This window comes from Blastomonas ursincola, assembly GCF_013607875.1.
GTDB classification, from domain to species: Bacteria; Pseudomonadota; Alphaproteobacteria; order Sphingomonadales; family Sphingomonadaceae; genus Blastomonas; species Blastomonas ursincola.
In genome coordinates this window covers 564794-677831 of record NZ_VDES01000002.1, presented here as the reverse complement: position 1 = coordinate 677831, position 113038 = coordinate 564794, and the positions used below count along the sequence as shown (strand labels likewise).

At 64.9% G+C, this 113038-nt stretch carries 102 protein-coding genes, 2 tRNA genes and 1 pseudogene (2 of these 105 cut by a window edge); 61 read left to right on the top strand and 44 right to left on the bottom strand.

Annotated elements, in window-relative coordinates; genetic code table 11:
• The 3 genes from FG486_RS09295 to FG486_RS09285 form a co-directional block, all read right to left on the bottom strand.
• Nucleotides 1-236: the 5' portion of a hypothetical protein gene (locus tag FG486_RS09295; RefSeq protein WP_181267321.1), read on the bottom strand. It extends 190 nt beyond the left edge of the window; 236 of the gene's 426 nt are visible here — the first part of the coding sequence; the start codon lies at nt 234-236; its stop codon lies beyond the left edge, outside the window.
• Nucleotides 237-253: 17 nt separating this feature from the next.
• The gene (locus FG486_RS09290; protein WP_241695679.1) at nt 254-1123 is read right to left on the bottom strand and encodes a DNA/RNA non-specific endonuclease; all 870 of its coding nucleotides are present in this window, start codon (nt 1121-1123) and stop codon (nt 254-256) included.
• Nucleotides 1124-1327: 204 nt separating this feature from the next.
• Entirely contained in the window at nt 1328-1606 is a 279-nt protein-coding gene (locus FG486_RS09285) for a hypothetical protein (protein ID WP_066274668.1), read from the bottom strand.
• Nucleotides 1607-1860: 254 nt separating this feature from the next.
• Here FG486_RS09285 and FG486_RS09280 point away from each other — a divergent pair, with 254 nt between their 5' ends.
• Nucleotides 1861-3351, top strand: a complete 1491-nt coding sequence (locus FG486_RS09280) for an oligosaccharide flippase family protein (protein ID WP_181267947.1) — start codon at nt 1861-1863, stop codon at nt 3349-3351.
• A gap of 21 nt (nt 3352-3372) precedes the next feature.
• Here the strand turns inward: FG486_RS09280 and FG486_RS09275 are convergent, their stop codons facing one another.
• Nucleotides 3373-5505, bottom strand: coding sequence for a S46 family peptidase (locus tag FG486_RS09275; protein ID WP_181267320.1), 2133 nt, complete (start codon nt 5503-5505; stop codon nt 3373-3375).
• A gap of 462 nt (nt 5506-5967) precedes the next feature.
• Between FG486_RS09275 and FG486_RS09270 the strand changes: the two genes are divergently transcribed.
• The 12 genes from FG486_RS09270 to FG486_RS09215 all read left to right on the top strand — a co-directional run bounded on the left by FG486_RS09270 (nt 5968) and on the right by FG486_RS09215 (nt 19901).
• Nucleotides 5968-6279 (top strand): STAS domain-containing protein, encoded by a 312-nt coding sequence (locus tag FG486_RS09270; RefSeq protein ID WP_181267319.1) that lies wholly within the window; start codon nt 5968-5970, stop codon nt 6277-6279.
• A complete protein-coding gene (locus tag FG486_RS09265) occupies nt 6276-6644 on the top strand; it encodes a response regulator (protein ID WP_023839252.1) in 369 nt (122 codons plus the stop codon). Before FG486_RS09270 ends, FG486_RS09265 begins: the two co-directional genes overlap by 4 nt.
• On the top strand, nt 6641-8692 hold the full coding sequence (locus tag FG486_RS09260) for a chemotaxis protein CheW (protein ID WP_181267318.1): 2052 nt from the start codon (nt 6641-6643) through the stop codon (nt 8690-8692). The genes FG486_RS09265 and FG486_RS09260 overlap by 4 nt, the downstream gene beginning before the upstream one ends.
• Before the next feature lie 4 nt (nt 8693-8696).
• On the top strand, nt 8697-9218 hold the full coding sequence (locus FG486_RS09255) for a chemotaxis protein CheW (protein WP_066283554.1): 522 nt from the start codon (nt 8697-8699) through the stop codon (nt 9216-9218).
• Nucleotides 9219-9233: 15 nt separating this feature from the next.
• Complete coding sequence (locus FG486_RS09250; RefSeq protein ID WP_181267317.1) at nt 9234-11177, top strand: methyl-accepting chemotaxis protein; 1944 nt, start codon at nt 9234-9236, stop codon at nt 11175-11177.
• 111 nt (nt 11178-11288) lie between these two features.
• The gene (locus FG486_RS09245) at nt 11289-13100 is read left to right on the top strand and encodes a methyl-accepting chemotaxis protein (protein ID WP_181267316.1); all 1812 of its coding nucleotides are present in this window, start codon (nt 11289-11291) and stop codon (nt 13098-13100) included.
• A 112-nt stretch (nt 13101-13212) separates the two neighbouring features.
• Nucleotides 13213-14889 (top strand): methyl-accepting chemotaxis protein, encoded by a 1677-nt coding sequence (locus tag FG486_RS09240; protein WP_181267315.1) that lies wholly within the window; start codon nt 13213-13215, stop codon nt 14887-14889.
• On the top strand, nt 14886-15368 hold the full coding sequence (locus tag FG486_RS09235) for a chemotaxis protein CheW (RefSeq protein ID WP_060979375.1): 483 nt from the start codon (nt 14886-14888) through the stop codon (nt 15366-15368). Before FG486_RS09240 ends, FG486_RS09235 begins: the two co-directional genes overlap by 4 nt.
• 74 nt (nt 15369-15442) lie before the next feature.
• The gene (locus tag FG486_RS09230) at nt 15443-16129 is read left to right on the top strand and encodes a DUF2490 domain-containing protein (RefSeq protein ID WP_241695677.1); all 687 of its coding nucleotides are present in this window, start codon (nt 15443-15445) and stop codon (nt 16127-16129) included.
• 61 nt (nt 16130-16190) lie between these two features.
• The gene (locus tag FG486_RS09225; RefSeq protein WP_066277632.1) at nt 16191-17048 is read left to right on the top strand and encodes a CheR family methyltransferase; all 858 of its coding nucleotides are present in this window, start codon (nt 16191-16193) and stop codon (nt 17046-17048) included.
• A gap of 6 nt (nt 17049-17054) precedes the next feature.
• On the top strand, nt 17055-18134 hold the full coding sequence (locus FG486_RS09220) for a protein-glutamate methylesterase/protein-glutamine glutaminase (RefSeq protein ID WP_181267314.1): 1080 nt from the start codon (nt 17055-17057) through the stop codon (nt 18132-18134).
• An 18-nt stretch (nt 18135-18152) separates the two neighbouring features.
• Nucleotides 18153-19901: a hypothetical protein gene (locus FG486_RS09215; RefSeq protein ID WP_181267313.1), complete on the top strand. Its 1749-nt coding sequence runs from the start codon at nt 18153-18155 to the stop codon at nt 19899-19901.
• Nucleotides 19902-20099: 198 nt separating this feature from the next.
• Here the strand turns inward: FG486_RS09215 and FG486_RS09210 are convergent, their stop codons facing one another.
• Together FG486_RS09210 and FG486_RS09205 are read right to left on the bottom strand one after the other, a co-directional pair.
• A complete protein-coding gene (locus tag FG486_RS09210) occupies nt 20100-20735 on the bottom strand; it encodes a class I SAM-dependent methyltransferase (protein WP_241695676.1) in 636 nt (211 codons plus the stop codon).
• A 405-nt stretch (nt 20736-21140) separates the two neighbouring features.
• Nucleotides 21141-21230 (bottom strand) — tRNA-Ser (locus FG486_RS09205).
• 254 nt (nt 21231-21484) lie between these two features.
• Between FG486_RS09205 and hspQ the strand changes: the two genes are divergently transcribed.
• Nucleotides 21485-21811 (top strand): heat shock protein HspQ, encoded by a 327-nt coding sequence (hspQ, locus tag FG486_RS09200; RefSeq protein ID WP_060979383.1) that lies wholly within the window; start codon nt 21485-21487, stop codon nt 21809-21811.
• Between the two features lie 187 nt (nt 21812-21998).
• The gene (locus tag FG486_RS09195) at nt 21999-23393 is read left to right on the top strand and encodes a hypothetical protein (protein ID WP_181267311.1); all 1395 of its coding nucleotides are present in this window, start codon (nt 21999-22001) and stop codon (nt 23391-23393) included.
• Between the two features lie 301 nt (nt 23394-23694).
• Here FG486_RS09195 and FG486_RS09190 read toward each other — a convergent pair whose 3' ends face one another.
• On the bottom strand, nt 23695-24573 hold the full coding sequence (locus FG486_RS09190) for an ABC transporter permease (protein WP_194249872.1): 879 nt from the start codon (nt 24571-24573) through the stop codon (nt 23695-23697).
• Nucleotides 24574-24641: 68 nt separating this feature from the next.
• Here FG486_RS09190 and FG486_RS09185 point away from each other — a divergent pair, with 68 nt between their 5' ends.
• The 3 genes from FG486_RS09185 (at nt 24642) to FG486_RS09175 (ending at nt 28997) form a co-directional block, all read left to right on the top strand.
• Nucleotides 24642-25406, top strand: coding sequence for a GcrA family cell cycle regulator (locus FG486_RS09185; RefSeq protein ID WP_181267310.1), 765 nt, complete (start codon nt 24642-24644; stop codon nt 25404-25406).
• Nucleotides 25407-25489: 83 nt separating this feature from the next.
• Nucleotides 25490-27481, top strand: a complete 1992-nt coding sequence (gene parE, locus FG486_RS09180) for a DNA topoisomerase IV subunit B (RefSeq protein ID WP_181267309.1) — start codon at nt 25490-25492, stop codon at nt 27479-27481.
• A 325-nt stretch (nt 27482-27806) separates the two neighbouring features.
• Nucleotides 27807-28997, top strand: coding sequence for a serine hydrolase (locus FG486_RS09175; protein ID WP_181267308.1), 1191 nt, complete (start codon nt 27807-27809; stop codon nt 28995-28997).
• On the opposite strand, the gene FG486_RS09170 is transcribed toward FG486_RS09175, so the two are convergent.
• The 5 genes from FG486_RS09170 to FG486_RS09150 all read right to left on the bottom strand — a co-directional run bounded on the left by FG486_RS09170 (nt 28939) and on the right by FG486_RS09150 (nt 32613).
• The gene (locus FG486_RS09170) at nt 28939-29508 is read right to left on the bottom strand and encodes a GNAT family N-acetyltransferase (protein WP_181267307.1); all 570 of its coding nucleotides are present in this window, start codon (nt 29506-29508) and stop codon (nt 28939-28941) included. The two genes, FG486_RS09175 and FG486_RS09170, sit on opposite strands and share 59 nt — an antisense overlap.
• Nucleotides 29505-30317: a LysR family transcriptional regulator gene (locus FG486_RS09165; protein ID WP_181267306.1), complete on the bottom strand. Its 813-nt coding sequence runs from the start codon at nt 30315-30317 to the stop codon at nt 29505-29507. The genes FG486_RS09170 and FG486_RS09165 overlap by 4 nt, the downstream gene beginning before the upstream one ends.
• Nucleotides 30318-30329: 12 nt before the next feature.
• Complete coding sequence (gene apaG, locus FG486_RS09160) at nt 30330-30728, bottom strand: Co2+/Mg2+ efflux protein ApaG (RefSeq protein WP_060979975.1); 399 nt, start codon at nt 30726-30728, stop codon at nt 30330-30332.
• A 96-nt stretch (nt 30729-30824) separates the two neighbouring features.
• Nucleotides 30825-31229, bottom strand: coding sequence for a c-type cytochrome (locus FG486_RS09155; protein ID WP_066284366.1), 405 nt, complete (start codon nt 31227-31229; stop codon nt 30825-30827).
• 79 nt (nt 31230-31308) lie between these two features.
• The gene (locus FG486_RS09150; RefSeq protein WP_181267305.1) at nt 31309-32613 is read right to left on the bottom strand and encodes a methyltransferase family protein; all 1305 of its coding nucleotides are present in this window, start codon (nt 32611-32613) and stop codon (nt 31309-31311) included.
• A 236-nt stretch (nt 32614-32849) separates the two neighbouring features.
• Between FG486_RS09150 and FG486_RS09145 the strand changes: the two genes are divergently transcribed.
• A complete protein-coding gene (locus FG486_RS09145; protein WP_181267304.1) occupies nt 32850-33227 on the top strand; it encodes a DUF2147 domain-containing protein in 378 nt (125 codons plus the stop codon).
• Between the two features lie 4 nt (nt 33228-33231).
• Here the strand turns inward: FG486_RS09145 and FG486_RS09140 are convergent, their stop codons facing one another.
• Nucleotides 33232-33660, bottom strand: a complete 429-nt coding sequence (locus FG486_RS09140; RefSeq protein WP_181267303.1) for a DUF983 domain-containing protein — start codon at nt 33658-33660, stop codon at nt 33232-33234.
• 137 nt (nt 33661-33797) lie between these two features.
• Here FG486_RS09140 and FG486_RS09135 point away from each other — a divergent pair, with 137 nt between their 5' ends.
• Nucleotides 33798-35330, top strand: a complete 1533-nt coding sequence (locus tag FG486_RS09135; RefSeq protein ID WP_181267302.1) for a cryptochrome/photolyase family protein — start codon at nt 33798-33800, stop codon at nt 35328-35330.
• Here the strand turns inward: FG486_RS09135 and FG486_RS09130 are convergent.
• Nucleotides 35320-35523 carry a hypothetical protein gene (locus tag FG486_RS09130; RefSeq protein ID WP_060979963.1) on the bottom strand — a complete coding sequence of 68 codons (204 nt, stop codon included), beginning with the start codon at nt 35521-35523 and terminating at the stop codon, nt 35320-35322. The two genes, FG486_RS09135 and FG486_RS09130, sit on opposite strands and share 11 nt — an antisense overlap.
• Before the next feature lie 168 nt (nt 35524-35691).
• Between FG486_RS09130 and FG486_RS09125 the strand changes: the two genes are divergently transcribed.
• Nucleotides 35692-36900 carry an acyl-CoA dehydrogenase gene (locus FG486_RS09125; protein WP_181267301.1) on the top strand — a complete coding sequence of 403 codons (1209 nt, stop codon included), beginning with the start codon at nt 35692-35694 and terminating at the stop codon, nt 36898-36900.
• An 89-nt stretch (nt 36901-36989) separates the two neighbouring features.
• On the top strand, nt 36990-37946 hold the full coding sequence (locus FG486_RS09120; protein WP_181267300.1) for a sensor domain-containing diguanylate cyclase: 957 nt from the start codon (nt 36990-36992) through the stop codon (nt 37944-37946).
• Here FG486_RS09120 and argC read toward each other — a convergent pair.
• From argC to FG486_RS09105, 3 genes are all read right to left on the bottom strand, one after another.
• Nucleotides 37943-38878 (bottom strand): N-acetyl-gamma-glutamyl-phosphate reductase, encoded by a 936-nt coding sequence (argC, locus tag FG486_RS09115; protein WP_422125048.1) that lies wholly within the window; start codon nt 38876-38878, stop codon nt 37943-37945. The two genes, FG486_RS09120 and argC, sit on opposite strands and share 4 nt — an antisense overlap.
• Nucleotides 38878-39843, bottom strand: a complete 966-nt coding sequence (locus FG486_RS09110; protein WP_181267299.1) for a C40 family peptidase — start codon at nt 39841-39843, stop codon at nt 38878-38880. Before FG486_RS09110 ends, argC begins: the two co-directional genes overlap by 1 nt.
• Before the next feature lie 110 nt (nt 39844-39953).
• Nucleotides 39954-41363: a leucyl aminopeptidase family protein gene (locus FG486_RS09105; RefSeq protein ID WP_181267298.1), complete on the bottom strand. Its 1410-nt coding sequence runs from the start codon at nt 41361-41363 to the stop codon at nt 39954-39956.
• A 45-nt stretch (nt 41364-41408) separates the two neighbouring features.
• Here FG486_RS09105 and FG486_RS09100 point away from each other — a divergent pair, with 45 nt between their 5' ends.
• Nucleotides 41409-42221, top strand: coding sequence for a PdaC/SigV domain-containing protein (locus FG486_RS09100; RefSeq protein ID WP_181267297.1), 813 nt, complete (start codon nt 41409-41411; stop codon nt 42219-42221).
• 3 nt (nt 42222-42224) lie between these two features.
• On the opposite strand, the gene FG486_RS09095 is transcribed toward FG486_RS09100, so the two are convergent.
• The 7 genes from FG486_RS09095 to FG486_RS09065 all read right to left on the bottom strand — a co-directional run bounded on the left by FG486_RS09095 (nt 42225) and on the right by FG486_RS09065 (nt 51169).
• Complete coding sequence (locus FG486_RS09095) at nt 42225-43745, bottom strand: flavin-containing monooxygenase (RefSeq protein WP_181267296.1); 1521 nt, start codon at nt 43743-43745, stop codon at nt 42225-42227.
• A 110-nt stretch (nt 43746-43855) separates the two neighbouring features.
• On the bottom strand, nt 43856-45433 hold the full coding sequence (locus tag FG486_RS09090) for an aldehyde dehydrogenase (NADP(+)) (RefSeq protein WP_181267295.1): 1578 nt from the start codon (nt 45431-45433) through the stop codon (nt 43856-43858).
• Nucleotides 45430-47067, bottom strand: coding sequence for an amidohydrolase family protein (locus FG486_RS09085; RefSeq protein ID WP_181267294.1), 1638 nt, complete (start codon nt 47065-47067; stop codon nt 45430-45432). The genes FG486_RS09090 and FG486_RS09085 overlap by 4 nt, the downstream gene beginning before the upstream one ends.
• A 40-nt stretch (nt 47068-47107) precedes the next feature.
• Nucleotides 47108-48532 carry an amino acid permease gene (locus tag FG486_RS09080; protein ID WP_066284754.1) on the bottom strand — a complete coding sequence of 475 codons (1425 nt, stop codon included), beginning with the start codon at nt 48530-48532 and terminating at the stop codon, nt 47108-47110.
• Between the two features lie 35 nt (nt 48533-48567).
• The gene (locus tag FG486_RS09075) at nt 48568-49233 is read right to left on the bottom strand and encodes a GntR family transcriptional regulator (protein WP_066284752.1); all 666 of its coding nucleotides are present in this window, start codon (nt 49231-49233) and stop codon (nt 48568-48570) included.
• 7 nt (nt 49234-49240) lie between these two features.
• Nucleotides 49241-50239: a 4-hydroxyproline epimerase gene (locus tag FG486_RS09070; protein WP_181267293.1), complete on the bottom strand. Its 999-nt coding sequence runs from the start codon at nt 50237-50239 to the stop codon at nt 49241-49243.
• Nucleotides 50240-50245: 6 nt separating this feature from the next.
• Nucleotides 50246-51169, bottom strand: a complete 924-nt coding sequence (locus FG486_RS09065; protein WP_181267292.1) for a dihydrodipicolinate synthase family protein — start codon at nt 51167-51169, stop codon at nt 50246-50248.
• 60 nt (nt 51170-51229) lie between these two features.
• Here FG486_RS09065 and FG486_RS09060 point away from each other — a divergent pair, with 60 nt between their 5' ends.
• Nucleotides 51230-52498, top strand: a complete 1269-nt coding sequence (locus tag FG486_RS09060; protein ID WP_181267291.1) for an NAD(P)/FAD-dependent oxidoreductase — start codon at nt 51230-51232, stop codon at nt 52496-52498.
• On the top strand, nt 52495-53691 hold the full coding sequence (locus FG486_RS09055) for a M24 family metallopeptidase (protein ID WP_181267290.1): 1197 nt from the start codon (nt 52495-52497) through the stop codon (nt 53689-53691). Before FG486_RS09060 ends, FG486_RS09055 begins: the two co-directional genes overlap by 4 nt.
• A gap of 12 nt (nt 53692-53703) precedes the next feature.
• Here the strand turns inward: FG486_RS09055 and FG486_RS09050 are convergent, their stop codons facing one another.
• Nucleotides 53704-54309 (bottom strand): hypothetical protein, encoded by a 606-nt coding sequence (locus tag FG486_RS09050; protein ID WP_181267289.1) that lies wholly within the window; start codon nt 54307-54309, stop codon nt 53704-53706.
• A gap of 154 nt (nt 54310-54463) precedes the next feature.
• Between FG486_RS09050 and FG486_RS09045 the strand changes: the two genes are divergently transcribed.
• The gene (locus FG486_RS09045; RefSeq protein ID WP_194249871.1) at nt 54464-55798 is read left to right on the top strand and encodes a dicarboxylate/amino acid:cation symporter; all 1335 of its coding nucleotides are present in this window, start codon (nt 54464-54466) and stop codon (nt 55796-55798) included.
• A 5-nt stretch (nt 55799-55803) separates the two neighbouring features.
• Here FG486_RS09045 and FG486_RS09040 read toward each other — a convergent pair whose 3' ends face one another.
• The 3 genes from FG486_RS09040 to FG486_RS09030 form a co-directional block, all read right to left on the bottom strand.
• Nucleotides 55804-56151, bottom strand: coding sequence for a GntR family transcriptional regulator (locus FG486_RS09040; RefSeq protein ID WP_066274595.1), 348 nt, complete (start codon nt 56149-56151; stop codon nt 55804-55806).
• A 78-nt stretch (nt 56152-56229) separates the two neighbouring features.
• Nucleotides 56230-57408: an aspartyl/asparaginyl beta-hydroxylase domain-containing protein gene (locus tag FG486_RS09035; RefSeq protein ID WP_181267288.1), complete on the bottom strand. Its 1179-nt coding sequence runs from the start codon at nt 57406-57408 to the stop codon at nt 56230-56232.
• Nucleotides 57409-57457: 49 nt separating this feature from the next.
• Entirely contained in the window at nt 57458-58135 is a 678-nt protein-coding gene (locus FG486_RS09030) for a L,D-transpeptidase family protein (protein ID WP_066274602.1), read from the bottom strand.
• Between the two features lie 326 nt (nt 58136-58461).
• Between FG486_RS09030 and rimP the strand changes: the two genes are divergently transcribed.
• From rimP to FG486_RS08950, 16 genes and pseudogenes are all read left to right on the top strand, one after another.
• A complete protein-coding gene (rimP, locus tag FG486_RS09025) occupies nt 58462-59031 on the top strand; it encodes a ribosome maturation protein RimP (protein ID WP_181267287.1) in 570 nt (189 codons plus the stop codon).
• A 2-nt stretch (nt 59032-59033) separates the two neighbouring features.
• A complete protein-coding gene (gene nusA / locus FG486_RS09020; protein ID WP_066274611.1) occupies nt 59034-60659 on the top strand; it encodes a transcription termination factor NusA in 1626 nt (541 codons plus the stop codon).
• The gene (locus FG486_RS09015; RefSeq protein WP_181267286.1) at nt 60640-61350 is read left to right on the top strand and encodes a DUF448 domain-containing protein; all 711 of its coding nucleotides are present in this window, start codon (nt 60640-60642) and stop codon (nt 61348-61350) included. Before nusA ends, FG486_RS09015 begins: the two co-directional genes overlap by 20 nt.
• A 93-nt stretch (nt 61351-61443) precedes the next feature.
• Nucleotides 61444-64005, top strand: a complete 2562-nt coding sequence (gene infB, locus FG486_RS09010; RefSeq protein WP_181267285.1) for a translation initiation factor IF-2 — start codon at nt 61444-61446, stop codon at nt 64003-64005.
• Nucleotides 64006-64060: 55 nt separating this feature from the next.
• Nucleotides 64061-64483, top strand: coding sequence for a 30S ribosome-binding factor RbfA (gene rbfA / locus FG486_RS09005; RefSeq protein ID WP_137776172.1), 423 nt, complete (start codon nt 64061-64063; stop codon nt 64481-64483).
• 31 nt (nt 64484-64514) lie between these two features.
• Complete coding sequence (locus FG486_RS09000; protein WP_066281023.1) at nt 64515-64796, top strand: AbrB/MazE/SpoVT family DNA-binding domain-containing protein; 282 nt, start codon at nt 64515-64517, stop codon at nt 64794-64796.
• The gene (locus FG486_RS08995; RefSeq protein ID WP_181267284.1) at nt 64777-65202 is read left to right on the top strand and encodes a type II toxin-antitoxin system VapC family toxin; all 426 of its coding nucleotides are present in this window, start codon (nt 64777-64779) and stop codon (nt 65200-65202) included. The genes FG486_RS09000 and FG486_RS08995 overlap by 20 nt, the downstream gene beginning before the upstream one ends.
• The gene (locus FG486_RS08990) at nt 65202-65777 is read left to right on the top strand and encodes a thymidine kinase (RefSeq protein WP_060978146.1); all 576 of its coding nucleotides are present in this window, start codon (nt 65202-65204) and stop codon (nt 65775-65777) included. The genes FG486_RS08995 and FG486_RS08990 overlap by 1 nt, the downstream gene beginning before the upstream one ends.
• Nucleotides 65774-66319 carry a GNAT family N-acetyltransferase gene (locus FG486_RS08985; RefSeq protein WP_181267283.1) on the top strand — a complete coding sequence of 182 codons (546 nt, stop codon included), beginning with the start codon at nt 65774-65776 and terminating at the stop codon, nt 66317-66319. The genes FG486_RS08990 and FG486_RS08985 overlap by 4 nt, the downstream gene beginning before the upstream one ends.
• 54 nt (nt 66320-66373) lie before the next feature.
• On the top strand, nt 66374-67363 hold the full coding sequence (truB, locus tag FG486_RS08980; RefSeq protein WP_181267282.1) for a tRNA pseudouridine(55) synthase TruB: 990 nt from the start codon (nt 66374-66376) through the stop codon (nt 67361-67363).
• Nucleotides 67364-67381: 18 nt separating this feature from the next.
• Nucleotides 67382-67651 carry a 30S ribosomal protein S15 gene (gene rpsO / locus FG486_RS08975; RefSeq protein WP_023838184.1) on the top strand — a complete coding sequence of 90 codons (270 nt, stop codon included), beginning with the start codon at nt 67382-67384 and terminating at the stop codon, nt 67649-67651.
• 207 nt (nt 67652-67858) lie between these two features.
• On the top strand, nt 67859-70180 hold the full coding sequence (pnp, locus tag FG486_RS08970; protein WP_181267281.1) for a polyribonucleotide nucleotidyltransferase: 2322 nt from the start codon (nt 67859-67861) through the stop codon (nt 70178-70180).
• 116 nt (nt 70181-70296) lie between these two features.
• Entirely contained in the window at nt 70297-70569 is a 273-nt protein-coding gene (locus tag FG486_RS08965) for a type II toxin-antitoxin system Phd/YefM family antitoxin (protein ID WP_231750115.1), read from the top strand.
• Nucleotides 70556-70846, top strand: coding sequence for a type II toxin-antitoxin system RelE family toxin (locus tag FG486_RS08960; RefSeq protein WP_181267280.1), 291 nt, complete (start codon nt 70556-70558; stop codon nt 70844-70846). The genes FG486_RS08965 and FG486_RS08960 overlap by 14 nt, the downstream gene beginning before the upstream one ends.
• A gap of 50 nt (nt 70847-70896) precedes the next feature.
• A complete protein-coding gene (locus FG486_RS08955; protein ID WP_066281044.1) occupies nt 70897-71139 on the top strand; it encodes a type II toxin-antitoxin system ParD family antitoxin in 243 nt (80 codons plus the stop codon).
• Between the two features lie 76 nt (nt 71140-71215).
• A pseudogene (locus tag FG486_RS08950) lies at nt 71216-71422 on the top strand (type II toxin-antitoxin system RelE/ParE family toxin); the annotation flags it as partial.
• Between the two features lie 82 nt (nt 71423-71504).
• Here the strand turns inward: FG486_RS08950 and sdhA are convergent.
• From sdhA to sdhC, 3 genes are read right to left on the bottom strand one after another with little or no spacing between them, the layout of a single operon-like run.
• Nucleotides 71505-73307, bottom strand: coding sequence for a succinate dehydrogenase flavoprotein subunit (gene sdhA / locus FG486_RS08945; RefSeq protein ID WP_181267279.1), 1803 nt, complete (start codon nt 73305-73307; stop codon nt 71505-71507).
• Complete coding sequence (gene sdhD, locus FG486_RS08940; RefSeq protein ID WP_060978157.1) at nt 73307-73696, bottom strand: succinate dehydrogenase, hydrophobic membrane anchor protein; 390 nt, start codon at nt 73694-73696, stop codon at nt 73307-73309. The genes sdhA and sdhD overlap by 1 nt, the downstream gene beginning before the upstream one ends.
• A gap of 58 nt (nt 73697-73754) precedes the next feature.
• On the bottom strand, nt 73755-74144 hold the full coding sequence (gene sdhC, locus FG486_RS08935) for a succinate dehydrogenase, cytochrome b556 subunit (RefSeq protein ID WP_066279079.1): 390 nt from the start codon (nt 74142-74144) through the stop codon (nt 73755-73757).
• Nucleotides 74145-74364: 220 nt separating this feature from the next.
• Here sdhC and FG486_RS08930 point away from each other — a divergent pair, with 220 nt between their 5' ends.
• The 4 genes from FG486_RS08930 to FG486_RS08915 all read left to right on the top strand — a co-directional run bounded on the left by FG486_RS08930 (nt 74365) and on the right by FG486_RS08915 (nt 78562).
• Nucleotides 74365-75768, top strand: a complete 1404-nt coding sequence (locus FG486_RS08930; protein WP_066279075.1) for a methyl-accepting chemotaxis protein — start codon at nt 74365-74367, stop codon at nt 75766-75768.
• 60 nt (nt 75769-75828) lie between these two features.
• Nucleotides 75829-76575 (top strand): SDR family NAD(P)-dependent oxidoreductase, encoded by a 747-nt coding sequence (locus FG486_RS08925; protein ID WP_181267942.1) that lies wholly within the window; start codon nt 75829-75831, stop codon nt 76573-76575.
• A gap of 183 nt (nt 76576-76758) precedes the next feature.
• On the top strand, nt 76759-77682 hold the full coding sequence (locus FG486_RS08920) for a 50S ribosomal protein L11 methyltransferase (protein ID WP_181267278.1): 924 nt from the start codon (nt 76759-76761) through the stop codon (nt 77680-77682).
• Between the two features lie 166 nt (nt 77683-77848).
• A complete protein-coding gene (locus FG486_RS08915; RefSeq protein WP_181267277.1) occupies nt 77849-78562 on the top strand; it encodes a DUF2459 domain-containing protein in 714 nt (237 codons plus the stop codon).
• Here the strand turns inward: FG486_RS08915 and FG486_RS08910 are convergent.
• The 5 genes from FG486_RS08910 to recN all read right to left on the bottom strand — a co-directional run bounded on the left by FG486_RS08910 (nt 78501) and on the right by recN (nt 84872).
• Nucleotides 78501-79730, bottom strand: coding sequence for an RNA polymerase sigma factor (locus tag FG486_RS08910; RefSeq protein ID WP_181267276.1), 1230 nt, complete (start codon nt 79728-79730; stop codon nt 78501-78503). The genes FG486_RS08915 and FG486_RS08910 overlap by 62 nt on opposite strands.
• Nucleotides 79727-80095, bottom strand: a complete 369-nt coding sequence (locus FG486_RS08905) for a YciI family protein (RefSeq protein ID WP_066279060.1) — start codon at nt 80093-80095, stop codon at nt 79727-79729. Before FG486_RS08905 ends, FG486_RS08910 begins: the two co-directional genes overlap by 4 nt.
• 115 nt (nt 80096-80210) lie before the next feature.
• A complete protein-coding gene (ligA, locus tag FG486_RS08900) occupies nt 80211-82394 on the bottom strand; it encodes an NAD-dependent DNA ligase LigA (protein ID WP_181267275.1) in 2184 nt (727 codons plus the stop codon).
• Entirely contained in the window at nt 82391-83194 is an 804-nt protein-coding gene (locus FG486_RS08895) for an Imm63 family immunity protein (RefSeq protein ID WP_181267274.1), read from the bottom strand. The genes ligA and FG486_RS08895 overlap by 4 nt, the downstream gene beginning before the upstream one ends.
• 16 nt (nt 83195-83210) lie before the next feature.
• Nucleotides 83211-84872, bottom strand: coding sequence for a DNA repair protein RecN (gene recN / locus FG486_RS08890; protein WP_181267273.1), 1662 nt, complete (start codon nt 84870-84872; stop codon nt 83211-83213).
• Between the two features lie 212 nt (nt 84873-85084).
• Between recN and FG486_RS08885 the strand changes: the two genes are divergently transcribed.
• A complete protein-coding gene (locus tag FG486_RS08885; protein WP_181267272.1) occupies nt 85085-86056 on the top strand; it encodes an MlaA family lipoprotein in 972 nt (323 codons plus the stop codon).
• Between the two features lie 294 nt (nt 86057-86350).
• Here FG486_RS08885 and FG486_RS08880 read toward each other — a convergent pair whose 3' ends face one another.
• Nucleotides 86351-87874: a fumarate hydratase gene (locus tag FG486_RS08880; RefSeq protein ID WP_181267271.1), complete on the bottom strand. Its 1524-nt coding sequence runs from the start codon at nt 87872-87874 to the stop codon at nt 86351-86353.
• A gap of 723 nt (nt 87875-88597) precedes the next feature.
• On the opposite strand from FG486_RS08880, the gene FG486_RS08875 reads away from it, so the two are divergent.
• The 6 genes from FG486_RS08875 to FG486_RS08850 all read left to right on the top strand — a co-directional run bounded on the left by FG486_RS08875 (nt 88598) and on the right by FG486_RS08850 (nt 92960).
• Entirely contained in the window at nt 88598-90460 is a 1863-nt protein-coding gene (locus FG486_RS08875) for a ribonucleoside-diphosphate reductase subunit alpha (protein ID WP_241695757.1), read from the top strand.
• Between the two features lie 346 nt (nt 90461-90806).
• Nucleotides 90807-91859 (top strand): ribonucleotide-diphosphate reductase subunit beta, encoded by a 1053-nt coding sequence (locus tag FG486_RS08870; RefSeq protein WP_066282668.1) that lies wholly within the window; start codon nt 90807-90809, stop codon nt 91857-91859.
• Nucleotides 91860-91864: 5 nt separating this feature from the next.
• On the top strand, nt 91865-92098 hold the full coding sequence (locus tag FG486_RS08865; RefSeq protein WP_181267269.1) for a hypothetical protein: 234 nt from the start codon (nt 91865-91867) through the stop codon (nt 92096-92098).
• Between the two features lie 9 nt (nt 92099-92107).
• On the top strand, nt 92108-92377 hold the full coding sequence (locus tag FG486_RS08860; protein WP_181267268.1) for a DUF4160 domain-containing protein: 270 nt from the start codon (nt 92108-92110) through the stop codon (nt 92375-92377).
• A complete protein-coding gene (locus FG486_RS08855) occupies nt 92370-92636 on the top strand; it encodes a DUF2442 domain-containing protein (protein WP_181267267.1) in 267 nt (88 codons plus the stop codon). The genes FG486_RS08860 and FG486_RS08855 overlap by 8 nt, the downstream gene beginning before the upstream one ends.
• Nucleotides 92637-92747: 111 nt before the next feature.
• Entirely contained in the window at nt 92748-92960 is a 213-nt protein-coding gene (locus tag FG486_RS08850) for a hypothetical protein (RefSeq protein WP_181267266.1), read from the top strand.
• Nucleotide 92961: 1 nt separating this feature from the next.
• Here the strand turns inward: FG486_RS08850 and FG486_RS08845 are convergent, their stop codons facing one another.
• From FG486_RS08845 to FG486_RS08835, 3 genes are all read right to left on the bottom strand, one after another.
• Nucleotides 92962-95133 (bottom strand): FAD-dependent oxidoreductase, encoded by a 2172-nt coding sequence (locus FG486_RS08845; RefSeq protein ID WP_181267265.1) that lies wholly within the window; start codon nt 95131-95133, stop codon nt 92962-92964.
• A 57-nt stretch (nt 95134-95190) separates the two neighbouring features.
• Entirely contained in the window at nt 95191-96696 is a 1506-nt protein-coding gene (locus FG486_RS08840) for an MFS transporter (RefSeq protein WP_181267264.1), read from the bottom strand.
• 116 nt (nt 96697-96812) lie between these two features.
• Nucleotides 96813-97832, bottom strand: coding sequence for a LacI family DNA-binding transcriptional regulator (locus FG486_RS08835; RefSeq protein ID WP_181267263.1), 1020 nt, complete (start codon nt 97830-97832; stop codon nt 96813-96815).
• Between the two features lie 217 nt (nt 97833-98049).
• Between FG486_RS08835 and FG486_RS08830 the strand changes: the two genes are divergently transcribed.
• From FG486_RS08830 to FG486_RS08810, 5 genes are all read left to right on the top strand, one after another.
• Nucleotides 98050-100935 (top strand): TonB-dependent receptor, encoded by a 2886-nt coding sequence (locus FG486_RS08830; protein WP_066282655.1) that lies wholly within the window; start codon nt 98050-98052, stop codon nt 100933-100935.
• Between the two features lie 68 nt (nt 100936-101003).
• Complete coding sequence (locus FG486_RS08825) at nt 101004-102833, top strand: alpha-amylase family glycosyl hydrolase (protein ID WP_181267262.1); 1830 nt, start codon at nt 101004-101006, stop codon at nt 102831-102833.
• 10 nt (nt 102834-102843) lie between these two features.
• The gene (locus tag FG486_RS08820) at nt 102844-104484 is read left to right on the top strand and encodes an alpha-amylase family glycosyl hydrolase (protein WP_181267261.1); all 1641 of its coding nucleotides are present in this window, start codon (nt 102844-102846) and stop codon (nt 104482-104484) included.
• Nucleotides 104485-104504: 20 nt separating this feature from the next.
• Nucleotides 104505-106574, top strand: coding sequence for a glycoside hydrolase family 97 protein (locus FG486_RS08815; protein WP_181267260.1), 2070 nt, complete (start codon nt 104505-104507; stop codon nt 106572-106574).
• Complete coding sequence (locus tag FG486_RS08810) at nt 106571-107503, top strand: alpha/beta hydrolase (RefSeq protein WP_338401599.1); 933 nt, start codon at nt 106571-106573, stop codon at nt 107501-107503. The genes FG486_RS08815 and FG486_RS08810 overlap by 4 nt, the downstream gene beginning before the upstream one ends.
• Nucleotides 107504-107537: 34 nt before the next feature.
• Here the strand turns inward: FG486_RS08810 and FG486_RS08805 are convergent, their stop codons facing one another.
• Nucleotides 107538-107810 (bottom strand): hypothetical protein, encoded by a 273-nt coding sequence (locus FG486_RS08805; RefSeq protein ID WP_181267259.1) that lies wholly within the window; start codon nt 107808-107810, stop codon nt 107538-107540.
• A gap of 851 nt (nt 107811-108661) precedes the next feature.
• Between FG486_RS08805 and FG486_RS08800 the strand changes: the two genes are divergently transcribed.
• The gene (locus tag FG486_RS08800; RefSeq protein WP_181267258.1) at nt 108662-108844 is read left to right on the top strand and encodes a DUF3008 family protein; all 183 of its coding nucleotides are present in this window, start codon (nt 108662-108664) and stop codon (nt 108842-108844) included.
• Between the two features lie 68 nt (nt 108845-108912).
• Here the strand turns inward: FG486_RS08800 and FG486_RS08795 are convergent.
• A tRNA-Gly gene (locus tag FG486_RS08795) sits at nt 108913-108987 on the bottom strand.
• Nucleotides 108988-109231: 244 nt separating this feature from the next.
• Here FG486_RS08795 and FG486_RS08790 point away from each other — a divergent pair.
• Nucleotides 109232-110137: a tetratricopeptide repeat protein gene (locus FG486_RS08790; protein ID WP_181267257.1), complete on the top strand. Its 906-nt coding sequence runs from the start codon at nt 109232-109234 to the stop codon at nt 110135-110137.
• A gap of 5 nt (nt 110138-110142) precedes the next feature.
• Nucleotides 110143-110769 carry an LON peptidase substrate-binding domain-containing protein gene (locus FG486_RS08785; RefSeq protein ID WP_181267256.1) on the top strand — a complete coding sequence of 209 codons (627 nt, stop codon included), beginning with the start codon at nt 110143-110145 and terminating at the stop codon, nt 110767-110769.
• Nucleotides 110770-110970: 201 nt separating this feature from the next.
• On the opposite strand, the gene rpoN is transcribed toward FG486_RS08785, so the two are convergent.
• Nucleotides 110971-112518: an RNA polymerase factor sigma-54 gene (rpoN, locus tag FG486_RS08780; protein WP_181267255.1), complete on the bottom strand. Its 1548-nt coding sequence runs from the start codon at nt 112516-112518 to the stop codon at nt 110971-110973.
• 30 nt (nt 112519-112548) lie between these two features.
• A protein-coding gene (gene lptB / locus FG486_RS08775; RefSeq protein WP_060977979.1) for an LPS export ABC transporter ATP-binding protein crosses the window boundary here: on the bottom strand, nt 112549-113038 show its 3' portion. Its footprint extends 293 nt past the window's final position; 490 of the gene's 783 nt are visible here — the last part of the coding sequence; the start codon falls outside the window, past its right edge; its stop codon occupies nt 112549-112551.

The following is a 113038-nucleotide window of genomic DNA, read 5'->3' as shown; positions in this document are numbered from 1 at the left end:
ATTTCGATTCCCAGAGGCACCTTGTCAGGCGGCGGAACGAACCTGAGATCATTCAGCAGCATTACATTTATGTTCTCTTGCTTATCCACAGATATATATTCTATGAATTGCTGCCGTCCGACGTAAACGGAATAGCCAACTCCGCCAAACAGGTCTGCGAGGACCAGGATTCCCCGGTTATCCGTGCCATGCCTCCTCAGAAGGTTGCACGCGACGTCGTGAATGATGTCAGCCATCTCAATTTGCCAATCCTTCATTTCCGCCTGTTCCCTCTCGATTTCGGTGGAGACATACCGGGACGATTGTCGAATTTAACGTGCTTTTCCTTGCCATCGATATTGTACCAGATTTCGATAAAGTCGGGGCGACGGGAACCCTTTGGATAATCAATTTCCATTTTAAGGGACACGTCTTTGCCTAACTTCCGGGCGTCCGCCCATTCCTGCTCAACCATGCGATAACGCCCTCTGTTCAGGGGTTTGTCCTGCGCAAAATGGTTGAAGGCATCATTGGGACCGTTGAACCTATGGGCAATGAAATGGCCCCCATCATCGGTCGGGAGACGATCGGGCTTGCCTGCATTGGCCTGAGCCGACCTTGAACGCGGTGTCTGAGCGTTCATAGACAACTCGGGCGCAATGATTTTGCGCGCGTCACCATTTTCATCGAGGTGATAGGTGTATCCGTTGCGCTTGATGGGACGCAGCGGAGGCTTTCTGGCGGGGCGCGGTGGTGCTGGCCTGGCGGGAGGCCTTGGTCTCGGCCAGGGAGCGGGATTGGCCGGGATGCTGCTAGGCAGATGCTGGCGCTTCTTTGCCGCGGGCCGCGGCTTTGGTCTGACTGGTGTCGGCTTTCCGAATGAGCCACTGGCACCCGCACCGCCAAACGGTCCGCTGCCCGGATTAATCCTGCCTGGTTTGCGCGGCTTCGAGCCGCTGGAGGCTCCGGCGCCGCCAGAACCATAACGCCGCCCTTGGCCCGCAAAGGTGAAGCGTCCGTCGTCGGGGTCGTGCCAGGGGTTGAACTTGCGCTCGATCGCCGCGCTTGCGCCAGAATCAGGCCAGTGGCCCGTCCGCATCCAGAATGCAAAGCCGCTTTGCTGTCCATGCGCCGAATCCCGCATTCTGCCGCTCCTGTGAGGAAAAACGGCAAGAACATATCAGCAACATTTTCCAACAAGTCAATTGTCGGTGCGCCGATCAGCATGGCTTACGGTCGCGTATTGATCCGTATTGGATGCATTTCTCGCATTACAGGCATGACGCATACAAAAACGGCGGCGAACCCATGGGGTCCGCCGCCGCCTGTTACCTTCGAAGGGGAAGGTTTACTGGTTGTTCGTGGTCGTGCCCGGCACTTCGCTGGGAGCGACTTCGCCGTTATCGTCCATCGCGTTGGCCTTTTCTTCGCCAGCCGCTTCGACCGCGTCAGCCTGGTTTTCCAGGGCATCTTCCTGGGCTTCGGTCGGGGCCTGGTCGGCCGCGTCTTCCAGCGCGTCAGCCTGGGCTTCAGCCTGGTCTTCGACCTGGTCGGCCTGCTCGGACTGGCAAGCGCCAAGGCTGATAAGGCCGATGCTGGCAACGCTGGTGAGAATCAGTTTACGCATGTTTCGCTCCACTACCCTGTTTCATGCACAATGCATGAACGCCACTACGGGTGGGTCCACAGGTGGTTGCAAAGCCCTGTAAAAAATTTTCCCGCACGGTACGTCAGGAGTGTCCGTGACGCGCCGCCTAGCCAAACCGTGCCAAAGCTGCTTAAGAGCGTGCCGGGATAGGGCCTGGAAAGCACGTTTTGACATCATCGCCACCGCAGAATGAGCCTGGCTCACCGGATAGCGTATCCGGGCCGGGCAAGGCTGTGCCGGATGGCGGGGCCGAAGCGCAGAGCGGCGACATCCAGGCGCTTGCCAAGGGCGGGCGCACCAATTTCCTCGGCTTTCTGCTGCGGCTCGCCGCGCGCCTACCCTTCCTGTTCATTGCCGGGCGGCTCTATGGGGCCGAGGCGCTGGGCCGCTTCGCCTATGCGGTGCTGGTGGTCGAGTTCGCCGCGCAGATCGCGACCCTGGGGCTGAAGCGCGGCCTGGCCGCCCAGCTCGCGCGAACATCGCGCCCGCACGCACAGGTCGTGGCCGATGGCCTGCTGGTGAGCTTCATCGCCTCGGCGCTCGCCGCGACGCTGCTGATGCTGGTCCCTGAGATCATGTTCCCAAACAGCACCGCGGGCGAGGTCGACCGGCTGCTGCCGCTGGTGATCTTTGCCGTGGCGGGGTCGGACGTCGCGCTGGCGGCGCTGGCCTATCGCTTCGACATCGCCGCCACGGTGCGGGCACGATCGATCATCGAGCCGTGGACGATCAGCATCACCGCCTGGATCTTCTATTACCTCACCCCCGATGACGGGCTGATCCTGTCCTATATCGCCTCGATGGTCGCCGCGTTCATCGCCTCGATCATCCCGATGCTGCGCAATTACGGACTGCCCATGGGCTGGCAGCCGCGACCGCTCAAGCTCGCCAACATGGCGCGGCGCAACGCCCCGCTGGCGGCGGCGGATGCAATCGAATGGGGCAGCCGCCGGCTCGATCTGGCGGTGCTCGGCCTGTTCGCCTCGCCGGCCGTCGTCGGTATCTATTATATCGCGCAGCAGGTGGCGAGCCTGCCGCAGAAGCTCAAGACCAGCTTCGACCCCATCCTGGGCCCGGTGATCGCGCGCAACCTGCAGAGCGGCAAGATGGCCGAGATCGCGCGCCAGGTCAGCCAGGTCGGCTTCTGGATCATCGCCGCGCAGCTGGGCGTCGCGCTGGCGCTGGGCATCCCGGGCGAGGGCGTGATGGGGCTGGTCGGTCCGAATTTCGTCGGTGGGACAGGCGCGCTGGCGTTCCTGCTCGCAGCAGAGGTCGTCGCGGCCACCGCCGCCGTGAGCGAGGCGGCGCTCGTCTATATCGCCCGCCACCGCAACCTGATGATCTCGCTCGCCATGCTGGCGCTACAGGGGGGTTTGAGCGTCGCGCTGATTCTCACCGCGCAGGCAATGGGCCTGCCGCCGCTGTTCCAGGCGGCGAGCGTCGCGCTGGCACTGGCGCTGGCATTGGGCTTTGCCTCGATCGTCAAGGCGCGGCTGCTCTCGAAGCTGCTGGGTGCGCCGGTCAATGGCTGGCGCTGGGCTTTGGTCTGGGCGGCAGCGGCGGCGACGGCGGTGGGATGGGGCTTTACCAAACTGCCCGAATGGGCGGAGCTTGCATTCGGCATTCCCGCCATCCTGGGCGTCTATGGCTGGGTGATCTGGCAGCGGGGCTTCGGCCCCGAAGACCGCGAGCTTTTCCGAACCCGCAAGGGCAGCGCCGAGTAGCGCTGCCCCTGGCGAGCGGATTTACTGGCCGACGCCCATTTCGGTCAGCAGGCGCTGCGCCCCATCGACCTTGTCCATCGTCCACAGCATGAAACGGCTGTCGACATGGATGGTGCGGTTGATTGCGGCATCATAGGACCAGTCCGACACCACGCCGTCGAGCGTGCCATCGAACGCCAGCCCGACAAACTCGCCGCGCGCGTTGAGCGTGGCCGATCCCGAATTGCCGTTGGTGATGTCGACGGTGGAGAGAAAATCGACCGGCAGCGTGCCCAGCTTCTCGTCGGCATAGCGGCCGAAATCGCGCGCCTTGAGCTTGTCGATCGCGGCCTTGGGCGCGTCAAACTCGCCACGTCCGGTCTGTTTGGCGACCAAGCCCTCAGCGGTGGTAAACGGCGTCCAGATCAGGCCATCGCGCTGCTTGCCCGTCACCTTGCCATAGGTGAAGCGCAGCGAGCCATTGGCATCGGGATAGAGCGTGCGGCCCTGCTCCCTGGCAAAGGCGATCTGCCCCGCCATTACCGCCGAGCGCGCCGCCTGCAGGCGACCAGCACGCTCCTTGGCCTTGTCCTCATCGGCCTTCTGCCCCGGATAGGCGGCGACGGCGAGCTGCATGAACGGATCGGTCGAAGCCTCGAACTCGGCTGCCGGCTTGTCCATCCAGCCCAACCGGTCGGCGGTCACGCCGAGCCGCGTATCGGCATAGAGCCGGTCCATGCCCAGTTCGGCGATCTTCGCCTCGAGCGGCGCGTTGCGCTTGTCCGCTGCGACCTTGGCATATTCGCCCAGCGCCTGCTGGAACAGCACCCGGTCGACGCCCGCATCGTAGCGGCGCTCGACCTGGGTCAGCCGCTCGCGCATCGACAGGCGATCGCGATCCTGGAAGCCCGGCTCGCGCTGGGCATCTGGCTTTCCACGCTCCTTGGCCCAGCGATAGAGCAGCTGCGCGGCGGAGAGCAGCTGCGCGCGGTTGACCGTGGCGAGACGCAGATTGTCCACCCGCGCCTGATTTGATTCGGCGACCAGCGCGTCGAGATCGGTCAGCGCCTGACCGTACATTTTCGTGCGTGCAGGGTCCGCCGCCACCCAGGCACGGAAATCGGCATCGGCCTTGTCCTTGCGACCCAGCAGGTCGATGGCATCGGCGCCGGCAATCTCGCCGAGCAGCTTCTTCTTGTAATTGTCCGAACCCTTCAGGATCGAGGCGTATTTGATTTCGGCATCCTTGTTGCCCTTCACCGCCTTTTCGATCGCGGCGGAATAATCGGCGCGCAATTGCTGGTCGATGGCATAGACCTGCTCGAAATTATGGCGCACCTCGGCCGCCGTCCAGTGGCGCTGGGTCACGCCCGGAAAGCCTGCGACCATCACGAAATCGCCTTCGCGCAGCGGCTTGTCGGCGATCTTGAGCCAGGACTTGGGCTTGTAGGGCACGTTCTCCTTGGCATAGGGCACCGACGAACCATCGGGCGCGACATAGGCGCGGTAAAAACCGAAATCGCCGGTATGGCGCGGCCATTGCCAGTTGTCAGTCTCGCCGCCGAAATTACCGATGCCGCCCGCCGGCGCATAGACCAGCCGCACGTCCTTGATCTCGAGCTGCTGCTGCAGGAAATAGGTCTGCCCGCCGAAATACGGGCGAACGTCGCAGCGGCGATTGGCCTGCTTCTCGCATTCGGCGATCAGCGCCTTGCGGTTCGCTTCCAGCCGGTTGTAGCGATCGAACCCCGAAAGCTTGGTGGTGATGCCCTTGTTCATCGCAGCGGTGACATCGCGCAGATCCTCGATCACATAGATGCGCGATCCAGGGGCGGCGGGCAGTTCGTCGCCAAGGGTCTTTGCGAGAAAACCATCGGTCAGATAGTCCTGGCCCGGCTTGGAATTATACTGGATCGATCCGTAGACGCAGTGATGATTGGTCGCGACCAGCCCTTCGGGGCTGACGAACGACGCCGAGCATCCGCCCAGCGAAACAATCGCATTCAGCGGCGCCGCCTTGAGATTGCCGAGATCGGCAGGCGAAAGCTCCAGTCCGGCCGCCTTCAGCTTGTCGCCCAGCGCGGGCGTCTGGCCCGGCAGCCACATGCCCTCTTCGGCGAGGGCAGGCACAGACATCAGCAGGGCGGTGGAGGCAAGCAACAGGGAATGGCGCATCAGAAACTCCGCAACGGGGGCCGGGAAATAGCAGGCGGTCCAGATAGACCGAGCCCTGAAACGGGGCAAGCATCCACGTCTCGGGTCCCGGCTGTTGGCCGAGGCAGATTGTGACGAATCGCTATCGTTCGCTAGCCAAGTTGATTCCCAATACATGACCCGTGAAAATGCGGTTTTATCTTCATTTCTGCGCTATACCCGAAATTAACCACCGCATATCGCGGCCGTGCTCGGCTCTATGGTGCCTTGTTGCGCTGGTAACCTGGCCTTCATCATGGGCTTTTACTGCCAATTAAAACCGCGATTTTAGAGCAGAATTCCAGGATTGGCCGAACACGTGGCCCCTCTGACCCGTTCGCCTTCCCAGGCCCACCCGTCATCAGGGTTATGGTTGCTCCGGCGTTAACCATTATTTGACAAAGTCAGACGTAAAACTCTGTCAAGTTCCGGGGGGACAATATCATGCACAAGACCTTAAATGTTGGCAGTTCTGCCAATATCCAGAATTCCGCTGCGCTAAAAGATCAGCTCCTGACGGCGCTGGGCGAATGTGACAAGGTCACAATCGATGCTTCGCAACTGCAGGAAGTCGACCTTTCGTTTTTCCAGACGGTCTACTCCGCGCATCTGTACGCGGTAAGCAACGGAAAAACCGTCGAATTTACCAACGACGCCAACGAAAAGCTCGCCGCGACCCTGGCCCGTGCCGGCCTCGCCGATCTGCTACCAACTGCTAACCTCAATTCCTGGCTCCATGGAGGACTTCCGCAGTGACTGCCTCGATCCTGACTGTTGACGATTCATCCAGCCTTCGCATGGCCATCCGCATCGCGCTAAATGGCGCGGGCTATGATGTCAGCGAGGCCGTGGATGGCCTGGACGGCCTGAACAAGGCCAAGGCTGCCAAGTTCGACATGATCATCGCCGACCTCAACATGCCCAACATGAACGGGCTGGAGATGATCCGCGAAATCCGCAAGCTGCCGATCCAGCTCGGCACGCCGATCATCTTCCTCACCACCGAGTCCGATGAGGCGATGAAGCAGGAAGCGCGCGCTGCCGGGGCCACCGGATGGTTGGTCAAGCCTTTCGTGCCCGACCAGCTGCTCCGCATCGCTGCCAAGGTGCTCGGCCGGTGAGCGCGCAGGACCCCATTGCCGCATTCCGCGTCGAGGCCGGCGAGCTGCTCGGCGATATCGAACAGGCGCTGCTCGACCTCTCGCACGACCTGACCAGCCACGATTTGGTGGACAGCGTGTTTCGCGGCCTCCACACGCTCAAGGGTTCGGGGGCGATGTTCGGCTTCGATGCCCTGGCCGGCTTCACCCATCATTGCGAAACCGCGTTCGACCGCGTCCGCAAGGGCCAGGTGCCTGCCACCGAGGAACTGGTCACCGTCATCCTGTCCGCGATGGATCACATGCAGGCGCTGGTCGATGGCGACGGAGCGGGGCTCGAAGCGGTTGGCGACGAAATACTCGGCCGCCTGCACCAGGCGATCGGCGCGGCCGACGCGTCAGTGGCTGTCGAGCCCACCGCCGCATCCGTTGCTGCCCCCCTTTCCGCGCCCGCCGCTTCCGGCTGGCGCATCACCTTCCGCCTGCCGACCGATTGCATGACCAATGGCACCAACCCTCTGATGCTGTTGGACGAGCTGCGGTCGCTGGGCGACGCGAAGGTCACCGCGCAGACCGACCAGATCCCGTCGCTTGACGAACTGGATGCCAGCCAATGCCATCTCGGCTGGCAGGTCGAGCTGCGCGGTGATGCCTCGCGCGCGGATATCGAGGATGTGTTCATCTTCGTGATGGACGACATGACGCTCGACATCGTGCCGATCGAGGCGGACGACGCCGACGAAACGCAAGCCGAAGCCGCGCCGACCACCGCCCTTGCCGCGGACACCGGCTCGGTCGCGAGCACCCAGGCGACGCCAGCCGCTATCGAGCCAGGCACCGGCGACGCCGCGCGCAACGCCAAGGTCGCCCCGGCAAAGGCGCAGGAAAGCGTGCGCGTTCCGGCCGAACGGCTCGACGTGCTGATGGACCGCGTGGGCGAGCTGGTGATCGTGCAGAGCCGATTGGCGCAGCTTTCCAACCAGGGCGTTCGCGGGCCGGCGGGCGAGCTGGCCCTGCGCTCGGTCGCCGAGGATATCGAGCGGCTCGCCAGCGAGCTGCGCGACACGATGATGGTGCTGCGCATGGTTCCCGTCGCCAGCCTGTTCGGCCGCTTCCGCCGGCTGGTGCACGATCTGGCGCGCGAGACCGGCAAGACCATCGAGCTTTCGACGCATGGCGAGACCACCGAAGTCGACAAGACGGTGATCGAGCGTCTGGCCGATCCGATGGTGCACCTCATCCGCAATGCCTGCGATCACGGGCTTGAAACGCCCGAAGAGCGCGTGGCTGCGGGCAAGCCCGAGGCCGGGCATGTCACGCTCAGCGCGCATCAGGCGGGCGGCGAGGTGCTCATCACCATTCGCGACGATGGCCGCGGCATCAACCGCGAGCGCGTGCGCGCCAAGGCAGAGGCGCAGGGCCTGATCGAACCCGGCGCGCAGATCAGCGATTCCGAGCTGCTGCAGATGATCTTCCATCCCGGTTTCTCGACCGCGGCGCAGGTTACCAACCTGTCCGGGCGCGGGGTCGGCATGGACGTGGTCAAGCGCACGATCGAGAGCCTGCGCGGTACGATCGACATCACTTCGAACCCGGGCGACGGATCGACCGTGGTGCTGCGCATTCCGCTCACCCTGGCGATCATCGAAGGGCTTCTCGTGCGTGTCGGCGAGGGTTGCTATGTCATCCCGCTGGCGGTGGTCGAGGAATGCATCGAGCTCAGCCTTGAAGAGGACATGCGTTCGCGCGGTCGCAGCTTCATCACGCTGCGCGACCGGCTGGTGCCCTTCATCCGGCTGCGCGAGATGTTTGCCACCGGCACCAAGCCCGATCCGCACCAGAAGATCGTGGTCATCACCACCGGCGGCGAACGCGTCGGCCTGGTGGTCGATCAGATCATCGGCAGCCACCAGACCGTCATCAAGTCCATGTCGCCGCTGCACCGCGATGTGGCGACCTTTGCCGGCGCGACCATTCTGGGCGACGGCAGCGTTGCGCTGATCCTCGATGCGGTCCAGCTCGTCGCCTTTGGCCAGGAACAGGAGGAGCGGCTGCGCGCCGCCGGATAAGCCCATGCAGGACACACTCACCCCGATATCCGCCGCGAACTGGGATGCCGATGGCCAGCTGGAAGTGCTGACCTTCGATCTGGCGGGCGAGACCTTTGCGGTCGAAGCGATGCTGGTCCGCGAGATCCTCGATCTGCTGCCCGAGACGATCGTGCCCGGCGCCTCGCCGCTGGTGCGCAGCGTGGTCAACTTCCGCGGCAAGATCATCCCGATTGCCGACCTGCGGCTGGCCTTCGACATGCCCGCAGCCGAAAACACCATCGACAGCCGCATCATCGTGATCGAGATCGCCATCGACGGCGAGCCGACCCAGATCGGCATCCGCACCGACAAGGTGCACGAAGTCGCCACGCTGAACCACGCGGATAGCGAAAAGCCGCCCGTGGTCGGAATGCGCTGGCGCCGGGAGTTCGTCCACGAACTCGTCCGCCAGGCCGGCGGCATCGTCGTGCTGCCCGATCTGTCAGCCATCTTCAATACCAAGTCGCCGGAGAGCGGCACCGCCTATCCTGCCGTGGCAAGTTAGAGAGAGGATCAAGCCATGCGTCCGTATGTTTCCCTGAAGTCGAGTTCGCATTTCGACTATGCCACCGAAGAGGTCCAACGCGTCACGCGTGCCTTGGCCGGGGGAGACAACGCGGCGCGGGCTGACGCGATGAGCGCCACCGGCGGGGCGCGCGCGATGCTGCTCGCGGTCAACGAACTGCTCGACACCGCGCACAGGCCTGTCCAGGCGCTGCGCACCGGGGTGGACCATGTGCTGGCGGAACATGCGCGCGGCGATATCGACGTTGCACTGCGCCCGGCAGATTACCCGGGCGAATTTGCGATGATCGCGCAGACGGTGAACGAACTGGTCGAGGCGCATATTGCGGTCAAGAAGAGCGCGATGGCCTGCATCCAGGAATTTGCCGGCGGCAATTTCGATGTCCCCTTCGAGAAGCTTCCGGGCAAGAAGGCGTTCATCAACGACACCATCGAACAGCTGCGTGGCAATCTGCGCGGGCTGATCCGCGAGATGAACACCATGTCCGCCGAACATGATCGGGGCGATATCGACGTGTTCGTGCCCGTCGGCAAGTTCGAGGGCGATTTCGCCAGGATGGCCGAAGGCATCAACGTGATGGTCGCCAACCATATCGCGGCCAAGAAAAAGGCGATGGCCTGCATCCAGCAGTTCGGTGAGGGCAATTTCAACGCGCCGATGGAGCAGCTGCCCGGCAAGAAGGCGTTCATCAACGACACGATCGAGCTGCTGCGCGCCAATTTCCAGGCGATCATCGGCGAAATCCAGCGCCTGATCGACGCGTCCGCCGCAGGGCGGCTGGAAGAGCGCGGCAATGCCGGCGACTTTCCCGGCGATTTCGGCCGCGTCGTCGGTTCGATCAACGGCATGCTCGATGCCATCCTGCTGCCGATCGCCGAGGGCAACCGGGTGCTCGACCTGGTGAGCACCGGGGCGCTGACCGAACGGGTCGAGATCGAGTGCGAGGGCGACCATCGCCGGATGAAGGATTCGATCAACAACCTGATCGAGAGCCTGACCGGCTTTGCCTCGAACGTCACCGACGCCGCAGCGCAGGTGGCCGCAGGCAGCCAGGAACTCTCGTCGAGCTCCGAACAGGTATCGCAAGGCGCGACCGAGCAGGCCGCTGCCGCCGAACAGGCTTCTGCGGCGATGGAAGAGATGGCCGCGAACGTCAAACAGAATGCGGACAATGCCGCGCAGACCGAAAAGATCGCGCGCCAGTCGGCCAGGGATGCCGAGGTCAGCGGCGAGGCGGTGAACAAGGCCGTCGGCGCGATGCAGACGATCGCCGACAAGATCGGCATCGTGCAGGAAATCGCACGCCAGACCGACCTGCTCGCGCTCAACGCCGCGGTCGAGGCCGCGCGTGCCGGCGAACATGGGCGCGGCTTTGCGGTCGTCGCCTCCGAAGTGCGCAAGCTTGCCGAGCGCAGCCAGGGCGCCGCGGCCGAAATCAGCCAGGTCTCGTCGGAGACCGTCAAGGCCGCCGCGGAAGCCGGCGAGATGCTGAACAAGCTGGTGCCGGACATCCGCCGGACCGCCGAACTGGTGTCCGAGATCAGCGCCGCGTGCCGCGAGCAGGATATCGGCACCGAACAGATCAACGAGGCGATCCAGCAGCTCGACAAGGTAACGCAGCAGAATGCCAGCGCCTCCGAGCAGATCAGCAGCACCTCCGAGGAACTGGCCAGCCAGGCCGAGGAGATGCAGCAGACCGTTTCCTTCTTCCAGCTTGACGAGCGACAAGCCCCCCGCGCCCGGCCCAAGACGCCCAAGCCTGTCGCAGCCAGAACCGCCAGGCCCGTGGGCAAGACGGCAAAGCCCGTCAGGCCCGCCGCTGCCAGGCCGAAGGCCGATAGCGTGGCGCATCAGCAGGAGCGGGTGAAGGGCTTTGCGCTGGATCTGGAACGCGGCGTAGCCGACGATGATGATGCCGATTTTGGAGAGGCAGCATGATCCGGCCTGTCTGACGCCTGACCCCATCCGAATTTTTGACACCCAGTGACCACCCCAGGTGGCGAGCGACCCCGCGCGCCCACCCCATTTGACCGAAGTGAGACTGAACCCATGCGTGCAACCATCAAGGCAAAACTGGCGGGCGCCTTCGCCTTTCTGCTGCTGATCACCGGCATTATCGGTGTTTTCGGCATCACCAACATGTCGACCATCAACGACAAGTCGACCGATCTGGCGAAGAACTGGATGCCCAGCATCGATGCCATCCACCGGATCAACACCGCGACGTCGGACCTGCGGATCAAGCAGTATCGCCATGTCGTTACGACCGACGCAGAGGAAATGCGCAAAGTCGAGGGCGAAATCGATGCGATCGCGAAGGAAATCGAAAAGCAGAGCAGCCGCTACGAAAAGCTGATCTCATCGGACAGCGAACGCGAAATCTACGAGAATTTCGAAGAAAAATTCGCGAGATATCAGCGGACCAGCGAACGCTTCCTCGCTCTGTCGCGCAACAATCAGAATGCCGAAGCCACTGCATTGCTGATCAGCAGCGTCACGCTGTTCGACGGCTTCTCCAACGAGCTGCTGAAGCTCGTCAAGCTGAACGTGGAGGGCGGTGAAAAGGCCAGCATCGAGGGCGACGAAGCCTATGCCGACGCGCGCAACCTGTTCATCGGGCTGCTGGTCGTCGCCATGATCGCGGGCATTGCCGCTGCCATCTGGATCTCGCTGACCATCTCGCGCGGGCTGAAGAATGTGAGCGTCGCCATCGATGCCGTTGCCATCGGCGATCTCGACAAGGATGTCGTGGTCACCACCAACGACGAGATCAAGGACCTGGTCGATACCGTCAACCGCATGACCGCCAACCTGCGCCAGACCGCGGCGCTCGCCGAAACCATCGCGCATGGCGACCTGACCGTGCAGCACACCGCGCTGTCCGATGAGGACAAGCTGGGCCACGCGCTGATCGCGATGGTCGAGCGGCTGCGCATCGTCGTCGCCGACACCACCGCCGCCATCGGCAACGTTGCTGCCGGCAGCCAGGAACTGTCCTCGAGCTCCGAACAGGTCTCGCAGGGCGCGACCGAACAGGCCGCCGCCGCCGAACAGGCCTCGGCCTCGATGGAAGAAATGGCTGCGAACATCAAGCAGAACGCCGACAATGCTGCGCAGACCGAGAAGATCGCGCGCCAGTCGTCCAAGGATGCCGAGATCAGCGGCGAGGCCGTGAACAAGGCTGTCGGCGCGATGCAGATGATCGCCGAGAAGATCGGCATCGTCCAGGAGATCGCCCGCCAGACCGACCTGCTCGCCTTGAATGCGGCTGTCGAGGCGGCGCGTGCCGGCGAGCATGGGCGCGGCTTCGCGGTCGTCGCCTCAGAGGTGCGCAAGCTTGCCGAGCGCAGCCAGGGCGCTGCCGCAGAAATCAGCCAGGTGTCGTCCGACACGGTCAAGGCTGCAGGCGAAGCAGGCGAGATGCTCGCAAGGCTCGTCCCCGATATCCGCCGGACCGCCGAATTGGTGTCCGAGATCAGCGCCGCCTGCCGCGAACAGGACATCGGCACTGCGCAGATCAACGAGGCGATCCAGCAGCTCGACAAGGTGACGCAGCAGAACGCCAGCGCCTCCGAGCAGATCAGCTCGACCTCCGAGGAACTGGCAAGCCAGGCCGAGGAACTGCAGCAGACCATCGCCTTCTTCCGCGTCGACGCAAGCGGCCATGGCCGCGCCGTGCAGAGTGTCCGCCGTCCGGCCAGCGCTCAGCCCAAGCGCACCGCGAAACCCGCCAAGCCCGCCGCCTCCAAGCCGAAGCCCCATAGCGTGGCGCATCAGCAGGAGCGGGTCCAGGGCTTTGCACTCGATTTGACACGAGGCGTCGCAGACGAAGACGACGCCCATTTTGGAGAGGCCGCTTGATGCAATGCCGGTTCCGGACACTGCCGGGACCGGCAAGCCATCACCCATCCTCAACAACCTCTGGCGGCGAGTTACTGCTCACTTCCACTGCGACTGAAGCGAGACTGAACCCATGCGTGCAACCATAAAACTCAAACTGGCATCCGCCTTTGCGGTGCTCCTTCTCATCCTTGTCGGTGTGATAGCCATCGGCGTGATGCGGCTCGGCGACCTCAACACGACGTTCACCAGCGTGATCGAGGGACCGACCGCCCAGCTCGGCCGCGCCCGCGCCATCGACGGCGGCATTTCCATGGTGATCCGCATGGAAAAGAACCTCGTGATGCAGGACAACGAAGCCAAGCGCCGCGACCTCAAGGCTGGCCATGCCGCCAACAAGAAGAAGGTCGAGGAAACGCTGAACCTCGCACTCGACAAGGCCTCCGAAAAGGCCAGGCCGATGTGGACCCAGCTCGCCGATCAGTGGGAAGACCTCGCCGCCACGTCCGACCGTGTCGTGGCGCTCAGCGACAGCGATCGCACCGCCGCAGCCGCGCTGACCATGGGTCTGGGCCGCGAACAGGCAAGCAAGATGAGCAAGACCGCCGAGAAGCTGATCGATTTCAACGAAAAGCAGCTGGCCGCCGCCGTAGCCTCGTCCGACCAGTTCTACGCGGACGCCCGCAACCTGATGCTGACGCTCGGCGTCATTGCCGTTCTCATCACCCTGGGCGCTGCCACCTGGCTGTCGCTCAGCATCTCGCGGGGCTTGGCTCGTGCCGATGCAGCCATGCGCCAGGTGGCCGAGGGCGACCTGACGAAGTTCGCCGAGATCACCACCAACGATGAAATCGCGGACCTGCTTAACAGCGTCAACCTGATGATCGAGCGCCTGCGCGGCGTGGTGGGCGATACCGTTTCGGCCATCGGCAATGTCGCCTCGGGCAGCCAGGAACTGTCGTCGAGCTCCGAACAGGTCTCGCAGGGCGCGACCGAGCAGGCCGCTGCCGCCGAACAGGCTTCGGCCTCGATGGAAGAGATGGCTGCGAACATCAAGCAGAACGCCGACAATGCCGCACAGACCGAGAAGATCGCGCGCCAGTCGGCTCAGGATGCCGATGTCAGCGGTCAGGCGGTGAACAGGGCCGTGGGCGCGATGCAGATGATCGCCGACAAGATCGGCATCGTCCAGGAAATCGCCCGCCAGACCGACCTGCTCGCGCTCAACGCCGCGGTCGAGGCGGCGCGTGCGGGCGAACATGGCCGCGGCTTTGCGGTTGTCGCCTCCGAGGTGCGCAAGCTCGCAGAGCGCAGCCAGGGCGCTGCCGCAGAGATCAGCCAGGTCTCGTCGGAGACCGTGAAGGCGGCCGCCGAGGCTGGTGACATGCTGGGCAAGCTGGTCCCCGATATCCGCCGGACCGCCGAATTGGTGTCCGAGATCAGCGCCGCCTGCCGCGAACAGGACATCGGCACCGCGCAGATCAACGAGGCGATCCAGCAGCTCGACAAGGTGACGCAGCAGAACGCCAGCGCCTCCGAGCAGATCAGCTCGACCTCCGAGGAACTGGCAAGCCAGGCCGAGGAGCTGCAGCAGACCATCGCCTTCTTCCGGGTGGAAGCCAATGCCCGCAACCGCACCGCCGTGGCGCATCGGCCGGTCACGCGCGTTGCCAAGCCCGCAAGATCTTCCAAGCCCGCGCACAAGCCGAATTCGGTCGCGCATCAGCAGGAGCGCGTGCAGGGCTTCGCGCTCGATCTGGAGCGCGGCGGGGTCGATGCCGACGACGCGCATTTTGGAGAAGCCGCATGAACAATCAGCACGAAATCCAAGTGGTCGAATTCGGGATCGGCGAAGAGGTCTTCGCCGTCCCCGTGGGCCTGGTCCGGGAGATCCTGGACCACAAGCCGCCCTTCCAGGTGCCCAATGGACCCGACTATTTTCTGGGCCTGACCGATGTTCGCGGTCAGGGCGTGCCCACGGTGGACCTGCGCGTCCGCCTGGGCCTGCCCGCAGCCGAGCCGACCCTGTCGACCCGCATCCTCATTCTCGACATCCCGCTGGCAGACCGCATGCTCTCGCTGGGCGTGGTCATAGACAAGGTCTTGTCGGTGGCCACGATCGAGACCGCGCGGATCGAGAATGCGCCCGATATCGGCGTCCGCTGGAATTCGGATTACATCACGGGCGTGGTCCGCAACGAGGGCGGGTTCATCGTGATCATCGATGTCGCCAGCATCTTCACCGCGCAGGACGTGCAGCAGCTGCATCCGATGGCGAAGGTTGCCTGATGCTGGATCGTCGGCCCGCCCCCGAACCCCATGCCCGCTGCGGGCCGGAACGCCGGCCCGGCGGTTGCCGTGCCATGGCCAGGGCGAACTCGATGCTGCGCCGCCTGGCTCTCCTCGCCCTGGCCCCGGCGCTCATGGCCCCGGCCGCCGCCCGGGCGGCCGAGGACACCAATGCCTGGGCAGGACAGTTCTTCACGATCAATCTCGACAAGAAGGTCTATGTCCGGCTCGAGGCGCAGGAGCGCTTCACCAATGATGCCCAGCGTCTGGGCCAGCTGCTGCTGCGATCGCTCGCCGGTTACCGGATCAGCAAGAATGTCAATGTCGGGCTCGGCTATGCCTATGTCCGCACCGATCCGGTCGGCCCGGCGCTGCTCGACGAGCATCGCTATTATCAGGAGTTGAACGTCCGGCTGCTGACGACCGAAAGCGGCCTCACCCTCGATTCCCGGTCCAGGCTGGAGCAGCGCACGTTCGAGGACCGCGACGGCACAAGCTGGCGGATGCGCCAATTCGTCCAGCTGCGCGCGCCGATTTCGGCGAACAACAAGCTGGTTGCCTATACCGAGCCCTTTGTCGACCTCAACCGGACCAGTGTCCAGCGCGGCGGCTTGTCGCTGTGGCGCAATTTCGTCGGCGTCTCGATCCCGCTCGCGAGGAATGCCGAGATCGTGCCCGGCTATCTCAACCAGCATGTGTTCCGCGATGGCGACGATCGCACCGATCACACCGCCAATATCAACATCTACGTCACGCTATGAACCAGGAAACGGCCCCGCAAATGTTCCATCGCGATCTGCCTGGCAAAGGAGGAAACTGATCATGGCTGGAGCCACCGCCAGACTTGCCATGCCGGTCACGGACGGCATCAGCCCGCAGCATTTTCGGGCGCTGTCCGCGCTTATCTACAGTGCCACCGGCATCCGCATGCCGCCGTCCAAGACGACGATGCTCGAGGGTCGCCTGAGACGGCGCGTGCGCGACAACGGCTTTGCCAGCATCGCCGATTATTGCGCCTATATCCTGAGCGGCGACGTCTCGCAGGCGGACATGGATGATTTCCTCAACGCGGTGACGACCAACAAGACCGACTTCTTCCGCGAGCGAAACCATTTCGACTTTCTGGTCTCGGACATTCTGCCCGACTACCAGAAGCGCGGTCAGCGCATGCTGCGCTGCTGGAGCGCGGCGAGCTCCAACGGCGCGGAAGCCTATACGCTGGCGATGGTGCTCGACGATTATGCGCGGACCAAGGATGGCCCCGATTACGAGATCCTCGCCACCGACCTCGACACCGAGATGCTGCAGACCGGCATCAGGGGCATCTATCCCGCAGAAATGGTGACGCCGGTACCGCCCGCACTGCGCCGCCGCTATGTCATGGAGCCGAAGGACCCCTCCCGCCGGGACGTTCGCATCGCTGCAGCGCTGCGCAAGAAGGTCAGCTTCGGCCGCCTCAACCTGATGAACGACCACTATCCGATCGGTGCGCCGGTCGACATCATTCTCTGCCGTAACGTACTGATCTATTTCGACAAACCCACTCAGCACAAAGTGGTAACCCGTTTGTGCGAACAACTTCGTCCGGGCGGCTATCTGCTTCTCGGGCATTCCGAATCGATCGCCGGGTTCAGCGGACAGCTCAAGTCCGTCTGCAACACGGTCTTCCAGAAGGTGTAAGCGATCATGGTCCGTCCCAAGATCCGCGTGCTCATCATCGACGACAGCGCCAGCGTGCGCCAGACGCTGACCTCCGTGCTGCAGGAAGATCCCGATATCGAGGTGATCGCCGCAGCATCCGATCCGTTCGCCGCCGCGCGCTACATCAAGGACGAGGTTCCCGACGTCATCACGCTCGACGTCGAGATGCCGCGCATGGACGGCATCACCTTCCTGCGCAAGATCATGGAGCAATGCCCCGTCCCCGTCGTCATGTGCTCGTCGCTGACCGAACAGGGGTCCGAAACGCTGATGCAAGCGCTGGAGGCGGGCGCCGTCGACGTGATCCTGAAGCCGCGCATGGGTGTGGCCGATCATCTGGCGGAATCGCGGATGATGATCCGCGAGACGGTTAAGGGCGCAGCCAGGGCCCGGGTGACGGGGCGCAAGCCGGCCCCTGCCCCGCGCAAGGTCGAGGCGAAGCTGACGGCGGATGCCATGCTGATGCCGCCTTCGGGCCGCGCGATGAGCAAGACCACCGAAATGGTCGTATGCATCGGCGCATCGACGGGCGGCACCGAGGCGCTGCGTGAGGTGCTGATGGCGCTGCCCGCCAATTCACCGGGCATCGTCATCGTCCAGCACATGCCCGAGAATTTCACCCGCGCCTTCGCCAAGCGGCTCGACGGGCTGTGCAATGTCAGCGTCAAGGAAGCGCAGGACGGCGATACCGTGATGCGCGGCCATGTGCTGATCGCGCCAGGCGGCAAGCACATGCTGCTCGAACGCCAGGGCGCACGCTATCTCGTCTCGGTTCGCGACGGACCGCTGGTCTCGCGCCACCGCCCCTCGGTCGACGTGCTGTTCCGCTCTGCTGCGCGCAATGCAGGATCGAATGCGGTCGGAATCATCATGACCGGCATGGGCGATGACGGCGCACGCGGCCTGCTCGAGATGAAGCAGTGCGGTGCGCGCACCTTCGCCCAGGACGAAGCTAGCTGCATCGTCTTCGGCATGCCCAAGGAAGCGATCGCGCGGGGCGCGGCCGACAAGGTCATACCCCTGGGTGCGATCGCCCGCGAACTGCTCCACGCCACCGCCCGCTGAACAAGGACCAGACCCGCAATGCTCCATGCCAGGATCAGCGCAAGCGACGCCAGCCCCGCCGGGGACGCGACGATCAGCGTGCTGCTCAGCCAGATCACGCAAGGTATCGACGCGCGCTTCGTGACCGTGGGCAAGACGCTGGCCCAGGCGGTGGAATCGATCGACGGCATCGTCAGCGCCCTGCGCGAGGCGACCTCGACCTTCCAGTCGGGCGACGGCGCGGCTGCGGTCAGCAATCTCACCACCGCGGCGCGGCGCCTGTCGAGCGTGGGCGACCAGATGCAGGGCCGCGCGCAGGACATGGGCGAGATCCAGCAAGCCTCGCGGCGGTTGTCCGCGCACATTGCCGATGTGCAGAAGTCGCTGCACGTGCTCCATATTTTCGGTCTCAACGTGAAGATCGCCGCATCGGGGGCCGAAACCTTCGTCGACTTTGCCAACACCATGTCGGGCCAGCTTTCGGCGGGCGAGAAAGAGGTCGGCGCGCTTCAGACCAAGCTCGATGGGCTTGCTGCAAGCCTGCGCAGCATGGAGCATAACGACCGGCTGCTCGCAAGCGAATGCCAGCGCGTGGTGCCGCACGTGCCTGATCGGCTGGAGGCCGATGCTGCGGCCCTGCGCAAGCATCAGGCGATGCTGGCGGAGCTCGCCGACAAGAATGCCGTGCTCGCCCGCTCGATCCAGGGCAGCGTCGCCAACGTGCTGGGCGCGATCCAGGTCGGCGACATTGCCCGACAGCGGCTCGAGCATGTGCTCGAAGGCTATGCCGACATGCAGGCGACGCTGGCGACGGCGGGGCTCTCGGCCGAGGACGAGGCGGCAAGCCGCGATCATCTGCTGCGGCTGCTGCTCGCGCAGCTCACCTCCTCTGCGCAGGAGTTCCGCACCGAAACCCAGGCGTTGGTCCGCTCGCTGCGCAGCATGGTGCCCGAGGCCGACCGGCTGATCGCGCTGAGCAAGGGTGGCGGCAGCGAGGACGGCCAGGTGTTCCTGCGCAGCCTGGAAGCCGGCATTGCCGAGGCCAGCGCGATGATCGCGCAGCTGCAGCTTGCCGATGCCCAGGCCGCCGAGACGCTGCGCATCATCGTCGATACCGTGGACGACCTGTCGGGCCGCGCCGCCGCGATGCGCATCCTGCGGATCGAGGTGCAGCAGATGACGATCAATATCGGCCTGAAATGCCGACGGGTGGAGGCGATCGGTCGCCCCGTCGCGGTGATCGCCAACGAGATCCGCGCCAGTTCCGATGCGCTGGACCAGACGATCAAGCAGATCACCGCCGAATCCACCGGGCTGGGCGCGATCTCGCTGCGCATGCGCCAGCATGCGGAGGCGCAGGTGGGGCAGGACAGCGACGGGCTGGCCAGCTCGCTCAGCGCCATTCGCGAGGGCGCTCAGCGCACCGAGCAGGCGATGGCAGTGTCCGAGAAAATGGCCAGCGGGCTGCTCGGGGCGCTGCGCTCGACCACCGACGAGCTCGAGGAAAGCCTCGATCTGGGCGATGCGCTCGAGAGGATCGAGGCGCTGCTGACGATCGAGCTGGGTCGCGACGATCCGCTATCGCTCGAGGGACGTGACGATCAGGTCGTTCGGATGGTGATGGACCGCATGGCGCGCAGCTATACCATGGCGAGCGAGCGGGTGGTGCACGAAGCCTTTTTGCTGCCCGGCATGCCGCGGCTGATTGCGGACAAGCCGCAATCCTCCGCCAGCCATGGCGGCCCAGCAGATGACGACGACGCGTTGTTCGACGACGCGCTCTTCTGAAGTCGTCCAGTTCGATCCCGGTCGCCTGGGGGACAGCTTCGGGGGAGGCTGCAGGTGTCGGGATGCTTCGGTCGGGGGGCCGAAGCGAACCGGCCTCAGGGGGTCGGCACGGTTCGGGGCCGGCGGCATGCTTCCAGCGCATGCCCCCGGCCCCGGACACTCCCGAGAGCTGGGGCGACGTGAAGCGCCGCTTGTGTATCAGCCAGACCGACCGCTCGCCCAGTAGATCCGGCACGGCGGCATGTTGCGCCATATGCGCGCGGTGCGGACTTCGGCAAAGCGCGCGGCCAGCAAGGGCGCGACCGCATCGCGCATCTGATAGGCGATGATCTGGCCCTGCTCACCCAGCGCCTCCACGCTCGAATCGAGGATACGCGCGCCCAGGTCCGGCGCGATCGTGGAAAAGGGAATGCCGGTGACGATGCGATCGACCGGCCCCAGGCCCAGCCGCCGCAGGATCACGTTCAGCGACGCTGCCGATCCGGTGACCGCATGCAAGCGCGGATCGGGCAGGCTTTCCTGCAGATAGCGGGTGAAGCGGTGGCTGGTATCGATCGTCAGCAGCGTGCTGCCAGCCGGCATGCGGCGCAACAGTTCGCGCGTGAAGGGCCCCTCGCCCGGGCCGAACTCGACCACCAGCCGCGCAGCCGAAAAGTCCACGGGATCGAGCGCTGCCCTGACCAGCGCCGCCGATGCGGGGAACGCCGAACCCACGCCCGACGGCGAGCGCAGAAACTCGCGCATGGTCATGCCATGGCCCAGGCCCAGCCGTGCCGCAGCCGCCGATAACCAGTGTCCGCGCGATGACCGAACCGAAAAACCCGCGCCCGCCATAATCCCTCCTGCGTCACAACGGCACAGCAACGCCTACGCATCAGGGCGCATCCGGTTTCAGGCCGGGGCCACCGAAAGCTTGGACCACGACCGATACTAACATTCTGGAAAGCCTCGGTTTACATCTATCATTGCGTCCGCAGACCAGGCGAGTTTCCAGGCCTCCCTGCATGCCAAGGCAGACAAATGACTGGCAGCGATGCGATGCGCGCCGGCTCGACCATCCAGATCGGCGCCTCCGCCTTGGGGGACCCCTTCCCTGCACCTACCGGTATCGTCGATGTCTGCTGCGGCGCACTGCTGCTTACCCCGGAATGCGATGGCCGGCTGCGGAAAGGCAAAGCGGAGAAAACCCCGTGTTCACAGGGGTTTATAGACGATCGAGGAGGAGTATGGAAGAACGACTGGCGGAGAGGGTGGGATTCGAACCCACGGTGAGCTTGCACCCACGCCGCATTTCGAGTGCGGTACATTCGACCACTCTGCCACCTCTCCGTCCGGGCGAGCCGAAACGGGCGTTTCGGCGATCCAATCGGTTCTCGCGGGGCATCAAAATGCGTGGTCGATCCGCGAGAAGGCGGGCCATTAGCGCAAGGCAAGCGGCTTGCCAAGGGGGAATCCGGCCTGTGCGCGCTGCAAAGCTTGTATGCTGCGCCGCAACACCTTAGATTAAGCCTATGAGCAACCATCCTTTCCGTTTCGGCCAAGACGATGCACCCGATGGCAGCGCCGGTTCTGGCGCGGTGGTGATGCCGCGCGTGGCGAAGGCGCGCTATGCGATCGGCGATGTCGTGCGGCACCGCATCTTCGATTTTCGCGGAGTGGTGTTCGATATCGATCCGGTGTTCGCCAATAGCGAGGACTGGTACGAATCGATCCCCGAGGAACTGCGCCCGGCCAAGGACCAGCCCTTCTATCACCTGTTCGCGGAAAATGCCGAGAACAGCTATATCGCCTATGTCAGCCAGCAGAATCTGGTGAAGGACGACAGCAACGGCCCCGTCGACCACCCCGCTGTGCCGCAGCTCTTCGGCCCGTTCAGCGGCGGGCGCTATCGCCTGCGCACGATGCACTGATAGACGTCATCCGGCGGACGGCACTCTGCCGGGAAATAGGGCCTGGACTGGGAAACTCGGTTGAGCCGTATCGTCGGCACGTCGAGGCGGAATGGCAGCTATCGGGTAGATTAAAAAAACTCCGAAACTTCTGCTTTAGACCCCGTTGCGGACGAAGCTAATCTCTGAATTAACCAGTAAAGCAGACATGGCACGCGATAGGCTGGAAAAAGACACGGACTATATCTGCTGCGAGCAGTTCACCGGCCGCGCCATCCAAGGTGCGCTGCGCCTCTCCGATGATCGGATCGAAGTGCGCTTGGTCTCCTTCGATGATTTTTTCTTCATCGACAGGGACACTGAGCATCTCCCGCTCCGGCTCGAAGATAATAGCTATGCAACGATGCACAGCGCCTTTTGTGGTGGGCCGGGAAGCTACTCATCGAGAACAGAGAAGACCCACAACCAGACCATCTCCGCGAATACGCTGACACACGGCCCGGACGAATGGAAACCCGACGATCCAATCCGGCATGTCACCTTTGAGTTGCCGCGCGCTGAGGCATTTCTCCGCTACGACCCGAAGATCAAGGAGCTGGAATCCAATTCACCTTGGAGCGAAATCGACACCTACGCTTTCGCGGTCGAGCTCCCCGAGCTGACCGTCCGGCTGGGCTATCGCAGCACTGTTTCCATGGTCTCCGAGCGAGTGCGCGTGGAAGCGCCCGTGTTTGTCATCGATTTTGCTCAGCCGCGTTCGATCAAAACCTATCTCGAAGACGTTCAAACCATTGTGCGGTTCGTTTCGTCGGTGCTTGGCCTCACAATGCACCCCGAAAACATACGCATCCGACGCGTTTCCGATGAAGAGATGCGCTCAAGCGTCGAAAAGGGTGACTTTCTTGGCGACCATTCCGTCACAGAAATGTGGTTTAGCAAATCGCACCAGGACGACGGTGAAGCGCGCCCTTATCGCGCCTTCGTTGGCCTTTTCGATGAAGAAGAGATGCGTGCGTTCCGTGCCTGCCTTCGCGTCTGGATCGAACGCGAACCGGAATGGGCGCGGTCTAATGCTTTGATGATCGAGTGTCTTCGCCTGCAACGAGAAATCAGCGCAGAACGGATGCTGGCGGCCTGCAAATGGCTTGAGGAAGTCCCAACAGCCAAAGCCGTTCGCGTGACCGATGACAGCATCGTCAAGATAATCGTGGATGCCGCGCTACAGGCAGCTGACCAACTTGGCCAAGATCGATTGAAGGCTCGCATTCCGCAGGCCCTTGAACGGTTGACGCTTGAATCGCATCGCGAACGCTTTGAACGGCTCGTTACAAAAATTGCAGACAGGTTTGGCCCAGGCGTGGTCCATAAGGATATGCCAGACCACCTCATCGCGGCTCTTCGCGACTTTCGAGGCAAAGTCGCTCATGGACACTATGAGCCACAGGACGATGCTGAGAGCGAAGCCTTCGCCCGATCAATCTTTGCCGTTGAGGCGCTTTGCCTCTTGCTCACATGCTTCGATATGCCGATGACCGCAAACGGCCTAGAATGGATAAGGGATAATCCACTGGTTGAGCACTACCGCCTTTTCAGCCTTAACTAGGCATAGTCTTTCCAAGCAGTCGGCGGTCTGTGGCAATATCCTCTCGGAGCCGCTAGGCAAACAATAACAGGTCTATTGTCCCCAAACTTTTGAGATTCCTTCAAGAGCAGACGGGTCGCATTTGGTTCAACCTTCGCCTTTGGTGAACGGTCCGGTTCGTCAATTTGCCATCCAAAGGCCGGCAGTCAGCAAACCACCCAACTCCCGCCATTCCGGCAACCATCTTGTCTCCCGAATAGCGGGCCTGGCCCGAAGTCACACAGAAGCGCTGCTGCCAGTCGCTGAAATCGCCGCCCGCCGGTTAGGACCGCAGTTTCCATCCCGATTTTAGCAGCGCATAGCAGCCGATGCCGAGCGCGGCGTTGATGGCGAGCAGCAGCAGCGATCCTGCCAGCAGCGGCGAATCGGTGCTGCTGATGAAGCCGTAGCGGAAGCCCGAGATCACGTAGAAGAACGGGTTGGCATGGCTGAGCGCGCGGAACGTGGGCGCCATAGCGTCGACCGAATAGAAGGTGCCCGAAAGCAGCGCGAGCGGGGCGACGACGAAATTGGTGATCGCGGCGGCGTGATCGAACTTTTCCGCCCAGATCGAGGTGAGCACGCCCATGAACGCGAGCATCACCGCGCCCATCAGCCCGAACCACAGGATCGCCCAGAGATGCTGCGGCATCACGTGGATTCCCGGCCAGAGCAGCATCGCCAGCCAGACGGCCGCGCCCACCAGGAACGCACGGGTGACCGCGGCAATGACCAGCGACACCAGCACTTCGAGTTCGGACAGCGGCGGCATCAGATAATCGATGATCGTGCCCTGGATCTTGCCGACGAGCAGCGAGAAGCTCGAGTTGGCGAAGCTGTTCTGCATCATCGCCATCACGATAAGGCCGGGGGCGAGGAAATCGCCGAACGGCACGTCGAGCACCATGCGTCCGCTGCGCCCCAATGCGACGGTGAAGATCACCAGATAGAGCATGGTGGTGATCGCCGGGGCCCAGATGGTCTGCAACTGCACCTTGAAGAACCGGCGCACCTCTTTCATATAGAGAGCTTTCAGTCCTCCCCAGTTTATCGCGCTGATCCTCACGGTGCCGGGTTCCGCAAAGGGGCTCGGCGATCGAACTTCCGGCCTTGTGCCGGTCTGGGCCACGCCAGCGGGGGGATTTGGTGCTTGATCGTTCATGGTGGATGCGCCTATCGGCGGTCACCAGACCGGGCAAGCCCCAATAGGTCAAGAAGGAATTGCTTTTCATGTCATGGACCGACGAGCGCATCGACCAGCTCAAAACCATGTGGGAGAAAGGCCTCACCGCCAGCCAGATCGCAGAAGAGCTGGGCGGGGTCAGCCGTAACGCCGTTATCGGCAAGGCCCACCGCCTGGGCCTGAAGTCGCGCCCCTCGCCGGTCAAGCCGGGCGAAGCCAAGCCCAAGCCCGCGCCGAAGAAGGAGGCCGCCCCCAAGCCTGCGAAAAAGGCCGAGGTCGAAGCCCCGGCAGATGAGCCGCCGTTCAAGACCGATGCGCCCGCCGCCGCCGCCAAGCCTGTGCGCGCCGCGCCTGCCCCTGCGCCCGCGCCGACGCCTGCCCCGCGCCCGGTGGAAGCCGCGCCGGTGGTGGATGAAGACGAGGATGATATCGACGATAGCGGCGACGTCGTCGCGGCACCCGAAGCCAAGCCGCAGCCGCGCATCGTTTCGGTCGGCCCCGGCGGATTTCTGCGCCAGGGTCCAGGCGACCAGCAGGCGCCGATTCCACCCGCGCCGCCGCGCCGTCTGGTGCCTGCGCGCCCCAGCCCGGAAATCGCCGACAAGACCAGCCTGCTCGACCTGACCGACCGCATCTGCCGCTGGCCGATGGGGCATCCGGGCGAGCCGGACTTCCATTTCTGCGGCGAGCCGGTCAATCCCGGCTTCCCCTATTGCGTCGAGCATTGCGGTCGCGCCTATCAGGCGCAGCTGCCACGCGGCACGCGCCGTCCGCCCCCGCCGATGCCCTTTGGCGGCCCGCGGGTACGCTGACGGGATCAAAGCCTGAACATTATGGCGGATAAGTCCGGCGTGCCGCTTGCCCGTCCGGGCATTTCCGCCGTATAGCTGGCGACATGTCCGACGATCTGTTCGCCAAAGCTTCCGCCACGCCCGAAACCTATGACGCCTCCGCGATCGAGGTGCTGGAGGGGCTGGAGCCCGTGCGGCGCAGGCCGGGCATGTATATCGGCGGCACCGACGAGCGGGCGCTGCATCATCTGGCCGCCGAGGTGCTCGACAACAGCATGGACGAGGCGGTGGCGGGCCATGCCTCGCGGATCGAGGTGACGCTGCGCGCGGGCAACCATCTGACGATCAGCGACAACGGGCGCGGCATCCCGGTCGATCCGCATCCCAAATATCCCGGCAAGTCCGCGCTCGAGGTGATCCTCACCACGCTGCATTCGGGCGGCAAGTTCTCGAACAAGGCCTATGCCACCAGCGGCGGTCTGCATGGCGTCGGCGTCTCTGTGGTCAACGCGCTGTCGACCGAATTGCTGGTCGAGGTGGCGCGCAACAAGGAACTGTACGCGCAGCGCTTCTCGCGCGGGGCACCGCTGGGTCCGCTGGAAAAGGTCGGCGCGGCGCCCAACCGGCGCGGCACCACGATCAGCTTCGTGCCCGACGAGGAGATTTTCGGCGCCGGTGCGAAATTCAAGCCCGCGCGGCTGTTCGCGCTCGCCCGGTCCAAGGCCTATCTCTATGCCGGGGTCGAGATCCGCTGGAAATGCGATCCCGAGCTGGCCGACGACAAGGTGCCGCAAGAGGCGGTGTTCCAGTTCCCGGGAGGCCTTGCCGATCACCTGCGCGAGCAGCTCGGCAATCGCGAATGCGCCACATCCGATTTCTTCGCGGGCCGCCAGGATTTTCCCGAGGGCAAGGGCCGGGTCGAATGGGCGGTCGCCTGGCCGCTCTGGTCCGACGGCAGCTATTCCTATTACTGCAACACCATCCCGACGCCCGATGGCGGCACGCACGAAGCGGGACTGCGCGCGGCGATTTTGAAAGGACTGCGCGGTTTCGGCGAACTGATCGGCAACAAGAAGGCGGCGCAGCTGACGGCTGAAGACGTGATGACCGGCAGCGAGCTGATGCTCTCGGTGTTCATCCGCGATCCGCAATTCCAGAGCCAGACCAAGGACCGGCTGACCTCGCCCGAGGCGGCGCGGCTGGTCGAGGCGGCGATCCGCGACCATGTCGACCATTTTCTCACCGACAATATGGAGCGCGGCAAGGCGCTGCTCGGGCTGGTGCTCGAGCGGATGGACGAGCGCCTGAAGCGCAAGGCCGAGCGCGAGGTCAAGCGCAAGACCGCGACCAGCGCGCGCAAGCTGCGCCTGCCGGGCAAGCTCACCGATTGCAGCAATGACGGCACCGGGGTCGAGGGAGCGGAGACCGAGATCTTCATCGTCGAGGGCGACAGCGCGGGCGGATCGGCCAAGCAGGCGCGCGACCGCAAGACCCAGGCGATCCTGCCGATCCGCGGCAAGATTTTGAACGTCGCCTCGGCCAACAGCGCCAAGATCGGCGCCAATCAGGAGATCGCCGATCTCGCGCTGGCGCTGGGCTGCGGCACCGGGAAGCATTGCGACCCGGCCCAGTTGCGCTACGACCGCATCATCATCATGACCGATGCCGATGTCGACGGCGCGCATATCGCCACGCTGCTGATGACCTTCTTCTTCCAGGAAATGCCGGACATCGTGAAGGCAGGGCACCTGTACCTCGCCCAGCCACCGCTCTACCGGCTCGTGGTGGGGGCCAAGAGCTGGTACGCGCGCGACGATGCGCACCGGGCGGAGCTCGAAGCCACCATCCTCAAGGGCAAGAAGGTCGAGGTCAGCCGCTTCAAGGGACTGGGCGAGATGAACCCCGGCCAGCTGCGCGAAACCACGATGAACCGCGCCACCCGCTCGCTGCTGCGCGTGACGCTGCCGCCAGCCTATGAGCAATATGCGGCGGTCAAGGAACTGGTCGGCGAACTGATGGGCAAGAACCCGGAACACCGGTTCAACTTCATCCAGAACCACGCCGCGCAGGTCGATCGTGAAGCGATCGACGCGTAAGGGGTTCGGCCCTGGGGGACGTCTAGTGAGACGTCCCTCGACTTCCCGGCATGACCGGGAAGTTTACCCCGAGCGGCTGGCTTGCCAGCCAGCCGAGGGGCTCGGGACAAACGGAGGGGGGAGCGATCCGGCATCAGCAGCGCGTGCATCCCGCAGCAACTTCCCGTTTGTCCCGAGCGAAGTCGAGGGACCTGGACGCAGACCCCGCCGATTACAGGCGACACTGGCAGCGCTGAGCCTCGCCATCACCACGCCCGTCGCAAACGCCCAGACCCCCCCCGCCGCTGCGACCCCCTCCCCCGCTTTCGACCAGGGCGCGGCCAGCGTGCTCGCGCTGCTGCAGGGCAAGGCGAAGGCGGCGGACATCTTCAACCCCGCCTTCGTCGCTGCCGTGCCCGAAGCGCAGCTCGCGCAAGTGGTCGCCGGGCTCAAGGCGCAGCATGGCGAGCCGCAGGCGGTGGTTGCGGTGCGCCCGATGGACGCGCGCTCGGCCAGTATCGATATCCGCTTCGACAGGGCGATCGTCACCTTCACCATCGGCATGCTGGACGGAAAGCTCTCGGGCCTGTTCATCACCGGCACCCGTACCAAGGATGACAGCCTCGACAAGGTGACGGCCGATATCGCCGCGCTGCCCGGACGGACCGGGCTGATCGTGCAGAAGCTGACCGACACCGGCGCGGAAACCCTTGCCAGCCGCAGTTCCGACGAGCGCTTCGCCATCGCCTCGGTGTTCAAGCTCTATGTCCTCGCCGAGATCGACCGGGCGGTGCGCGCGGGCGAGCGCAAGTGGAGCGACGTGCTGCCGCTCACGCAGAAATCGCATCCCTCGGGGATCACGCAGGACTGGCCCGACAATGCACCGATGACGCTGCAGACGCTGGCGACGCTGATGATCTCGGTCAGCGACAACAGCGCTACCGACACGCTGATCGCCGCGATCGGCCAGAAAAGGCTCGCCGCCATCGTCAGGGCGAGCGGCCATGCCAATCCTTCGGACATGATCCCGCTGCTGTCGACGCAAGCCGTGACGGGCCTCAAGATGCCCTCCAATGCCGCCTTGCGCGACCGCTTCCTCGCGGCGGACGATGCCGCGCAAACGAAGCTGCTGGCTGAGGGGAGCGATGCGCTGCGGCTCAAGAATCTCGACCTGTCGGTCTATACCGGCGGGCCGAACCAGATCGACACCGTCGAATGGTTCGCCAGCCCCGCCGATATCGCGCGGCTGCTTGCCAAGCTCGAACGCGAGGGCGATCCGGTCACGCGCGCGATCCTCAAGATCAATCCCGGAATTCCGCCGGTCAATGCGAAGCGCTGGGACTATCTCGGCTACAAGGGCGGGTCGGAGCCGGGGATCATGGCGATGAGCTTCCTGCTCCGCTCGAAAACCGGCGAACGTTATGCGGTCAGCGCGCTGGTCAACAATCCGGCGGCGGACATCGACCAGCCGGGCTTCGTCACGCTGATGGCGCGGCTGCTCGATCAGCTTGCCGGACCGCCAGCCACTCATCCCTGAGCAGCCCGAACAACAGCGTATCGCGCACCCCGATATGCGTCTCCCATTCGGCGCGCAGATGGCCCTCCAGCTGGAAGCCCAGTTTCTGCAACAGGCCGATGGAGAAACGGTTATCGGGATCGGTATCGGCGAACACGCGGCGCTGGCCTTCGGTCAGGAACAGCTGGTCGAGCACCATCCCGACCGCCTCGCGCGCGATCCCCTGCCCCCAGGCCGGGCGGGCGAGGATATAGCCGATCTCGCTGACATTGGCGCGGCGCTGGTGCGCGTTGACCCAGCCGAGCGCGACATCCTCGCCGGTGCGGGTGATCGCCCAGCTGCGCCAGCTCGCATCCTCGCCCGCGACCGGCTCCAGCATCGAGCGCGTCTCTTCCACCGAGCGGTGCGGCCCGAACGCCCACCAGGTCATCAGCGCGTCGTCGGACAGGATCTCGAACAGCGCCTCGGCATCGCTGACGCGCACCTGTCGCAGCGTCAGCCGGTCGCTCGTCAGGACGGGAAGGCCGCTCATGCCGCGGTCAGCGCAGCGACCAGCGCCTTGACCTTCTTCTGCCGCCATTGCGGCGTCGGTGCGACCACCCAGAACGCGCGGCGCGATTCGCGGGTCTCGCCGATCGCCACCAGCCGCCCTTCGGTCAGGTCTCGCTCGGCGAGCAGCCAGGGCACGGTGACGATGCCGAAACCGGCAATCGCCGCATCGAGGCCCAGCCCGGCATCGGCGACCTGCATCACGGTCGAATCGTCGGCCTCGTCCTCGCCCGCGCCGCGCTGGCAGCCGGGCCATTCGATCCGCCGGTCGCCGTCATAGCCGGGGGCCGAGACGGTGACGAACTGCGCCGGGCCGATCTGCGCGCCTTCCAGCTCCGCGGGGCCATCGGCGAGACGTATGGCGCAATCCAGGTTCGCCTCGGTAAAGTCGATATCGCTGTCGCCCGAAACCAGCGTGTAGCGGATTTCGGGATTGGCGGCGGCATAGCCGATCAGCCGGTGGTGCAGCCATTTGGCGGCAAAGTCGCGCGGCACCGCGATGGTCAGGCGAAAGCTCGACTGGCCCTGCTGCATCGCGCGCACTGCCTCTTCGAACTGCAGGAAGCCGCTGCGCAGCGCATCGAGCCCGGCGCCTGCCTCATCGGTCAGCTCGAGACCCTTGGGCGTGCGGCGAAAGAGCACGACGCCCAGCATTTCCTCGAGCGCGCGGATCTGCTGGCCCACGGCAGCGGGCGTCACCGCCAGCTCGTCGGCGGCGCGGGTAAAGCTCAGGTGCCGGGCCGCCGCGTCGAGCACGCGCAGGCCGTTGAGCGGAAGATGGGTACGCTTCATGGGAAACGGTGATTAGTCGGCAACCGCCGGTGCGACCAGCGGAAAACGCGGGATCTCGACCGCGATCATCTGCCCGTCGTCGCGCAGCATCCGATACACGCCTTCCATCCGCCCGGTCGGGGTGTTGAGCGGGCAGCCCGAGACATAATCATGCGCCTTGCCAGGCTGGATCACTGGCTGTTCGCCGACCACGCCCTCGCCATCGACCTGATGCACGCCGCCGCGACCATCGGTGATCACCCAGTGGCGCGTGAGCAGTTGCACGGCCTGGTCCGAATGATTCTCGATACGGATATGGTACGACCAGAACCAGCGGGCATTGTCCGCGCGCGAGCGATCGGGAAGAAAGCTCACCGCCACCCGCACCGTGATGCCCTGGGTGGTCGCCGAATGGCCGAAGAACCTGTCCATGCTGTCCGAAATGCCGTCCATGCCGCCAATATGCCTCTTTCGGCGCCGCCGCGAAAGGGGCACTGGGGAATATTTCGCCCGTGGGGCTGCTGACGGTTACTTGCCGCTCTCCTTCCTGAGATAGGCGATCACATCGGCGCGCTGCTGCGCATTCATCAGGCGGAAGGGCATCTTGGCCCCGGGGACAAAGCCTTGCGGGTTGGCGAGCCACTTGTCGAGCCTGGCCGCGTCCCAGGCAAAGCCTGCTTTCTTGAGCGCGGGCGAATAATCGAAACCGGGCGCGCTGCCAGCCTTGCGGCCGAACACGCCGCGATGCGCCGGGCCGACGCCATTGGCATCGAGCGCATGGCATCCCGTGCAGTTGGTCTGATAGACCTTGGCCCCGCGTGCCGCATCGCCGGTCTGTGGCGCCGTCTGCGCGCCTGCTGCCACCGTCGTCAGGACGAGCGCCGCCGTCCCCAGCGCCGCCATGCGCAAAATCCGATTGTCGATCAATGCCATCTCCACCTGCTGCTGCAAAGGAGGCGCGATATGGGGGCGATGGCCGGCATTACCAGCCGCAACGAATGCGATTGCAGGCTTATTCGGCGGGTGCCACCACGGGATCGACCTTCGCGCGCCTGCCGGTCAGCCAGCCGATCGCGCGGGGCACCGGGCCGTGGCGTTCCATCCACGCAGCATAGGCGGCATAATCGGGATCGGCCATCAGGTGCCGCTCCTCGGTCCGCGCGCGCCAGTAATAGACGCCCGACACCGCGGCGAGCAGCACGGTGTTGCGCAGCCCATCCTGCCACGACCCGCTGGTGACCAGGAATGGCAGGGTGGAAAACCACCAGAAGGCGTTCTTCGAGAGATAGGCCGGGTGCTTGGTCCAGCGATACGGCCCGTGCGTCAGGATGCCGCGATGGGTGAGGTTGGAAAAGCGGATGCCGAACGCGACCGTCGCCCAGGCATAGACACCGGTGAGAAACACCAGCCAGACACCCCAGATGGCGATAAGGGTTGTGTGCCCTTCGAACCAATAAGCCCAGTCTGCCGTCGCGACATGATAGTTGAGCGGACCGTTATCGCCCATCATGATGAACGGCGGATAGCAGATCAGCGCCGCGGCCCAGCCGGCCATAAAGGGATTGGCGGTGCGGATGTGCGAATCGAGCGGCTTGAAGGTCAGCACATAGCCGACGGTCGCGAACTGCACGTCGACCAGGAACATCGCGATGATCAGCCAATTGGCGATCCAGACTGGGTTGGTGGCGATCTCGGCGACATTGGCGTTGACGATATCGGCATAGCCGCCCGGCACGATCGAGAGCATGAAGGCGAGGAAAAAGCCCTTCACCGCCCAGGCGCGCAAGTGATGCCAAATCTGTTCGCGGTCCCAGCCGGGCTGGCCGGAGATCATCGCGCCGAAATGCCACGCGCCGTCGCGCGGTTCCTTCAGATAGCGGTCGATCCAGATGACATAGGGGATGGAAAGGAAGAACAGGAAGGGCGAGGCGTAGATGAACACCGCCATCGAGAACTGGTAATTGCCCGTCCAGTACCAGCGCGCGGTCGCATAGATCGCCGCGATCAGCGACCAGGTCAGCCACAGTCCGGTCAGCTTGATGGTGCTGATGTCGAGCACATCCTTCACGGCGCGCGGATGGCTCCAGTCGATGCCGGTGCTCGGGCGCAGATGGACCTTGTCGACAACGATCGACCAGATCACCATCGGCACCCCGGTAGCCACGCAGCAGACCAGCGCCGCGCTCGGCCCATCCCAGCCGAAATGGCGCGCCAGCGCGATCCAGCCCAGAAGTCCGACCAGTCCGATCAGGCCCGCGCCATGGCTCACCGCGCTGGGCGGACAGGGGTCGGACAAGGCGGACGCAGCTTGGGTCATGTCGCGCGCCTTTTAACCGATATTGGTAAGGATTCGATGAAGGAAATGCTGCGGTTCCAAGCCGGAATTCGCCGAACCGAGGCAAATGCCGCTCGACTTGGAACCGCGATCATGGCCTAATCGTCATCCCGGCGCGGGGCTGTTGCCATCAAGGGACGCGCCGGGAAAACAGGGTTGCAAAGGGTCGTATCATGCATCTGGGGCGTTTGCGGGCGCGCGGTCTCGCTTGGGGAGCAATGGGTTTCATCGCCACAGGGCTGGGCGCGCAGGTGGCCAGGGCCGAGACCATCCACGGAACCTGGGAAAACCCGACCGGCGATGTACGTGTAGTCACCCAGCCGTGCGGCGAGAATCTGTGCGGCAAGGTCAGCTGGGCCAGCGATCTCGCCAAGAAGGACGCCGCTGCGGGCGGCACGCCCAATCTCGTCGGCACCAGCCTGCTCCGTGATTATCGGCTGACCAAGCCGGGACACTGGAAGGGCAATGTCTTCGTGCCCGATCTGGGCGGCACCTATTATTCGACGATCAAGCAGCTTGATGCCGGGCGGATCAAGATCAGCGGCTGCATATTGGGCGGCCTGCTGTGCAAGTCTCAGATCTGGAAGAAGGTCTGACGGATCAATCGGGGCGTTGATCCACCTCGCGCGATGCGGGGTCGAAGCCGTGCATCCGCCAGTGATATTGCAGCGCGATGACCGCGCCCTTGGCCGGTTGCAGCATGACAATCGTCAGCAGCAGCGCGCCCAGCACCGCGATCAGCGCGAGCCACCCCATCGGCAGCAGCTCGCGGCTGCCGGCTGCAATCAGCACCGGGGCGAGCAGATGCCCGCTGATGAAGATCGCGATATAGGCGGGAAAGTCATCGGCCTGGTGCAGCGTCCAGTCCTGCCCGCAGCAGGCGCAGCGCGCGACGGGCTTGAGATAGCGGGCGAACAGCGGCTTGTGGTCACAGCGCGGGCAATGGTTGCGCATCCCCCGCAGCGCGGCAACGAGGGCGCCCGGTTCCTCGATGGCCTTCTCGATCGCGCGGGGTGCGGAATTGGGCATGGCGTTCGTCCTCGGCCGGCCTCGATGCCGACAAGACGAGCGTTACGCCCCTGAGCCCACAAATGATAGCGGCTTGCGGCCATTGATTGACGGCCGAGCCTCCCCATCATGAAAGGCTCGCAAAACAGGGGCCTCCAATGACCATCCTCATCCCGATCCTGGGCGATCAGCTCAGCCTTTCCCTCTCGGCGCTGCGCGGCGTCGAGCAGAAACGGGCGGTGCTGCTGATGATGGAGGTGGACGAGGAGACGACCTATGTCCGCCACCACAAGGCCAAGATCGCCTTCATTCTCTCGGCGATGCGCCACCATGCCGAAGCGCTGCGCACGGCTGGCTGGACGGTGGATTATGTGAAGCTGGACGACCCCGACAATGCAGGCTCGTTTACCGGAGAGCTGGCGCGCGCGATCGAGCGCCATCATCCCGAGCGCATCATCGCAACGCTGCCCGGCGAATGGCGGGTGCGTGCGGCGATGGAAGAATGGGCGGATCGGTTCGACGTACCCGTCGAGCTGCGCGAGGACGACCGGTTCGTCTGCACGCACGAGGAATTCGACGCCTGGGCCGAGGGGCGCAAGCAGCTGCGCATGGAGTTCTTCTACCGCGAAATGCGCCGCAAGACCGGGCTGCTGCTCGATGACGAAGGCAAGCCCGAGGGCGGCGAATGGAATTACGACAGCGAGAACCGCAAGCCGCCACCGAACGAGCCGCTGCTGATCCCGCAGCCGCTCAAGTTCAAGCCCGATGCCATCACGCGCGCGGTGCTCGATCTGGTGGCCAAGCGTTTCGGTAACCATCCCGGCAGCCTCGACCATTTCGCCTTCGCCACCACGGCCGAGGACGCGGCGAGGCAGCAGGCGCATTTCATCCGGCATGCGCTGGCGAAGTTCGGTGATTATCAGGACGCGATGCTGACCGATCAGCCGTTCCTGTGGCACTCGATCCTCTCGCCCTATCTCAATTGCGGGCTGCTCGATCCGCTCGAGCTGTGCCGCGCGGTCGAAAAGGCCTGGCGCGACGGCAAGGCCCCGCTCAACGCGACCGAGGGCTTCATCCGCCAGATCATTGGCTGGCGCGAATATGTGCGCGGCATCTACTGGCGCGAGGGGCCGGATTATGCACAGCGCAACGCCCTGAATGCCAGCCGCCCCCTGCCCGGCTTCTATTATGATGGTCAGACCGACATGCACTGTCTGAAACAGGCGATCGGCCAGACGATGGACCATGGCTATGCGCACCATATCCAGCGGCTGATGATCACCGGCAATTTCGCGCTGATCGCCGGCATCGATCCGCACGCGGTGCATCTATGGTATCTGGAAGTGTACGCTGATGCCTATGAATGGGTCGAGCTGCCCAACACGCTGGGGATGAGCCAGTTTGCCGATGGCGGGCTGCTCGCCAGCAAGCCTTATGCCTCGAGCGGCAATTACATCAATTCGATGTCGGATTACTGCCAGCATTGCCGCTATGACGTGAAGGCCAAGACGGGGGCAAAGGCCTGTCCGTTCAACCTGCTCTACTGGGACTTTCTCGACCGCAACGAGGACGTGCTGGGCAAGAACCAGCGGCTTGCCATGCCCTATCGCAACTGGGCGAAGCGGGCGGACAAGGACAAGCAGGCGATCCGCGCCGATGCAGAGCGCTTTCTCGATTCGTTCACCAGATGAACGAGCTGATCGCAACAAAGAATGCGGTAAAGCTCAGGAAGAAAAGGCGGATTTCCTCGTTGCGTTGCGCGCGCTTGCGCTTGGCCAGCACCTCTGGTTCGTCGACCGGGGTCGCTGCGAGGACGCGGGGCGACAGCGCCGAGCGGAAGCTGTGGGGCTGAGCCGGGGTGCGAAGGAATTGAAGCCGCTGCATGGCTCATGAGTTAATGCATTTTTAACCATTGCCCATGGCAATTGATGGTTAACGCAATCGCTGTGCCGAAAGCGGACACCGGTTCGTCGCACCCGCTTTACGTTTACGTCAACTCTGCTGCGCAAAATCCGGTTGGAGCGCGGGCCAAGCTGCGCTAGACCTAGCACCATGAAGCACGACACCATCCGCAAGGCCGAAACCATCCCGTTCACCTGGGACGACCCCTTTCTGCTCGACGAGCAGCTGACCGAAGAGGAGCGGCTGATCCAGCAAAGCGCGCGCGGTTTTGCGCAGGACGTGCTGCAACCGCGTGTCATCGACGCGTTTCGCGAGGAGATCGACGCGCCCGAACTGTTCCCGATGATGGGCGAAGCTGGCCTGCTCGGCGCAACCATATCGGAAGAATTCGGCGGCGCGGAGGCGAGCTATGTCGCCTATGGCCTGATCGCGCGTGAGGTCGAGCGGGTCGACAGCGGCTACCGGTCGATGATGTCGGTGCAAAGCTCGCTCGTCATCCACCCGATCAATACCTATGGCAGCGACGAACAGCGCCGCAAATATCTGCCCGGCCTCACCGCTGGCACGCTGATCGGCTGTTTCGGGCTGACCGAACCCGATGCCGGGTCCGACCCGGCGGGCATGAAGACGCGCGCGAAGAAGGTCGATGGCGGCTATGTGATCTCGGGTGCGAAGACCTGGATCTCGAACAGCCCGTTTGCCGATGTGTTCGTGATCTGGGCCAAGTCCGACGCGCATGGCGGCGCGATCCGCGGATTCATTTTGGAAAAGGGCATGAAGGGCCTCAACGCCCCCAAGATCAAGGGCAAGCTCAGCTTGCGCGCGTCCACCACCGGCATGATCCAGATGGACGAGGTCGAGGTCGGCGAAGACGCGCTGCTGCCGAATGTCGAGGGGCTCAAGGGTCCGTTCGGCTGCCTTAACCGTGCGCGCTACGGCATCAGCTGGGGCGCGATGGGCGCGGCGGAATTCTGCTGGCACGCCGCGCGGCAATATGGTCTCGACCGCGTACAGTTCGGCAAGCCGCTCGCCGCGACGCAGCTGTTCCAGAAGAAGTTGGCCGACATGCAGACCGAGATTGCGCTCGGCCTGCAGGCGAGCTTGCGCGTCGGGCGGCTGATGGACGAGGGCCGGTTCGCGCCCGAGATGATCTCGATCGTCAAGCGCAACAATTGCGGCAAGGCGCTCGACATCGCCCGCATGGCGCGCGACATGCACGGCGGCAACGGCATCAGCGAAGAATATCAGGTGATGCGGCACATGGTGAACCTGGAAACGGTTAATACCTACGAGGGCGCGCATGATGTTCACGCGCTTATCCTGGGCCGCGCACAGACCGGAATTCAGGCGTTTTTCTGAACGACCATGGTTCATCCCGTTGGTAACGGAGCATTAACTCGAACCATTTAGCTTTCGGCCTTGGCCAGGGAGCGGTGCAATCAGCGTTGATGGGCGGGTATATTCATGACTTCGGGTCCACCGGCCATGAGGGCTGGGGCGATCCTGACCTTGCCGACGTGGCAAGCAGCCGCATGGATCGGCCCGACACCTTGCGCCTGTTGCGCAGCCTTGATCGTGCGGGCATCGGCGTGTTCGAATGCGATCTCAGGACGGAGAGCCTGATCTGGACGCGCAGCCTTTACGACATATTCGGCGTCCCCCTTAAAGGCGATGTCCATCGCAGCGAGATCATAAAGCTCTACGATCCGGAGTCACGCGATGCGCTGGAGAGGGTGCGCTCGCGCGCGATCGAACGGTCGGGCAGCTTCGCGCTCGACGCTCGCATTACGCAGTCTGGCGGCGAGGAGCGCTGGATCCAGATCACGGCCCAGGTGGAATGCGTTGCCGGACGCCCCGTCAGACTGACTGGCACCAAGCAGGATATCACCCGCCAGCGCGCCGAGCAGGAGCGCCTGCGCGCCTCGGCCGAGACCGATTGCCTTACCGGCCTTGCCAATCGTGCAGTGTTCCAGACCCGCTTTTTGGATGCGAGCGTCGCGGCCCCCTTCTTCCGTCCGCTGGGCGCGCTGATCCTGTTCGATGTCGATGGTTTCAAGGCGATCAATGACCGCTACGGCCATCTGGCGGGCGACGCCTGTCTGGTGCAGTTCGGCAAGCGCCTTTCCCAGGCCTTTTTCGATTCCCTGATGGTGGCGCGAGTGGGTGGCGACGAATTTGCCGTACTGCTTCCCAGCAACCGCCACCTGCCACGGATCGCCCGGCGCGCGAAGGAAGCGATCAATTTGCTGAGGACGCCGATCGTCTGGAACGGACATCTGCTCGAAGTGAGCGCAAGCTACGGCATCGCGATCGCCGAAAACGCGATCGCCTATGATGCCGAAGCGATGTTCCTGCGCGCCGACCGGGCGCTGTATACTGCAAAGCGCGGGCGACCGAACGCTTAACTGCGCAAACCGGCCAGTTCGTCGAGCCCGGCCATGATGTTGAGATTCTGCACCGCAGCCCCGCTCGCGCCCTTGCCCAGATTGTCGAGCATCGCAACCAGCCGCACCTGCGATCCATCGGCGCTGGGCAGCACGTAAAGCGACAGCCGGTCGGTGGCAGGATCATTCTCGCTCACGAGAAGCTCGCCCGGCACCGCATCGATCGGCGCGACAGTGACCAGCGGCTCGCCTGCATAATGGTCCGCGAGCGCGGCGTGCAAGGTACGCGCATCGGCAAAACCCAGCTCCGGATCGAGGAACAGCGGCACATCAACCAGCATGCCGCGGAAGGCGCGGACGACCGCGGGCGCAAAGATCGGCGCGCGGCTGAGCCCTGCATGCACCTGCATCTCGGGCAGATGCTTGTGCTCCAACCCCAGCGCATAAGCGCGAAAGCCGATTTCGGGCGCGTCGACCTGCATCCGCTGGATCAGATCCTTGCCGCCGCCCGAATAGCCGCTCACCGCGTTGACGATGAAGCCATGATCGGCGGGCAGCAGGTCCTCGGCGACCAGCGGCGCGACCAGCGCCAGGAAACCGGTCGGGTAGCAGCCAGGATTGCTCACCAGCCGGGCGCTGGCAATCGCCTCGCGCTGGCCCTTGCGCAGCTCGGCAAAGCCATAGGTCCAGCCATCGGCGACGCGGTGCGCGCTCGAGGCATCGATGAAGCGCGTGTCCGCCCCCTCGCCCAGCGCCACCGCCTCGCGTGCAGCGGCATCGGGCAGGCACAGGATGACGAAATCGGCGTCCTGGATGGCAGCAGCGCGCGCGGACACGCTCTTGCGATCGGCATCGCTGAGCGTGATCAGGCGGAATTCGTCGCGCCCCGCCATGCGCTCGGCAATCTCCAGGCCGGTGGTTCCAGCAGCGCCATCGATGAACAGTTTGAGCATCAGCCGATCCTCTTGCGCGCCAGAACCGGCTGCGGCGTGGTTTCGGGGAAGCGGGCGATCACATCGGCCAGCGGCTCTGCCACCACCTGCATCCAGAAGGCATTGGCGTGCACCAGCGTCTCTGCATCCGCCATGATCCCGACATGGCCGGGAAAGAAGACCAGATCGCCGCGCGCCAGCGGCTCGTCATCGCCGAGCGCGCGGCCGAGCGCCGCCATCTGCTGGTCGCTGTCGCGCGGGGCGGCATGGCCCGCGAGCATCAGCACCAGCTGCACCAGCCCCGAACAGTCGAGCGCATCGCCGCCGCGCCCGCCCCAGAGATAGGGCGCGCCGATCAGCTGCTGCGCGCGATCGACCGGATCGCAGGTCAGCGCATCTAGGCCGATCGCGTGGCGCACCGACATCCAGCCGGCCTCGACCTGCAGGAACTTCCCGCACTCGCTGGCGCCCAGCACTGCGACCCGCGCGCCCATCGGCAGGCTCGCCACCATCGGCCTCTTGATCAACGGTTCGGCAAAGACCAGCGCGCGGCGGACATGCACGACATGGGTCGGCTCGGCGGCGTCGCGGGTCAACGCGTCAAGCCGGACATAGCCGCAATAGCCGTCGTGAACGCCATAGCCCCACCCCCAGTCGCCCGCGCTGTCGAGCAGGGCGAAGCCTTCGCCCGGCTGCAACTGGCTGACCGCCTCGGCATCGGCGCTGCCCGCCTTGCGCAGCATCGCTGCGGCATGGCTCACGCGATGGAGCTGCGGCGCGACATAATGCGGCGCGAAGAACTTTCCGGCGAGCGCGATATCGGCCAGATCGCCGCGGATGGCCGTGACGCGCGGGTCGTAATCGGCGACCGGACCGCTCAGCACGAAGCGCTGCTGCCCCGCTGCGGGGGCGTCAGAGCTGTCCTGCAGCGCCGATCCGGCATCCACCGGCGATGCTTCCGCCGCAGAACGTGTCGAATGTGTCAATTACCCCAGTCCCTCAAGCCATGCCGCGTCATGATGATCTGTCCCTGCCGGTGCCGGGCACCGCGCAGCCGGGGCTGATAGCCCAGTTGTCGGCATTTGTCCAAGCCCCGTCATTGCGGGGCAGGTTTCGCGTCATAGCGGCTGCGCAGATAGTGCCAGCTGGCGCGCAGCCCCATCGCCTCGCCGCCCTTGGGCTGGCCGGGGCGCGGGGTCGGGCGCCAGGCATAGGTGTCGAAATGCGCCCAGGGCACGCCTTCGCCGACAAAGCGCTGGAGGAACAGGGCCGCCGTAATCGACCCGGCAAAGGACCCGCCCGTGTTGCCGATATCGGCAATGTCGCTGGCATACATGTCCTCGTATCCCGGCCAGAGCGGCAGCCTCCAGCAAGGGTCTCCCACCGCCGTGCCGCTGGACAGCAGTCCTTCGGCGAGCGGATCGCTGTTCGAGAACAGCGCAGGCAGGTCCGGCCCCACCGCGACGCGGGCAGCGCCAGTCAATGTCGCGAAATCGAGGATCAGGTCGGGCGTCGCCTCGCTCGCCTTGGCCAGGCAATCGCCCAGCACCAGCCGGCCTTCGGCATCGGTATTGCCGATCTCGACGGTGATGCCCTTGCGGCTCTTCAGCACGTCGCCGGGACGGAAGGCATTGCCCGCAATTGCGTTCTCGACTGCGCCGACCAGCATGTGCAGCCGCACCGGCAGCTTCATCCGCATGATCAGCTGCGCCAGCGCCAGCGCGTGCGCCGCGCCGCCCATGTCCTTCTTCATCAGCAGCATGCCCGAGGCCGGCTTGATGTCGAGCCCGCCGCTGTCGAAGCATACGCCCTTGCCGACGATCGCCACCCTGGGGTGATCGTCGCGGCCCCAGTGCAGCTCGATGAGGCGCGGGGCATGGCTGCGCGCCGCCGCACGCCCGACCGCATGGATCATCGGATAATGGGTTTCCAGCGCATCGCCGCGAGTCACGTCGAGCAGCGCGCCAAAGGTGCGGGCCAGCGTGGCGGCGGCCTCTTCGAGCGCAGCGGGGCCCATGTCCTCGGCAGGGGTGTTCACCAGATCGCGCACCCAGGCGGTCGCCTCGGCCTCCGCCAGCGCCGCATCTCGGCGCGCCGGATCGTTGGTCAGCAGCACGCGCGGCCCCTGCGGGCTGTCTTCCGGCTTCTTGTAGGCCGTGAACCGGTGCTGCGCGAGCGCCCAGCCGATCAGCGCATCGCCGGGCCGCACATCCCCTGCGAGACGATAATGCCCCGCGGCGAGCACTTCTGCGACCTTGGCGAGACACCATGGCCGCAGATTTGCGGCATCGGCCACGCCCAGCACCACCGCCCAGTCATCGGCGGAGTCGCCCGGAACCACGACCAGCTCGTGCGGACGCGCCGCAAAGCGCATGGCGGACAGGTGGTTGCGGATGCGCGGCGGCGCGGCGCTCAGCCAGTCGGCCAGCCCCGCCTTGTCGACAAGGTGGATGCTGCGCGCGCTCTGGCCAAGGTCCGGCTGGACGAGGGAGGACAAATCAATCATTGTCAGGTCTTACAGCAATTTGACGCGCAACTGCGAGAGAGAATCATGATCGTTCGAAAACCTGGCTCTCTGGCGCTCGCCGCGCTGGCCGCATTGATGCTGCCCGCGATGGCCGCCTGTGGCCAGGATGCGCCGGTGACCGAAAAGGCCAAGCCCGCCACATCAAAGGACAGTCAAGCGGCGGCCAAGCCGGTTGCGTTCGAGCGTGAGGCCGAAAAGTTCACGTACAGCTATGCTTATCCCGCTGAAGCCGCGGCGATTCCTGCGCTGGCCAAGCTGCTCGAGGAAGACCGTGTGCAGGGCCTGGCCGAGCTGGAAAGCGAAGCGGAGGAGGCGGAGAAGGACGCCAAGGCCAACGACTATCCCTATAACCCGCACATGCAGGGGACGAGCTGGTCCACCACCGGCAACACGCCGCCGCTGCTCGCAATGCTGGGCGAAATCAGCAGCTATTCGGGCGGGGCGCATGGCAATACCGGTTATGAGGTGCTGCTATGGGACAAGGCAGCAGGCAAGAGGCTCAAGCCCGAAGCGCTGTTCACCGACATGAACGCGGCGCTCGATCCGATGCGCACGCTCTATTGCGACGGTCTGAAGGCGGAAAGGCAGGTGCGGCGCGGCGAGTATATGTCGGCCGATCCCGAGGACATGTTCAACGTCTGCCCGCCCTTCAGCGACCTCGTCATCATACCGTCCGCTGTCGGACAGGACAGGTTCGACCGCATCCTGTTCGTTGCGGCGCCCTATGTGGCAGGTCCCTATGCCGAAGGCGTGTACGAGATCAGCGTCCCGGTAACCCGGCAGACGATCGCCAGCATCAAGCCCGAATATCGGGCGGCGTTCAGCGCGGCGGAATGAGCCCTATTCCGCCGCGATCGCGGTGGGTTCTTCCACTTGTACCGCCGCCTTGCGGAAGGCGAGCACGCCATCGTCCACCGCCTCTTCGCGCAGCACCTTGCGGTCGAACAGATAATCCTGGTTGAGCCGCCAGGGCATGCGGTCGCCCTGCTTGGGCAGGATATCGAGCGCGCGCTGGACATAGCCCGACGAGAAATCGAAGATCTGCTCCTCGTTCACCGCCCCATCGCTGCCCAGCACCGGCACTGCGATGTCGCTGTTGGTGGCCTGCATATGATTGAGCGTGCGGCAGACGAAATCGGCGACGATATCGACCTTGAGCGTCCACGAGGCGTTCAGATAGCCGAACACGATCGCCATGTTCGGTACGTCGCTGAACATGCAGCCCTTGTAGTAGAAATGCTGGGTGAAATCGAGCGGCTGACCATCGACCGAGAAGTCGACCTTGCCCGCCATCGCGAGCTTGAGGCCGGTCGCTGTGACGATCACGTCGGCATCGAGATGCTTGCCCGACTTGAGCTGGATGCCGGTGGGGGTGAAATGGTCGATATGGTCGGTGACGATATCCGCCTTGCCGTCGCGGATCGCCTTGAACATGTCGCCATCGGGCACCAGGCACAGGCGCTGTTCCCAGGGGCCGTAGGGCGGCTGGAAATCGGGCTCGTGCATCTTGCTGCCCATGATCTTGCGGATGCGCTTGAGCAGAAAGTCGCCGACCTTCTTGGGGTCCTTGCGCGCGCGGTTGAACGAGATCTGCTGCATCCGCACGTTCTTGAAGCGGATGATCCGGTACGCCCATTCGTCGGGCATGATCGCGCGCAGGCTGTTCGCCAGCCAGTCCTTGGCCGGGCGGCTCCAGTACCAGGTCGGCGTGCGCTGGAGCATCGTTACATGCTTCGCCCGGTCGGTCATCGACGGAACGATCGTCACCGCCGTCGCACCCGATCCGATCACGACGACGCGCTTGCCCGAATAGTCGAAGCCCTTGGGCCAGAATTGCGGATGGATGATCTGCCCGCCAAAGCTCTCGCGCCCGGCAAATTCGGGGTCATAGCCCTGGTCGTAATCGTAATAGCCGGTGCCCATGAACAGATAGCTGCAAGTCAGGTGCTGCACACCTTCCCCCTCGACCTCGGCGGCGATCGTCCAGCGCGCCTCGCTGCTCGACCAGCTCGCCGAGAGCACCTTGTGGCCGAGCCGGATGTAATCGTTCAGCCCGCGCTCGTCCTTGATCCGCTTCAAATAGCTCAGGATCGACGGGCCGTCGGCAATCGCCTTCTGCTCGCGCCAGGGTTCGAACTCGAAGCCCAGCGTATGCATGTCGCTGTCCGAGCGGATGCCGGGATATTGGAACAGGTTCCAGGTGCCGCCGATATCGCTGCGCCGCTCGAGGATCGCGAAGGTCCTGCCGGGGCATTTTTCCTTGAGATGCACCGCCATGCCGATGCCGGAAATTCCGGCGCCGATGATCAGCACATCGACATGCGACGCGGCTTTGAGGTCAGACGGCTTTTCATGCTTCATGGCGGGACTCTCCAGTCATGAGGCCGCTGTTGCGGCTCTATCGATCGAAAGGTTGCTTACATCGTTGTGAATTGCAACCCATATCGGACCGTCTCGGCCATATTTTGCGCTCAGGCGAGACGCCAGGCTCCGTCGATCCGCGCGATTACGCCGCCCTGCCCGCCTTCGCGCAGCGCCTCGGGCAGCAGAGCCTCTGGCAGGTCCTGATAGGCGACAGGACGCAGGAAACGGTCGATCGCGAGCGTGCCCACCGAGGTCGTGCGCCCGTCCGAGGTCGCGGGGTATGGCCCACCATGGTTGATCGCATGCCCGACCTCGACCCCGGTCGGCCAGCCATTGGCGAGGATGCGCCCGACCTTGCGCTCGAGCACCGGCAGCAGCGCGCGGGCAACGTCGGTATCCGCCTCGTCCATGTGCAGCGTCGCGGTGAGCTGGCCCTCGAGCCCGCGCAGCACTGCAAGCAGTTCGTGGCGGTCGGCGCAGCGCACGACGATCGACGAGGTGCCGAACACCTCGTGCTGCAATTCCACCTTGGCGAGCCAGTCCTTCGCCGCGACGCTGAACAATGCGGTGCGGCCTTCGTGCGGGCCGGTCGGGTGAACGCCGCGCGCGATCGTCTGCACCTCGGGCGTGGCGGCGAGCGCGGCGCTGCCCTTTTCATAGGCCGAGTGGATTCCGGCGGTGAGCATGGTCTGCGGCACCTGCGCCTCGACCAATGCGCCCGCCTCGGTGAGGAACGCGTCGAGCGCCGCGCCTTCCAGCGCGAGCGCCAGCCCAGGATTGGTGCAGAACTGGCCCGATCCCAAAGTGAGCGATCCGACATAGCCCGCCGCGAGCGCCTTGCCCCTGCTTGCCAGCGCGTGCGGCAGCAGGATGACCGGGTTGATCGCCGACATTTCGGCATAGACCGGGATCGGCTGCGGACGCGCGGCGGCGATCTTCATCAGCGCCTCGCCGCCGCTGCGCGATCCGGTAAAGCCCACCGCCTGGATGCGCGGGTCGGCGACCAGCGCGGCGCCGATGGCGTTACCGGTACCGGTGACCATGCTGAACACGCCGGCGGGCATGCCGGTCGCCGCAGCCGCGCGGGTAATCGCGCCTGCGACCAGCTCGGCGGTGCCGGGATGCGCGGGGTGCCCCTTGACCACCACCGGGCAGCCTGCGGCCAGCGCTGAGGCGGTGTCGCCGCCTGCGGTCGAGAAGGCGAGCGGGAAGTTGGACGCGCCGAACACCGCGACCGGCCCCAGCGGGATCATGCGCAGGCGCAGGTCGGGCTTGGGCGGGGTGCGCGCCGGGTCGGCATGGTCGATGCGCAGCTTGAGCCACTGGCCGTCGCGCACTTCGGCGGCGAACAGCCGCAGCTGGCCGCAGGTGCGCCCGCGCTCGCCGGTGAGGCGGGCGAGCGGCAGGCCCGATTCGGCGGCCGCGCGGGAGAGCAGGGCATCGCCCAAGCCTTCGATCTCGCTGGCAATGGCTTCCAGAAACGCCGCGCGGCGTTCCAGCGGCAGATCGGCATAGGAAACCGCAGCGTCTTCGGCGGCCGCGCAGGCATCGGCAATGTCGCGCTCATCGGAACTGAAAAAGCCGATATCGGTGATGCTCGCGCCCCTGGCCGGATCATAGGCGTGGAATATCTCGCCATGGCCGCGGCGTTCGCCCGCGATGAAATACTGGCCGGTCAGGGTCATTGGGTCAGATCTTCCTGTTCGATGGTCATATAGCCTGGCGGCAGTCCGCGCTCGGCCTTGGAGCGGGCCACCATCGCGCGGATATCCGCGCGCAATGCCTTGCCCTCGTAGAAAATGCCGTCCTTCACCGTCCACGCGATACCGCCGACGCGCTGCGCCTTGCCGGTCGCATCGTCGAGCTTGAGCGTGCCGGTGGCAAAGAGCAGCTTCAGGTTGGCGATGGGATTGCCCTTGACGATGACGAGGTCCGCCTTCTTGCCCGGCTCGATCGTGCCGATATCAGCATCATGGCCGAGCAGCCGCGCGCCCTGCTGCGTCGCCGCGTTGATCACCTCGAGCGGGCTGAACCCAGCCTCGCGCAGCAACTCCATCTCCTGGATATAGCCGAAGCCATAGGTGTTGTAGATATAGCCCGCGTCAGATCCGACGGTGACGCGCCCGCCGCGGTTCTTGTACTCGTTGACGAACGCCATCCACAGCCGGAAATTCTCCTTCCAGTCCATCTCCCGTTCGGTGGTCCAGTCGAACCAGTAGCTGCCGTGATTGATCCGGCTGGGGCGGTACCAGTCCCACAAGGCGGGCATGGTGTATTCGTTATGCCAGACCGCGCGGTTCATCCGCATCAGGTCACGGCTGGCAAGATAGGCGGTGAAGGTCGGATCGATGGTGAAGCCGCGTTTCAGCAGCGTTTCCATCACCTCGTTCCAGCGCTCCGAGCCGGGCTTCGCCGCCTGTTTCCACAGCCTGCCCGCCTCGCCGAAGCGCATCTGCTCGTCGGTATTGACGAAATCGCCGGGCCAGTCCTGCAGCTTGCGGTCGGTGAACAGTGCCTCGGGCAGCCCGTACCAGTGCTCCATCGATTCGAGGCCCGCCTCGCTGGTGCGCAGCACATTGGCATAGGCGACCACGCCCTGGGCATGGTGCATCGTCGAATGCATCCCCAGCTTCTTGGTCTCGTCGATCGCGGCGAGCAGCGCCGCCTCGCTGCCGCCGATGAACTTGATGCCGTCCGCGCCGCGCCTTTTGGCATCGCGGATCGCCGCGCGGCCCTGTTCTGCGGTGCGGATCGGCAGGCCGATCTGCTGGAACATCGGGTAGACATCGAGCCTGGGGCCAACAATCTCGTTGCGCGCCAGCCGGTTCTTGATCGCCACCTGCTGCTCGATCGACATTTCGGACGAGCCGACATTGCGCGCGGTGGTGATGCCATGCGCCAGCCAGAGCTTGAGCACATAGTCGCTCGGCACGCCCTGCCCATCGCTCAGCGTGTGCAGATGGACATGCGCATCGACAAAACCGGGCAACACATAGTGACCGGTCAGGTCATATTCCTTGTCGCCTTTGGGCGGCCTGCGCGCCTCCTCGATCGCGCCGGGTGCGCCGATGCTGGCGATCTGCACGATCCGGTCGTTCTCGATGACGATGTCGACCGGTCCCTGTGCGGGCGCGCCGGTGCCGTCGACATAGATCGCGTTGCGCAACACGGTGCGCGGCCAGGGCCCCTCGCCCAGCGTCCGCGCCGGGATGGGATCGGCGACCTCCCGCTTTTCCGCCTGGCCGAGCGATTGCGCCGAAACGCTGCCCGCCAGCGCGAGCGCCGACAGGCTCGCCAGCAAAATCCGACCGATCCGCATGTCCGTTCCCCTGTTGCGGGCCTTGCTCGGCCCGTTTTGATTACGCCCCGGCGTTCTGATCCTGCAGCGCCTGGCTGCGCGAGCGGCTGTAGAGGAAGTAGAAGGCAAGGCCCGCCACGTTCCACAGCGCAAAGCGCACCAGCGTCTGCGACGGCAGGCTGGCGAGCAGATAGAGGCAGCCAAGGATCGCCAGAGTACCCACCAGATAGGGCTGCGGGCACTTGAACACGCGCTTCAATTCGGGCGCGCGCTTGCGCAGCACCATGAGGCACCCGCCCACCGCGATGAACGCGAGCAGCGTCCCCGCATTGGCGAGTTCGGCAATCTCGTCGAGCCGGAAGAAGCCGGCGACAGCGGCGACGAACACGCCGGTAATTCCGGTCACCAGCACCGGCGCGCCGGTCTTGGGCGAGACGCGCGACAGCGCCTGCGGCAGCAGGCCATCGCGCGCCATCACGAAGAAGATGCGGCTCTGGCCGTACATCATCACCAGGATCACCGAAGGCAGCGCGATCAGCGCGGCGAGCGCGACCAGATAGGAGGCGGTCGGATGGCCAAGCGTGCGCAGAACCAGCGCGAGCGGCTCGGGCGAATTGCCGAGCGTGAGGTACGACATCGCCCCGACGGCGGAGAGCGCCACCGCCATGTAGATCAGCGTGCACACCGCCATTGACCCGACAATGCCGATGGTAAGGTCACGCCCCGGGTTGCGCGCTTCCTCGGCCGAGGTCGCCACCGCATCGAAGCCGTAAAAGGCGAAGAACACGATCGCAGCAGCCGCCATCACCCCGCGGGTCGACCCGTCCTGCACGGTGCTGCCGAAGCCATAGGGCATGAACGGCGTGAAGTTCGCGCTGTCGAACGCGGGCAGCGCCAGCGCGACAAAGGCGGTGAGCGCGGTCAGCTTGATGATGACGAGGATGATGTTGAGCGTCGCGCTCTCGCGCGTGCCAGCCATCAGCATACCCGCAATCGCCAGCGACACGATGACCGCAGGCAGATTGATGATACCGCCTGCATGCGGTCCCGACAGCAGCATGGCGGGCAGTTCGACGCCAGCCGATTGCAACCAGCCGACCAGATAGCCCGACCAGCCGACCGCGACGGTCGAGCAGGCAAGCGAATATTCGAGGATCAGGCTCCACCCGACCACCCAGGCCAATGTCTCGCCAACCACCGAATAGGTATAGGTATAGGCGGAACCGGCGGTCGGGATCATCGTCGCGAGCTCGGCATAGGCGAGCGCGGCGCAGGCGCAGACCGCCCCTGCAATCGCGAAGGCCAGGATCACCGCAGGCCCGGCGCGCTCGGCGCCCACCCCGGTCAGCGTGTAGATGCCGGTGCCGACGATCGCCCCGACGCCCAGCGCGATCAGGTGCGGCCAGGACAATGTCGGTTTCAACCGGCTGCCCTCAGGGGCGTCGGCCGCCTGCACTATCGGTTTGATCGGCCCTAAAATCCCCATCCGTCGCGTCCCTTTATGATTATGCGCGCGGGCGATCAGCCCGGCGGTCCCTTGGAATCGGTTTGCAGCTGCAGCCTGAGGTCATCGAGCGTCTTGCCGATATGCACCACGGTCAGCGCCGCGATCTTGCGTTCGTCGCGCGCCAGCCACGCCTGCAGCATATCGCGATGCTCCTCGTTGGCGCGCTCGTTGCGGCCGAGCGGCTCGAGATGCTTGCGCACATAGCGTTCCGACAGCACGTGCAGCCGTTCGAGAATGGTGAAGGTCACCGGGCGCCCGGCGGGGCGGAGCAGCGCAAGGTGAAATGCCCGGTTGAACGCGCCGACGCCTTCGCCTCCCGAATCGGTGAGGCTGTCGAGCTGATCGAGCAGATCGGACGCCGCCTGCTGCTCGGCCGTTCCGGCCAGCCTGGCAGCAATGGCGATCGTTTCGGGCTCGAGTTTGAGCCGCAGCGCATAGACCTCTTCGGCCTCGGTGGCGGTCAGCGGTCGCACGGTGAAGCCGCGATTGGCCTGCGAGGCGAGCAGCCCTTCCTGCTCCAGCCGCGCCAGCGCCTCGCGCAGCGGAATCTTGCTTACCCCCATTTCGGCCGCAAGCGCGTCCTGGCGGATCGGGCGATCGGGCGCGACGGTTCCGTTCAGAATGCGGGCGCGAACCTGGTCGACCAGCTGTTCGGAAAGGTTGCGCGCGGCGATGCTCATAAGCCTCTCATATCACAGAGAAGCCATCCCAAAAGGGGTCTTTGTCGTCGATCCAGATGGTATTGAAACCCGTCGCGATCGCCGAACCCTGGATCGAGGGAATGATCGCGGGTCGTCCACCGATCTCGATCGCCTCTTCCACCCGGCCGACGAAGCGGCTGCCGATATAGCTTTCGTGCACGAAGCGCTCGCCGACCTGGAGCCTGCCCTTGTGCGCGAGATGCGCCAGCCGTGCCGAGGTGCCGGTGCCGCAGGGCGAACGGTCGATCGCGCGCTCGCCATAGAAGACCGCGTTGCGCCCGTCCGCGCCCTCGCCCTTGGGCTTGTCGGCCCAGAGCACATGGCTCACGCTCCTGATCCGGTCGTCGAGCGGGTGCACCGGCTCGATCTTTTCGCGCAGCATCGCGCGGATCGTGCGCGCATGCTCGATCAGCCGCGCCGCGCCCAGATCGTCCAGGCCCGTGTAGTTCCCCTGCGGCTCTACGATCGCATAGAAATTGCCGCCATAGGCGATGTCGATGCTGAGCGGCCCCAGGCCCGGCACGTCGATCTCGACGCCTTCGGCTGCGACGAACGAGGGCACGTTGCGGATGCGCACCCAGGCCACCTTGTCGCCATCGCGCTCATATTCGATTTGGATGTCGCCTGCGGGCACCTCGACCTTGAGCAGGCCGGGCGTCTGCGGCTGGATCAGCCCGTGCTCCAGACCGAAGGTGATCATCCCGATCGTGCCGTGCCCGCACATCGGCAGGCAGCCCGAGGTCTCGATGAACAATATGCCGACATCGTTCTCGGGCCGGGTGGGCGGATAGAGGAACCCGCCCGACATCATGTCATGCCCGCGCGGCTCGAAGCACAGCCCGGTGCGGATCCAGTCGAACCGCTCGATGAAGTCCATCCGCCGCTCGGCCATCGAGGACCCGCGCACCAGCGGCGCGCCGCCTGCAACCAGACGGACGGGATTGCCCGCGGTATGGCCGTCGATGCAGAAAAACGTGTGCTTCATGCGCGATCAGGCAGCCGCCGCGACATCGGGCACGGGCCGGGTCGCGGCGCATTGCTCGACCCAGGCGATGACGTCGGCGCGGCGCTGGCCGGTCAGCGACAGGCGCGGCATGCGCACGCGTTCCGATCCGCGCCCCATGATCTGTTCGGCGAGCTTGATCGACTGGACCAGGTCGTGCTCGGCATCGAGGTGAAGCAGCGGCATGAACCAGCGATAGATGCGCAGCGCCTCGGCATAATCGCCGCGCCGCTGCGCCGCGACCAGAGCGACCGATTCGCGCGGGAAGGCGCTGGTCAGGCCCGAGACCCAGCCCGATGCGCCCAGCATCAGCCCTTCGAGCGCGACATCGTCGAGGCCTGCCATCACCGTATAGCGATCACCGAAGCGGTTGATCAGGTCGGTGAAGCGGCGCGGATCGGGCGCGCTTTCCTTGATCGCGACGATATTGGGCACGTTCTCGAGCCGGGCGAGCGTGTCGAAATCGACATTGACGCGATAGGCGGGCGGATTGTTGTAGAGCATGATCGGCAGGCTGGTCGCCTCGGCCACCGCGCGGAAATGCGCCTCCAGCTCTTCGACCCGGGGCACATAAACCATGCACGGCAGCAGCATCAGCGCATCGATGCCGATCGCCTCGGCCGACCGAGCATATTCGATGGCCCGCTTCGTGGTGAATTCGGAAACGCCCGCGACCAGCGGCACCCGGCCGCCGACCGCCTCGACCGCGCCCTTGAGCACGGCGAGCTTCTCGTCAGATTCAAGTGAATTGTTCTCGCCGCAGGTGCCCAGGATGATCAACCCGTCGACGCCATCATCGACCAGCGCCGATTGCACCTTTTGCGTCGCGTCATGATCGATCGCGAGGGTTTCGGTGAACTGGGTGGTGGCGGCGGGATACACTCCCTGCCAAAGCGTCTTGTGAGCCGTCATTGTCGCGGAAATCCCCTGTTGCGATAAAATCGTATACGATTATAGGATGGGACCTGCAAGATGAAAAACAGCAGCCATCCTTCGCGCGCGACCGCTCTCGTCATTGGCGGAGGCCTTGTCGGCCTCTGTGCGGCGCTGCAGCTGCAGCGCGCGGGCTGCATCGTGACAGTGTTGGAGCCGCAAGAAAAGCCGCAAGGTGCATCCTGGGGCAATGCCGGGCATATCGCGGTCGAGCAGGTCCAACCGCTCGCCTCGCTGGCGACGATCCGCAGCGCCTGGGGCAGGATGCATCCGCGCGGCGCCTTGGGGCTTCCCGCAGCACAGATCGGCACCTGGGGTCCCTTTGCGCTGCGCCTGATGCGCGCCAGCACGCCAGCGCGCTTCGCGGCGGGCACGGCGGCACTCTCCGCGCTCCTTGCCGAGGCGATGCCCGCCTGGAAGCGAACGAGCTGGATCATCGGCGCGGCGCACCTGTTGCGCGAGGACGGCCATTTCGTCGCCTGGGAGAGCGCGGCGTCCGCGGCGCGAGGCCGCGCCTTCTGGACCGGAACCGATATCGGCACCGCCAGCGTGCGCGATGCGAGCGCGGACGAACTGGCCGCGATTCGCGACCTGGCGCGCGGAGCGCAGATAGCCGGCGCGGTGCGCTTTGCAGGCTCGGGGCAGATGACCGATCTCGTCGCGCTCGCCGATGCGCTGCGCGCTGCGCTGGCCGCGGACGGGGGCGCGATCCGGCATGGGCAGGCCGAAGGCATCGCGCTGGAGGGCGACCAGGCGATTGTCCGGCTGGGCGCCGAGACGCTGCGCGCCGACCAGATCGTGCTCTGCGCCGGGGCCGCATCCGCCGAGCTTTTGCAGCCGATGGGCGCGCGCATCCCGCTGATCGCCGAGCGCGGCTATCACATCCAGTCGCCGACAAGCCGCTGGCCGCAGGACATGCCCCCGGTGGCGTTCGAGGACCGCTCGATGATCGTCACCCGCTTTGCAGGTGGCCTGCGTGCGGCGAGCTTTGTCGAGTTCGCCGCGCGCGCCGCGCCGCCCGATCCGACCAAATGGGCCAAGCTGCGTGCCCATGTCATCGAGCTTGGCCTGCCCTTCGACCTGCCCGGCAAGCCCTGGATGGGGGCGCGCCCGACCCTGCCCGACTATCTGCCCGCGATCGGCCGCAGCGCCCGCGCGCGCAATCTGCTATACGCTTTCGGGCACCAGCATCTGGGACTGACGCTCGCGGCGATCACCGGGGAGCTGGTTGCTGCGCTGGCAACGGGCAAGCCCAGTCCCATCGATCTGGCGCCCTTCGACCCGGCGCGCTTTGGAGGAACGACATGAAAGGCATTGGCGGATCGACCGCAACCGAGCAGCTGGCCGGGCTTGGGCCATGGCAGGACATCGCCCCGCCGATCACGCGCGAGGAACGGCTGGCACGGATCGAGAAGGCGCGCAAGCTGACCCGCGATTCCGGGGCGGACGCGCTGATCGTCGGCGCAGGCACGAGCCTGCGCTATTTCGCGGGCGTCTCCTGGGGCGGGACCGAGCGGCTGGTAGCGCTGCTGATCCCGGTCAGCGGCGATCCCATCATGATCGCGCCCTATTTCGAACTGGGATCGCTTCAGGCCGAACTGGCGATCGAGGTCGAGATCCGCCTCTGGCAGGAGGACGAATCGCCGACCGCGCTGGTCGCCGACGCCTGCCTCGCCTGGAATGTCACCACGCTCGCGATCGACCCGGCATTGCCCTTTCTGTTCGTCGACCGGATCGCGAAATCCGCACCCGGCGTCACGCTGACCAGCGGTGCGCCTGCGATCGATGGCTGCCGCATGCACAAGTCGCCTGCCGAGATCGCGTTGATGCAACAGGCCAAGTCGATGACGCTCGAGGCGCATCGCCGCGCCGCGCTGATCCTGCGCGAAGGCATCAAGGCCAGCGAGGTGATCCGCTTCATCGGGGACGCGCACCGCGCGATGGGCGGACCGGGCAGTACCTTCTGCATGGTGCAGTTCGGGCGCGGATCGGCCTTTCCGCACGGCCTGCCAGGCGATCCCGAGCTACACGAAGGCGACATGGTACTGATCGACACCGGGACCACCGTCCACGGCTATCATTCGGACATCACGCGCAGCTATGTCTTCGGCACGCCGAATGACGAGCAGCGCCGCATCTGGGATCTGGAACATGCCGCGCAGGCCGCCGCCTTCGACGCTGCCCAGCCCGGCGCGCCGTGCGAGAGCGTCGACGCCGCCGCGCGCCGCGTACTCGAGGCCGCAGGGCTCGGCCCCGACTATGCGCTACCCGGCCTGCCGCATCGTACCGGCCACGGCATCGGCCTTTCGATCCACGAACCCGCCTATCTGGTCCGCGGCGACACCACGCCGCTTGGCCCAGGCATGTGCTTTTCCAACGAGCCGATGATCGTCATCCCCGACCGTTTCGGCATCAGGCTGGAGGACCATTTCTACATGACCGACGACGGGCCGCGCTGGTTCACCGAGCCGCAACCCGCGATCGACGCGCCGTTCGGTTGAGGCCGATCGACCCTATCCGGCAATCTGCATGGCCGGGCGAGCCTGCAAGTGCAGCGCCACGGCCAGCAACACGGTGGCAATCGTACCGGTTGCACCGGCCGGGTAAAGCCAGTCCATGCCGACCGCCATTCCGCCAAAATTCACCAGCATTGCGACCAGGCCTGCCGCTATGGCTGTGAGTCCGACAAGCCGGACGGCACCACCGGAACGCCTCAGGTCCATGCCCACCACGATAGCCGCGCACCCGAACAGCAGCTTGCCGCTGAAAAAGAGAAAAAACGCCATGGCCACGACCGACTCATAGACCGGGATAAGAGGCTCCCCCGCATCGAACAAAGGGCCAAACATCGTCAATCCCATGCCGACCTGCAACACGTTGACCATTCCCGCTATCGCGATGCAGGTACATGCAAGCAGCCGCGACTTTTGCAACGCGGCCACCAGACCGATCACGGCGATGGCCAGGAACAGCAGCGCCTCCACCGACCAGATCGCCGCGCTCGCAATCTCGATCTTCAGGGCCGATTTCGCGACGTAGACGATCTGGGTCAGGACGATGGCTCCCAGCAGCACCGGCAGGATCGCTTCTGCCTTGCCTGCACTCTCGTCCATCTGCATTCGCCCACTCCCTAACCGCGATTATCCAGGCGGTTCCGATGATGGCCGCAGCAAGGTTACAGGGACTGGCGCAACACCGCCTCATGCAGCGCCGTGCATTCGATCTGCCGACTCGTCGGTTGGACAGAGCAGCGCACGGTGATAGGCGGGGCGCATGGTATCGATCGCTTCGCCCTCGCCGCTCCCCACCCGCACACCGCGCCGCTGGTATGCGCAGCTTTATGTGCAGGTGCTGGTGGCGATCGTCGCGGGCGTGGCGCTTGGGCATTTCGCGCCGGAGACCGGGGCGGCGATGAAGCCGCTGGGCGATGTTTTCATCAAGCTGGTCAAGATGGTGATCGCGCCGGTCATCTTCCTCACCATCGTCACCGGCATCGCTGGCATGCGCGATCTGGCGAGCGTCGGGCGCGTCGCGGGCAAGGCCTTTGCCTATTTCCTGACCTTCTCGACGCTTGCGCTCGTCGTCGGGATGATCGTCGCCAATGTCGTCCAGCCGGGTGCGGGGCTCAACATCGATCCGGCGACGCTCGATACCGGCAAGGTCAGCGAATATACCGCCAAGGCGCAGGAATCGAGCATCACCGGTTTCTTGAGCAGCATCGTGCCCGACACGTTTCTCGCCTCGCTGAGCAGCGGCAACCTGCTGCAGGTGCTGTTCGTCTCGATCCTGTTCGGCATTTCGCTGGCGATGATCGGAGACAGGGGCGCGCGGCTGCTTGACCTGCTCGAGGATGCGTCGGCCGCGTTCTTCAAGCTGGTCGGCATCGTGATGAAGGCCGCCCCCATTGGCGCGTTCGGTGCGATGGCCTTCACCATCGGCGAATATGGCATCGGCACGCTCGCCAATCTCGCCGCGCTGGTGGCGACCTTCTATGCGACCTCGCTGCTGTTCGTGCTGGTCGTGCTCGGCGCGGTAGCCTGGGCGTGCGGATTTTCGATCCTGAAGCTCATCGCTTATCTGCGCGCCGAACTGCTGCTCGTGCTCGGCACCTCGTCATCGGAAAGCGCACTGCCCTCCTTGATCGAGAAGATGGAGCGCGCCGGCTGCCCCAAGACCGTGGTCGGCCTGGTCGTGCCGACGGGCTACAGCTTCAACCTCGACGGCACCAATATCTACATGACGCTGGCGGCGCTGTTCATCGCGCAGGCGTGCAATGTCGAGCTTTCGATCGGCGAGCAATTGCTGCTGCTCGGCGTCGCGATGATCTCGTCCAAGGGGGCTGCGGGGGTGACCGGCGCAGGCTTCATCACGCTGGCGGCGACATTGTCGATCGTGCCCTCGGTGCCGGTCGCGGGCATGGCGCTGATCTTGGGGATCGACCGGTTCATGTCCGAATGCCGCAGCCTCACCAACTTCATCGGCAATGCGGTGGCGACCGTGGTGGTGTCGAAATGGGAAGGCCGGCTGGACAAGGAACAGTTCGACCTGGCGCTGGCCGACCGGTTGCCGCGCGTCGAGGATCTTCCCGAGGATGCGGTCGACCCCTGAGGGGCTCAGGCTTTCTCTTCGTCGAGCAGGGCGGCGGGCGACAGGCCGATGCGCCGCATCTGCCGCAGCACCGGCGGCCAGACATGCTGGAGAAAGTCCTCGCGCTCCATCGCGCGCAGCTTGTCGACCGCGCCGGGTGCGACATACATGCCCACCCCGCGCTGCACCTCGACCAGTCCCTGGTCCTGGAACATCTGATACGCCTTGGCGACCGTCAGCGGGTTGGCCTGTTGTTCGGCAGCAAACGCCCGGACCGAAGGAAGCATGTCGCCTTCCGCGTACACACCGTCGAGAATCGATGCGGCGATGATGTCGCGGAGCTTCAGGTAAACGGGTTTGGAGTTGTCTGCCATCACTGCTTCACTGCCATAATACAGCGTGGCAGGTCAAGTGGATTCAATGCGAGGCTTTTTGCGCAGCAATCCTAGGGGTCATCCCTGGTCGGGTGGCAGTCCGCCATAGGCAGTGATCGCCTCGAAGATCGCGGTGAGCGCGACGCGCTCGTCCATCGAGATCTCGGGCCGCCAGATTTCGAACAGCAGGATGATGCGCGTGGCGCTTCCGCGATTCCACGCCTCGTGCTCGATGCTGTCGTCGAAGATCAGCAGCCTGCCCTGCTGCCACGTCCGCGTCTCGTTGCCGACGCGGATCGCGCAATCGGCATTGGTGATCAGTGGCAGGTGGCAGATCAGCCGGGTGTTGAGCATGCCGTTGTGCGGGCGGATATGCGTGCCCGGGCGCAGCAGCGAATAGAGCGCCATGGGCGAGCGCGCGGCAATCACCGGCATCGGCGCCGTCGCGAGCGCAGCCATGGTCGCCGGTGCCTGGGCGGCATGGTCGGGGACGGGTACGCCATTTTCCCAGAGATAATGCGCGCCCCAGCTGGGGTCGTCGCGCAAGGGATTGGCGGCGGCAGGCCGGTCGGGCCGGGTCTGGACATAGGGGCTGAAATCGCTCGGCTGCCGATCGAGCAGCGCTTCGAGCTCCGCGCGCATGGAATCCGCCTGCGCTTCGAAGCCTTCCGCCCAGTCGAACTCGGCCGCCTCGTAGAACTGGCGCTGCGGCAGGCCGGGAAAGTAGAAGCTGGTCGGCTCCTGCACGTAAACCTGCCTGCGCCCCAGCAGCAGATCGAGCGCCATGTCGACGCGCGACGACACGGAACCCGGGGCAATGCCCTTGCCTGCCAGTTGGTCGGCCAGGAACGCAGCATATTCGCCCTGCGCCTGTTGCAGATATTGCTGGCCCTGTTGCAGCAGCGGGATCATCGCCTGTGGCACCTGATCGGGCGCGTGATCGGCCACCGCCAGCGCCGTGGTGTAGAAGGACGAAGCCGCCCGCGAATCGCCAAGCGCCGCCTTGTTTCCCGCCATCAGCAGCAGACCGCCCAGATGCCGCGGTTCTTCTGCCAGCAACCGGACCAGCGCATCGCCCTGCCCTGCTGCGTCACCCGCCATCTGGCAGGCCTGGGCCAGCAGGAACCAGGGCGGCACCTCGCCCGGGGGCGGATCGTTGACGACATTGGTCAGCAGATCGCGCGCGCGTGTCGCATCGCCGCTGCGCAGGGCGGTTATGGCCTGCTGGATGACGATGCTGGCGTGCTGGCGATCCATCACCCGTGTCTAGCCAGCGACGAACCGAATGACCAGCAGATGCTTTGCGTCAGACTCCGGCGACAGCGTCACCGACGTTGATGCGCTGGCCGTTGGTGATGATGACCACATCGCCCAGCTTCACCTGCTCGAACAGCAGTTTAGCAAAGGCGGTCGGCACGCCGATGCAACCGCGCGTGCCATAGCCCCATTCGACATCGCTGCCGTGGATCGCGACGCCATCGTTGGTCAGCCGCATCATGTACGGCATCGGCGCATCATAAAGGTTGGAGACGTGGTCGGCATCCTTCTGGGTGATCGGGAAGGCCCCGAGCGGTGTCGGCTTTTCCGGGGTACCGTAAAGGATCACCGCGACGCCGATCTCATGGCCGTCGCGAAAGACCGAAAGCGTCTGCGCGGCAAGGTCGACCGTGATCAGCAGCGGGCCGGTCGCAGGAGCGTTGCTTTCGTCCCAGTAATAGTTGCCATGCCCCAGCGGGCCATCGATGGTCATCACGCTCTTGATTGCATAGCCCGCCTGCTCTGGCGTCGTGATGGCGGAATCGGCCTTGGCCAGCACGGGCGTGGCCGCCTCAGCCGCCTGTGCCTGCGTGCCGGGCAGCGCCGCCCTGGCGACCGGCTGCATCGCCGCATCGCCGGGCGCGCTGGTGATCATGGCCCCCACGAGCGCACCGATACCGACCAGCATGCCGCCGCCTGCCACCTGCCGTGCCTTGGGCCATTTCATGGTTCGCTGCTCCCGTCGTGCGATGCGTTAACGCCACCTCAATGCGGCATTTACGAGATGCTAACCAAATGGCTGCCGAATCGCCAGCGCCGCGATGGCCCCGTCCCCCGGCGGGACGGTGACGGGCGGTCGGGTTAAGCGATACGGTTACCGGCCGAGGCCGGCGCGCAGGCGGCAGTTATGGGTTGCTTATCGCGGCCCATGCGCCTATATGGCGATCCATCCCGACATGGTTGCTGAGACTTGACGGGCCGGCGCCTCGCGGGGCCGGCGCGAACGAGCTTTTGCTGCCCTGCCCACAGACCAATTTATCAGAAAGCCTATCGTTGACCGATCTTGCCGCCGTCGCTGCCCTTGTCGAACCCGAAGCCCAGGCGCTCGGTTTTGACCTGGTGCGCGTGCACCTGTTCGGTGCGGGCGATGACCGCACGTTGCAGATCATGGCCGAACGGCCCGAGACCGGACAGCTCAACATCGACGATTGCGCCGCGCTGTCGCGTCGGATTTCCGACTTGTTCGATGCGCTGGAAGAAGCCGGCAAGGACCCGGTGCCCGGATCGTACCGGCTCGAGGTCAGCTCGCCCGGCATCGACCGCCCGCTCACCCGCCTCAAGGACTATGGCAACTGGCTGGGCCATGAGGCGCGGCTGGTGCTGACCGAGGCGGCGCAGGGTCGCAAGCAGCTGACCGGCGAGCTGCTCTCGCTCGAAGGCGAGATGATCTCGGTCAACGACAAGAAGGTCGGCCATGTCACCGTGCCGTTCGGCCAGGTGCTCAGCGCCAAGCTGATGCTGACCAACAAGCTGATTGCCGCCACCCGCCCGCTCGATACCAGCGGTGTGGACGACATCGAAGAAATCGACGAAAACGCAGACCTCGAAGAACAGGAAGACTGATCATGGCCAGCGCCATTTCCGCCAACAAGGCTGAACTTCTCGCCATCGCCAACTCGGTGGCGACCGAAAAGATGATCGACAAGGCCATCGTGCTCGAAGCGATGGAAGAGGCGATCCAGCGCGCGGCACGGGCTCGCTATGGTGCGGAAAACGACATCCGCGCCAAGCTCGATCCGGTCAGCGGCGACCTGCGCCTGTGGCGCGTTGTCGAGGTGGTCGAAACCGTCGAGGACTATTTCAAGCAGGTCGATGTCAAGCAGGCGCAGAAGCTGCAAAAGGGCGCACAGGTCGGCGACTTCATCGTCGATCCGCTGCCGCCCGTGGACCTGGGCCGCATCGACGCGCAGGCCGCCAAGCAGGTGATCTTCCAGAAGGTCCGCGATGCCGAGCGCGAGCGTCAGTATGATGAGTTCAAGGATCGCGTCGGCGAGATCATTACCGGCGTCGTCAAGTCGGTCGAATTCGGACACGTGATCGTCAACCTCGGCCGCGCCGAAGGCGTGATCCGCCGCGAACAGCAGATCCCGCGTGAAGTCGCCCGCGTCGGCGACCGCATCCGCGCAATAATCCTCAACGTCCGCCGCGAGAACCGTGGCCCGCAGATCTTCCTCAGCCGCGCGCATCCCGATTTCATGCGCAAGCTGTTCGAGCTGGAAGTGCCCGAAATCTATGACGGCATCATCCAGATCAAGGCCGCTGCGCGCGATCCGGGCAGCCGTGCCAAGATCGGCGTGATCAGCTATGACAGCTCGATCGACCCCGTCGGCGCGTGCGTCGGCATGAAGGGCAGCCGCGTCCAGGCGGTCGTGCAGGAAATGCAGGGCGAGAAGATCGATATCATCCCCTGGTCGGAAGATACCGCGACCTTCGTCGTCAATGCGCTGCAGCCGGCCACCGTCAGCCGCGTGGTGATCGACGAGGAAGAGAGCCGCATCGAGGTGGTCGTTCCCGACGACCAGCTGTCGCTCGCCATCGGCCGTCGTGGTCAGAATGTGCGTCTGGCCAGCCAGCTCACCGGTTCGGCCATCGACATCATGACCGAGGCGGAATCGAGCGAGAAGCGCCAGAAGGAATTCACCGAGCGTTCGGAAATGTTCCAGAACGAGCTCGACGTCGACGAGACGCTGTCGCAGCTGCTGGTCGCCGAAGGCTTCAGCGAGCTCGAGGAAGTCGCCTATGTCTCGCCCGAAGAGCTTTCGAGCATCGAGGGCTTTGACGAGGAGCTGGCCGAAGAGCTGCAGAGCCGCGCGCAGGAAGCGCTCGAGCGCCGCGAAGAGGCCTCGCGCGAGGAACGTCGCGGCCTGGGCGTCGACGATGCGCTGGCCGAGCTGCCGCACCTCACCGAAGCCATGCTGGTGACGCTGGGCAAGGCGGGCATCAAGACGCTCGACGATCTGGCCGACCTCGCCACCGACGAGCTGATCGCCAAGAAGCGCACCGAACAGCGCCGCCGCGACAATTCGGCCCCCGCCAACAAGCGGCCCGAAGACAAGGGCGGCGTGCTGGCGACCTATGGCCTGACCGAAGAGCAGGGCAACGAGATCATCATGGCCGCGCGCGCACACTGGTTCGAGGACGAAGATGCGGGCGCCGATGGGGAGGACGCGCATGCGGAAACTTCCCAATGACACGGCCGGTGATCTTCTAACCGACGACGCCACCAGCACTGCCGCCGACAAGGCGGATGGCCCGATCCGCCGCTGCATCCTCAGCGGCGAACGGGCGGAGCGTGACGGCCTGATCCGGCTGGCGATCGGCCCCGATGGCCAGGTCGCCCCCGATGTGCGCGCGCGTGCCCCCGGGCGCGGCGCGTGGATCGGCGTGACGCGGCCCGAGCTCGAAGAGGCCATCGCCAAGGGCCGGATGAAGGCCGCGCTCGCGCGTGCGTTCAAGACCGGGCCGATCACCGTGCCCGACGATCTTCCTGCCATTATCGAGGAGGCGCTGACGCGCGCGCTGCTCGACCGGCTGGGGCTGGAATCGCGCTCGGGCACGCTGCTGACCGGATCGGACCGCATCGCCGAGGCGGCGCGGCGCGGCAAGGTGTGGCTGCTGCTGCATTCGAGCGACAGCTCGCCCGACGGCAATGCGAAGCTCGATCAGGCCTGGCGCGTCGGCAGCGATGCCGAAGGCAGCGGCCAGCGCGGAACCGTATTGCCTGTAGACCGCACCCGCCTGTCTGTGGCATTGGGGCGCGACAACGCGGTCCATGTGGCGCTGACCGATCAGCGCGCCGCCGCCCGCATTGACCAGTTTCTTGGCCGATTGCTGCATTTCAAAGGGGAGGGGGCCGTGCCCGGCCCCGGCGAGCCAGTCTAGCCCGCTCTGGCGTGCGCGGACATGCCCCGTGCGGACCGGCGATGCCTGATGCATCGCCCGATATGAGAATTTATTGAGGATTGAGTCTGTTCGATGAGTGAAGATACCGAAAACAAGCCGACACTGGGTCGCAAGCCGCTGGGGCTGAAGCGTTCTGTCGAGGCTGGCGAAGTCAAGCAGACGTTCAGCCATGGTCGCACCAACAAGGTCGTGGTCGAGGTCAAGCGCCGCAAGCTGGTCGGCAAGCCGGGCGAGGCGCCTGCTGCCGCACCTGTCCCTGCGCCCGCTCCGGCGCCCACCCCTGCCCCGGCCGCAGCTCCGCCGCCGCCACCGCGTCCGCAGCAGCCGGTTTCGGCGCTGAGCCGCCGCGAGTTGCAGGAAAAGCTGCTGCGCGAGGCCGAGGAAGCGCGTCTGGCATCGCTCGAGGAAGCACGTCGTCGCGAGACCGAGGAGCGTCAGCGGGCCGCCGAGGAAGCGCGCCGCAAGGCCGAGGAAGCGCGCAAGGCTGCGGCTGAACCCGCGCCTGCGCCTGCCGAAACGCCCGCGCCTGCGGCCGAAGCGCAGCAGGCCCCGGCCGCAGAACCGGTCGAGGCCAAAGCCGAAGCTGCGCCCGCAGCCAAGGAAGCGGCCAAGCCCGCCACCGAGGAAACGCGCGCAGCGCCGCCGCCGCGCCGGTTCACGCCGGTGGCCCCTGCCCCGCGCCCCGAAATCAAGCCCAAAAAGCCGGCCAGCACCAAGGTGGTCGACAACCGTCGCCAGGCGGGCAAGCTGACCGTCAGCAAGGCGCTGAACGAAGGCGATGGCGGTGCACGGGCCCGCAGCCTCGCCGCGCTCAAGCGTGCGCGTGAAAAGGAGCGCCGTCTGCACATGGGCGGCCAGAGCCGCGATGCGCAGCCCAAGCAGGTGCGCGATGTCGTCGTGCCCGAAGCGATCACCGTCCAGGAACTCGCCAACCGCATGGCGGAAAAGGGCGCAGACCTGGTCAAGTCGCTGTTCAAGATGGGCATGATGGTCACCGTCAACCAGACGATCGACCAGGATACCGCCGAGCTGCTGGTCGAGGAATTCGGCCACAAGATCACCCGCGTGTCCGATTCCGACGTGGAAATCGATCACGAGGCGGACGTCGATGCGGCCGAAACGCTCAAGCCGCGTGCGCCGGTGGTGACGATCATGGGCCATGTCGATCACGGCAAGACCAGCCTGCTCGACGCGCTGCGCGGCACCGATGTGGTGGCGGGCGAAGCGGGCGGCATCACCCAGCATATCGGCGCCTATCAGGTGCAGGTGAAGTCGGGCGACAAGATCACCTTCCTCGATACGCCGGGCCACGCCGCCTTTACCGAGATGCGCGCGCGCGGGGCCAATGTCACCGATATCGTCATCCTGGTGGTGGCGGCCGATGACGGCCTGATGCCGCAGACGATCGAGGCGATCAACCACACCAAGGCCGCTGGCGTGCCGATGATCGTGGCGATCAACAAGGTCGACAAGGACAGCGCCAACCCGCAGAAGATCCGCGAGCGCCTGCTCGAGCACGAGGTCATCGTGGAAGCGATGTCGGGCGACGTGCAGGACGTGGAGGTCTCCGCGCTCAAGAAGATCAACCTGGACGAGCTGGTCGACAAGATCCTGCTCCAGGCCGAACTGCTCGAGCTCAAGGCCAATCCCGATCGCGCTGCCGAAGCGGTGGTGGTCGAAGCCAAGCTCGACAAGGGCCGCGGTCCCGTCGCCACCGTGCTGGTGCAGCGCGGCACGCTCAAGCGCGGCGACGTGTTCGTCGTCGGCGAGCAGTCGGGCAAGGTGCGTGCGCTGATCAACGACAAGGGCAAGCAGGTCAATGAGGCCGGCCCGTCGATCCCGGTCGAAGTGCTGGGCCTGACCGGCGTGCCGTCGGCAGGCGACAAGCTGACCGTGGTCGAGAACGAGCAGCGTGCCCGCGAAGTCGCCGATTACCGCCGCCAGAAGGCGCTGGAGAAGCGCACGACCATGGCACCTGCGAGCATCGACACGATGTTCTCGGCGCTGTCGGCCAACCGCGCCAAGGAATATCCGGTGCTGGTCAAGGGCGACGTGCAGGGTTCGGTGGAAGCCATTGTCGGATCGCTCAACAAGATCTCGACCGACGACATCAAGGCCCGGGTGCTGCATTCGGGCGTGGGTGCCATCACCGAGTCCGACGTGACGCTGGCCAAGGCGTCGAACGCGCCGATCATCGGCTTCAACGTCCGCGCCAATGCCCAGGCGCGCGCGCTGGCCGAACGCGACGGCGTGCGCTTCAAATATTTCGACATCATCTATGACCTGCTCGACGACATCAAGGGCGAGATGGCGGGCGTGCTGGGTCCGGAGCGGATCGAGACCGTAGTCGGCCGTGCGGAGATCAAGGAGATCTTCCCGGCGGGCAAGAAGGACAAGGCAGCCGGCCTGCTGGTCACCGACGGCTTCATCCGCAAGGGCCTTTATGCGCGCATCACCCGCGACGATGTCATCGTCAGCAAGACGAGCATCGCCTCGCTGCGCCGCTTCAAGGACGACGTGGCCGAGGTCCGCGCGGGTCTGGAATGCGGCGTCGTGCTGCAGGATACGAACGACATCAAGCCGGGCGATATCCTGGAGACGTTCGACGTCGAGATGCGCGACCGCACGCTGTAAGGCATGATCCCCGCCGCCCGGCAACGGTCGGCGGGGTATCGTGAAGGGAACGATCATGGCCAGGCATAACGATACCAGCCCGGAAGGGCGTTCGGTGCGCGTGCTGCGCGTCGGCGAGCAGGTGCGCCATGTGCTGTCCGAACTGCTCACGCGGGGCGAGGTGCATGACGATGTGCTGAGCAGCACCACCGTCTCGGTCACCGAAGTGCGCATGTCGCCCGACCTGCGCCACGCAACCGTGTTCGTGAAGCCGCTGCTGGGCAGGCAAGAGGACGTGGTGCTCAAGGCGCTGCGTACCAACACCGCCTATTTCCAACGCGAGGTCGCGCAGCGCGTGCGGATGAAATATGCCGCCAAGCTCAAATGGCTGGCCGATGACAGCTTCGACACCGGTAGCCATATCGACCGGCTGCTGAGCGACCCCAAGGTGGCGCAGGACCTGGGCGGAGACGGCGACGAGGACGGCGGCGACGATTGACGTCTTACCGGGTAAGACGTACACTTGCGCCATGAACGACGTCACCCGCCTTTCCGCCAAGGGGCAAATAGTGATCCCCAAGGATGTTCGCGATCGCCTCGGCTGGGCACAGGGCCGGGACCTCGAGGTGATCCCGATGGGCGACGGTGTCATGCTCCGCCCCGTGGCGCGCACGAAGCGGCTCTCCATCGAGGAAGCCACACGCGAACTTCGGCAGATGTACCGGCACGAGGGGCCCCCGATACCGATCGAAAGATTGAGCTGGTCACCGGATATCGACGATCCGGACATGGATGCCGTTGCTGGCCGATAATCGCGTGCGGGCCGTCGATACAAACATTCTGGCGCGATGGCTGCTTGGTGATGATCCTGCGCAATCCGCGCTGGCGATCCAAATTCTTCGTGAACCGGCTTATGTCTCGCTGACAGTGCTAACCGAGCTCGGCTGGGTCCTCGAAAAGGCGCTGAAAATCCCGAGGCCCATCGTCGCCAGTATGCTGCACAAAGTCGTTGAAGTCGAACATGTGCAGGTGGAACACAGCAACTCGGTCTTATGGGCGATAGACCGATTTCTCCAAGGCGCTGATTGGGCCGACATGATGCACATCGTCGCGGCAACCGGCGCAGCCCCGATTTTCGCGACCTTTGACAAAGCCATTGCCCGCAAGGCCGGAGGCGAAAGCCCGGTTCCGATTGAAACTGTTGGAAAACTCCCCTGATGGCCAAGCTCTATTTCTACTACGCCTCGATGAACGCGGGCAAATCTTCCACGCTGCTCCAGGCGGCGTTCAACTATGCCGAGCGCGGGATGCGGGCGATGCTGTGGACGGCGGCGTTCGACGATCGCTATGGCGCGGGACAGATCACCTCGCGCATCGGCCTAAAAGCGCCCGCGCATCTGTTCGAGCCGGAGACCGACATCTTTGCAGCGGTGGCGCTGGACTTGGCCTCGGCCCCGCTTGATTGCGTGCTGGTCGACGAGGCGCAGTTCCTCACCAAGACGCAGGTCTTCCAGTGCGCGCGCATTTGCGACGAGCTGCGGATTCCGGTGCTCTGCTATGGGCTGCGCACCGATTTCCAGGCCGAACTCTTCCCAGGCAGCGCGCAATTGCTGGCGATCGCCGACCATCTGGTCGAGCTGAAGGCCGTGTGCGAATGCGGCGCCAAGGCGACGATGAACCTGCGGGTCGATGCTGCGGGTCATGCTGTGAAACAGGGCGCGCAGACCGAGATTGGCGGCAATGACCGTTATATCGCGCTGTGCCGCAAGCATTTCATGGCGCGGCTGGCATGAGCGGCCTTCGCACTATGCTGAGCGATGGCGACCTTCGGCTCGAGCTGCTCGCCGACCATCATGTCGAACCGCTGCGCGCCGCGTGCGCGCGCGATACCGAGATCTGGGATATCTACCCCATATCGATGCTGGGCGAGCATTTCGACAAGGCGATGGAGGAGTTCCACGCCACCACCAGCTGGGTGCGCTTTGCCGTGCTGTGGCGCGATCAGGTGATCGGCATGTCGAGCTATATCAACCCCGATACGCGCAACCATGTCGTCGAGATCGGCGGAACCTATATTGAGCCATCGGCACGGGGTGCTGCAGGCGTCAACACGCGAATGAAGCGGCTGATGATCGAGCATGCCTTTGCGCAGGGCTATACCCGCATCGAATTCCGCGTCGATGCGCGCAACCTGCGCAGCCAGGCCGCAGTGCGCAAGCTCGGTGCGATGCATGAAGGGACGCTGCGCCGCAACCGCATCACCTGGACCGGCTTTGTCCGCGACACCTGCGTCTTCGGCCTGCTGCGCGAGGATTGGGAACGCAGCCGGGCCTGACGCCCCTGCCCTTCGCATTTGGCCATGGGGCGCAACACTGCTAACGGGCAGCGGATGCACGGATGGATCATTCTCGACAAACCCTATGCCATGGGCTCGACCGACGCGGTGACCGCGGTCAAGCGCGCGTTCCGCCAGGGCGGGTTCGGCAAGGTCAAGGTCGGCCATGGCGGCACGCTCGACCCGCTCGCCACCGGCGTGCTGCCGATCGCGCTGGGCGAGGCGACCAAGCTCACCGGCCAGATGCTCAACGGCGACAAGACTTATGATTTCACGGTTCGCTTCGGGGTGGAGACCGACACGCTCGATGTCGAAGGCAAACCGGTAGCGACCAGCGACGTGCGACCGGCGCTCGCCGAGATCGAGGCAGTGCTGCCGCGCTTTACCGGGCCGATCGAGCAGGTGCCTCCCGCCTTTTCCGCGCTCAAGGTCGATGGCCAGCGCGCCTATGATCTGGCGCGCGCCGGCGAGACCGTGGAACTGGCGAGCAGGAGCGTAAACGTTCATCGATTGCTTGTCCGTCATCCTGAACTTGTTTCAGGATCGATCGTGCCCCAGCAGCCGAAGCTGCAAGACGATAAATGGACCCTGAAACAAGTTCAGGGTGACGGCATTGGAGCGATTGAACTTCCGCTCGACCAGATCACCCTCACCGCCCATGTCTCCAAGGGCACGTACATCCGCTGCCTCGCGCGCGACATCGCGCAGGCGCTCGGCACGGTGGGCCATGTGACGATGCTCCGCCGCACCCAGGCTGGGCCGTTCGGGTTGGCGCAAGCGATTCCGCTGGACAAACTGGACGAAATCCGCCAAGGCGCGGCCCCAGAAGACGTAATCTTGCCATTCGAGGCAGGGCTGGCCGACATCCCGGCTCTTGACCTCACTCCCGATCAGGCAAGGCGGCTCCGCATGGGGCAGGTCGTGACCGGGATTGCCGCACACGATGGGCGATATTGGGCGCGGGGGAGCGATGATGCTCCGCTCGCACTGGTATCGCTTTCGGACCAGGAGGTCCGCGTGGTGCGCGGCTTCAACTTTGGATGATGTTCGAGGAATGAAGACATGACGATTACCGCAGAGCGCAAGGAAGAAGTGATCAAGGAATATGCGCGCGAAGCCAACGACACCGGCTCGCCCGAGGTGCAGGTTGCCATCCTGACCGAGCGCATCAACAACCTGACCGAGCACTTCAAGTCGCACCACAAGGATAACCACTCGCGTCGCGGTCTTCTGATGATGGTCAACAAGCGTCGCTCGCTGCTCGACTATCTCAAGAAGAAGGACGAAGCCCGCTATACCGACCTGATCGGCAAGCTGGGTCTCCGCAAGTAAGCATTCTCGAACGGCCCCCCAGCGGGGCCGTTCGTTTATCCGCGCCATGAAATTAAAGTGCGCGGTATCCAACGGCCCTTTCGCAATGAGGCGGATCTGGGCCAGCCGGGGCAAGATATGGCCCCGAACCGCGCCAGGCCGGTCAGTCTGGCAATTGAAGAGGCCCCGGTCCGCAATAGGGCGCACCGGGTTCGACAAGGAAAATCCATGTTTGACGTAAAGACTGTAGAAATCGAGTGGGGCGGAAAGACCCTCAAGCTCGAAACGGGCCGTATTGCCCGCCAGGCGGACGGCGCTGTGCTGGCCACCTATGGCGAGACCGTGGTGCTGTGCGCCGTGACCGCCGCCAAGTCAGTGAAGGAAGGCCAGGACTTCTTCCCGCTGACCGTCCACTACCAGGAAAAATTCTCCGCAGCAGGCCGCATCCCCGGCGGCTTCTTCAAGCGTGAGCGCGGCGCGACCGAGAAGGAAACGCTGACCAGCCGCCTGATCGACCGTCCCGTCCGCCCGCTGTTCCCCGAAGGTTTCTACAACGAGATCAACGTGATCGCGCAGGTGCTGTCGTTCGACGGCGAATCCGAGCCCGATATCGTCGCGATGGTCGCTGCCTCGGCTGCGCTCACCCTGTCGGGCGTGCCCTTCATGGGCCCGATCGGCGCGGCGCGCATCGGCTACAAGGATGGCGAATATCAGCTCAACCCGTCGATGGACGAGGTCAAGGAAGGCGAGCTCGATCTGGTCGTCGCTGCCACGCATGACGCGGTGATGATGGTCGAATCGGAAGCCAAGGAGCTGTCCGAAGAAGTAATGCTCGGCGCCGTCGAGTTCGCGCACGAGGCCTGCCGCCAGGTCACCGACGCGATCATCAAGCTGGCCGAACAGGCGGCCAAGGATCCGTGGGAAATGGCTCCGCAGGCTGACCTGAGCGCTGCCAAGCAGAAGCTGAAGGACCTGATCGGTGCGGACATTGCCGCGGCCTACAAGCTGACCGACAAGTCGGCCCGCTCGAACGCGCTCAACGAAGCGCGCGCCAAGGCGAAGGAAGCCTTTGCCGATGCGACGCCGCAGGACCAGATGGCCGCGCAGAAGCTGATGAAGAAGCTGGAAGCGGAAATCGTCCGCGGTGCCATCCTCAAGGACGGCAGCCGCATCGACGGCCGCACCACCACGCAGATCCGTCCGATCGAGGCGATGGTCGGCTTCCTGCCGCGCACGCACGGTTCGGCGCTGTTCACGCGCGGTGAAACCCAGTCGATCTGCACCACCACGCTGGGCACCAAAGACAGCGAGCAGATGATCGACGGCCTCACCGGCCTGTCGTACGAGAGCTTCATGCTGCACTATAACTTCCCGCCCTATTCGGTCGGTGAAGTCGGTCGCTTCGGCGCGCCGGGCCGTCGTGAAGTCGGCCATGGCAAGCTGGCATGGCGTGCGCTGCACCCCGTGCTGCCCAGCAAGGACGAGTTCCCCTATACCATCCGTGTGCTCTCCGACATTACCGAGTCCAACGGCTCGTCGTCGATGGCCACGGTGTGCGGCGGCTCGCTTTCGATGATGGACGCGGGCGTTCCGCTCAAGCGTCCGGTGTCGGGCATCGCCATGGGCCTGATCCTGGAAGGCAGCGAATTCGCGGTTCTCTCCGACATCCTGGGTGACGAAGATCACCTGGGCGACATGGACTTCAAGGTCGCCGGCACGTCCGAAGGCATCACCACGATGCAGATGGACATCAAGATTGCCGGCATCACCCGCGAGATCATGGCGCAGGCGCTGGCACAGGCCAAGGAAGGTCGCGCGCACATCCTGGGCGAAATGGCCAAGGCGCTGGGCGAAGTCCGCACCGAACTGTCGGCCCATGCGCCGCGCATCGAGACGATCCAGATCGACAAGTCGAAGATCCGCGAAGTCATCGGCACCGGCGGCAAGGTGATCCGCGAGATCGTCGCCGAAACCGGCGCGAAGGTGGATATCGACGACGAAGGCCTGATCAAGATCAGCTCGTCCGACCTCAGCCAGATCGAGGCTGCCAAGAAGTGGATTCTGGGCATCGTCGAGGAAGCCGAAGTCGGCAAGATCTACAACGGCAAGGTCGTCAACCTGGTCGATTTCGGTGCGTTCGTGAACTTTATGGGCGGCAAGGACGGCCTGGTCCACGTTTCGGAAATCCGCAACGAGCGGGTCGAGAAGGTGGCCGATGTCCTGTCCGAAGGCCAGGAAGTGAAGGTCAAGGTTCTCGAGATCGATCCGCGCGGCAAGGTGCGCCTGTCGATGCGCGTTGTCGATCAGGAAACCGGTGAAGAGCTGGAAGACACCCGCCCTGCCCGCGAACCCCGCGAGCGTGGCGAGCGTGGTGACCGCGGTGACCGTCGCCCCCGTCGCGATGGCGACGGCGGTCGTGGTCGCGGCGGTGACCGTGGCGGCGAGCGTTCGGGCGGAGGCGGCCGCGGCCGTGGTCGCCCCGAGCGCTCGGAAGGCGGCGAGAGCGGCGGCGACGCCGGCCTGCCCGACTTCATCACCGGCGAAAGCTGAGACTGGCAGATGCTGGCGTCATGGGTTCATCCCGCGACGTGACAAAGACCGGCCGGAAGCTCCGCGCTTCCGGCCGGTTTTATTTGGACGGTAGGCAAATTGACGCGACCTGTTAAATGACCTATTATCCGGTCATGATCCACGACATCCTGGCCGAACGCTGCATCAGCATCAGCGACCTGAAGAAGAACCCCAGCGCCGCGATCGAGGCGGCGGACGGGATGCCGCTGGCCGTACTCAATCGCAACACGCCTGCCGCCTATCTGGTCCCCGCCAAGGCCTGGGCGGCGCTGATGGAGCGGCTGGAAGACATGGAGCTCGCCGAGATCGTCCGCCAGCGGCTGAGCGAGAACCAGGAACGCATCAAGGTGCGCATTGAAGACCTTTGAGCTCGAGTTTCTGGATGCGGCTTCGCGCGAATGGGCCAAGCTAGCTCCGACGATAAGGAGCCAGTTCAAGAAGAAGCTGGAAGAGCGTCTGCGCAATCCACATGTTCCCTCCGCGCGGCTGCACGGGATGCGCGACTGCTACAAGATCAAGCTGCGCAAGGCTGGCTACCGGCTGGTGTATCAGGTCGAGGACGAGCGCGTAACGGTCGTCGTCATCGCTGTTGGGCGACGGGACCGTAATCTTGTGTACGAGGCAGCAAGCCAGCGACTGTTGTAAACTGCAGCGCCCAGATCGGCGTTGTTACCAAATTCTGGTATCATCGCCCCATGACCAAGAACACATCCATTGCGCTTGGCGCGCCGTTTCAGGAATTTGCCCGCCGCAAGGTGGAATCGGGCGAGTACGGCTCGACCAGCGAGGTCGTGCGCGAGGCGATGCGGCGGTTGATGGCCGAAGATGAACGGCGCGAAGCACTGAACGCCGCGCTTCGCGAAGGTCTGGCGAGCGGACCTGCCGAGCCGTTCGACTGGGATGCCTTCATGCATCGCCATTTCGGCGATGCCGCATAAGGTTCTCCTGCTCCCCGCTGCTCGCCGCGATCTGGACGCTATTGCCTTCTTTACCATGCAGTAATGGGGCACAGCGCAGGCTCGGCACTATCTCGCCGCGATGCGCGCGAGTATGTCTTCGCTGGCCGATTTTCCGCTGCGTAATCCAGTTTATCGCAGTGAGGGGAAGGAATTCCGCAAGCTGCTGTGCGGGCATCACTTGATCTTCTATCTGGTCATCGAAGACACGGTGCAGATCATCCGCATCCTGCACGAGCGGATGGATATCGACCGGCATCTCTGACACGGCCCAGACATGCTTCGGGGCAGGAACCGCGCACGGTCCCTGCCCCGAACAATGTCATTGCCGATAGCGTTTCAGCCGATCAATATACCCGCTTCTTGGGCTTGATATACTCGACCTCGTCGCTCAGCGTGTATTCGTGGACCGGGCGATAGTCGAGCGTCACCTTGCCGCCCTTGCCGCCCCAGCCTTCGAACCAGCTGACGGTGTGCTTCATGAAATTGGCATCGTCGCGCTCGGGATAATCCTCGTGCATGTGCGCGCCGCGGCTTTCCTTGCGGGCATTGGCGCTTTCGATGGTGCACACCGCCTGGCTGAGGAGGTTGTCGAGCTCGAGCGTCTCGATCAGGTCCGTGTTCCAGATCAGCGAACGGTCGGTGACGTGGACGTCCTCCATCCGCTTGTTGACCTGCTGCATCAGTGCAGTGCCTTCCTGCAGCAGCTGGGTGTCGCGGAACACGGCAGCGTGCTTCTGCATCGTCTTCTGCATGTCCATGCGGATCTGCGCAGTCGGCGATCCGCCCTTGGCGTTGCGGAAATGATCGAGGCGCGACAGCGCCAGATCGGCCGCATCCTTGGGCAGCGCCTTGTGCGGGCTGCCCGGCTTGATCGTGTCGCGCAGGTGATGGCCGGTCGCGCGGCCGAACACGACGAGGTCGATCAACGAATTCGAGCCCAGACGGTTCGCGCCGTGCACCGAGACGCACGCCGCCTCACCCACGGCATAGAGGCCGGGGACCACGGTGTCGGGGTTGCCATCCTTGATGGTGACGACCTGGCCGTGATAATTGCAGGGTATGCCGCCCATATTATAGTGCACCGTCGGCACCACCGGCAGCGGCTGGCGCGTCAGGTCGACGCCCGCGAAGATCTTGCCCGTCTCGGTAATGCCCGGCAGGCGCTCGGCCAGCACCTTCTCGTCGATATGATCGAGATGCAGGTAGATATGGTCGTTTTCCTTGCCGACGCCGCGGCCTTCGCGGATCTCGGCGGCCATCGAGCGGCTGACGACGTCGCGGCTCGCCAGGTCCTTGGCCGAGGGGGCATAGCGCTCCATGAAGCGCTCGCCTTCGGAATTGGTGAGATAGCCGCCCTCGCCGCGCGCACCTTCGGTGATCAGCACGCCCGCGCCATAGATGCCGGTCGGGTGGAACTGCACGAATTCCATGTCCTGCAACGGCAGGCCCGCACGCAGCACCATCGCGCCGCCATCGCCGGTGCAGGTATGCGCCGAGGTGGCGGAGAAATAGCAGCGGCCCGAACCGCCCGTTGCCAGAACCACGGCATGGCTGCGGAAGCGGTGGATGGAGCCATCCTCCATGCAGAGCGCGATCACGCCGCGGCACACGCCGTCTTCCATGATCAGGTCGATGGCGAAATATTCGATGAAGAAGTCCGAATCATACTTCAGCGACTGCTGGTAAAGCGCGTGCAGCATGGCATGGCCGGTGCGGTCGGCAGCGGCGCAGGTGCGCTGCACCGGCGGGCCTTCGCCCATGTTCTGCATGTGACCGCCGAACGGACGCTGATAGATGGTGCCGTTGTCGTTGCGGCTGAACGGCACGCCCGCGTGCTCGAGCTCATAAACCGCAGCGGGCGCTTCGCGCACCATGTACTCGATCGCGTCCTGATCGCCCAGCCAGTCCGATCCCTTGACGGTATCGTACATGTGCCACGACCAGTGATCGGGAGAGTTGTTGCCCAGGCTGGCCGCGATGCCGCCCTGCGCCGCCACGGTGTGGCTGCGGGTGGGGAATACCTTGGTGATGCACGCGGTCTTCAGGCCCGCCTCGGCGCTGCCCATGGTGGCGCGCAGGCCCGATCCGCCCGCGCCGACGACAACCGTGTCGTACACATGGTCGATGATCTTATAGGCTTCGGTCATCAGCTTGCAGCTCCGGCAAAGGCAATGCGCGCAACGGCGAAAATGCCGAGGGCGGCCCCGGCAACGGCGTAGAAGTTGAGCAGCAGGATCACGCCGAACTTCGTGCCATGGTCATGCACATAGTCCTCGACGATGACCTGCAGGCCCAGGCGCAGGTGATAGAAAACGGTGACGATCAGCAGGATCATCGCGGTGGCGGGCAGCGGCGCGGAAAGCCAGGCCGTGACGGTCGCATGATCGAGCGCGGGAAGGCTGACCAGCGAGGCGATGAACCACAGCATCAGGATGAGATTGCTGACCGCGGTGACCCGCGCCATCACCCAGTGATGCGTCCCCGTTTTGGCGGACCCCAGCCCGCGAACCTTGCCAATTCTGGTGCCACTTCCCATGGTCGACTCCCAGCGCGGGCCCCATAGCCCTGTCGCGCTCTTCAGATAATTCAAAAGATCAGGCGAAAAAGATGATCGCCCACAAAAACGCCGTCAGCACGATCGACAGCACCGGCAGCAGCGCCGACCAGCGGTTGTTGTTGTCAACCTCATAGCCCGCGCCGATATCCAGCACGAAATGGCGAAGGCCCGAGAGCATGTGCTGGAAGAAGGCCCAGGACAGGCCGACCATCAGCAGATAGCCGATGGGGCTGGTGGCCCAGCCGACATACCAGGCATAGGCTTCCGGCCCGCTGGCAAGCGCCATCAGCCAGCCGACGAGCAGAATCCCGCCGATCACGGCCATGCCGTCGCCCGTTGCGCGATGGAGGATCGAGACCAGCATGGCCGGGCCCCAACGCCAGATGGAAAGGTGCGGCGACAGCGGCCTGCCCGATGGTTTTGCCATGGTCTCCCCCGTTTAAACGATCGTGTTCATAAGCGAATTTGCGTCCCGCGCCTGTTTAGCCGATTGCCCACGTGATGCAATTGCTGATTGTGCGCGCTCCATTGCAGGCCCGGCATCGCGCTGCGCGGCAATGCGGCTCGAGCGGGCGCAGCAATAACCCGGCGTTAACCATGTGCGCATATGCCGATGGCTGAAGCACCCCAGAAGCCAAGAGGACGCCATGGCAGACCCCCATCAGGATTCGAAAGGCAGCGCCGAGTTCAGGGAACTCTACCAATCCGTGGCGCACGAACTTTCGATCAGCCAGCGCCTGGCCGCCTTCGATGCTGCGGGCGATCTGCCCCGGTATGCGCGCCGGGCGCTCGACCTGCTGGAAAAGGATCAGGACGAGATCGCACTGGCCTTCTGGGACAATTACTGCCGCATCGCCAATCTTGCCAGCAAGGGTCGCGATCTCGAAACGCTCAAGCAGCGCCATGTGGAATCGAGCCGGATCTACACCCGCGAGAAAATGGCCCGTCTGGACGGCCAGACCTGGGTGGAAATGGCCTTCACGCATGCGCTGGCGGCCAGCAAGCTCGGCGTCCCGATGTGGCAGTTGCTCGCCGCCAATGCGCATACGCATGACTTTGCGATCAACCGGATGCGCGAGCGGCTGAACAACGACATGGACGAGTTTCAGCCACTGGCGCGCGCTACCGCGCAGGTGATGGTGATCGAGGCGGAGATCATGTCGTTCGCCATCAACGCGATGACCCACCGCGAGGCGCAGATGGTCCGCACTGCGCAGACCGCCAGCTTCAAGCAGACGGTCGATGGCGAACTGCAACAGGCATCGCATCTGGGCAGCGGCCTCAAGAATCAGGTCGTCAACGCATCCGAAGCCGCGCGCCAGATGCTGGGCCGCTCGTCCGAGGTCGCCGCCGCAGCCGAACAATCCGCCATTGCGATGCGCGAGGCAGCGCAGACCGCCGCCGGCCTGATCCGTGCGATCGAGGAAGCCCGCAGCGAGGTCGAGGTTGCCGCTGACGTCGCCGAGCGCGCCTCTCGCGAGGCGGGCCATGCGGTGGCGAGCACGCAGACGCTCTCGACCCATGCCGAATCGATCGAATCGATCCTCAGCCTGATCCGCGACATTGCGGGACAGACCAATCTGCTCGCGCTCAACGCCACGATCGAGGCGGCGCGCGCGGGCGATGCCGGGCGCGGCTTTGCCGTGGTCGCGCAGGAAGTGAAAAGCCTCGCCAACCAGACCGCGCGCGCGACCGACGATATTGCGCACAAGATCACCGCGATCCAGCAGGCCACGCGCGACACGGTCGCCTCGAACGATTCGGTGCGCGCCACGGTCAGCGAAGTGCAGTCGAGCGCCGACCGCATCCGCGAGGCGATGGAAATCCAGGCGCAGACCGTGACGATCATCACCGCCGCGGTCGACGAGACCGCGCTGGCGGCCGATTCGATGTCGAATACCATCGGCACGATCCGCATCGACACCGAAAGCCTGGCGAGCGAGATGGACAAGGTCGGCGCCGGGTTCAGTCATCTGCAGAACCAGCTGGTCGAACTGCGCAACCGGTCCGATCGCTTCGCGGTCGAGATCGGCCTGGCCAAGAGCGCCTGACGCCGCCAAATCGCGTTGCAGCGATGGACCGCGCCTCAGCGCGGCGATATGCTGACGCGCATGATCAGCGTCGAACAGAATATTCTCGTCACCGGCTCCAGCCGCGGCATCGGCCGCGCGATTGCCGACCTGCTCCACGAAGCCGGCCACCGGGTGGTCGGCCATGCGAGCCGTCCTTTCCCCGATGACAGCCCCGATGCGCCCGAATGGGACGTGGTGGTAGCCGATTTTAGCGATTTTCGCGGACCCGACCTGCTCTGGCAGGAGGCGATCGATCTGCTCGATGGCCGCATCGACGTGCTGATCAACAATGCTGGAATCTTTGTCGCCAATCCGATCGACCGGGGCGATGCCGAATGGCTTGCCGCCTGGGACGAGACGATGACGATCAACCTCACCGCGAGCGCGCAATTGTGCCGCTTTGCCGTGCAGCATTTTCTCGACCACGCCAATGAAGGGCGCATCGTCAACATCGCCAGCCGCGCCGCCTATCGCGGCGACAGCCCGGCGCACTGGCATTATGCCGCGTCCAAGGGCGGCATGGTGGCGATGACCAAGTCGATCGCGCGCGCCTATGCGGGCCATGGCATCTATGCCTTTGCCATCTGCCCCGGCTTCACCATGACCGGCATGGCGGAAGACTATCTTGCCAGCCGCGGCGGCGACAAGCTGCTCGCCGACATCCCGCTGGGCCGCGTCGCGATGCCCGACGAGGTCGCCACCATGGCCAGTTTCTGCGCCATCGACGCGCCGCCCTCAATGACCGGCGCGGTGCTCGACGTGAACGGGGCGAGCTACGTTCGGTAAGAGGTTTAATGCCTTCCCGTCACCCTGAACTCGTTTCAGGGTCTATTTTGCCGGATGGAGCTTCGGCTGGTGGGGCGCGATCGGTCCTGAAACAAGTTCAGGATGACGACTGGGGCAAGCACTGGCCAACATCGCCGCCGCACTTTAAGGCCCACCGGAACGCAACCCACAAGGACCCCCGCATTGGACAACTGGAAAGTCACCATCCCCTGCACGCTCGCCGAGGCGCAGGCCGTGACCGAGGACATGACGCTCGAAGACAGCGCATTCGGCAGCCCCAGCCTGGTGGCGAGCGAGGTCGATGCCTATGCCGATCCGCAGGCACCGGGCAGCTGGGCGCTACATGCCTATTTTACCGAGGAGCCCCAGGCCGAGTGGATCGAGACGCTGCGCGGTCTTGTCCCCAGCGCGACAGGGGTGGCGCTGAACGCGGAATTGCTGCCCGACGAGGACTGGGTGACGCTGAGCCAGGCCGGGCTCGAGCCGATCCGTGCCGGGCGCTTTCATGTTCATACGCCCGAAATGCCCGCCTCCGACGAACCGGGCGTGCGCAGCTTCGAGATCCCCGCGAGCCTCGCCTTCGGCACCGGGCACCACAACACCACGCGCGGCTGCCTGATGATGCTCGATTCGATGCAGGCTGCGGGGCTGCGCGTCACCAACCATATCGATATCGGCACCGGCACCGGGCTGCTCGCCTTTGCCGCGATGCACCTTTGGCCCGAAGCGCGCGCGATCGCGAGCGATATCGATCCGGTGTGCGGCCCGGCGGTCGAGCATAATGCTGCGGCCAATGGCCTTGCAATCGGCGACCAACCCGGCGAACTCGCCATGGTGATTGCCGAGGGGCTGGAAGATGCCCGGCTGCAGGCGCGCGCACCTTATGATCTGGTCATCGCCAATATCCTGGCCGGTCCGCTGATCGACCTCGCGCCCGATGTTGCCAACGTCACCGCACCGCAGGGCCATGCGGTGCTGTCCGGACTGCTCGGCACACAGGCCGACGCGGTTTCGGCAGCCTATCGCGAACAGGGCTTTACGCTGGAAGAACGGCTGGACCTCGGCGATTGGACGGTATTGCGGTTGTGCAAGAACGGCGTGGCCTGATTCGCAGGCCTTTTGGCTGCAGTCCGTTCTCCGGCTTTCGCCGGAACGCGGGGCTCGAATCCTCTTGCTTGAGCCTTAGCTCGTCACCCCCGCGAAGGCGGGGGTCCCGCTTCTTCTGGAACGTCCTGCAAAAGCGGGATTCCCGCGTTCGCGAGAATGACGGGTGATGCTGAAAAAGGCGCGCACCCTGCTCGCCTGGCTGGCGCTGATCGCAGGCCTCGTCTTTGCCGCGGGCGAGATCGGCGGGCTTTGGGGCACCAACACGCAGTGGCGCGCGCCGAAAGACGGCGTGACCATCTATGTCGAGACCAACGGCTTCCACACCGGGTTCATCCTGCCCGCGCGCGCAGAGGGGATCGACTGGCACCGGCTCTTCCCGCCGACCGACCTCAGCGACAGCCGCTATCACGCCACCGGCGCGACCGATCATGTTGCGATAGGCTGGGGCGAGCGCGATTTCTACTTGAACACCCCCGATTGGCGGCAGCTCGACCCCGCGACCATGGCGCGCGCCGCGATCGGCAGCGACGCGACGCTCATCCACATCTATCACATGAACCGCCCGCAAGAAGGCCGCTATGCCCGCAAGCTGGTGATCAGCCATGCCGCCTATCGCCAGCTTGCCGACCGATTGATGACGGACATTGCCTTTCCCGAGCGCGGCCCGCTGAAACCCATCCCCGGCTATGGCGGCGACGATGTCTTCTACCGGGCACATGGCCGCTATTCGCTGGTGCACAGCTGCAACGCCTGGACCGGCGACCATCTTCGCGCCATCGGCGTGCGCATCGGCGCATGGACCCCCGCCGAACATCATGTCATGCGCTGGTTTCCCGAAGTTTCGCCTCCAGAAACAGCCGCTCCGCCCACGCCGGACTGAGCGCCAGCGCCTTGCGATAGGCCGCTGCCGCGCCTTCGCGGTCACCCATTTGCGCGAGGAGATGCGCGCGCGCCGCCTGCCAGGGGCGGTAGCGCTCGATCTTCTCGTCGCCCAGCGCCTCGATCGCAGCTAGCCCCGCCTCTGCCCCCTCGACCCGCGCGAGCGCGATTGCGCGGTTGATCGCCACGACAGGCCCGGGGCGCAGCTGGATGAGCAGATCATAAAGCTTCAGGATCGCCGCCCAGTCGGTCCGCCCCTCGGCCTTGCGCCGCGCATGGGTCAGGTGGATCGCGGCCATCAGCTGGTACGGCCCGCTGCGCCCGAGCGCCGCAGCGCGCTGCATGGCCCGTGCCGCCGAGCCGATCAGCCGGTTATCCCACAGGGTGCAATCCTGCTCGCTCAGCGGGATCATCCGCCCCGCTGCATCGACCCGCGCCGCGCGCCGCGCCTCGCCCAACTGCACCAGCGCAGCCAGCCCCAGCACCTCGGGATCGTCGGGCAGCAGTTCGGCGAGCATGTCGGTGAGCCGTAGCACCTCGGGTCCCAGATCGGCGGTCGGCTCGCTGCCCGCGGCATCCTGAAACGCCAGCGCATAGCCGATTTCCAGCGTCGCCAGCACCGATTGCAACCGCTCGGCCCAGAGATGCGGCGGTGGGGTTTCGAACGGCACGCCCGCCTCGCGGATCTTGGCCTTGGCGCGGGTCAGTCGCTGGGCCATGGCGGGCGTCGCTACCAGGAAAGCTGCCGCGATCCGCTCCGTCGGCACGCCGCAGACCACGCGCAGCGTCAGCGCGGCGCGCGCCTCGGGCGCAATCGCGGGGTGGCAGCAGATGAAGATCAGCCGCAGCCGCTCGTCGGGAATCTGTTCGTCGAACAGCGAGACGGTATCCATGTCCTCGCCCTCCGCCGCTTCGGGCTGTGCGGCGATCAGCTCGGCCAGCCGCGCCTTGCGCCGCAGCCGGTCGATGATCCGCCGTCGTGCCGCCACATGCAGCCAGCCGCCGAGATTGCCGGGCGGCGGCGCATCGGCGAATTGGCGCATGGCAAGCTCCACCGCATCGGCAAAGCCGTCCTCGGCCAGGTCCAGATCGCGGAACCGCGCCGCCAGCGCCGCCACGACGGCGGGCCGGGCCGCGATGATCGCCGCGCCCAGCCCGGCCGAGGTCATGCGTCGGGGCCGCTCATCGGCCAGACCGGGCGGATCTCGAGCGCGCCCTTGGGGATCGGGATGCGCTTGGCCCATTGCAGCGCCTCGTCGAGATTGGCGACATCGATGATGTAGAAGCCGCCCAGTTCCTCATGGCTTTCGGAAAACGCACCATCGTGGATCTGGTGCTCGCCCATGTTCCAGCGGATCGTCGTCGCGGTCGAGGCGGGCTTGAGCCGCTCGCCCGAATAGCTCACCCCGGCGGCGACCAGCGCCTCGCCCAGCGCCATGTGCGCCGCCAGCGTCTCGGCGAGCAGCTTCTCGCCCTCGGGGCCGGCATAGACGCTCTCGTCTTCGTGGATCATCAGCATGTACTGCATCATCATGTCTCCTCATCCGAACGGCCCAATGCGCGTTCTGCCCCATGACGAACGGTGAAAGCAGGATTCGACAGCCGCCGATCTTTTTTTCGGCAGGACGAGTCGGACATGATCGCAGGCTTCAGGCCGATGCCATGATCGCCGCCCACTCCGCCTCGTCGACCACGCGCACGCCGAGTTCCGCCGCCTTCTTGAGCTTCGATCCCGCGCCCGGCCCCGCCACGACCAGATCGGTCTTGGCCGAAACCGAGCCCGCCGCCTTGGCCCCCAGCCTTTCGGCCTGCGCCTTGGCCTCATCGCGGCTCATCGTCTCGAGTTTGCCGGTGAACACGATGGTCTTGCCCGACCATTCGGTCTCGCGCGCGGTCGAGACGAAGGCGGCAGGGCGGACCTCGGCGATCAGATCGTCGAACACTTGTGCGTTATGCGGTTCGTGGAAGAAATCGCCCAACGCCTCGGCGACCGCTGGGCCGATACCGTCGATCGCGGTGACTTCCGCTGTCGCCTCGATGCTGCCTTTGGCGAGCCTGCGCCCGATCGCACCCACCGCCTCGGCGCTGCCGAAGCATTTGACCAGGTCCTTCGCCGTCACCGATCCGACATGGCGGATGCCGAGCGCGAACAGGAAGCGGCCCGGGTCCGCGCCGCGCCGCGCCTCGATGCTGGCGAGCAGATTGTCGACCGACTTTTCCTGCCAGCCCTCGCGCGCCAGGATCGCGCTGCGGTGCTGCTTCAGCCGGAAGATATCGCCCGGCAGCTTGATGAACCCCGCGTCGAGAAACTCGGCGATCGTCTTTTCGCCCAGCCCGTCGATGTCAAGCGCGGCGCGGCTGACGAAATGCTTGAGGCGTTCGCGCTGCTGCGCCGGGCAGATCAGGCCGCCGGTGCAGCGGACATCGACCTCGCCCTCTTCCGCCACCGCCTCGCTGCCGCATTCGGGGCAGTGATCGGGGAAATTGTAAGGCTCGCGAACCTCGTCGCGCGTCAGGTTCTCGACCACCTGCGGGATGACATCGCCCGCGCGCTGCACCAGCACCCGGTCGCCGGGGCGCACGCCCAGCCGCGCGATCTCGTCGCGATTGTGCAGCGTCACGTTGGACACGACAACGCCGCCGACGGTGACGGGGGTAAGCCTGCCCACCGGGGTCAGCTTGCCCGTCCGCCCGACCTGGATGTCGATCGCCTGCAGCGTCGTCTCGGCGCGTTCGGCGGGGAATTTGTGCGCCAGCGCCCAGCGCGGCGCCTTGGCGACGAACCCCAGCCGCGCCTGCCAGTCGAGCCGGTCGACCTTGTAGACCACGCCGTCGATGTCATAGGGCAGATCGGCCCGCCGCCGTTCGATCTCGCGATAATGCGCGAGCAGATCGTCGAGCGTCAAGGTCCGCACCAGCAGCGGCGAGACCGGCACCCCCATCGCGGCGATCGCCTGCATCACCTCGTGCTGCGTCGCGCCCGGCACGTCGCTCGCCACGCCCAAGCCGTGCGCCAAGAATCGCAGCGGTCGCGCGGCTGTGACCCTGGCGTCCTTCTGCCGCAGCGACCCGGCGGCGGCATTGCGTGGATTGGCGAACAGCTTCTCGCCCCGCGCCTCCTGCGCCGCATTCAGCGCGGCAAAGTCCTGCTTGGACATGTACACCTCGCCGCGGATTTCGAGGATGTCGGGCACATCAATGGCCCTCTCCCCTTCAGGGGGGAGGGTTGGGAGGGGGGCCTGCGCAGAGGTCGGCGATTTCCCCTCTCCCTCCACCGCTTCGCGGCTCCCCCCTCTCCCCTCAAGGGGAGAGGGCGTAAGCCGCTCGGGAATATCCGCAATCGTCCGCACATTGGCGGTGACGTCCTCGCCCACCTCGCCATCACCGCGCGTCGCGGCGCGCACCAGCACGCCCTGCTCGTAGCGCAACGAAAGCGACAGCCCGTCGATCTTGTCCTCGGCGGTGAACGCAAGCACCTCGCTCTCGGGCAGCGCCAGATAGCGCCGCACGCGCGCGACGAACTCGGCAATGTCCTCGTCCGAAAAGCCGTTGTCGAGGCTCATCATCCGCTGTTCGTGCCGCACCTTGGCGAGCGGCGAGGATTCGACCGCCGCGCCCACTTGGCGGTTGGGGCTGTCGGCGCGGATCAGATGCGGAAAGGCCGCTTCCAGTTCGTTGTTCCGCCGCACCAGCGCGTCATAATCGGCATCCGAGATCTCGGGCGAATCCTCGGCATGATAGAGCCGGTTGTGATGCGCGATTCTCTTGGCGAGCCGCTGGAGTTCGATTGCGGCTTCGGCTTCGGAGAGATTTTCAGCGAGGCTGCCGGTCATGATGTCTGTATCTTTCGTCGATAGAAGGCGGCGTGGCTGGCTGGATCATTCAGCCAGCGCCGATGCCATTCGGGATTCATCTCGGCAAGCATGCTGTCCTGCCGCGCCAGCAGCCGGGGTGCGAACTCGTCGAAATGGCTGATCCCGCGCGCCACTTCCTCGCTCGCCATGTAATAGGTGACCTGATCGGCGACCCAGTAGAGAATCTCCTCCAAATCCTGGGTCTGGCGTTGGCCATAGGCCTGGCCGCGATCATAGGTGGCCATGTGAAAGCCGCGATGATCGACCTCAACATAAGGTGTGTCATTGTCGCGCGCGTAAGAAATTGGCAACAGCCGTTCAGCCCACCCATGCTGCCCCGCCAGGTTGCGGACGCGCTCGTGAAGGTCTTTCGTGGTCATGCCTTTGAAGATCGGGGGCGGCGCTGGGGCTGGCGGCAGCACAAGGCGGGGGGCAGCAACCGCCTCGGGAGCTTGCACAGGCCCGGCCGCCTCCACCTTGCTGCGCCGTCGCAGCATCAGGACAATGGCCATGCCCAGCAACCAGATGATCGCCCACGGGATGATCCCCAGCCCGATAGCAAAGCCGATCGTAGCCTGCACATTGTCCGGGCGAGTAGCCGCATCACCCGGTTTGCGCGCCATTTCCTCTATCAGCACCGCCGCCAGAACGACCAGTGGCGATAGGAACCAAAGCACGGCGAGCAGCCACAGCCTAGCACGGCTGGCGCGAACGATGAGAATGATGGGTACTACGAACAGCACGAGGACGGTGCCGAGCAGTGGAAGCACCTCGCTCATGCCGCCAAACCCGCCATCACACCCCCTCCAGCAACCGATCAGCCTGCGCGCGCGCCTCGGGTGTGATTTCCGCGCCGGAGAGCATGCGCGCGATCTCTTCCTTGCGGCCGGCATCGTCGAGCGTGCGCACGCCGGTGCGCGCGACCGTGCCGTCCGATGTCTTGGCGATCAGCAGGTGCTGGCTGCCGCGCGCGGCGACCTGGGGCGAGTGGGTGACGACCAGCAGCTGCGTGCCGCGCGCCAGCCGCGCCAGCCGCTCGCCGATCGCCGAGGCGACCGCGCCGCCGACGCCGCGATCGATCTCGTCGAAGATCATCGTCGCCGCCCCGCCCTGCTCGGCGAGCGCGACCTTGAGCGCGAGGATGAAGCGCGACAGCTCGCCTCCGGACGCGATCTTCATCAACGGCGCGAAATCGCTGCCGGGGTTGGTCGAGATGAGGAATTCCACATGGTCCTTGCCCGAGGCGCCCCAGCGCGCCTCGTCAAGCGGCTCGACCAAAGTGCGGAAGCGCGCGGCATCGAGTTTCAAGGGCTTCAGTTCCGCCATCACTGCCGCATCGAGCGCGATGCCCGCCTTGGCCCGCGCTGCGCTCAGCGCATCGGCGGCGGCGACATAGGCTTCGCGCGCCTTGTGCCGCGCCCGGTCGAGCTCGGCGACATTCGCCCCGCCCGATTCGAGCGCCGCCCAGTCCGCCTGCATCCGTTTCAGCAGGTCGGGCAGCAGGTCGCCCGCGACGTTGTGCTTGCGGGCGAGTGCGCGCAGATCGAACAGCCGTCGCTCGAGCTCGTCGAGCCGCACCGCATCATAGGTCAGCGCCTCGGATGCCGCGCGCAGCTTGGCCTCGGCATCATCGGCCTCGATCATCGCGCGGTCGAGCGCCTCCATCGCCTGATCGAGCAGCGGATGCTCTTCGGCGATCCGGCCGAGCTTGCGCGCCGCGCCGCGCAGCAGCGCCAGCGCGCCCTTCGATCCCTCGAAGGTCTCGAACAGCTCGGCGAGATCGCCCGAAAGCCGCTCGCCCTTCTGCATCGCGGCGCGCTCGCCCGCCAGCTCCTCTTCCTCGCCCGGTTGCGGGCCGAACGCGGCGAGTTCCTCCAGATTATGCTCGAGAAGCTCGCGGTCGCGCATCGCGCTCTCGATCGCCTCGCTCGCCGCCGTGAACGCGCGCTCGGCCGCCTGCCACTCGCGCCACGCGGCGGCGACGCCCGCGACGTCGCAGCGCCCGAAACTGTCGAGCAGGTCGCGATGGCCTTTGGGGTTGATCAGCCCGCGATCGTCGTGCTGGCCGTGAATCTCGACCAGCATCGCGCCCAGATCGCGCAGCAGCGCGGCGGACACCGGCTGGTCGTTGACGAAGGCGCGGCTGCCGCCATCGGCGCGCACCTGCCGCCGGATCAGCAGCGGTTCGCCCGGCTCCTGCGCGATGTCGTTATCGTGGAGCAGCGCGGCGACGCCGGCATGATCGCCCGGATCGAACCCGGCGATCACCAATGCGCGCTCGGCCCCCTGGCGCACCAGCCCGCTATCGGCGCGCGCGCCCATGGCGAGGCCCAAAGCATCGAGCAGGATCGACTTGCCCGCCCCGGTCTCCCCGGTCAGCACGCCCAGACCGGCGCGAAAGTCCAGATCGAGCGCCTCGATCAGTACCAGGTCACGAATGGCGAGCGACAGCAGCATCCCCGTGCTTTAGACCATAGCATGAACATCTGGAAACAGGCTTTTTGGTCGGGCGGGCGCAACGGCAGGTCGCGGGCATCCGTATATCGGCACGCGGGACATTGACTTGTCCCGACACTGGCCATAGCCCGAGCAAATGGGGCAATACTGCGCAAGGATGACGACGCCGGGATGACCCTTTTACTGCAAATTTCGCTGTCGAGCGTTGCACGATGAGCCTTTCCGCGCTGCCCTTTGCGCTGGCACTGGCGTCGCTTCAGACGGGGGGTGCAGAACCGGCACCCATCGCAGCGCCGATCGAAGCACCGGCAACACCTGCCGCCGCGCTGCCGCCTTGCCCGGCCATCGACCAGCTCGCTGCTGCTCCTGCCGAAACACCAGCCGCCGCTGCCGCCCCTGCGCAGGATGGCGCCATCGTCGTCACCGCGCGGCCCGATTCGCAGCCGGGCGACCCGATGCTGCAATTGAACGCCCAATCGTTCGAGGTCGTGCAGGATGTCGACGAGGCCCTGGTCGGCCCGGTGGCGATGGCGTACAAGGACGCGGTGCCCAAGCCGGTGCGCCATGGCATCCGCAACTTCCTGCGCAACCTGACCGAGCCGATCGTAGCGCTCAACTTTCTGCTGCAACTCAAACCCGGCAAGGCCGCCGAAACCGTCGGACGCTTTGCGATCAACAGCACCATCGGTATCGGCGGGCTGTTCGATGTCGCCAAGCGCGATCCCTTCAAGCTGCCCTATCGCCGCAACGGCTTTGCCAACACGCTCGGCTACTACGGGGTGGAGCCGGGGGCCTATCTGTTCCTGCCATTGATCGGGCCGACCACGGTTCGCGACCTGGTGGGCGGAACGATCGACGGGCTGCTGCTGCCGACCGTGGTCGGCGCGCCGTTCAACGACCCCTATTTCACCCTGCCCGCCGCGACGCTGAGCGCGCTGCAGGGACGCATCCAGATCGACGAGCAATTGAACGCGCTGCGCAACCAGAGCGGCGATCCCTATATGGCCGCGCGCGATTTCTACCTGAAGCGCCGCCAGGCCGAGATCGATGCGCTCAAGGGCAAGGTGCAATATCCCGATGCGGATTTGCCGTTCGTCAATCCGGGCACCGGCGGGCGGATCATTGTGCCGGTGACGCCGGTAATGCCTGTAGCACCGGCGGCGAACTGCGTGCCGGTGGGGTAAGAACCAGCCCCGAAGCGCTTCACCACCCCCGCTCAGCCTGAGCCTTTCGAAGGCTCGGCGCGATCGTCTGCCCAAATAACCACCGTCATCCTGAACTTGTTTCAGGACCCATCGTGCCCCAAAAGCCGAAGCCGCGTGGGGAGAAATGGGCCCTGAAACAAGTTCAGGGTGACGGTTGATAACAACGCCGCCTGCGTACCAAAGCCCCCTCCCTCGCCAGGGAGGGGCCGGGGGTGGGTCGTCAGCGCGCAGGGTGGCTGAACGACTGCCCCTAAAGAAGAGAGGGCATTAGGCTCACGCCCCCTGCAACAGCCCTTCCTTGGCGATCTTGTCGCGCCACACCAGCGGGGCGAGCTGGTGCACGTTGTTGCCTTCGCTATCCACCGCAACCGTCACCGGGAAGTCTTTGACCTCGAATTCGTAGATCGCCTCCATGCCCAGATCGTGGAAGCCGACCACGGTGCTGCCCTTGATCGCACGTGCGACCAGATAGGCTGCACCGCCAACCGCCATGAGGTAAGCGCTCTTGTGGTCGCGGATCGCCTCGACCGCCGCCGGGCCGCGCTCGGCCTTGCCGACCATCGCGAGCAGGCCCTGTTCCAGCATCATGCGGGTGAACTTGTCCATGCGCGTCGCGGTGGTGGGGCCTGCGGGGCCGACGATCTCCTCGCCCACCGGATCGACCGGGCCGACATAATAGATCACGCGGCCGCGAAACTCGACCGGAAGCTCCTCGCCCTTGGCCAGCATGTCCTGGATGCGCTTGTGCGCCGCGTCGCGCCCGGTGAGCATCTTGCCGTTGAGCAGCAGCCGGTCGCCCTGCTTCCAGCTCTGCACGACCTCCGGCGTCAGATTGTCGAGATCGACACGGATCGCCGCCTTGTCGGGGGTCCAGTTGACATCGGGCCATTCGTCGAGCTTGGGCGCTTCGAGATAGGCCGGGCCCGAGCCATCGAGCGAAAAATGCGCGTGGCGCGTCGCGGCGCAATTGGGGATCATCGCGACCGGCTTGCCCGCGGCATGGCAGGGCGCGTCCATGATCTTGACGTCGAGAATGGTCGAAAGCCCGCCCAGCCCCTGCGCGCCGATGCCGAGCGCGTTGACCTTGTCGAAAATCTCGATCCGCATCGCTTCAATGTCGTTCTGCGCCCCGCGTTCCTTGAGCGGGCCCATGTCGATCGGCTCCATCAGCGCCTTCTTGGCGAGCAGCACCGCATGTTCCGCTGTGCCGCCGATGCCGATGCCGAGCATGCCCGGCGGGCACCAGCCCGCGCCCATCTGCGGGATCATCTCGAGCACCCAGTCGACGATATTGTCGCTGGGGTTCATCATCTTGAACTTGGACTTGTTCTCGCTGCCGCCGCCCTTGGCCGCGACATCGACATGCACGTGATGGCCGGGCACCATCTCGACGTGCAGCACGCAAGGGGTGTTGTCCTTCGTATTGCGACGCGTGAACGCGGGATCGGCGAGCACCGAGGCGCGCAGCTTGTTGTCCGGGTGCAGGTACGCGCGGCGCACGCCCTCGTCGACAATCTCCTGCAACGAGCGCGAGGTGTCGTCGAGGCGGCAGTCCATGCCCCATTTGACGAACACGTTGACGATTCCGGTATCCTGGCAGATCGGCCGATGGCCCTCGGCGCACATGCGGCTGTTGGTGAGAATCTGCGCGATCGCATCCTTGGCCGCGGGCGACTGCTCCGCCTCATAGGCCTTACCCAGCGCACGGATATAGTCCATCGGGTGGTAATAGCTGATGAACTGCAGCGCGTCGGCGACGCTCTCGATCAGGTCGGCGGCTTTGATGGTCACGGTCATGGCATTCCCCCGGAAACTGGATGCGCTCTCGTGGCGCGGGCGGATGAACTGGGACCGTCTCTATTGTGGGCGTAACGCTATCGCAAGCCGGGGCACAAGGGAATGTGCTTCGTCGCCTCCTGCACCACCATCCGGCGCGTCATCCACAGCCCTCAATTTGCCGTGCACAAGCCTGTGGAGAGGAAATTGTGGGCAAGCCGCATTTGCCCTCTTGCGATTTTTCGGACCGGCTTTTTTCCGCGCGTCGCACCGCATCAGTCCGGTTGCACCAGCGACGAATGGAATCCCACGCGCGACGAACGGTTGGCCTAATTAACCATTTACCCTCTTGCGCCGGAATCAGGAAACGGCACTATAGGTAGTGGGACATGCGGACGGGGCATACCAATACCAGTGGTTGAAACGAAGCGCGGGGGCAGACATGGGCCTTCACGTCAAGGGCGTTTTGCCTCTTTCGGGCCTTCTGTTGGGGATAAGTTTTCCCCCGTCGCGGGCCACAAGATGCTATACGGGACGCTTGCGCCCCGAGTCGAACAATTGCGGAACAAAGTTTCCCATCAACGGTCTTACGGGGGCGTCATGGATTTCAGAGATACGGGCAAGGGTAGCGCAGACAATATGGGTGAAGCAGATGTACTCGACGCAGCCGCAAAGGCAGATTCAGGCGCAGGCGCAAGGATTGCGTCGGCAGAGCCCAACGCTGCGGAAATGGCGCTGATCGCCATGGCCGCCACCCAGGCTGCTGCCGCCACCAAGCCCGCCGAGGCTCTGGACAGCAAGACCGTCGCCGCGCGCCGGTTCAACGTCGTGACCGACAAGAGCCGCGACGATCTGCTCACCGATTTCGGCAAGGAAACGCTGGAAGACCGCTATCTGCTGCCCGGCGAATCCTATCAGGACCTGTTCGCGCGCGTCGCCGATGCCTATGCCGACGATCAGGAGCACGCCCAGCGGCTCTATGATTATATCTCGAAGCTGTGGTTCATGCCCGCCACCCCGGTGCTGTCGAACGGCGGCACGGGCCGGGGCCTGCCGATCAGCTGCTATCTCAACAGCGTCGACGACAGCCTGGAAGGCATTGTCGGCACATGGAACGAGAATGTGTGGCTCGCCTCGCGCGGCGGCGGCATCGGCACCTATTGGGGCAATGTGCGCGGCATCGGCGAGCCGGTCGGCCTCAACGGCAAGACCAGCGGCATCATCCCGTTCGTGCGCGTGATGGATTCGCTGACGCTGGCCATTTCGCAGGGCTCGCTGCGCCGTGGTTCGGCGGCCTGCTATCTCGACGTGTCGCATCCGGAGATCGAGGAGTTCCTCGAGATCCGCAAGCCGTCGGGCGATTTCAACCGCAAGGCGCTCAACCTGCACCATGGCGTGCTGCTGACCGACGAGTTCATGGAAGCGGTCCGCGACGGCGCCGAGTTCAACCTGCGCAGCCCCAAGGACGGCAGCGTGCGCGGCACCGTCAATGCGCGCGCGCTGTTCCAGAAGCTGGTCGAGACGCGTCTGGCGACCGGCGAGCCCTATATCGTGTTCAACGATACCGTGAACCGCATGATGCCCGCGCATCACCGCGAGCTGGGCCTCAAGGTCTCGACCTCGAACCTGTGCAGCGAGATCACGCTGCCCACCGGCCGCGATCATCTGGGCAACGACCGCACCGCCGTGTGCTGCCTGTCCTCGCTCAACATCGAGACCTGGGACCAGTGGCACGACGACAAGCGCTTCATCGAGGACGTGATGCGCTTCCTCGACAATGTGCTGCAGGACTATATCGACCGCGCCCCGCCCGAAATGGCGCGCGCCCGCTACAGCGCTATGCGCGAACGCTCGGTCGGCATGGGCGTGATGGGCTTCCACTCGTTCCTCCAGGCGCGCGGCCTCGGCTTCGAATCGGCGCTCGCCAAGTCGTGGAACATGAAGATCTTCAAGCACATCGCGGCCAAGGCATCAGAGGCCTCGATGCTGCTCGCCAAGGAACGCGGCCCCTGCCCCGATGCTGCCGACCAGGGCGTGATGGAGCGTTTCAGCTGCAAGATGGCGATCGCGCCGACCGCGTCGATCTCGATCATCTGCGGCGGCACCAGCGCGTGCATCGAGCCCATTCCGGCGAACATCTATACCCACAAGACGCTCTCGGGCAGCTTCGTGGTCAAGAACCCGTATCTGGAAAAGCTGCTGCGCGAAAAGGCGAAGGATTCGACCAATGTGTGGAACTCGATCCTCGAAAAGGGCGGCTCGGTCCAGCATCTCGACTTCCTGAGCGCGGAGGAAAAGGACGCGTTCAAGACCAGCTTCGAGATCGATCAGCGGTGGCTGCTCGAACTGGCCGCCGACCGCACACCCTATATTGACCAAGCGCAGTCGCTGAACCTGTTCATCCCGGCGGACGTGGACAAATGGGACCTGCTGATGCTGCACTTCCGCGCGTGGGAGCTGGGCATCAAGTCGCTCTATTATCTGCGCTCCAAATCGGTCCAGCGCGCAGGCTTTGCCGGCGGCGTCGAGGCGGACAACACCATCGACGCGCCCAAGTTCGAGCTCGGCGAAACGACGGATTACGACGAGTGTTTGGCTTGTCAGTAGAATGGATGACAACTCGCATGTAGAGGCAGCAGCTGAAGCCAAACCTCTCAGAACAACTGCGATTGCGCTGCTATTCTTGGGGATACCGGCTTATATGGGAGCCCTTTTCTGGTTGGTTTTTACGTTAAATTATCCCAGAAACTACGGCTCCACCTGCCGCAGAAAATGCCTAATCGACTACTATTATTATAGTCCGCAACTGGTTCTAGATGGCGGCATTATGGAGCTTGGCCTATTCATATGCTTATGGATATTGCCTGCTCTGCTGATGATAAAATTTCTCGAAACTAAGCTTCAGCCTCGTCAAACCTGACTTTTTTAAAGCTATTTTCTTCGGAGCAACCTTATGTCCCTTCTCGAAGCCCGCACGCAGTACAAGCCCTTCGAATACCCTTGGGCCTATGATTTCTGGAAGCGCCAGCAGCAGATCCACTGGATGCCCGAAGAGGTGCCGCTGGGCGAGGATTGCCGCGACTGGGCGCAGAAGCTCTCCGACCATGAGCGCAACCTGCTGACGCAGATCTTCCGCTTCTTCACCCAGGCCGATGTCGAGGTGCAGAACTGCTATCACGAGAATTACGGCCGCGTGTTCAAGCCGACAGAGGTCAAGATGATGCTGACCGCGTTCAGCAACATGGAAACCGTGCATATCGCAGCCTACAGCCATCTGCTCGACACCATCGGCATGCCCGAGAGCGAATATGGCATGTTCCTCGAATATGAGGAGATGAAGGCCAAGCACGATTATCTCGCGACCTTCGGCGTCGACAACGACCAGGACATCGCGCGCACGCTCGCGATGTTTGGCGGCTTTACCGAAGGGCTGCAGCTGTTCGCCAGCTTCGCGATGCTGATGAACTTCCCGCGCTTCAACAAGATGAAGGGCATGGGCCAGATCGTCAGCTGGTCGGTGCGCGACGAGAGCCTGCACTGCGAAGGCATCATCCGCCTGTTCCACGCCTTCTGCGCCGAGCGCGGCTGCCTGACCAAGGCCGTCAAGGAAGACATTATCGACTGCTGCCAGAAGACGGTGCGGCTGGAAGATGCGTTCATCGACCTGGCGTTCGAACAGGGCCCGGTCAGCGGCATGACCGCCAAGGAGATCAAGCGGTACATCCGCTATATCGCCGACTGGCGCCTCAGCCAGCTTGGGCTCCCTGCGATCTACATGATCGAGGACCACCCCCTGCCCTGGCTCGCCCCGCTGCTCAACGGCGTCGAGCACGCCAATTTCTTCGAAACCCGCGCGACCGAATATTCCAAGGGCGCAACCCGCGGCAACTGGAACGACGTCTGGGCCGCCTTCGACAAGCGCCAGAAAAAGAGCGCCGCCAACGAAGTCGCCGTGATCGACGACAGCGAGGACATGTTCAAGCAGGCGGGGATTGCGGCGGAGTAATCTCGATGACCACTCGGGATGCGTTGAAAATCTGGATCGTCGAGGCTTTGTCAGCTCTCGGCCCCTCAACCGTCCCGAGGATTGCCCAGCACATCTGGGAGAACCATGAAGCCGAGCTGCGTCAGTCGGGCGATCTTTTCTATACTTGGCAGTATGCCATGCGCTGGGCGGGCCAAATACTCCAGAACGAGGGAAAGCTGAGCAAGGCCGGACCCGGCAGAACCTGGATGCTCATCTAGGATATTCCGATGCCGGTCATCTCGACATTCTTCGGCATCATCATCCGCATGTATCACAACGACCATGCGCCGCCGCATTTCCATGCCAGCTATCAAGGCTTCGAGGCGCTGATCCGTATTGCGGACGGTTCGGTTTATGCTGGCACCCTGCCCAACCGCGCCTTGAGGCTGGTGCAGGACTGGACCGCGCGCCATCAGCGCGAATTGCTCGAGAATTGGCAGCGCGGCGTCGATCTGCTACCGATGCAACTGATCCCCGGAGCAGATTTCGATGATTAAGCTCTCCCATTGCAAGCCTGTCGGCGATCTGCGCCTGAGCCTGAGTTTCTCGGATGGCACGACTGGCATCTGGGATGCCGCTGATCTGCTCGGCAGCAAGGATACGCCGCTGACCATCCCGCTGCGCGATCCGGAGGCTTTTGCGAGGGCCTTTATCGACAATGGCGCGCTGGCCTGGCCCAATGGTCTGGAACTCGCGCCATGGACCCTGCATGCAGAAATGAAGTCAGCGGGCCTGCTCAAGGGTCAGGCGGCCTGATCCCAGCCCTTTCGGATCAAATTCAGCCTCCTTTGCTCCGTTCTCGATCAAACCTAGCGCATGCCATGCGCCTCGACCGGCTAGGCTGTAACGAGGAAAGGAGCCTCGATCATGCCCAGCTATATAGTCAACACGCAGCAGCAGGCGAATGGCGATCATGAGGTGCATAACGCCACGACCGGTTGCCCTTATATGCCCAACATTGCCAATCAGCTCAGCCTTGGCGTCCACGATACCTGCCATGGCGCGGTGGCCAGGGCCAAGCAAACTTATTGGCAGTCGAACGGCTGCTTCTATTGCTGCCCGGCCTGCCACACCAGCTGACCTACCCCCGCTCCCCCATCGTGATCAGCCGTATCCCCGCGCGTTGCGTCACATAGCTCCACAGCCAGTTGACGACCACCACGGCGCGGTTGCGAAAACCCGCGAGGAAGCCGATATGGACCGCGCCCCAGAGCCACCAGGCGGGCGCGCCGTAGAGGCGGAGCCAGCCGAAATCGGCGACGGCGCTCTTGCGGCCGATGGTGGCAAGGCTGCCCTGATGGCGATAGACGAAGGGGGTGTCGGCGGGCCGTCCGCGCAGTTCCTCGCCGATCAGCATCGCCACGTGCCTGCCCGCCTGCTTGGCAGCGGGCGCGAGGCCGGGGACGGGCTTGCCCGCCCAGCCGAGGCTCGCCGCCGCATCGCCGATCACGAACACATTGCCCATGCCCGCGACGCGCAGGCACGGATCGACCGTCACCCGGCCCGAGGGATCGGTGGCAGCATTCAGCCAGCGTCCGGCGGGCGAGGCGGCGACGCCCGCGGCCCAGAGCACGGTCTCGCTCTCGATCGCCTCCTCGCCCATCAGCACGCGCTCGGCCTCGATGCCGGTCACACGCGCATCGAGCCGGATCTCGACCCCGAGCCGTTCGAGCGACCGCGCCGCCTCGGCGGACAATTCGGGCGGAAAGGCGGGCAGGATGCGGTCGGCGGCCTGGACCAGGATCACCCGCGCGTCGGCGGGATCGATGCTGCGATATTCATGCTCCAGCCCGTGCCGCGCGAGCTCGGCGATCGCGCCGGCGAGCTCGACCCCGGTCGGCCCCGCGCCGATGATGACGAAATTGAGCAGCCGCCGCGCGCGCGCAGGATCGCCGCAGCTTTCGGCCTTTTCGAACGCGCCGAGCAGCGCGGCGCGCACCGCGATGGCATCTTCCACGCGCTTGAGGCCGGGGGCGAAGGGCGCCCATTCGTCGCGGCCGAAATAGCTGTGCGTCGCGCCGGTGGCGAGCACGAGATAGTCGTAAGCGAGCGCGTTGCCGCCAAAGCCGATGGTGCGCGCTAGCGTATCGACCCGGTCGACCTCGCCGAGCAGCACGCGCACATTTCCATCGGCGCGGAACAGCTGGCGGATGGGGATGGCGACGTCGGCGGGCGAGAGCGCGGCGGTGGCGATCTGGTAAAGCAAGGGCTGGAACAGATGGTAGTTCTGCCGGTCGATCAACGTGATCCGCACCGGCAGGCGGCGCAGCGCGAGCGCGCAGGCGAGCCCGCCAAAGCCGCCGCCGACGATCACGACATGCGGCCAGTCCAAGGGCACCATGCCGGGCCGCGCGTCGCGCAGCACGTTCGCCTGCAGCCAGGCCGCCACCGCCGCGTCGATCGAGGCGCGCCCGCTGCCATGAGCGATGAACAGCGCAAGGGTCGCCATCGCCAGCAGCGGCAGGCCCGCGCCATAGCCCATCAGCATCGCCCCCTGCAGCCCCAAGATCGCGAGCAGCGACACGAGCGGCATGGCGAGCCCGGCGAGCATCAGCAGCGCATAGAGCCCAGCGCTGGCAGGCGGCAGCGCGGCGAAGCTGGCGAGCGGCAGCAGCACCTGCGGCTCGGGCAAGGCGAGCCATCCCGCCTGCACCGCCAGCGTCAGCGCCAGCCAGAGGCGCAGGCCGGCGAGATACCAGGGCGCGGCATGGCGGGTGAGCCAATCGCCCGCGCCGACCAGCTGGGGCGCGAGCGGCACCGCGCTGCCCTTGAGCCCGCGCGCGAGCAGCCGGTCGAGCGACAATGCCCCCGCACCGCGCAGAGCATACCAGCCCATCAGCGCGATGGTGAACAGTTGCGTGTCGGTCGGCAGATAGCCGAGCTGCGCGACGAGCATCAGCGCACCCACCGCGATCGCCGCGCCGCGCGTCATCAGCCCCAAAGCGAGCAGCAGCGAACCGCCGAGCTCGATCGCGAGCCCCAGCGCGGCGGCATAAGGTGGCGACATGAAGCTCACCGGATATTCTTGGCTGGCCAATGCGAGCGCGCGCTCCCAGTCCATCAGCTTGACCAGGCCCGAGGCGAGCAGCCCCTGCGCGATGACCAGCCGCACGACGAGATCGAATACCGGCCGCGCCGAGGCGATCAGCGCGGCATAGAGCTTCAGCCAGACGCGCAAGCTGATGCGCAGCACCGGCGGCAAAGGGCGCGCCTGTGGTCCCGTCGCCGAGCCCTGAATTCCGACAGCTTCCATCCCCGCGCATCCCGATAGCGTGCACCCGCCATCAGGTTCGCCGGGTTGGCCGGATCGTTACATGGGCGCGGCGTCCGGCTCAGGCACGCGCAGCGTCGCGAGCGCGGCCATTGCCAGCACGGCGGCAGCGAACGCCATCGTCCAGACCGGCTCGGTCGGGAAGAAGGCCTTGAGCAGGCTGCCCATCACCGTCGCCACCAGCAACTGCGGCAGCACGACGAACACGTTGAACAGCCCCATGAAGATGCCGAGCTTCGACTGCGGCAGGCTGGAGGCGAGGATCGCATAGGGCATGGCGAGGATCGACGCCCAGGCGATGCCGATGCCGATCTCGCTGACGATCAGGAGCTGCGCATCGTGGATGAACAGGAAGCTTGCAAAGCCTGCCGCGCCGCAGAGCAGGCACAGCGCATGCGCGCGCACCTTGCCGATGCGCGCGGCGAGCCAGGGCAGCAGCGTCAGCGCCGCGATCGCCGCGATGCCGTTATAGATCGCGAACAGCACGCCCACCCAGTTGCCCGCCGCGTTATAGGCGGGGCTCGACGCATCGGTCGCGCCGAACGCGGTCTGCGCGACGACGGGCGTGGTGTAGATCCACATGATGAACAGCGACGACCAGCTGAAGAACTGCACCAGCGACAGCCGCTTCATGATCTGCGGCATGCCCGAGAAATCGCCGACGATAGCCCCGAGCAGGCTGTTGTCGCGGCCCGCACGCGCCATGCGGATCGCGATCAGGCTGGCAAGGCCATAGCCGGCGAGCAATCCGCCGAGCAGGTACAGCTCCTTCTCGAGGTCGAAGCTCCCCACCAGAACGACCACCACCACCCCGGCGGCGATCCAGGCGATCGCGCTGGTGAGCGTTCGCGTCGCCAGCGCACGGATCGGCTGGGCCTCGGGGGCATCGGGGGTTGCCTCGGCAAAGGCGCGCATTTCCTCCGGGCTGTATTCGCGCGTCGTGACGATGGTCCAGAGCACCGCGAGGAACAGCGCGGCGGCACCGAACCAGAAGCTGATCCGCACCGTATCGGGCACCTGGCCCGGGGGCGCGGTGTTGGCGATGCCGAGATCGGTGAGCAGATAGGGGAAGAGCGACCCCGCTACCGCGCCCGCGCCGATGAACGCGGTCTGGATGGCATAGCCCATCGTGTGCTGGTCCTTGCGCAGATTGTCGCCGACAAAGGCGCGGAACGGCTCCATCGAGATGTTGAGCGACGCATCGAGGATCCACAGCATCATCGCGGCGAGCAGCAGCGATTGCGACAGCGGCATGACGACCAGCGACAGCGCCGCGAGCACGGCCCCGGCGAGAAAATAGGGGCGGCGGCGGCCGAGCCGGGTCCAGGTGCGGTCCGAATAATGGCCGACGATCGGCTGGACGAGCAAGCCGGTGAGCGGCGCTGCGATCCACAAGGCAGGGAGGTTGTCGAGGCTTTCGCCGAGCGACTGGAAGATGCGGCTCATGTTCGCATTCTGCAGCGCGAACCCGATCTGGATGCCGAAGAATCCGAAGCTCAGGTTGAACAGCTGCCAAAAGCTCTTGCGCGGTTTTTCCGCGATCATGCGCCTCTCCCTGGATGTCCGCCTTATGCTCTTCGCGGGGTCCCTGGCCCGAACCGTGGCAGAGCGCCCGTCAGCGCACAACCGCAGCGCATACGTATACGTGGGGGGCCAAGCGTTCAGCCGCTCGAACCGCGCACGATCAGCTGGGTGGGCAGCATATAGGGCTCGACCGCCTGCCCGCGGATCTTGCGCAGCAGCGTATCGACCAGCGCCTCACCCGCGGCCTTCACATCCTGGCTGACGGTGGTGAGCGGCGGGTTGGTGAAGCTTGCCGCCGGAATGTCGTCGAACCCGACCAGCGCGACATCGCCGGGCACACTGAGGCCCTGCTCGGCGAGCGCGCGCATCGCGCCGATGGCGATCAGGTCGGACGCGGCGAAGATCGCATCGAAACTGGTGCCCGCCGCGATCAGCGAGCGCACCGCCTCGTGCCCCGCCTCTTCGGAGGTGACGGAATCGCGCTGCAGCGCCGGATCGGCCAGAAGCCCCGCCTCGTCCAGCGCATCGCGATAGCCGCGCCAGCGGTCCTCGAACTCGGGCGCGTGGCTCGATGCGGTGCCGATGAACGCGATCCGCTGGCGCCGGCGTTCGATCAGGTGCCGGGTCGCGGCATAGCCACCGCTGCGGTTCTCTGACCCCAAAGTGATGCCCGGCTCGTTCGCCATCGGCGATCCCCAGCGCACGAAATGCGTGCCCTGCGCCACCAGATGCGTCAGGCGCGCGCGATAGTCCTCATAGTCGCCATAGCCCAAAAGGATGATGCCATCGGCCTTGTGGCTGTCCTGGTAATCGACATGCCAGTCGCTGGAGAGCTGCTGGAACGAGATCAGGAGGTCGAACCCGGCGCGCGAGGCGGTGCGCGTGATCGATCCCAGCATCGCGAGGAAGAATGGGTTGATCATCGAATCGTCGGGCGTCGGGTCCTCGAAGAACAGCAGCGCGAGCGTGTTCGCCTGTTGCCGCCGCAGCGACGAGGCGTTCTTGTCGACCGAATAATTGAGCTGCGCGGCGATCGCCTGGATGCGCCGGCGCGTCTGTTCGCTGACCGCCGGATTGCCGCTGAGCGCGCGCGAAACCGTGGGCTGCGAGACGCCCGCCAGCTGTGCGATGTCGAATGAGGTTGGCCTGCGTCCCATCCTGCCCCTTAGCGTCAAGTCGCTTGCAAAACCGCGCTATTTCCGGGTCTTTGCGACCTTTCAGCCTGAATACGTATGCGTATGCCTTTTGCAATCGTGGTGCAAAGGTTATTCAAACTGCCGACCGGTTCACCTGAAAACCGGCGGCCCTGGACTTTTTCCAGACGCCAGAAATCATCCCCGCCATGTGCGTGCGGGGCCCCTGGGGAGAGTGATCATGAAAGCGATTTTTCGCGCCCGTCGACTGCGCCTTGCGTCCGGCCGCACCAGCCTTGCCGCCCTGTCCACCGCGCTGATGATCGGCGCTGCCAGCCCCGCGCTCGCGCAGAGCACGGATGCCGAACAGCCGCAGGGCACCGCCGAGATCGACGAGGAAGGCGGCGTCATCGTCGTCACCGGTTTCCGCGCCAGCGTCGAGAACTCGATCGCCGCCAAACGCGAGAGCAATTTCATCGTCGATATCGTCACCGCCGACGACATTGCGGGCCTTCCCGACGTGTCGATCGCGGAATCGCTGGCCCGTCTGCCCGGCGTGACCTCGCAGCGCACCGGCGGCCAGGCGAGCGCGATCAACATTCGCGGCCTGTCGCAGGACCTCGTTTCGGCAACGCTCAACGGCCGCGAACAGGTCGCCACCAGCGGCAACCGCGTGATCGAGTTCGACCAGTATCCGTCCGAACTGATAAACCAGGCCGCGGTCTACAAGACCCCGCTCGCCAGCCATATCGAGGGTGGCATCGCGGGCAAGGTCGAGCTGAAGACCGTGCGCCCGCTCGACAATGCCGATGCGTTCAAGGCGACCGTCAACCTGCGCGGCCTGTACAATGACCGCGCCAGCGAAAGCCCGGACGTCTCGTCTTATGGCTATCGCGTGTCCGGATCGGTCCAGGCCAAGCTGCTCGACGACACGCTGGGCATCGCATTGGGCTATGCACGGCTTTACCAGCCGAACGTCGCCACGCGCTTCGTCCAGTTCGACTTCCCGATCCCGGGCACCAATGGGTCCCCCACGCGCGACCTCAATGGCGACGGCGTTGCAGACTCGCTCAATTTCGGTTTCGAAGGCATCCAGTTCGGTGGCCGCGAGACGCGCGACGCGGCGATCGGCGTGATCCAGTGGGAGCCGAGCGATCGTCTCCGCGTGCTGATCGACGGCTATTATTCGCGCTTCAAGTCGGACGTGCAGCGTCGCGGCCTGCGGGTCGTCTCGCCGCAATCGGGCGACAACCAGTTCATTAACCCGGTGATCGCCAACAACGCGCTGATCGGCGGTCGCATCGTCAACCAGGTGGGATCGAACGGCTTCGGCTTCGGTCTCGGCACCGAGCTGGTCAATCAGGACGAAAGCCGCCGCGACGAGCTCTACACCATCGGCGGCAACCTGGCCTATGACTTCAGCGACCGCGTCACCCTCGCCGTCGATGTCGGCTATTCGAAGGGCACCAGCTTCTTCAACAATGCGGGCATCAACCTGCGCCCCTATGTCAACACGCCCACCGGCCTGCGCCGCGCCGATTCGATCCCCGGGCTGATCTCGGTCGACTATCAGCTCAACGGCACGCGGCTGCCGACCATCCGTTCGATCAGCTCGAACTTCACCGATGTCGATCCGGCTGGCGGCGGCTTCTTCCTCGACGGCCAGTTCCTGGTGCCGCAGGCGGACAGCGACGAGCTGTTCGCGACCGCAGCCGACCTGGTCATCCGCTTCGACGAGGCCAATTTCCTCGACGCGCTGCGCTTCGGCTTCCGCTATGCCGACCGCCGCGGCGACCGCCGGGTGACCTCTTTCAACACCTTCGGCATTCCCGGCAGCCCGCTGGCAGTGCCCGGCAATCTGGTCAAGCAGGCCGGCTTCTCGGGCGGCTATGCGGCGGCGGGCCTGCCCGGCTTTGCCGTGGTAGATATCGATGGCGCCTTCAATCTCGCCTTCGGCAATACGCTGGGCGTGCGGCAGCCGACCGACCAGATCGCGTTCGATTTCACCATCGACCAGAGCTTCCGGATCGATGAGGAAACGTACGCGGGCTATGCCCAGCTCGATTTCGATACCGAACTCGGCGGCCTGCGCTTCCACGGCAATATCGGCGCGCGCTATGTTCGCACCGACCAGAGCTCGACGGTGAACTTTGCCGACCCGAACCTGGTCGACAACCCCGCCACCCCGCCGCCGGCACGCGAGAACCGCCGTCCGGTGACGCGCGGACGCACGTTCAACGACTTCCTGCCGGCGGTGAACCTGATCCTCGACCTGTCGGACCGCGACATCCTGCGCATGAGCTACAGCCGCCAGATCTCTCGCCCGCGCTTCTTCGAGCTGCGCGGTTCGATCAGCGTCAATACCGGATCGGACGGCAACACCAGCGGCGGCGGCGGCAATCCCGAGCTGTCGCCCTATCGCGCCAACCAGTTCGACCTGAGCTATGAGCACTATTTCGGCAATTCGGGCGTGTTCGCGGTCAGCGCCTATTACAAGGACCTCGAATCGTACATCATCAACGGCACGATTCCGCAGTTCAACTATGTCGAAAACGGCATCATCCCGCCGCCGATTCCGGGCACCAACATTCCCGGCAACGCGGTGGGCAGCTTCTCCTCGCCGATCAACGGTGATGGCGGCTATGTCTATGGCTTCGAATTCCAGTTCTCCAAGACCTTCGTCGAATTGCCCGCTCCGTTCGATGGTCTTGGGGTTCAGCTCAACTATGCGTACAGCAAGAGCGACCTGGAATTCCCCAGCGCGACCAGCGGCGCCTCGATCAACCTGCCGCTGCCGGGCCTGTCCGAGCACGTGTTCAACCCGACCGTGTTCTACGAAAAGGCCGGCTTCGGGGCACGCCTCAGCACCCGCCATCGTTCGAGCTTCGTCAGCCCGCAGATCGGCATCAGCGAGCTCGTCCTGACCAGCGCCAAGGAAACGGTGATGGATGCGCAGCTTTCCTACCAGTTCCAGGAAGGCAGCGCGCTGCGCGGGCTCAAGCTGCTTGCGCAGGTCAATAACCTGACCGATGAACCGACCCGGACCTATTGGGGCAATGTCGCCCAGACGGGAACGATCCAGAATTTCGGCCGCACCTTCTTCCTGGGCGCGACGTACGAGTTCTGATCCGGTCACCAGTCGGGGGGCGGGTTTCCCCACCCGCCCCCCGTTATTGCGAATGAGGTAGGCGCACAATGCGACACTGGATGACGCTGGCCGGACTGGCCGCCCTGGCCGCTTCGGCCCCGGCCGCCGCGCAGGCGCCCGATTACAGCGCCGCCACCGTGCGCAGCCGTCCGCCGCAGGACGAGATCATCTATTTCGTGCTGCCCGACCGCTTCGCCAATGGCGATCCTGCCAACGATCGCGGCGGGCTGAAGGGTGACCGGCTGAAGACCGGGTTCGATCCATCGCACAAGGGCTTCTTCCATGGCGGCGACCTCAAGGGCCTCACGCAGAAGCTCGATTATATCCAGCGCCTCGGCGTCACCGCGATCTGGTTCGCGCCGATCTTCCAGAACAAGCCGGTGCAGGGCGAACCGGGCCAGGAAAGCGCTGGCTATCACGGCTATTGGGTGACCGATTTCACCAGGGTCGACAGCCATTTCGGCACCAATGACGAGTTCCGGGCCTTTGTCGATGCGGCGCACGCGCGCGGCATCAAGGTCTATATGGACATCATCACCAACCACACTGCCGATGTCATCTATTTCAAGGAGTGCGTCGGCCAGCCGGTCTGCGCCTATCGCTCCAAGGCCGATTACCCCTATTGGACCAAAGGCGGCCTGAACGGCGCGCGGATCAATGGCGGGTTCGAGGGGGACCAGGTGCGCTCGGCCGAGAATTTCGCGCGGCTGAACGATCCCGCTTATGCCTATACCCCGCAGCTGCCCAAAGGCGAGGAGCAGATCAAGGTTCCCGCCTGGCTCAACGATCCGATCCATTACCACAATCGCGGCAATACGAGCTTCTATGGCGAGGATTCGCGCTATGGCGATTTCGTAGGGCTCGACGATCTGATGACCGAGAGCCCGCGCGTGGTCGACGGGTTCATCGAGATTTACGCGAGCTGGATCGACCGGTTCGGCATCGACGGCTTCCGCATCGATACCGCGCGGCACGTGAACCCGGAATTCTGGGCGCGCTTTGCCCCCGCGATGCGCGAACGCGCCAGGGCCAAGGGCATCCCGAACTTCCACATCTTCGGCGAGGTCGCCAACGACGCGATGGACCCTGGTTTCCTCGCGCAGCACACCCGGCGCGACAAGCTGCCCGCGGTGCTCGATTTCGCCTTCCAGGCCGCGGTGCGCGACATGCTCACCGGCAAGGCCGGGACCGACCTGTTCGCCAGTCTGATCGCGGGCGACGTGCTCTACGAGGGCGGCGATGCGACCGCGCTCACGCTGCCCACCTTTCTCGGCAATCACGACATGGGCCGGCTCGGGCACATGCTCGACAAGGCCTTTCCCGACGCCAGCGAGGAACAGCGCCTCGCCCGCATGAAGCTCGCGCATGTGCTGATGCTGACCGCGCGCGGCGTGCCGACCGTCTATTATGGCGACGAGCAGGGCTTTACCGGCGACGGCAACGACCAGGACGCGCGCGAGGACATGTTCGCAAGCCGCGTCGCCAGTTACAACGACAATCGCCTCGTCGGGTCGGCTGCAACCACCGCAACCGAGAATTTCGATTCCGCGCACCCGCTCTATGCGCTGATCGCCGAGCTGGCGGCGATCCGCAAGGCGCATCCCCGGCTGCGCGACGGGCGCACCGTGCTGCGCCATTACGGCCCCAAGCCCGGCCTGCTCGCCTTCACGCGCGGCGAGGATGATGGCGAGGAAATTCTCGTCGCGGTCAACACCTCGGACCAGCCGGTGAGCATGAACGTAGAAGTCGGCTATCGCTCGCGCGCGTTCATCGGCCTGGCCGGCACATGCCCGACCACCGCCAGCGCGCCGGGATCGGTCGCCATCCGCTTGGCCCCGCTGGGCTATGCCGTCTGCCGCGCCACCCCGATCGACTGAGAGCCGAAACATGACCAAGCCGATCTGCGATACCCGGCCCGATACCGACAATGGCACCGGTGTCCCCCGCCCCTGGTGGAAGGGCGCAAGCATCTATCAGATCTATCCGCGCAGCTTTGCCGATGCGAACGGCGACGGCATCGGCGATCTCGCGGGGATTACCGCGAAGCTCGACCATATCGCCGAGCTCGGCGTCGATGCGATCTGGCTCTCGCCGTTTTTCCCCTCGCCGATGAGGGATTTCGGCTATGACGTGGCCGATTATTGCGGCGTCGATCCGATCTTCGGCACGCTCAAGGATTTCGACGCGCTGGTCGCGCGCGCGCACGCTCTCGGCCTCAAGGTACTGATCGATCAGGTGTTCTCGCACAGCTCGGACCAGCATCCCTGGTTCGTCGACAGCCGGTCTAGCGCCACCGCTGCCAAGGCCGACTGGTATGTCTGGGCCGATGCCAAGCCCGATGGCAGCCCGCCGAGCAACTGGCAGTCGGTCTTCGGCGGCCCTGCCTGGACCTGGGACGCGCGGCGCGGCCAGTATTACATGCACAATTTCCTGAAGGAACAGCCGCAGCTCAACGTGCACAACCCGGCGGTGCAGGCAGCATTGCTGGGCGTGCTGCGCTTCTGGCTCGATCGCGGCGTCGACGGCTTCCGCATGGACGCGGTCAATTTCGCGATGCACGATCCGCAATTGCGCGACAATCCGCCCGCGCCCGATACCGGCAAGCCGCGCACCCGGCCGTTCGATTTCCAGCTGAAAGTCTACAACCAGTCGCATGCCGACATTCCCGGCTTTGTCGAGCGGATGCGCGCGCTGATCGACACCTATGGCGACAAGTTCACCGTCGCCGAAGTCGGCGGCGACGATGCCGAGCGCGAGATGAAGCTGTTCACCGCAGGCGGCACGCGGTTCGACAGCGCCTATGGCTTCGACTTCCTCTATGCCGAGAAGCTGACGCCGCAGATCGTCGCGCAGGCGCTCACCGGCTGGCCTGACACGCCGGGCACCGGCTGGCCGAGCTGGGCGTTCGAGAATCATGACGCGCCGCGCGCGCTTTCCCGCTGGGCCGCGCCCGAGCATCGCGAGGCCTTCGCCCGGCTCAAGATCCTGCTGCTCGTCGCGCTGCGCGGCAATATCTTCCTCTATCAGGGCGAGGAGCTCGGCCTGCCGCAGGTCGAGATCCCGTTCGAGCGGCTGCAGGACCCCGAGGCGATCGCCAACTGGCCGCTGACACTGAGCCGCGACGGCGCACGCACGCCGATGCCGTGGCGCAGGAACGCCAACGACATGGGTTTCGGCAGCGGCGATCCCTGGCTGCCCTTCGGCGACGATCACGGTCCGCTCGCGGTCGACGCGCAGAGCGCCGATCCGGCCTCGCTGCTCAACCTCACCCGCGCCGCGCTCGCGCTGCGCAAGACGCATCCGGCGCTGGCAGTGGGGAGCATCGCGATCCTGCACTGCGAAGCGGACGTCCTCGCCTTCGAGCGGATCGAGGGCGACGAGCGCATCGTCGCCGCGTTCAACCTGTCCGCCGAACCCGCCGCCTGGCCCGCCGCGCTGCCCGCCAAGGGTGCCGTAGTGATGGCGGTCAATGACGCCGCGCCCGGCAGCCTGCCCGGTCACGGCGCGCTGCTCTTCACCCCCGACTGACCCCTGCCGGAGAACCCCCGATGCGATCGCTGCTGTTAGCCCTTCTCACCTGGCTCGCGGCGCTCGCCGCGCCCGCGCTTGCGCAATCGAGCCCCGTCGCGAGCGTCGCCTCGCCCGATGGACGGGTGCGGATCGACGTGACGATCGATGGCGAAGGCTGGGCCCAATATGCCGTCAGCCGCGACGGCAAGCCGCTGATCGCGCCCTCGCGCATGGGCTTCCAGTTCACCGATCAGGACGGTTTCGGCCGCAACAGCCGCTTCGTCGCCAGCGAGACCGCCAGCGTCGATACGCGCTGGGACCAGCCCTGGGGCGAGCGCAGGACCGTGACCGACCGGCATAACGAGCTGCTGGTCCGCCTCGTCTCGCCCGGTGCCAGCGACGCGCTCACCGACCGGCCGACCGATCGCCCGATCGCCATCCGCTTCCGCGCCTTCGACAACGGCATCGGCTTTCGTTACGAATTCGCCGCGCGCGCCGATGGCCGGCCGTGGCGCATCGCCGACGAGCTGACCGAATTCGTCATCGCCGCGCCCGGCCAGGCCTGGTGGATCCAGGCGGGCGACTGGAACCGCTACGAATATCTCTATCACGCGACCCAAATCGATCAGGTCTCCGCCGCGCACACGCCGATGACGGTGAAGCTCGCCGATGGCACGCATCTGGCGTTCCACGAGGCCGCGCTGGTCGATTATGCCGCGATGTGGCTCAAGCGCGTCGACGGCCAGCGCTTCCGCGCCACGCTCTCCCCCTCGAGCCGCGGCGCGAAGGTCGAGCGTACGGGCGCGTTCACCACCCCCTGGCGCAGCATCCGCATCGCGGGCAGCGCAGGCGGGCTGTATGACAATGATCTCGAGCTCAACCTCAACGAACCAAACAGGCTCGGCGACACCAGCTGGTTCACCCCGCACAAATATGTCGGCGTGTGGTGGGAAATGCACCTCGAGACCAAGAGCTGGGCGAGCGGGCCGAAGCACGGCGCGACCAATGACAATGTCCGCCGCCATATCGATTTCGCCGCTCGCCATGGCTTTCGCGGGGTGCTGGTCGAGGGCTGGAACAAGGGCTGGGACGGCAACTGGTTCGGCAATGGCCGCGATTTCGATTTCGTCCAGAGCTATCCCGATTTCGACCTGCCCGACCTTGCCGCCTATGCGCGCCAGCATGGCGTGCGCCTGATCGGCCATCATGAGACCGGCGGCAATATCGCGAAATACGAAAGCCAGCTCGGCGCGGCGCTCGATCTTTATGCCCGGCACGGTGTCGACGCGGTCAAGACCGGCTATGTCGCCGATGCGGGCGGCATCATCGCGCCGGGCGACCGCGCTGGCGAGCAGCGGATGGAATGGCATGACGGCCAGCGCATGGCGCAGCATCACCTCAAGGTCGTGCAGGAGGCCGCCGCGCGCCGCATCGCGGTGAACCCGCACGAGCCGATCAAGGACACAGGGCTAAGGCGCACCTATCCCAACTGGGTGAGCCGCGAAGGCGCGCGCGGGGGCGAATATCAGGCCTGGGGCACGCCGGGCAATGGCCCGAAGCACGTGCCCACGCTGGTGTTCACCCGAATGCTCGCAGGGCCGATGGACTATACGCCGGGCATCCTATCGCTGAAGGGGCGCGGCGGGCGCGATCTCGAATCGACGCTGGCGCGCGAGCTTGCGCTGTATGTGGTGCTCTATTCGCCGATCCAGATGGTCGCCGACCTGATCGAGAATCTGGAAGCGCATCCGCGCGAGCTGGCGTTCATCGAGAAGGTGCCGACCGACTGGGAGGAAAGCCGCACGTTGCTCGGCGAGGTCGGCCAGATGGCGGTGATCGCGCGCAAGGACCGCAACGGGCCCGACTGGTATATCGGCGGCGTTACCGACGACAGCGCGCGCGAGGCGGCGATCGACCTGTCCTTCCTACCCCCGGGCAGCACATGGCGCGCGCATGTCTGGCGCGATGGCGACAGCGCCGATTACCGCACCGAGGCGCGGCACCAGATCGTGATCGAGCAGAAGCCCGTCGCCGCCGGGGACACGCTGAACATCCGCATGGCACCGGGCGGCGGCTTCGCCATCCGGCTGGAGCGGCTGGGGCGGTGAGCGCCTGGCTGCGGCTCGCGCTGGCGCTGTTCGCCCTGGCGCTCGCGCCTGCGCTTCGGGCCGAGGAGACGCTGCGGGCCGAGGGTTCAGGAAGGCTGCTGCAATATGAGCGGATCGCGGCGGCCGGCCTGCCCGACCAGCGCCTCACCATCTGGCTGCCGCCGGGCTATGACGCCGGGGCGCGGCGCTACCCGGTGCTGTACATGCACGACGGGCACAATCTGTTCGACCGGCGCTGGTCCAATTTCGACAAGATCTGGGCGGCGGACAAGGCGATGCTGGCGGTCTCGGCCAGCGGCGCGATCGAGCCGCATATCATCATCGGCATCTGGGCACCGGGCGCGGACCGCTTCCGCCAGTATCTGCCGCGCGACATTCACGACGCCGTCTCGCCCGGCTTGCGGGCACGGATGGACGCGGCCGCCGGTGGCCCGATCCTGTCCGACGCCTATCTCGCCTGGATCGCAGGGCCGCTCAAGACCTGGGTCGATGCGAGCTTCCGCACCCGCCCCGGACGCGACGATACCGCGATCATGGGATCGAGCATGGGCGGGCTGATGAGCTGCTACGCCTTCCTCAATCGCCCCGACATTTTCGGCCGCGCCGCGTGCATCAGCTCGCACTGGCCGGCCATCGATCCGCGCGCGGTGGAGGGCGGCGATCCCGAGCTGATCGGGCTCTGGGACCGCTGGTTCGCCGAGAGGCTCGGCCCACCCGACGGCCGCCGCCTCTGGCTCGACCACGGCACCGCGACGCTCGACACCTTCTACGCGCCTTATCAGCAGTCGGTGGACGCCCGCATCACCGCCTCGGGCTGGCAGAAGGGCAAGGACTGGGAAAGCCGGGTGTACGAAGGCGCGGAACACGAGGAAAACGCCTGGGCCGCGCGCTTGCCTGAGATTATGGGGTGGTTGTTAAGGCGGGAGTGAGAGAGTAGCAGATCATGGGGGGGCATATCATGGCTCAGGACTTGCCATAGATAAAGTATCGACCAATCAGCAACAGATCCAATGCCATAAATGCTCCACCGACTACCAGCCGGAAATCAAACTGATTTATGCATTCGCCAATTGTTATCGATGAACCTGCAAGAAATAAACACAAAACTCCTGCAGCATGAGCTTTGCCCATAAAGAAATCTTTATTGCTAATACCTATATCGCCATATTTTCCTGAAATAAGTGAAACCCCACTTATAGTGCAAAAATGAAATACAAGAAGGGATATAAAAACCATAATCCGTCATTCAATCTTCCGGCTCGCGCCTCGTCGCCGAGACTGAGCAGCACTGTATCCGTGGAATGCTATCTCTCAAGATACATTTCCCACCCAATACAGGCGGAATAAATAACCATTGCCACCAATAGAATCAAGACTGATATCCAATAAATACTGCACCAGGAATTGAGCGATATTAGTACACATAGATTTAAACAAATTATTACAAACGATGCTAATCGCAATATAGAATTGTATTTAACAATAATATGAACAGACCTTGACTTTCCAGCCGATCTTACCACATCTTTCGGCACAGGCCTCCTGAAAGACACCTTGTTCCCAGCTAGACTGAGAATGAAAAATGTAAATATACAAACTAGTATGTAATTAATAATAAAAACCAATTAAAATAAATTTGGCACGACCCCGCCTGTTATGGGCCAAATCTTTAATATCGATGCACGGATTTTTGATATCATTTCGATTTTCTTCAAATTTCAATTGGCTTTCGCATCCCGATTTGACTGAATCCTGCCAAGAATTCCGAGCATTTTTACCCTTGGTATAAATCCTGCGTCAATCCCAATAGCATTGCCCATCAAAACATTCCCCCCCCCTATTGCCGCTGTTCGCGAAATCGAGCCGATCGCCCGTGCCGCTCCTGCGCTGCCAATAAAGGTTTTGCCCGCAGCAAACCTGCGACTGTCGTAGCTAGCCCAAGAAAACCGAGAACTTTTAATGAAGCAAACCTAGCCTTAGCAAGGTCATCGCTTTCATCACCACCAGCCCAGCCCCCCACATCCTAAGTTAACGCCCCCCGCCCCATCGCGGCGCATCGTTGTTCGTCCATCGAGGAGCAAACGACCATGCCTGCAAGATCCAAGGCGCAGCAGAAGGCGGCGGGGGCCGCGCTCGCGGCCAAGCGCGGGGACGCGCCCAAGAAGAGCCTCAAGGGCGCATCGAAGCAGATGGAGGAATCGATGTCCGAAAAGGAGCTGGAGGACATGGCCTCGACCAGGCGCAAGACGCTGCCCGAGCGCAAGGACTGAGCGGCGCGCATGCGCAGCAGCGATCAGGCCGAAGCCTGATGCTATATTACTGCGAAATATCGGAAAACTGGAGCGGGCGAAGGGATTCGAACCCTCGACCCCAACCTTGGCAAGGTTGTGCTCTACCCCTGAGCTACGCCCGCTCGGCGGCTGGTCCGGTGTGTCGGTCCAGCGGGTGAGGCGCGCAATTAGCAGCGGCTTTCTGGTCCGGCAAGCCCCTATTTGCGATTCGTGACGATTCCTTTTGCGGGGCTTGGCATATGCGGCTTGCGCACCATCTTGGGGTTTCGGATAAGGGCGCGCGACACAGGGGAGGACGCACCTCCCTGCAGGCCTATCGCGAGACCGCGGGCGCGCCGGACAGCAGGAGCATGGAACTTGGCAAGCATGGGTTTGACCACCGAAGAGCACAAGGCGGTCGAGGCATTCCGCAAGAATGTCGTCGAGCCTTCGATGACCAAGCTCGTGATTCTCGATTTCTGGGCGGAATGGTGCGGGCCGTGCAAGGCGCTGACCCCGGTGCTGGAAAAGATCGCCGCGCAATATGCCGACAAGGGCGTGGTGCTGGTCAAGGTCAATGTCGACGAGGAGCGCTTCATCGCGGCTCAGTTCCAGATCCAGTCGATTCCCACCGTCTATGCGATGTTCCAGGGCCAGCCGGTCGCCAACCTCACCAATGCGCGCACCGAATCGCAGCTGGCGGGAATCATCGACCAGCTGCTCGACAAGCTGCCGATCCAGGCGGGCGATGCCGAGCCGCAGGGACCCGATATCGCGCCGCTCCTCGATATGGGTGAAGAGGTGCTGGCCGAAGGCGATGGCGAGCGCGCGGCGGGCATCTTCGCGCAGATTCTCGACATGGCGCCGGATAGCGTCGCGGCGCTCGCCGGGCTGGTGCGTGCGCTGACCGCAGCGGGCAAGACCGCAGAGGCGCAGGCGCTGCTCGACGACCTGCCGCCCGAGATCGCGTCCGATCCGCTGCTAGAGCGCGCCAGATCGGCGCTGGCGCTGGTGGCGGACAAGGCGGATGACAGCGAGATCGCCGGGCTGCGCGCTGCGGTCGAGGCCGATGGCGACGATCATGCCGCGCGCTTCGACCTTGCGGTTGCGCTGTTCGCCGCCGGATCGCGCGACGAGGCGGCGGAGCATCTGCTCGCCATCGTGCGCGCCGACAAGGACTGGAACGAGGGTGCGGCGCGCGCGCGGCTGTTGCAGATCTTCGAGGCGGTCGGGCTGGAAGATCCCTGGGTGTCCGCCACGCGGCGCAAGCTTTCCGCCGCATTGTTCGGCTGAGGGCGATGGTAGCCATGGTCGCACAGCGCATCTCCCTGTTTCCGCTCACCGGGGTGATCCTGTTCCCCGGACTGCAGGTGCCGCTGCACATTTTCGAGCCGCGCTACCGCGCGCTGGTCAGCGATGCGATGGCGCGCGACAGGCAGATCGGCATGATCCAGCCGCGCGCGGCGGGCGAGCCTCCGCCGCTGTTCGACATGGGCTGTGTCGGCCGAATCATCGATGTCGAGGCGCTCGAGGATGGCCGCTACAATCTGGTGCTCGAAGGCTTTGCCCGCTTCCGCGTGCTGCGCGAGCTGGAGGTGACCACGCCGTTCCGCCAGATCGAGGCCGAGCTGATCGAGGAAAACGAGATCGACCAGGCGCTTTCCAGCATCGAACGCGCGAGTCTGGAGCGCGAATCGCAGCGCTTCGCCAACGCGCAGGGCTATAGCGTCGACTGGGATTCGGTGGCGCGGCTCGACGACCGCTCGCTGGTCAACGGCATCGCGCAGATCGCCCCGTTCGATGCGGCGGCCAAGCAGGCGCTGCTCGAGGCGGAAGGCCTGAAGGCGCGCGCCGACCTGCTGGTGCAGCTGATGCAGTTCTTCGGACGGCGTGACAGCGACGATCCCAGGGTGACGCTGCAATAACCTCCCTTGCCCTCCCCCTCGATGGGGGAGGGTTGGGTGGGAGTGAGTGCGCCTGATTGCGCAGCGGGCCCCGGGACGAAAGCGCAGCACCCGTCCGCACCATCACCCTCACCGCTGCGACTAGGCCGCCAGCGGCCAAGTCTCGCTGCCTCTCCCACCGAGGGAGAGGCTATTCCGCTGACCGAGCCTAGATAATGGCGCTCACCGCGCGCCTTGCAGCTTCTTCTGGCGGCGGCGCTGGACCGAGGAGCCGAGCCCCAAAGCCTCGCGATATTTGGCGACGGTGCGCCGTGCGATGTCGAAACCGCGCTCTTTCAGCATGTCGACCAGCTGGTCGTCGGAAAGGATGTTCTTGGCATCCTCCTCGTCGATCAGCGCCTTGATATGGCTCTTCACGGCGGAGGCGGAGACCGCGTCGCCGCCATCGGTCGACTGGATCGCGCTGGTGAAGAAATATTTGAGCTCGAACAGCCCGCGCGCGCAGCTGAGATATTTGTGGCTGGTGACGCGGCTGACGGTCGATTCGTGCATCTCGATCGCGTCGGCGACGCTGCGCAGCGTCAGCGGGCGCAGGTGCGTGACGCCGTTGCGGAAGAACCCCTCCTGCTGCTTCACGATCTCGCTCGCCACCTTGATGATCGTGCGCTGGCGCTGGTCGAGGGCCTTGACCAGCCAGTTCGCCTCGGCAAGGCATTCGCCGAGCCAGGCCTTGGATTTGGCATCGTGCCGCCCGCCGGTGAGCGAGACCGCATAGGAACGATTGACCAGCAGCCGCGGCAGGGTCGCGCTGTTGATTTCGATCACCCATTTACCCTCGCGCTCGACCACGAACAGGTCGGGCACCACCGCCTCGATCGACGATCCACCGAAGCGGCTGCCGGGCTTGGGATCATATTGGCGCAGCTCGGCGATCATATCGGCGAGGTCCTCGTCATCGACCCGGCAGATGCGCTTGAGCTGCGGCAGCGCGCCGCGTGCGAGCAGCTCGAGATTGTCGATCAGCCGCGCCATGCACGGGTCGTAGCGGTCCGCCTCCTTCGCCTGCAGCGCCAGGCATTCGGCGAGATCGCGCGCGCCCACCCCGGTCGGCTCGAGCGTCTGAACGGCGGCCAGCGCGGCCTCGACCTCGGCCAGCGGCACACCCAGCTGGTGCGAGACTTGGAGGAGGTCGCCGCGCAGATAGCCGTTCTCGTCGATCAGCTCGATCAGGTGCCGCCCGATGAACAGCTGCACGCCCGAAAGCACGATGCCCGCCTGCGCGTGCAGATGCTCGCGCAAGGACAGGTCATATTCGAGCGAATCTTCCCAGCCGTCACTGTCCGCGCCGCCGCCGGTGGCGATGTCGTTCATCGACAGCGCACCGTCGAGCCCGCCCGATGCTTCGCCCGTTACGCGCTCGGGACAGTCGCTGACGCTGTCATGGTGGAAGACCTCGCCATTGAGGTCCATGTCGAGCGGGCGGTCGATCTCGCCCATCCCGGCGCCGATCAGCTCGTCGCTGCCGATGGGTTCACCGTCAGAGGGCGGTGCGGCGGGCGCATCGAACACCGCATCGACGCCGCCGAGCTGGATGTCCCCGCCATTATCGTCACCGCCCAGTTCGAGCAGCGGATTGCGCTCCAGCTCCTCACCGATGAACGCCTCGATCTCGATGTTCGACAGCGCCAGCAGGCGGATCGCCTGCTGCAGCTGCGGCGTCATCACCAGCGACTGGCTCTGCCTCAGGTCAAGGCGTGGCCCCAGTGCCATCGGATCAGTCCCCAGCCCCCCGGCGTGCCATTACAAGGCGAAGCCTTCGCCCAGATACAGGCGGCGCACATTCTCGTCCGCCACCAGCGCCTCGGGTGTACCGGCGAACAGCACCTTGCCGTCATAGATGATGCAGGCGCGGTCGACGATGTCGAGCGTCTCGCGGACATTGTGATCGGTGATCAGCACGCCGATGCCGCGCGACTTGAGCTGCTTGATGAGGTCGCGAATGTCGGCGATCGACAGCGGGTCGATCCCTGCGAACGGTTCGTCGAGCAGGATGATCGAGGGGCTGGCCGCCAGCGCGCGTGCAATTTCGCAGCGCCGACGCTCGCCACCCGACAGCGCCATCGCGGGCGAGGACCGCAGCCGGGTCAGGCCGAATTCGTCGAGCAGCGTCTCGAGCCGCTCGGCGCGCGCTTCGACCACCGGCTCGACCAGTTCGAGTACCGCGCTGATATTCTGTTCGACCGTCATGCCGCGAAAGATCGAGGTTTCCTGTGGCAGATAGCCCAGGCCC

What these genes read in the sequence shown, in the direction of transcription:
- FG486_RS08785 (WP_181267256.1), top strand. Translation starts at nt 110,143, where the DNA reads ATGGTAGCCATGGTCGCACAGCGCATCTCCCTGTTTCCGCTCACCGGG.
- FG486_RS09050 (WP_181267289.1), bottom strand. Translation starts at nt 54,309, where the DNA reads ATGCAGATGGACGAGAGTGCAGGCAAGGCAGAAGCGATCCTGCCGGTG.
- FG486_RS09215 (WP_181267313.1), top strand. Translation starts at nt 18,153, where the DNA reads ATGCTCCATGCCAGGATCAGCGCAAGCGACGCCAGCCCCGCCGGGGAC.
- FG486_RS08885 (WP_181267272.1), top strand. Translation starts at nt 85,085, where the DNA reads ATGAGCCTTTCCGCGCTGCCCTTTGCGCTGGCACTGGCGTCGCTTCAG.
- FG486_RS09035 (WP_181267288.1), bottom strand. Translation starts at nt 57,408, where the DNA reads ATGGATCGCCAGCACGCCAGCATCGTCATCCAGCAGGCCATAACCGCC.
- FG486_RS09100 (WP_181267297.1), top strand. Translation starts at nt 41,409, where the DNA reads ATGATCGTTCGAAAACCTGGCTCTCTGGCGCTCGCCGCGCTGGCCGCA.
- FG486_RS09150 (WP_181267305.1), bottom strand. Translation starts at nt 32,613, where the DNA reads ATGACCCAAGCTGCGTCCGCCTTGTCCGACCCCTGTCCGCCCAGCGCG.
- sdhC (WP_066279079.1), bottom strand. Translation starts at nt 74,144, where the DNA reads ATGGCAAAACCATCGGGCAGGCCGCTGTCGCCGCACCTTTCCATCTGG.
- argC (WP_422125048.1), bottom strand. Translation starts at nt 38,878, where the DNA reads ATGCTCAAACTGTTCATCGATGGCGCTGCTGGAACCACCGGCCTGGAG.
- FG486_RS08835 (WP_181267263.1), bottom strand. Translation starts at nt 97,832, where the DNA reads ATGGGACGCAGGCCAACCTCATTCGACATCGCACAGCTGGCGGGCGTC.
- FG486_RS09250 (WP_181267317.1), top strand. Translation starts at nt 9,234, where the DNA reads ATGCGTCCGTATGTTTCCCTGAAGTCGAGTTCGCATTTCGACTATGCC.
- FG486_RS08845 (WP_181267265.1), bottom strand. Translation starts at nt 95,133, where the DNA reads ATGGAAGCTGTCGGAATTCAGGGCTCGGCGACGGGACCACAGGCGCGC.
- FG486_RS09125 (WP_181267301.1), top strand. Translation starts at nt 35,692, where the DNA reads ATGAAGCACGACACCATCCGCAAGGCCGAAACCATCCCGTTCACCTGG.
- FG486_RS08805 (WP_181267259.1), bottom strand. Translation starts at nt 107,810, where the DNA reads ATGGTTTTTATATCCCTTCTTGTATTTCATTTTTGCACTATAAGTGGG.
- FG486_RS08865 (WP_181267269.1), top strand. Translation starts at nt 91,865, where the DNA reads ATGACCACTCGGGATGCGTTGAAAATCTGGATCGTCGAGGCTTTGTCA.
- FG486_RS09130 (WP_060979963.1), bottom strand. Translation starts at nt 35,523, where the DNA reads ATGCAGCGGCTTCAATTCCTTCGCACCCCGGCTCAGCCCCACAGCTTC.
- FG486_RS09055 (WP_181267290.1), top strand. Translation starts at nt 52,495, where the DNA reads ATGAAAGGCATTGGCGGATCGACCGCAACCGAGCAGCTGGCCGGGCTT.
- FG486_RS09275 (WP_181267320.1), bottom strand. Translation starts at nt 5,505, where the DNA reads ATGCGCCATTCCCTGTTGCTTGCCTCCACCGCCCTGCTGATGTCTGTG.
- FG486_RS09015 (WP_181267286.1), top strand. Translation starts at nt 60,640, where the DNA reads ATGCGGAAACTTCCCAATGACACGGCCGGTGATCTTCTAACCGACGAC.
- FG486_RS09220 (WP_181267314.1), top strand. Translation starts at nt 17,055, where the DNA reads ATGGTCCGTCCCAAGATCCGCGTGCTCATCATCGACGACAGCGCCAGC.
- recN (WP_181267273.1), bottom strand. Translation starts at nt 84,872, where the DNA reads ATGCTGCTGTCGCTCGCCATTCGTGACCTGGTACTGATCGAGGCGCTC.
- FG486_RS09255 (WP_066283554.1), top strand. Translation starts at nt 8,697, where the DNA reads ATGCAGGACACACTCACCCCGATATCCGCCGCGAACTGGGATGCCGAT.
- ligA (WP_181267275.1), bottom strand. Translation starts at nt 82,394, where the DNA reads ATGACCGGCAGCCTCGCTGAAAATCTCTCCGAAGCCGAAGCCGCAATC.
- FG486_RS09075 (WP_066284752.1), bottom strand. Translation starts at nt 49,233, where the DNA reads ATGAGCATCGCCGCGCGCAACCTTTCCGAACAGCTGGTCGACCAGGTT.
- FG486_RS09185 (WP_181267310.1), top strand. Translation starts at nt 24,642, where the DNA reads ATGTCATGGACCGACGAGCGCATCGACCAGCTCAAAACCATGTGGGAG.
- FG486_RS08860 (WP_181267268.1), top strand. Translation starts at nt 92,108, where the DNA reads ATGCCGGTCATCTCGACATTCTTCGGCATCATCATCCGCATGTATCAC.
- FG486_RS08870 (WP_066282668.1), top strand. Translation starts at nt 90,807, where the DNA reads ATGTCCCTTCTCGAAGCCCGCACGCAGTACAAGCCCTTCGAATACCCT.
- FG486_RS09085 (WP_181267294.1), bottom strand. Translation starts at nt 47,067, where the DNA reads ATGCGGATCGGTCGGATTTTGCTGGCGAGCCTGTCGGCGCTCGCGCTG.
- FG486_RS08965 (WP_231750115.1), top strand. Translation starts at nt 70,297, where the DNA reads ATGACCTATTATCCGGTCATGATCCACGACATCCTGGCCGAACGCTGC.
- FG486_RS09140 (WP_181267303.1), bottom strand. Translation starts at nt 33,660, where the DNA reads ATGCCCAATTCCGCACCCCGCGCGATCGAGAAGGCCATCGAGGAACCG.
- FG486_RS08880 (WP_181267271.1), bottom strand. Translation starts at nt 87,874, where the DNA reads ATGACCGTGACCATCAAAGCCGCCGACCTGATCGAGAGCGTCGCCGAC.
- rbfA (WP_137776172.1), top strand. Translation starts at nt 64,061, where the DNA reads ATGGCCAGGCATAACGATACCAGCCCGGAAGGGCGTTCGGTGCGCGTG.
- FG486_RS08815 (WP_181267260.1), top strand. Translation starts at nt 104,505, where the DNA reads ATGCGATCGCTGCTGTTAGCCCTTCTCACCTGGCTCGCGGCGCTCGCC.
- FG486_RS08985 (WP_181267283.1), top strand. Translation starts at nt 65,774, where the DNA reads ATGAGCGGCCTTCGCACTATGCTGAGCGATGGCGACCTTCGGCTCGAG.
- FG486_RS09095 (WP_181267296.1), bottom strand. Translation starts at nt 43,745, where the DNA reads ATGAAGCATGAAAAGCCGTCTGACCTCAAAGCCGCGTCGCATGTCGAT.
- FG486_RS08930 (WP_066279075.1), top strand. Translation starts at nt 74,365, where the DNA reads ATGGCAGACCCCCATCAGGATTCGAAAGGCAGCGCCGAGTTCAGGGAA.
- FG486_RS09195 (WP_181267311.1), top strand. Translation starts at nt 21,999, where the DNA reads ATGGCACGCGATAGGCTGGAAAAAGACACGGACTATATCTGCTGCGAG.
- FG486_RS08925 (WP_181267942.1), top strand. Translation starts at nt 75,829, where the DNA reads ATGATCAGCGTCGAACAGAATATTCTCGTCACCGGCTCCAGCCGCGGC.
- FG486_RS09230 (WP_241695677.1), top strand. Translation starts at nt 15,443, where the DNA reads ATGGCCAGGGCGAACTCGATGCTGCGCCGCCTGGCTCTCCTCGCCCTG.
- FG486_RS09080 (WP_066284754.1), bottom strand. Translation starts at nt 48,532, where the DNA reads ATGGGGATTTTAGGGCCGATCAAACCGATAGTGCAGGCGGCCGACGCC.
- FG486_RS09145 (WP_181267304.1), top strand. Translation starts at nt 32,850, where the DNA reads ATGGGTTTCATCGCCACAGGGCTGGGCGCGCAGGTGGCCAGGGCCGAG.
- sdhA (WP_181267279.1), bottom strand. Translation starts at nt 73,307, where the DNA reads ATGACCGAAGCCTATAAGATCATCGACCATGTGTACGACACGGTTGTC.
- FG486_RS08820 (WP_181267261.1), top strand. Translation starts at nt 102,844, where the DNA reads ATGACCAAGCCGATCTGCGATACCCGGCCCGATACCGACAATGGCACC.
- pnp (WP_181267281.1), top strand. Translation starts at nt 67,859, where the DNA reads ATGTTTGACGTAAAGACTGTAGAAATCGAGTGGGGCGGAAAGACCCTC.
- truB (WP_181267282.1), top strand. Translation starts at nt 66,374, where the DNA reads ATGCACGGATGGATCATTCTCGACAAACCCTATGCCATGGGCTCGACC.
- FG486_RS08990 (WP_060978146.1), top strand. Translation starts at nt 65,202, where the DNA reads ATGGCCAAGCTCTATTTCTACTACGCCTCGATGAACGCGGGCAAATCT.
- FG486_RS09245 (WP_181267316.1), top strand. Translation starts at nt 11,289, where the DNA reads ATGCGTGCAACCATCAAGGCAAAACTGGCGGGCGCCTTCGCCTTTCTG.
- FG486_RS09285 (WP_066274668.1), bottom strand. Translation starts at nt 1,606, where the DNA reads ATGCGTAAACTGATTCTCACCAGCGTTGCCAGCATCGGCCTTATCAGC.
- FG486_RS09090 (WP_181267295.1), bottom strand. Translation starts at nt 45,433, where the DNA reads ATGACCCTGACCGGCCAGTATTTCATCGCGGGCGAACGCCGCGGCCAT.
- FG486_RS09165 (WP_181267306.1), bottom strand. Translation starts at nt 30,317, where the DNA reads ATGAAGCGTACCCATCTTCCGCTCAACGGCCTGCGCGTGCTCGACGCG.
- FG486_RS08825 (WP_181267262.1), top strand. Translation starts at nt 101,004, where the DNA reads ATGCGACACTGGATGACGCTGGCCGGACTGGCCGCCCTGGCCGCTTCG.
- FG486_RS09065 (WP_181267292.1), bottom strand. Translation starts at nt 51,169, where the DNA reads ATGACGGCTCACAAGACGCTTTGGCAGGGAGTGTATCCCGCCGCCACC.
- FG486_RS09045 (WP_194249871.1), top strand. Translation starts at nt 54,464, where the DNA reads ATGGTATCGATCGCTTCGCCCTCGCCGCTCCCCACCCGCACACCGCGC.
- FG486_RS09170 (WP_181267307.1), bottom strand. Translation starts at nt 29,508, where the DNA reads ATGAGCGGCCTTCCCGTCCTGACGAGCGACCGGCTGACGCTGCGACAG.
- parE (WP_181267309.1), top strand. Translation starts at nt 25,490, where the DNA reads ATGTCCGACGATCTGTTCGCCAAAGCTTCCGCCACGCCCGAAACCTAT.
- FG486_RS09240 (WP_181267315.1), top strand. Translation starts at nt 13,213, where the DNA reads ATGCGTGCAACCATAAAACTCAAACTGGCATCCGCCTTTGCGGTGCTC.
- FG486_RS08910 (WP_181267276.1), bottom strand. Translation starts at nt 79,730, where the DNA reads ATGACCTCGGCCGGGCTGGGCGCGGCGATCATCGCGGCCCGGCCCGCC.
- FG486_RS09225 (WP_066277632.1), top strand. Translation starts at nt 16,191, where the DNA reads ATGGCTGGAGCCACCGCCAGACTTGCCATGCCGGTCACGGACGGCATC.
- FG486_RS08895 (WP_181267274.1), bottom strand. Translation starts at nt 83,194, where the DNA reads ATGAGCGAGGTGCTTCCACTGCTCGGCACCGTCCTCGTGCTGTTCGTA.
- FG486_RS08955 (WP_066281044.1), top strand. Translation starts at nt 70,897, where the DNA reads ATGACCAAGAACACATCCATTGCGCTTGGCGCGCCGTTTCAGGAATTT.
- FG486_RS09070 (WP_181267293.1), bottom strand. Translation starts at nt 50,239, where the DNA reads ATGAAGCACACGTTTTTCTGCATCGACGGCCATACCGCGGGCAATCCC.
- FG486_RS08915 (WP_181267277.1), top strand. Translation starts at nt 77,849, where the DNA reads ATGCTGAAAAAGGCGCGCACCCTGCTCGCCTGGCTGGCGCTGATCGCA.
- FG486_RS08830 (WP_066282655.1), top strand. Translation starts at nt 98,050, where the DNA reads ATGAAAGCGATTTTTCGCGCCCGTCGACTGCGCCTTGCGTCCGGCCGC.
- FG486_RS09000 (WP_066281023.1), top strand. Translation starts at nt 64,515, where the DNA reads ATGAACGACGTCACCCGCCTTTCCGCCAAGGGGCAAATAGTGATCCCC.
- FG486_RS09210 (WP_241695676.1), bottom strand. Translation starts at nt 20,735, where the DNA reads ATGGCGGGCGCGGGTTTTTCGGTTCGGTCATCGCGCGGACACTGGTTA.
- FG486_RS09190 (WP_194249872.1), bottom strand. Translation starts at nt 24,573, where the DNA reads ATGAACGATCAAGCACCAAATCCCCCCGCTGGCGTGGCCCAGACCGGC.
- hspQ (WP_060979383.1), top strand. Translation starts at nt 21,485, where the DNA reads ATGCCGCGCGTGGCGAAGGCGCGCTATGCGATCGGCGATGTCGTGCGG.
- FG486_RS08790 (WP_181267257.1), top strand. Translation starts at nt 109,232, where the DNA reads ATGGGTTTGACCACCGAAGAGCACAAGGCGGTCGAGGCATTCCGCAAG.
- FG486_RS09030 (WP_066274602.1), bottom strand. Translation starts at nt 58,135, where the DNA reads ATGAAATGGCCCAAGGCACGGCAGGTGGCAGGCGGCGGCATGCTGGTC.
- FG486_RS09040 (WP_066274595.1), bottom strand. Translation starts at nt 56,151, where the DNA reads ATGGCAGACAACTCCAAACCCGTTTACCTGAAGCTCCGCGACATCATC.
- FG486_RS08840 (WP_181267264.1), bottom strand. Translation starts at nt 96,696, where the DNA reads ATGATCGCGGAAAAACCGCGCAAGAGCTTTTGGCAGCTGTTCAACCTG.
- FG486_RS08800 (WP_181267258.1), top strand. Translation starts at nt 108,662, where the DNA reads ATGCCTGCAAGATCCAAGGCGCAGCAGAAGGCGGCGGGGGCCGCGCTC.
- FG486_RS09105 (WP_181267298.1), bottom strand. Translation starts at nt 41,363, where the DNA reads ATGATTGATTTGTCCTCCCTCGTCCAGCCGGACCTTGGCCAGAGCGCG.
- FG486_RS08875 (WP_241695757.1), top strand. Translation starts at nt 88,598, where the DNA reads ATGGCCGCCACCCAGGCTGCTGCCGCCACCAAGCCCGCCGAGGCTCTG.
- FG486_RS08850 (WP_181267266.1), top strand. Translation starts at nt 92,748, where the DNA reads ATGCCCAGCTATATAGTCAACACGCAGCAGCAGGCGAATGGCGATCAT.
- FG486_RS08855 (WP_181267267.1), top strand. Translation starts at nt 92,370, where the DNA reads ATGATTAAGCTCTCCCATTGCAAGCCTGTCGGCGATCTGCGCCTGAGC.
- rpoN (WP_181267255.1), bottom strand. Translation starts at nt 112,518, where the DNA reads ATGGCACTGGGGCCACGCCTTGACCTGAGGCAGAGCCAGTCGCTGGTG.
- FG486_RS08995 (WP_181267284.1), top strand. Translation starts at nt 64,777, where the DNA reads ATGCCGTTGCTGGCCGATAATCGCGTGCGGGCCGTCGATACAAACATT.
- FG486_RS09135 (WP_181267302.1), top strand. Translation starts at nt 33,798, where the DNA reads ATGACCATCCTCATCCCGATCCTGGGCGATCAGCTCAGCCTTTCCCTC.
- FG486_RS08905 (WP_066279060.1), bottom strand. Translation starts at nt 80,095, where the DNA reads ATGATGATGCAGTACATGCTGATGATCCACGAAGACGAGAGCGTCTAT.
- apaG (WP_060979975.1), bottom strand. Translation starts at nt 30,728, where the DNA reads ATGGACAGGTTCTTCGGCCATTCGGCGACCACCCAGGGCATCACGGTG.
- sdhD (WP_060978157.1), bottom strand. Translation starts at nt 73,696, where the DNA reads ATGGGAAGTGGCACCAGAATTGGCAAGGTTCGCGGGCTGGGGTCCGCC.
- FG486_RS09290 (WP_241695679.1), bottom strand. Translation starts at nt 1,123, where the DNA reads ATGCGGGATTCGGCGCATGGACAGCAAAGCGGCTTTGCATTCTGGATG.
- infB (WP_181267285.1), top strand. Translation starts at nt 61,444, where the DNA reads ATGAGTGAAGATACCGAAAACAAGCCGACACTGGGTCGCAAGCCGCTG.
- rpsO (WP_023838184.1), top strand. Translation starts at nt 67,382, where the DNA reads ATGACGATTACCGCAGAGCGCAAGGAAGAAGTGATCAAGGAATATGCG.
- FG486_RS09155 (WP_066284366.1), bottom strand. Translation starts at nt 31,229, where the DNA reads ATGGCATTGATCGACAATCGGATTTTGCGCATGGCGGCGCTGGGGACG.
- FG486_RS09235 (WP_060979375.1), top strand. Translation starts at nt 14,886, where the DNA reads ATGAACAATCAGCACGAAATCCAAGTGGTCGAATTCGGGATCGGCGAA.
- nusA (WP_066274611.1), top strand. Translation starts at nt 59,034, where the DNA reads ATGGCCAGCGCCATTTCCGCCAACAAGGCTGAACTTCTCGCCATCGCC.
- FG486_RS09120 (WP_181267300.1), top strand. Translation starts at nt 36,990, where the DNA reads ATGGGCGGGTATATTCATGACTTCGGGTCCACCGGCCATGAGGGCTGG.
- FG486_RS09270 (WP_181267319.1), top strand. Translation starts at nt 5,968, where the DNA reads ATGCACAAGACCTTAAATGTTGGCAGTTCTGCCAATATCCAGAATTCC.
- FG486_RS09060 (WP_181267291.1), top strand. Translation starts at nt 51,230, where the DNA reads ATGAAAAACAGCAGCCATCCTTCGCGCGCGACCGCTCTCGTCATTGGC.